This window comes from Streptomyces sp. NPDC037203, assembly GCF_055605065.1.
Genome location: NZ_JBVJUC010000003.1, coordinates 280,237 through 390,451, shown reverse-complemented (window position 1 = coordinate 390,451; position 110,215 = coordinate 280,237). Strand labels below are relative to the sequence as shown.

Here is a 110,215-nt window from a genome sequence, read left to right as displayed (position 1 = left end):
GGGTTGCTCCGCTGGGCCGGACGGCGCGGCCGACGCGCACACACCACCCCCGTTCGTACGTTGATCATATGATCACCAGATTCAGATATCGGGCGGTCGTCCCCGCCTGCTCCCTGTGTGTGGCGGGCCTGCTGGCGTTCACCCCGGCCCCGGCCGGCGCCGTACCGGCCGCCGCACGGCACCGGAGCGCCGCGCTGCCCCGCAGCGGCGAGCCCGCGCCGCCCGCGCCGCGCGCGGCCACCCCGGCCCCGGCCCTGCTCTACCGCTCGGGCGTCCAGGTACGCCCGCACCGGGGCGCCCCCGGTCTGCCGGACGTCTCCGCGCTGTCCTGGCTGGTCGCCGACGCGGGCAGCGGGCAGGTGCTCGCCGCGAGCGAGGCGCACCGCCCGCTGCCGCCCGCCAGCACCCTGAAGACCCTGTTCGCCCTCACCGTGCTGCCGAAACTGCCCGGCGGGATGCAGCACACCGTGCGCTACCAGGAGCTGGCCGACGTCGCCGAGGGCAGCAGCCTGGTCGGGGTCGAGGAGGGCCACAGCTACCGGGTGGCGGATCTGTGGCGGGGGGTCTTCCTCAGTTCCGGCAACGACGCGGTGCACGTGCTCGCCTCCCTGAACGGCGGCTGGGGGACCACCGCCAAGCGGATGCAGACCAACGCCCGCGCCCTGGGCGCCCTGGACACCCATGTGCTCTCCCCGGACGGCTACGACACCCCCGGCCAGGTGTCCTCCGCCTACGACCTCGCCGTCTTCGGCCGGGAGGGGCTGCGCAACCCGGACTTCGCCCGGTACTGCTCCACCGCCCGGGCCGAATTCCCCGGCGACGGGGCGCCGTACGCCATCGAGAACACCAACCGGCTGCTCACCGGCGCCGACGGCGTGGCCCCCTATCCGGGCCTGATCGGCGTCAAGAACGGCTACACCTCCAACGCGGGCAACACCCTGGTGGCCGCGGCCCGGCGGGGCGGGCGCACGCTGGAGGTGACCGTGATGAACCCGCAGACCGGTGACGGGTTCGAGGTGTACGAGGAGGCGCGCGCGCTGCTCGACTGGGGCTTCGCGGCGGCCGGTCAGGTGGATCCGGTGGGATCGCTGGACGCGCTGCGCCCCGGCCCCCGGCCGACCGCGTCGGCCGCGCCGGTGGCGGCGGCCACGTCCGGGGAACCGGACGACGACTGGTCGGGCACCGCCGTCGGGGCGGGACTCGCCGTGCTGGGCGCGGCCGCGCTGGCACTGGCACTGCGGGCACGGGGCAGGGCCAGGGCGGCGCGTGACTGACGGACCGGCGGGCCGGGCAGAGGCCCAGGGCGACCCACGCGCGGCCCGGCGCTTCCGCCGCGCCCGGACGCACCGGGTGGCCGGCGCCGGGAGCCCCCGCAGCGGGCGGCCGACACCGGCTCGGCGTATCGACGCCGGAGGTCCGCGGGACGACGAGGGTCCGACCGGCATGGGGCCGGGGCGCGGTGGGGCGGTGTCCGGCGGTGGGCGGGGCCGGTGCGCTCAGAAGACGGAAAGGCCGGTCAGGGTGGTGAAGCGGTCCAGGGCGGCCACGCCGGCCACGGAGTTGCCGCGTTCGTCCAGGCCGGGGCTCCACACGCACAGGGTGCAGCGGCCCGGTACGACGGCGATGATGCCGCCGCCCACACCGCTCTTGCCGGGCAGGCCGACCCGGTAGGCGAAGTCGCCCGCGGCGTCGTATGTGCCGCAGGTCAGCATCACCGCGTTGACCTGCTTGGCCTGGCTGCGGCTGAGCAGCCTGCTGCCGTCGGCGCGGATGCCGTGCCGGGCGAGGAAGCCGGTGGCGAGGGCGAGGTCGGCGCAGGAGGCGGCGATGGAGCACTGGCGGAAGTACTGGTCGAGCAGGACCGTGATCTCGTTGTCGATGTTGCCGTAGGACGCCATGAAGTGGGCGAGGGCGGCGTTGCGGTCGCCGTGCGCGGTCTCGGAGGCGGCGACCTCCTGGTCGAAGTCCAGCGCGGGGTTTCCGCTCTCGGCGCGCAGGAAGTCGAGCAGTTCCCCGGCCGCGTCCCCGGTGCGGGTCTGGAGGCGGTCGGTGACCACGAGGGCGCCCGCGTTGATGAACGGGTTGCGCGGGATGCCGTCCTCGTATTCCAGCTGGACCAGGGAGTTGAACGGGTTGCCGGAGGGCTCGCGCCCGACGTGCTCCCAGAGTTCGTCGCCCTCGCGGGCGAGGTCCAGGGCGAGCGTGAACACCTTGGTGATGGACTGCGCGGAGAACGGCTGCCGCCACTCCCCCACCCCGTACACCGTGCCGTCCAGCTCGGCGACGGCCATGCCGAAGGCGCGCGGGTCGCAGGCGGCGAGCGCCGGTATGTAGTCGGCGGCACGGCCGCGGCCCGGTGTGTGTTCCAGTTCCTCGGCTATGCGCTCCAGGACCGGCAGGAAGCTGGGGGTCGACGTCGTCGTCATGATCACCATTGTGCCTCCGTGCCGGTCCCGCGGCCCACTCGCCCCGGCCCCTGAATCGCTCGTCGGCGCAGGTCAGGCGGCCGGTGCCCCGCTGCCCGCGACGATCTCCGGGCGCAGCAGAGCGGCCAGCGTCCCGGCGGGCAGCAGGCCCTTCTCCAGGACCAGCTCGGCGACCCCGCGGCCGGTGGCGAGGGCCTCCTTGGCGATCTCGGTGGCGGCCGTGTAGCCGATGTGCGGGTTGAGCGCGGTGACCAGTCCGATGGAGTTCTCCACGCTCGCGCGCAGCCGCTCGGTGTTGGCGGTGATGCCGTCGACGCAGCGCTCGGCCAGCGTCAGGCAGGCCCGCTCCAGATGGGTGACGGACTCCGACAGGGAGTGCAGGATGATCGGCTCGAAGGCGTTGAGCTGGAGCTGTCCGGCCTCGGCGGCCATGGTGATGGCGACGTCGTTGCCGATCACCTCGAAGGCGACCTGGTTGACGACCTCGGGGATGACCGGGTTGACCTTGCCCGGCATGATCGACGAACCGGCCTGCACCGGCGGCAGGTTGATCTCGCCGAGTCCGGCGCGCGGCCCGGAGGACAGCAGCCGCAGGTCGTTGCAGCTCTTGGAGAGCTTGACCGCGATCCGCTTGAGCACCCCGGACATCTGCACGAAGGCCCCGCAGTCCTGGGTGGCCTCGACCAGGTTGGCGGCGGTGACCAGCGGCAGCCCGGTGATCGCGGACAGATGCCGGCGGGCGGCCTCGGCGTACCCGGACGGAGCATTGAGTCCGGTACCGATCGCCGTGGCGCCCAGGTTGATCTCATGGATCAGCTCGACGGCCTCGGCGAGACGGCTGCGGTCCTCCTCGATCATCACGGCGAACGCGGAGAACTCCTGGCCGAGCGTCATCGGCACCGCGTCCTGCAACTGGGTGCGGCCCATCTTGAGCACCTCGCGGAACTCGACGGACTTCGCCGCGAAGGAGTCCTGGAGCACCGCCATCGCCTTGAGCAGACCACGGACCGCGAAGACCGTCGCTATCTTGACGGCGGTCGGGTAGACGTCGTTGGTCGACTGACTCAGGTTGACGTCCTCGTTGGGGTGGACACAGGTGTACTCGCCCTTGGCACGGCCGAGCAGTTCCAGCGCCCGGTTGGCGACGACCTCGTTGGCGTTCATGTTGGTCGAGGTGCCGGCCCCGCCCTGGATGACGTCCACGACGAACTGCTCGTGCAGCCCGCCCCGCCGGATCTCCTGGCAGGCGGTGACGATCGCGCGGGCCTTCTCCGGTGCGAGCAGCCCGAGTTCCTCGTTGGCGAGCGCGGCGGCCTCCTTGACGGCGGCCAGGGCGTCGACCAGATGCGGGTACGCCGAGATCGGCATGCCGGTGATGGGGAAGTTCTCGGTCGCCCGCAGGGTGTGGATGCCCCAGTAGGCGTCGGCGGGCACGTCCCGATCGCCGAGGAGGTCGTGTTCGCGCCGGGTGGTGGTCATGAGGAGTGGCTCCGCTTTCTGGGCTTCGGGAGGGGAAACGTCGGCAGGGGGTGGACTCAGGCGGGATCGGACTCGTCCACCACGCGTACGGCCCCCACCGGGACGCCGCCGCCGAGCAGCGCCTGCCCCGCGAAGCCGGTCAGCAGCGCCGGGTCCACCCCGGCGCGCTCCAGGGCCCGCGCCGCGACCGGTATCCGCGCACGGTCCGCGCCGTCCGCTATCTTCACGGCCACCGCCCGCCCGTCGGGCAGCGCGGCGACCTGGACGCCCTCGAAGCCGTCCTTGGCGAGCAGCCCCGGCACGGCCCGCATCAGCGCGGCGACGTCGCGGCCCGCGCCGGACGCCATCTCGGCGTGGTCGCGCATCGCGTCGGCGACCTTCGCCTCCGCGGTGCCGGGCGCCGCCGAGGTGATCCGGGACAGGGCGCGGGCGAGCCCGTGCAGGGAGATGGCGAACAAGGGGGCGCCGCAGCCGTCCACACTGATGTGCGCGACCCGCTGCCCGGTGAGGTCCTCGACGGTCTCCCGGATCGCCTGCTGCAGGGGGTGGGCGGGGTCCAGGTAGTCGGGCAGGGACCAGCCGTTGAGCCGCGCGGTCCACAGCATCGCCGCGTGCTTGCCGGAGCAGTTCTGGGCGAGCCGGGAGGGCGTCCGGCCCTCGCGGATCCAGGTGTCGCGGACGGCGGGGGCGAAGGGCAGGTCGGGGACGTTGCGCAGGTCGTCCTCGGCGAGGCCGGCCCGCTCCAGGATGCGCCGGGTGCCGTCGAGGTGGCGCTCCTCGCCGGAGTGGCTCGCGGCGGCCAGCGACAGCAGTTCGCCGTCCAGCGGCAGCCCGGCCCGCACCATGGCGACGGCCTGGAGGGGTTTGACGGCCGAACGGGGGTAGAAGGCGGCCTCGATGTCGCCGAGCCGGAAGTCGACGGTGCCGTCGGCGCCGAGGACGACGACGGAGCCGTAGTGGATGCCCTCGACCACGCCGCCGCGGACGAGGTGGGCGACGGGGGCGTGGCCGGGTGCGCGCACGACGGGCGCGGCGGCGGGGAGGCTGAGGTCCATTTCTTCCTGCATCAAAGAGGTCGGGGCGGCCGGTCCGCGGGTCGCGCGGTGGCACGCCGGTCGGGGCGCGGGGTGTGCGGGTCGCACGGGTCGGGCGTGGGCGTCGTACGGACCGCGCCCGGTGCGGCGGCGGCGCAGGGGCACGGTGGTGCCTCCGGCGCCGGTGCCGCGCAGGCGGGGGTCCGGGAACGGGGTGAGCCGGGAGTCAGGGGTGGGCGGCGCTCACGCCTCGGGCGTGCCGCTCGCGGCCGGGTCCGGGTTTCTGGGGCGCACGATGTCGGTGAGGGTGCGTTCGACGCGGTCCAGGTGGTGGCTCATCGCCGCGAGGGCGTCCTGTTCGCAGCCGTCGGTGAGCGCCTCCACGATCGCGCGGTGCTCGCGGTTGGACTGCTCGCGCCGGCCGCCGAGTTCGTTGAGGAAGGCCGACTGGCGGGCCAGGGCGTCGCGGATCTCCTCGATGACCCGGCGGAAGACCGGGTTCTGGGCGGCCTCGGCCACGGTGAGGTGGAAAAGGGTGTCCATCGCGACCCAGGCGGTGGTGTCCGTCTCCCGCTCCATGCGGTCCAGCAGGTGGGCCAGCCGGTCCAGATGGTCGGGGGTGCGGCGCAGGGCCGCGTAGCCGGCGACCGGGATCTCGATGTGCCGGCGGACCTCCAGCAGGTCGCTGGCCGCGTAGTCGCCGAAGGTGGGGTCCTCCACGGCGTTGGCGACGACGAAGGTGCCCTTGCCGGTCCGGGAGACCGTGAGGCCCATCGCCTGGAGCGCGCGCAGCGCCTCGCGCAGCACGGGCCGGGAGACCTCCAGGGTGCGGCCCAGCTCGGCCTCGGAGGGCAGCTTGTCGCCGATGGCGTAGTCGCCGCGTTCGATGGCGCCGCGGAGGTGGCCGAGGACCGCTTCCATCGCGCTGACGCGCCGCGGACCCACGCCACCTGTCTGGCTGTCTGACAGGTTCACGGGGCGATCCTGCGCGCTGCCCGCCCGCTCTGTCAAGGCGGCCGGTCCGGACCCGAGGCTTCACGAACGCGCACGGGGTGCGGCGCCCGCGTTCGGGCCGCCGCACCCCGTGAGGTGCCGGGAGAGCACGGCTCAGGCGTTGAGCACACCGGTGCCGAGCAGGCCGAGCAGGCCGACGCCGATGATGATCCGGTAGATCACGAAGGCGTTGAAGGAGTGCTTGGCGACGAACTTCAGCAGCCAGGCGATCGAGGCGTAGGCCACGACGAAGGAGACGAGGGTGCCGACGGCCAGCGGGGCGGCGCCCACGCCCGCGCCGAGGGCGTCCTTCAGCTCGTAGATACCGGCGCCGGTGAGCGCGGGGATGCCCAGGAAGAAGGAGAGGCGGGTCGCGGCGACGCGGTCCAGGTCCAGGACGAGCGCGGTGGACATGGTGGCGCCGGAGCGGGAGAAGCCGGGGAAGAGGAGGGCGAGGATCTGCGAGCAGCCCACCCACATCGCGTCCTTGAAGGACGTGTCGTCCTCGCCGCGCTTGTGGCGGCCCATCTGGTCCGCGCACCACATCGCGCCGGAGCCGACGATCAGCGAACCGGCCACCACCCACAGCGAGGCCAGCGGCCCGTCGATCAGCGGCTTCGCGGCAAGGCCCACCAGGACGATCGGGATGGTCGCGGCGACGACCCACCAGGCGAACTTGTAGTCGTGGTGGTAGCGCTCCTCGCGGTTGACCAGACCGCGGAACCAGGCGGAAACGATCCGCTTGATGTCCTTGAAGAAGTACACGAGCACGGCGGCGATGGCGCCGACCTGGATGACGGCGGAGAATCCGACGACGGACTTGTCGTCGACGGGGATGTGCATGAGCCCCTCGGCGATCTTGAGGTGGCCGGTGGAGGACACGGGGAGGAACTCGGTCACCCCCTCGACGACTCCGAGGATGACGGCCTGACCGACAGAGATGGCGCTCATGGGATCCAGTTCTGAGGAGAGTAGGTCGACAGTGTTGTAGGCAGTACGTGCCGCGCCGGGCGCGAAGGCCGCGGCCGGGTCGGCCCGCCAGGCCGGCGATGACGCTCACCGAAGCGTAGAGGCCCGAGCCGGCCCCGGTCGGCCGCAGGGTCTCGCAGCAGGAATTCTCACAGCAGGCGGTGCGAGGACGTGGTCAGCGCCCCGCGCCGGCCGCGCCGGGCGGCCGGTTCACAACGGTTCCTCACCTTCCGGCGCGGGTGCGCGGCCGGCGTACCGTACGACCTCGCACTCGTCCAGCGTGACCAGTCCCCCGTGGACCAGTTCGGCAAGCTGGGGCAGGAAGGCCCGCACCCGCTCCTCGGTGTCCACGACGACCACCGCGACCGGCAGGTCCTCGGCGAGCGAGAGCAGCCGGGAGGTGTGGATGCGGGAGGAGGCGCCGAAGCCCTCGATGCCCCGGAAGACGCTGGCGCCCGCGAGCCCGGCGGCGTGGGCGCGGTGCACGATCTCGCTGTAGAGGGGCTTGTGGTGCCAGGTGTCGTCCTCGCCGACGCAGACGGTCAGCCGCAGCGCGCGACCGGTGAGCGCGGTCATGCCCGCTCCCTCCGGGTCAGCACCCGGCGGACGGTGGCCGAGGCGAGCCACACCGCGCCGAGGGCCGCGCAGGGCGTCGCCACCAGATAGACGAGGCCGACGCCGGGGCGGCCCGCCTCGACCAGCCTGCGGATGTCGACCGTGTAGGTGGAGAAAGTGGTGAAGCCGCCGAGGACGCCGGTGCCGAAGAAGGGGCGGACGAGGCGGTGGGCGGCCCACACCTCGGTGAGGAACACCATGAACACGCCCATCACGGCGCAGCCGATGAGGTTGGTGCAGAAGGTCGCCCAGGGGAAGCCGCCGGGCGGGGTGGGCCAGGCGAGGCTGAGCCCGTAGCGGGCGCAGGCGCCGAGGGCGCCGCCGGCGGCGACCACCGCGACGACGGGGCCCTGGGCTCGCCACCGCGGACGCCGGCGCGGTGAGATGCGGGCGCGGAGGGTGCCGGCTTCGGGGGTTGTCATGGTTCCTACGTCTCCTGCTCGGCCGTCCCCCGGTGGGTGATCACGGCCGGCACCAGACTACCGCCGGATCGGCGGCACCCCGCCCACGTTGCGGCCCGCGCGGGCGAACCGTTCACCCACTCTTCTTCTGCCGGACGACCGGGTGGACGCGGCCTCACCGGCTGTGCCGGGCCGGCGGATGCGCCGTCACGGAGGCGCCGCTCGGTGTGCGGGGCCGGGGGCGTCGAAGCGGTCAGGATCGGAGAAGCCGTGGCGGGGTCCCCCGGTCTAGCGTGGCTGCATCGACGGGGCCGGCCGGGCCGCCCCGAATCCATTGCCCTGTGAGGAGCGAGTTCCCATGACCACCGGTGTGCAGACCATCATCTACCCCGTCAAGGACGCGGAGCGGGCCAAGGCCCTGTTCGGCGCGCTGCTGGGCGTCGAGCCGTACGCCGACGAGCCGTACTACATCGGATTCAAGGCCGCCGGGCAGGACGTCGGCCTGGACCCGAACGGGCACGCGCAGGGCCTGACCGGGCCGGTGCCGTTCTGGCACGTCACCGATCTGCGGGAGCGCCTGGCGGCGCTGGTGGCGGCGGGCGCGGAGATCGTCCAGGACGTCCGGGACGTCGGCAACGGGCGGCTCGTGGCGAGCGTCAAGGACGCCGACGGCAACATGGTGGGCCTGCTCCAGGATCCCGCCACCGAACAGTAGTTGCACACTCAACGAGTGGCTGGAACGGTGCTACGGTGCCGGTATGGCAGTGAAAACGGCCGATGCCCGGCTCGAGGAACGCTGGCGGGACATCCTCGCTGTGCACGCGCGCACGATGTGCGAGATAGACCGTGCGCTGCACCCCTACGGGCTGGGCGCCAGCGACTTCGAGGTGCTGGACATCCTGTCCGCCGAGTCGCCCCGTGAGGGCGACCACTGCCGGGTGCAGAACCTGGTCGGGCGGGTGCATCTCAGCCAGAGCGCCCTGTCCCGGCTGATCGGCCGGCTGGAGAAGGACGGCCTGGTGGAGCGCTCGGTGTGCGCCGAGGACCGCCGCGGCGTCTGGGTCGCCCTCACCACCAGGGGCCGCGCCCTGCACACTCGGGTGCTGCCGGTGCAACGGGCCGTCCTGGAGCGGATGCTGCCCGAGGGGGGCCAGGACCGCTAGGACCTGTCTGACAAATGATCTTGGCTCGGTTCGCGGAGCCAGAGGATGAGTGCTGCGAGGTGAAGTCCGGCCCGGTAGCGGGCGGCGAGTTTGTCGAAGCGGGTCGCGATGGCGCGGAACTGCTTGAGCCGGTTGAAGCAGCGTTCGACGACGTTGCGGGCCTTGTAGAGCTCACGGTCGAAGGCCGGTGGCCTGCCGCCGGCCCGGCCGCGCCGCATCCGGTTGGCCTTCTGATCAGCCCTTTCCGGGATCACCGCCCGGATGCCCCGGTGCCGTAGCGTCTGGCGGATCGCCCGTGATGAATACGCCTTGTCGGCGATGACCGCATCGGGTCTGCGGCGCGGCCGCCCGACGCCCGTCCGGGGCACTCTAACCGCGTCCAAGACCGCGTCGAAGGCGGTGGAGTCGTTGACGTTGCCCGGCGTGAGGACGACGGCCAGGGGCAGGCCCCGGCCGTCACAGGCGAGGTGGACCTTGGTGGTCAGCCCGCCGCGGGACCGGCCGAGCGCCTGACCAGCCGCCGTGCGTTCCGGATCTTCCAGTTCGTCCCCCGTCGACGCCCCTTTTTGCGAGCGCCGGCGGCGTGCTGGTGGGCCCGGTTGATCGTGGAGTCGACCGAGACCGTCCATTCCACGGCCCCGACGGAGTCGTCGCGGACCTGAACCTCTTCGAGCAGGCGGGCCCAGGTCCCGTCCGTCTCCCAGCGGGCGAACCGCTCGTAGACCGTCTGCCACGGCCCGAAGCGCTCTGGCAGGTCACGCCACGGAGCACCCGTCCGCAACCGCCACAACACCCCATTGATCACCTGCCGGTGATCCCGCCACGGACGGCCTCGCCCGTCAACACCCGGCAACAGTGGCGCTATCCGCTCCCACGCCGCATCCGTCAGCTCACCACGACCCACCACAAGATCGATTATCAGACACGTCCTAGGGCCTTTCTTCCGGATCAGGTCGGCTCGGGTTGGCGGTGTCTTACGGCCGAGCCGAGCGGGGGCTGGTGCGTGCAGATGCAAGGCGGGCTCGCGGGCGCCGGCGCCGCGCCCTGATCCGGCCTGATCCGAACGGAAGTCGAAGTCCCTAGACGCCCGGCGGCGGGTCGTCCGGGCGCCGGTCCACCGGGCGGCGCGGCGGGACCGGGGTGGTCGGGAAGTCGCGGGGGCCGGTCCACAGGGCGGGTACGGCGTCGCAGCGGCGGCACAGTTCATAGGCGACGGCCTCGTAGTTGACCCGCCAGCCGCGGAAGTGCGGCCATGCCTCCTCGGGGGTGCGCTCGGCCCGGAAGCCGGTCGAGTCCAGCATCGCCACGGCCGCGTCGAACTCAGCGTAGGTGAGCCGGATGGGTGCGCTGGGCGAGGGGTCGTCCTCGAAGGGGGCGCGCACCGCGCGGGCGATGTCGCGCAGGGCGCTGAACCCGGCCCGCAGCACCAGGCGGGCCTCCGGCGGCGCGGTCTTCGGGTCCAGCGCGAGCTGGAGCGCCGCCGCGTCCATCACGGCGACCAGGCCCACCAGCCAGCTGCGGTACGGGCGCGGGGAGCGGAACGTCAGCAGCACCGGGTAGGTGGAGTGGCTCTCGCCCATGTCCGAGGCCAGCCGCTCCCAGGCCCGGTACAGCTCGGGCAGCGCGGTCTCGGTGTCGACCAGCCACTGCCGGGCCAGGATCTCCGGGCCCCAGGAAGGCTCGCCCGCCCGCGCCTGGAGGAGGGTGACCTCGACCTCCCGTCGGTTGTAGGCGGCGTACAGCGTGGGCAGGTAGGCGATCTGGAGCGCGATCAGGACCGGTCCGGTGGCCGCCGCGACGAAGTCGAGGACCGACAGCTTCCACCGGGCACCGCTGGCGAAGCCCAGCGTGAACAGGCTGGAGCCGGCCTCCCGGAACGCGGTGGTCCACGCCAGCGGGGACAGCGCGTACAGCAGCAGCCCGAAGCCGAACAGGGCGCCGACGAGCCAGCAGGCGAGCATGCCGATCAGCATGAGCGGGGCCAGCCAGGTCTGGGCGCGGTCGATGGCCTCGTAGTCACCACGGGGGGTGGTCAGCCGCAGCACTCTGCGCAGCAGCCACCACAGGCGGAAGACCAGCGCGGAGTAGAGGCCCCTCGGGACGACGAGGGTGCGCAGGATGCTGCTCAGCACGGCGAGGAGCAGCAGGGCGCCTGCCGTGCCGGCGATGTATTCCATGAGGGTATTTTGCCGCCCGCGGGAGGGTGGTGATCACTTTCGCGGTTCTCCGCGTCCCGCGGCCCTTCCACGGGCCCGCGCTCAGCGGGCCAGCAGCGTCCGCACTCCCTGGGACGTCAGCGTGAGCGCGTGCTCCGAGCTGCCGTCTATCGCCAGGGAGATCTCCTCGTCGGGCCACTGCGCGGCCAGCGCGCCCAGTGGGATGAGGCGGTAGCGGGAGACGAAGGGCAGCAGCTCGGCCATCTCGTTCTCCGTGGTGAAGACGGGGACGACGGGGTCTCCGTCGGGCTGTTCCAGGATGGGCAGGGCCACCGTCGTGGCGTCGGCGCCCTCGCCGTCGATCGCGTCGTCCGGCACGGGGACGAGCACGTCGCTGTGGGCCAGGGTGTCCAGGGCCCTCTGGTCCTCGGCGTTGGCGACCAGGGCGTCCAGCGCCTGCTGGGCCGGCGTCGGAAGGGCGTCGTGTGCGGGTGTCTCCATGGCAGATCCCCAGGTAGCGGTGGTGGTACGGGCCGTCCGGACGGACTGCCCGGACGGGCTCCCGCCTCGCGTACCCGGTGCGCGGCCGGGGCATGCGTGCGAACGGCAAGAGGACGGACCAGTGCCGGACGGGATACCGCTCAGGCCCTGAGGACCTCCTCGCCCGGCGCGGGGCTCGGGGCCAGGGCCTCCTGGGCGCGCACCCGGCGCCGGCCGAGGAGGAGGGTGCCGAGGAAGGACAGGGCGAGGGCGACCACCACGCCCAGGTTGGCGTACGCCCACGCGCCGGTACGGCCGCCGAGGCCGAGCGGCCCGAGGAGGTAGCCCTGCCAGCCCAGCCAGTGCGCGGCGGTGTTGGTGACCAGGCCCCAGCCGACGGCCGTGGCGGCGAGAGTGAGCAGCGGGGGCAGCAGCGGGACGTCGCCGTAGCGGCCGTGCGGGCGGAACAGGTCGCCGTCGTCGTAATCGCGGCGGCGCAGCGCGAGGTCGGCCAGCATGACACCGGACCAGGCGGCGACGGGCACGCCGAGCGTGGTGAGGAAGCCCATGAACTGGCCGAGGAAGCCGTCGGCGAAGAACACGATGTAGACCGACCCGGCGATCATCAGGCAGCCGTCCCAGAGCGCGGCCAGATAGCGGGGCACGCGCAGTCCGGCGGAGAGCAGGGCGAGGCCGGAGGAGTAGATGTCGAGGACGGCGCCGCCGACCAGGCTGAGCACGGCGACCACGGCGAACGGCACCAGGAACCAGGTGGGCAGGATCGTGGCGAGGGCGCCGATCGGGTCGTCGGCGATGGCCCGGCTCAGCTGCGGCGAGGACCCGGCCAGCAGCACGCCGAAGACCAGCAGCAGCACGGGGGCGAGCGAGCCGCCGAAGGTGGTCCAGCCGATCACGCCCCGGCTGGAGGAGCCGCGCGGCAGGTAGCGGGAGTAGTCGGCGGCGGCATTGATCCAGCCGAGCCCGAAGCCCGCCATCATGAACACCAGCGCGCCGATCATCTGCTGCGCGGATCCGCCCGGTACCGCCTTGACGGCGTCCCAGTCGACCTGGTGGGCGACGAGGCCGACGTAGACGATGGTCAGCACGCCGGTGATCACGGTGATGACGGTCTGGAGCCGCATGATCAGGTCGAAGCCGATGACACCGGCGACGACGGTCAGCGCGGCCACCACCATGAGGGCGACCACCTTGGTCTCGGTGCCGCCGCCCCAGCCGAGGCTGGTGAAGACGGTCGCGGTGGCCAGGGTGGCGAGCGAGATCAGCGCGGTCTCCCAGCCGACGGTGAGCATCCAGGAGACCACCGACGGCAGCCGGTTGCCGCGCACCCCGTAGGCGGCGCGGCTGAGCACCATGGTGGGCGCCGAGCCGCGCTTGCCGGCGACCGAGACGAAGCCGCACAGCAGGAACGAGACGACGATGCCGATGGTGCCCGCGACGAGCGCCTGCCAGAAGGAGATGCCGAAGCCGAACGCGAAGGCGCCGTAGCTGAGCCCGAGCACGGAGACGTTCGCCCCGAACCAGGGCCAGAACAGCATGCGCGGGGTACCCCTGCGGTCCGCGTCCCCGATCACGTCGAGCCCGTGCGTCTCCAACTGGATCGGACGGGCGGCGGCTCTGTGCTCGGTGATGCCGAGGGGGTCGTGCGGATGCGTCATCACGGCCTACCTGTCTGACGTGTCGAGATCACGCTAGGGCGGCGCCGCGGGGGCCGCAACGCAGGCGGCGGTCGGGGTCCTCGTCAGTCGCGGCCCTCCTCGGGGTTCTGCTCGGGGCTCTCCTCGGCGGGGCCCTCCGCCTGGGACGGGGTGGTGCGGACCGGCTGCACCGCTCCCACGTCCTCGGGCTCCCGTTCGCCCTCGGCCTGGGACGGGGTGGTGTATTCGCTCATCGGGGCCTCCCCCGGCATCCGTACGTCTGTGGGCACGCCCCCGAGTACCCGTAGGGGGTGGATGCCATGAGGGTGGGGCGGGTGAACCGTCCGGCGCGGCGCCCGGCCCCCGCGGGGCGGTGGGAGGGGTACGCCGGTGCCCCCCGGCGGCGTGGCGTGCGCGGGCCCGTGCCCTCCCCGGCGAGGATGGCGCTCGGCAGAAGCCGGCTCTCAGGCGGGTGGTGCGGGTATGACGGTGAACCGTGTCGGCCTGGTCGTGCACGGCGGGCGCGCCGAGGCGCAGGCGGCCGCGGGGGCGGTGCGCGACTGGTGCGCGGAGCACGCGGTGGTGTGCACCGACATCGACGTGTGGCAGGAGGGCGCCCGGCACAGCGCGCGGGCGGAAGTGGACGCGGCGGGCGACCCGGATCTGATCGTCACGCTCGGCGGGGACGGCACCTTTCTGCGCGGCGCCCGGCTCGCGGCGGAGAACGACGCCCTGGTGCTCGGTGTGGACCTCGGGCGGGTCGGCTTCCTGACCGAGGTGCCGGCCCCCGCGGTACGGGCGGCCCTGGACGCGGTGCGCGAGGAGCGGATCACCGTGGAGAGCCGGATGCTGCTCACCATGCGGGCGTCGTGCCGGCTGGAGATGCCCGCGCAGATGGAGGACCTGATGCGGTACGGCCGCGGGCCCATGCTGCCGCCGCCCCGCGTGCGGATGGACTGCGCGGCGGGCGGCGACTGGGGTGTCGCGCTGAACGTCACCGCGCTCAACGACGTCGTCCTGGAGAAGCTGTCGCGTGACCGGCAGGTGTCGGTCGCGGTGTATCTGGCGGGCCGGCTCCTCGCCTGCTACTCGGCGGACGCGCTGCTGGTCGCCACGCCCACCGGTTCCACGGCGTACAGCTTCGCCGCCGGCGGCCCGGTGGTCTCGCCGCGGGCGGAGGCGCTGGTCTTCACGCCGGTGGCCCCGCACATGGTGTTCAACCGCTCGGTCGTGGCCGCCCCGGACGAGCCCGTGGCGCTGCGGGTGCTGGAGCGCTCGGGCCAGGCAGCGGTGAGCATCGACGGACAGGTGCGCGGGGTGCTGAGCCCCGGCGACTGGATCGGCGTGTACGCGGCACCCCGCCGGCTGAAGGCGGTGCGGCTGGGTCCGACGGACTTCTACGGACGGCTGCGGGAGCGCATGAACCTCACCGACGCCCCGGCGGCGCTCGCCGACGGCCGGGCCACCCCGCTGTGGCCGGTGTCCTCGCCGCCCCCGGCCGACCTCGCCCACCTGGCCCTGCCGGGCGCGGCGGGCGATCCCCCTCCGGGAGGCGCGCCCCCGCCGGTGTGAACCCGGTCGCCGCGGTGGGCGGCGGTCAGTCGAACAGGCCCCGGTCGCCTTCCTTGCGCACCACGCACAGCGCCCAGATGGTGAACGCGGCGAGCGCGATCATCACGATCGACCAGACCGGGTAGTACGGCAGGGACAGGAAGTTGGCGATGATGATCAGCGCGGCGATGACCACACCGGCCACCCGCGCCCAGGTCGACACCTTCATCAGGCCCAGGCCGACGATGACGGCGACGGCGCCCAGGACCAGATGGACCCAGCCCCAGCCGGTGAGGCTGAACTGGAACACGTAGCTGCGGGTCGCGAGGAAGACGTCGTCACGGGCGATCCCCATGATGCCGCGGAAGATGTCCAGGACGCCGGTGAGCAGCAGCATCACCGCGGCGAACGCGGTCAGGCCGGTGGCCCACAGTTCCTTGGTGGTGGGCTCGCGTGTGGTGCCGGCTCCGGGTCCGGTGGGGCCGGTGTTGTGGTGTGCGTGGGGCGCGGTCATCGTGCCACCTCGTTTCTCTCCGGTGTGCGGTGGGTCAGTGCGGGGAGTGGGAGGAGACGGTTCCCGAACGGCCGGATCCGGTGGACTCCGGCCCCGTGCCTCCGGGGGTGCCCGCGGCTGCGGATGGTCCCGCGGCCGGTCCGTGGGCGGCGAACACCATGTCCTTCGCCTTGCGGAACTCGTCCTCGGTGATGTCCCCGCGGGCCTTCATCTCGGCGAGCCGGGCGAGTTCGTCGGCGCTGGAGCCGCCGCCCCGCGCGGTCTCGCGGACGTAGCTGTCGAACGCGCGCTGCTGGGCGCGGGCCTGTTCCACCTCGCGGCGGCCCATGCCCTTGCCGCGGGCGATCAGGTAGACGAAGACGCCGAGGAAGGGCAGGACGACGACGCACACCAGCCAGGCGGCCTTGGCCACCCCGCCGAGGGAGTCGTCGCGGAAGATGTCCATGACCACCCGGAACAGCAGCACGAACCACATGATCCACAGGAAGAACACCAGCATGGACCAGAAGACGCTCAGCGCCGGATAGTCGTACGCGAGGTAGGTCTGGACGCTCATGTCGCCGCCTCCGTTCCGGGTCCGCGCCCGGTAGTCGGTCGTCCACCGTCCTCAGGCTGCGCTCCGACGCGCGCGGGACGCCTCACCCGGCGCGGGTGAACGGCGGCCGTCGCCGGGGGCGGCCCCGCCGGGGTGTGCTCCGGTCCGGGAAACGGCCGCGGGGGCCGTGCGGACCCGGATCGCGGGAGGGAGGTCATGGCTCCTCCGTCCCGTGCCCGAGGCCGCTCCCGGCCGGCCGGCGGGGCCTGGTGCGGGGACCTCACCACGACAGCGTCGCCCCTGACGCCCCGTACGGGATCACCCCTGGCGGGTGATCCCGTACGGGGGCCGGGGCGCTGAGGTGGGTAGCGGGCACAGGCGGTCCGGCCTGTGGTGCAGCGGCGGGAGGCGGACACGATGACCGAGCGGGCGAGGCGCGCACCGGCGAAGGAAGCCCGGCACCCCCTGGGCAGCGGGTCGGACCGCCGGGCCGCGGCCGCGTCCTTCGCGCGGGCGGCGGTCATCCTGACCGGCCTGGTCCTCGCCTACTACCTGGTGCCGCTGGACACGCGCACCACCCTGGCGACGGCCCTTCTGCTGCTGTGCGGGCTGCTCGGGGTCGCGGTGGTCTTCGGCTGGGAGGCCTGGCACATCATGCACGCGCCGTATCCGCGGCTGAAGGCGGTTGAGGCACTGGTCGCCACGGTGGGCCTCTACCTGGTCGTCTTCGCCAGCGTCTACCACATCATCGAGCGCGACACCCCCGGCTCCTTCTCCGAACCACTGACCAGGACCGACGCCCTGTACTTCACGCTGACCACGTTCACCACCGTGGGGTTCGGCGACATCACGGCGCGTTCGGAGGCGGGCCGGGTGGCGGTGATGTGCCAGATGGTGGGCGGCCTGCTGCTGGTGGGCGTGGCCGTACGACTGCTCGCCGCGGCGGTGAACGCCGGGCTGAGCCGCAAGCAGCGCGAGCCCTGAGGGCCCGGCCCGGCAGGGCTCACTGCGGTGCCTGGCGCATCTCCAGCACGCGCAGGCCGAGGGACTGGCAGCGGGCCAGCAGTCCGTACAGGTGCGTCTCGTCCAGGACGCGGCCGAACAGGATGGTGTGGCCGGACACCACCACGTGGTCCAGCTCGGGGAACGCCTTGGCCAGCGTCTCCGTCAGCTCGCCGTCGACGCGAATCTCGTAGCGCATGAGCTGCCTTCCCCGCGTGCCGCGGACGGGCAGTACCCGGCCCTCTCCTGCGATCCTGCGCCCCGCTCCGGCAACCGGGCCTCACCCGTCGCAGGTGATGTGGGCCCGCTCGCGGCTGACGCGGGCGGTCACAGCAGGCCGAGTTCGCGGGCGCGGTGCACGGCGTCGTGGCGGCGGTTCACGCCCAGCTTGCGGTAGGCGCTCTTGAGGTGGGTCTTGACCGTGTTGACGGAGACGTAGAGGTCGGCGGCGATCTCCTCGGTGGACATCATCTCGGCGAGCCGGACCAGCACATCGTGTTCCCGGCCACTCAACTCCTCGATCACGGGCGGCGGTTCGGTCTCGGAGGTGGTGCCGTCCGGACCGGCTGCGCCGGGCAGCAGCCAGCCCTCGGCGAGCGGGCGCAGCGAGGGTGTGGCGAGCAGCGGCCGCAACCAGGGCCCCGCCTCCCTGAAGGGGCGCCGCAGCCGGTCCCGCCGGGCTTCGCGCAGCGCCTGCGCCACCAGTCGGAGCCGTGCCTCGCGGTCGCCCTCGGCACCGGCGAGCCGCGCCCTGACCAGGGCCGTCCGTACGGCGATCAGCGGGGCGGTGGCCTGCTGCGGGTGGATCCGGTCGAGCAGGGACCGGGCGTACGGGAGGCGGTCCGCGGCCAGTTCGGCCTGTGCCGCGCCCGCCAGGCACAGCGGGTCCTCGCCGGGCAGTTCCGCCAGCAGCTTGACGGCCAGCTCGGGGCGCCCGTCGGCGAGATGGGCACCGGCGGCCACCAGCGCCGCGTGGGCCTCGGCCCAGGGGGAGGGCTCCTCGGCGACGACGGCCCGGTCGGCCGCCTCCAGCGCGCCCTCGGTGTCGCCGCGGGCGAGCAGCAGACGCGCGGTGACCAGGGCGTGCAGCGACCGGGTCGCCGGGTCGCGCACCGGGTGGCGGGCGTCGGCCGGGTCGGGCGGCGGGGCGAGCAGCGCCTCGGCTCGGTCCAGTTCGTCGCGGTCGGTGGCGACGGCGGCCAGCACGAGGGTGGCCGGTCCGGCCCCGCAGGGTGCGCAGGGGTCCGCGGGATCGGCGGCGAGCGCGGCGAGGGCCTTGCGCTCGGCGCGGCCGGGGCGGCCGTCGAGGTGGTCGAGCAGGGCGAGGTGGGCGAGGCACTCCGCGCGGAGGCGGGCGGTCGCCGCGGCCGGCGCCGTGACCGCCGGTTCCTCCGCGGACGCCGGTGCCGCCTGGGTCGTAGGGCCGGGGTCGGCCACCGCGGTCAGGGCCGCCCGCGCCTGCGCGAACCGGCCGGCCCACAGGCGGGCGGCGCCGAGGTGGGCGCGCAGCAGGGCGGTCAGTTCGGGGTGCCGGTCCAGCAGCCGGCCGGGCACCTCCCGCCGCAGCTCCTCGGCGCGGCGGGCGGCTGCCTCGGCGCGCGAGGGGGAGCCGGCCAGCCGGGCGGCGAGGACGTCGAGGAGGGTGCAGCCGAGGCGGGCGGCGGCGAGCTGTTCCGGGGTGTCCGCCGCTCCTGGTGTGGTCTGGGCCCGGTCCAGCTCGCGCGCGGCCCGGCGCAGGTGCGGCAGGCCCCGGTCGAGGTCGCCGAGGGACAGCTCGCGGGCCGCGCGCACGAGGTCGGCGGCCGGGGTCCGCGGCTCGGGCCCCAGGGCGGAGAAGATCGCGGCCAGGGGGCCGGCGCGCGGGCCGCCGAGCAGTTCGCCGAGGGCGAGGTCGCCGACGAGGGCGCCGGCGGCGGCCGTCCAGTCGCCCGCGGCGGCGGCGTGCTCCAGGGTCTCGGCGAGCGGCCCGTGGCGGCGCAGCCAGCCCGCCGCCCGGCGGTGCAGCTCGGTCTCCAGGCCGGGGAGCCGGGCCCGCAGATGGGCGCGCAGGATCTCCCGGAACAGCGGATGGAGCCGGAACCAGGAGTGCCCGAGGTCCTCCACGAAGGCGTTCTCGCGGTGCAGCGCGGTGAGGATCAGTTCGGCGTCGGCGCGCCCGGTGAGCGCGTCGGCGAGGGCGGGGCAGAACCGGTCGAGGACGCTGATCCGCAGCAGCAGGTCCTGGGTCTCGGCGCGCTGCCGCTTGAGGACCTCGGCGATCAGGTAGTCCCCGATGGTGGTGCGGTCGGCCTCGAACTCCCTCAGGTACGACCTCGGGTCGCGCTCCCCCTGTGCGGCCAGCGCGCTGAGCCGCAGACCCGCCGCCCAGCCGCGGGTGCGGGCCAGCAGCGCGCCCACCTCGTCGGGCGGCAGCCGCAGGCCGTGCAGGGCCAGCAGGCCGGCGGCCTCCTCGGGGGTGAAGGCCAGTTCGTCGTTGCGGATCTCGGTGATCGCGCCGGCCGCCCGGTAGCGGTGCAGGGGCAGCAGCGGTTCGGTGCGGGTGACCAGGACCAGGCGGATACCGGTCTGCGCGTGCCGGAGCACGAACTCCAGCTGGTCGGCGATCTCCGGGTCGGTGACGCGGTCGTACTCGTCGATGACCGCGGTCACCGGTCGCGCGCGGGCGCCGAGTTCGGCGGCGAGCCGGGTGAGCAGCGCTTCGTCCACGCGGCCGGCCTCGGCGGGCAGGCCGACCTCGGCGGAGAGGCTCACCCCGGCCAGTCGCAGCGCCTGGAGGAGGTAGGCCCAGAAGGTGCCGGTGCCCTTGTCGGCCATCTGGGCGGTGAGCCAGGCGACGCGTGGTCCGCGGGTCGCGGCCCAGTCGGCGACCAGCAGCGTCTTGCCCGCTCCGGCGGCCCCGCCTACCACGGTCAGCGGGGTGCGCGGGGCCAGGTCCAGGTGTCCGAGCAGCCGGTCGCGGCGCAGATAGGTCACCGGGAGGGCGGGGATCGCGAACCTGGCCCGCAGGAACGGATCCCCGCAGGGATCGGCGGGCCCGTAAGGGTCCGCTCCGGTCTCGTCCGGCACGCCCATGGTGGTCACCACCATCGTCGTCGGGTCGCGGACAGCGTGCTCCGCTCCTCCCCCCAGGATCTCCCCTGGGGGACGACGCGCCACACGAGCGGGTGGTGCCCGGCGCGGGGCGGCTCAGTCGGTGGTGGACGCGGCCCGGCGCGGCAGCTTCCAGTTCGGCCGCGGGAAGTGGCAGGTGTAGCCGTCGGGGTAGCGCTCCAGGTAGTCCTGGTGCTCGGGCTCGGCCTCCCAGAAGTCGCCGACCGGCGCCAGCTCGGTGACCACCTTGCCAGGCCACAGTCCGCTGGCCTCGACGTCCCCGATGGTGTCGGCGGCGACGCGGTGCTGCTCCTCGCCGTCGTAGAAGATCGCGGAGCGGTAGCTGCGGCCGACGTCGTTGCCCTGGCGGTCGCGGGTGGTCGGGTCGTGGATCTGGAAGAAGAACTCCAGGATGTCGCGGTAGCTGGTCACCGCGGGGTCGTACAGGATCTCGATGGCCTCGGCGTGGTCGCCGTGGTCGCGGTAGGTGGCGTTCGGGGTGTCGCCGCCGCTGTAGCCGACGCGGGTGGAGACCACGCCGGGCTGCTTGCGGATCAGACCCTGCATGCCCCAGAAACAACCGCCCGCAAGTACGGCTCGCTCGGTTCCCGCTGTCATCGGTCGCTCCCTGGTTCGTCCGGCCCCGCACCCCTGTTGACGTGCCGGGGGCACGGTCATCCAGCGTAATACCGCCCGCGTGCGAACGGCGAAGGGCCACCGGCCTGGTCACGGGCGGTGCGGTCGCGGGCACGCGGGCAACGGCGGGTCGAGGCGGCGCGGTGTCCACCAGTCCGCGCCCAGGGGGCGTCGTGCGGGCCGGGTCACATCTTCGTGCCGAAGTCCTGGGTCCACCAGGGGCCGCCCGTGCCCTTGTGCACGCCGACGCCGATGTTCTTGAAGGCGCAGTTGAGGATGTTGGCCCGGTGGCCGGGACTGTTCATCCACGCGTCCATCACCGAGGCCGGGCTCTGCTGGCCCATGGCTATGTTCTCGCCGTAGGTGGACCACCGGTACCCCGCGGCGGTGATGCGCTGACCGGGGTCGGCGCCGTCCGGGTTGACGTGGTCGAAGAAGTGCCGCGCGGCCATGTCGTCGGAGTGCGCCTGCGCCGCCTGCTGGAGCTGCGGGTCCTCGGTCAGCGGGGAGCAACCGGCGGCTGCGCGCTCCTGGTTGACGAGCGCGACCACCTGGCTGACGGTGTCACCGGCCGGCGCCGGCGCGGTGGTGCGCACCGGGGCCGGCGGGGTGGACGGGCGGGGCGTCGGCGTACTCTTCCGCGTCGGACTCGGACTCGGACGCTTGGTCGCCTTCTTCTCCGGCTTCTTCGGCCGCGCGGACTTCGACGGGGACGGCGAGGGCGACGCCGGGGTGGGTACGGCGCTCGGCGCGGAGAGGTCGGCCACGGAGGCGTTCGTGTTCCGGTCGGCGGCCTGCTTGCCGGCGCCGGGCCCGGAGTCCATGCCGAAGTACCAGAGGCCGCCGCCCGCGACACAGGCCACGACGACGCCCCCGACGACCCGGCGCCGCATGCGCCGGCGCCGGCGGGACGCGCTGCGTGTGCCGTCGCGTCCGTCACCGCGCCCGCCCGAGCGACCCCGCGCGGCCCGTCGTCCGGTCCCGGAGCCTGTGAGGGAGCCCGAACCCGCACCGGGACCCGAGCCGCCGGGCCCGGCCGGGGCGTCGTACGGGGTCGCCGCCGCGACCGGTGCCATCCCGCCGGGGGCGCAGCGCAGCGCGGCGTACAGCGCGGGCGCCGCGGCGACCAGCGCGAGGCCGGCCAGCAGCCCCTCCGCGGGCATCAGCCCGCTCCACAGCCCGGAGCAGCGCGAACAGCCGCGGGCGTGCCGGGCGATGCGCTTGCGCCACAGCGCCGAGGGCTTGCCGTCCCAGGCGGCCAGCACGCCCCGCAGCTCCTCGCAGCGCGGCCGGGCGTCGAGCGCCCGTACCACCACCCGCGCCGCCTCCAGCTGGGCCTTCATCCGCTGCACCCGGACCGCGGTGTGCTCCGGCGTCAGCTCCAGGGCGGCGGCGACCTCGGCACGGGTCAGCTCGCCCGCGCACTCCAGCCACCACAGCGAGAGCAGCCCCCGGTCGTCGGGCTCCAGCCAGCGTGTGGCGTGCGCGGTCTCCTGGCGCTGGCCCGACAGTTGCAGCTGCACCACCGTCAGGTCCACGAAGTCGGCGCCGGGGTCGGCCAGATCGTATGCCTCCTCCACGGCGGCGGGCGCGGACTGCCGGTCCTGCCAGTGGTCGCGGACCTGGTTCATCGCGATCGCGACGAGCCAGGAGCGGAAGCGCTCGGGGGCGCGCAGCCCGCCGAGTCCGTCGAGGGCGCGCAGCATGGTCTCCTGCACCACGTCGTCGACGTCCACCGAGCCGTTCAGCGCCCGCCCCACGATGTTGTAGACCAGCGGAAGGTAGGCGCTGACCAGAGCGTCCTGGGCCGCCGCGTCGCCCTGGCGGGCCGCGATCACCAGAGCCGCCGTCTCCGCCGCGTCCGTGTGCCGTGTGCTCATCAGATGTTTCCCGTCCTCGACGCCGAACGATTGTTCCCGACGACTGGGAGACGGTTCGAGGCGGCTCGGATAACGGTTCTCCGGGGCCGATTTCCGGCCGCTTCCGGCGTCGGGTTTCCGGCGCGGGGGGCTCGGGCGTCCGGCGCCACGGTCCGCGGAGCCGGCGGCGCCGCGCGGGCCAACTCCGGCCGCCAGCCGCCCGGTTCACAGGATCGAAGTTGGTCTAGTCCTCTTGACGGGGTGCGTCGGCGGCGGTTTGGTATGTACCAACACCCCCGCCGTGCACGGCACCACCACCCCACCACCCCACGCCCTGAGGGCATCCCCGAGAGGGGCATACTGTCATGCACCTGGCAAGACTGGGCGGACTCGCCGCCTCCGCCTGCGCGTTCGCGCTCGCGGCCACCGGCGCGGCCGTCGCCGTCGCCCCCGCGAGCAGCGCGGCGGCGCACACCGCGGCGACGAGCGATGCCGCGGGAAGCAGTGTCTACTCCGTCGCGCCCTACGTCGACATGTCGAACGGCCAGGAGGGCCTGCTCGACACGGCGATCACCGGGCACCACCTAAAGGCCTACACCGCCGCCTTCGTCCTCGGCGAGGGCTGCAACCAGGTCTGGGGCGACACACTTCCCATCGGCAACGACTCCTACACCGACCCCGAGATCGCGAAGGCCAAGTCCGAGGGCGCCTCCGTGATCATCTCCTCGGGCGGCGCCAGCGGTCTGCCGCTCGCCTGGACCTGCACCACCCAGAGCAGCATCGACGCCGGGTACCAGGCCCTCATCGACGACTACGGCGTCACCCAGCTGGACTTCGACATCGAGGGCGCCGCCATCGCGGACACCGCCGCCGCGGCCCGCCAGATGCAGGCCATGAAGGACCTGAAGGCGGCCAACCCGAACCTCCGGTTCTCCGTCACCCTGCCGGTACTGACGAGCGGGCTGACCAATGACGGCGTCAACATCCTCAAGGCTGCCAAGAACGCGGGCGTGAAGATCGACGTGGTCAACATCATGACCATGGACTACTACGCCGGCACGGGCACCGAGATGGGCCAGGGCGCGATCGACGCCGCGAAGGCCACGCTGGCGCAGATGCAGTCCGTCGACTCCGGGTACGGCTACGCCGATCTCGGTATCACCCCGATGATCGGCAAGAACGACGACGGCTCCACGTTCACCCTGGCCGACGCCCAGACCGTCGAGAACTTCGCCGCGCAGAACGGTGTGGGGCGGCTCGCCTTCTGGTCCGTCAACCGGGACCAGCCGTGCAGCGGAAGCGCCAACTCCCTGCCCACGTGCAGCGAGATCGGCCAGAGCAGTCTGGCGTTCACGGACGCGTTCGTGCCGTACGAGGGCAGTTCGGGCGGTGGTGGCGGGGGCGGTGGTACGAGCAGCGACTTCTCGCTGTCCCTCTCCCCCGGTTCCGCCTCGGTCGCACAGGGCGGTTCCGCGACCGCGAGCGTCGCCACGGCCACCACCTCGGGCAGCGCCGAGTCCGTGGCCCTCAGTGCCTCCGGCGCGCCCTCCGGCGTCACCGTCTCCTTCAGCCCGGCCTCGGTGACCTCCGGCAGCGCCTCGACCCTGACGGCGGCGGTCGGCTCGTCCGTGGCCGCGGGCACCTACCCGATCACGGTCACCGGCACGGGCACCGGCGGCACCCACAGCGCGACCTACACGCTCACCGTCACGAGCAGCGGCGGCGGGGGCGGCGGGGGCTCGCTGACCAACGCCGGGTTCGAGACCGGTTCCCTCGGCCCCTGGACCTGCACCGGCGCCAGCACGCTGGTCTCCACCCCGGTGCACTCCGGCAGCCACGCCCTCCAGGTCACTCCCGACTCCGGCGGCACCGGCGAGTGCGACCAGACCGTGACCCTCTCCCCCAACCACAGCTACACGCTCACCGGCTGGGTCCAGGGCCCCTACGCCTACCTCGGCGTCAGCGGCGGCGCCACCGCCAGCACCTGGTCGAACAGTTCGAGCTGGAACCAGCTGAAGGTCGCCTTCACGACCGGCAGCAGCGGCACCGTGACCGTGTACGTCCACGGGTGGTACGGCCAGGGCAACGTGTACGCCGACGATCTCGCCCTCGGCTGATCGTCGCCCCGATCGCGCGCCCGGTGCCTGTCCGCAGGTGCCGGGCGCGCGATGATGGGTGAGCCTGGTGGGATGTCTGGTGTTCCCGCCGGCCGGATCCCGGCGCCGTACGCCGCCCCGGCGCGCCGGGCGCTCCAGGTGGCGCTGGTCGCCTCGGCCGGCTTCTACTTCTTCCGCTACGGCCTGGACCGCCCCGTCGCCGCCACCTACGCCCTGTTCGCCACGGTGGCGCTGGGCGGGCTGGCCAGGATTCCGGGCACCGGGCGGCAGCGCGCCGTGGTGGTGCTGCGGCTGATCCCGGTGGGCTGGCTGCTGGTCGCCGTCGGGACGTATCTGTCGGTGCGGACCTGGAGCGCCGTCGCCGGGATGCTGGTCGTCGGCTTCGCGCTGGCCTTCTCCGCCATCGGCGGACCGCGCCCGGCCGGCGCGGCGCCGGGTCTGCAACTCCTCTACATCCTTCCGTCGTTCCCGCCCTACGATCCCGGTCAGCTCGACGACCGGCTGCTCGGCACCACCACCGGCATGGCCCTGCTCGTCCTCGCCGAGGCCCTGATCTTCCCCGAGCCCGCCCCGCCGCCGTACCGGGAACGCGCCGCGCACGCCGCCGCCGTCGCGGCCCGCTGCGCCGCCCTGCTCGCCGCCCCGCCGTACACCCTCTCCCCGGACGACATCCGCGGCGCCCGCGGGGCCGGCCACCGGCTGCGCTCCCTGACCGTGCCCGAGGCGGACCGCCCGGCGGGTCCGGGCGTACGGGACCGGGCCCTGTCCCACACCGGTCTGGCGACCCGGACATTGCTCAGCAGGCTGCCCCGGCTGTCCGCCCTGTCCGGCCCGGCGGTCGTTCCGGACGGGGATGTCCGGACCCCGCCCGGCGATCCGCCCGACGCCACCGTGACCGCCGTACTCGACGCGGTCGCGCGGCTGGCCACCGCCGGTGCGGACTGCCTCCGCGACGGCTCCTCGCCGCTGGCCGCCTACCAGGAGCTGGCCGCGGTCCGCTCCGTCCTGTCCGCCCGGTCCGCGGTGCCCGCGGGGGAAGCCGGGACGCCGGCGCCGGACGTGCTGCGGCGGCACGCGGCCGTGCTGGAGGTCGCCGATGCCGCGCTGGCGATGGGGGCGGCAGCCGATCTGGCGGTGCACGGCCGGCGGGCCACGGTGATGGGGCCGCCGGAGCGCTTCTGGTACGCCACCGCCCGCGCCCCGCGGTTGTGGTGGCACCGGGTGTGCGGGCACGCCGGACGGCGCTCGGTGTTCTTCCAGAACGCCGTGCGCATCGCCCTGGCGCTGACGGCGGCGCGGCTCGTGGCGGGCGTGGACACACTGCCGCACGGCTTCTGGGCGACGCTGGCCACGCTGACCCTCACCCGCACCACCGTGGACGAGACCTGGAGCACCGTCCGCGCCGCGCTCGCCGGAACCCTGGCCGGCGCCCTGCTGTCCGGCGGGACGCTGGCCCTGGTCGGCCCGCACACGGTCGTCTACGCCGCCATCCTCCCGCTGTGGATGCTGTTCGCCTTCACGGTCGGGCCGGTCAAGGGGGTCGGCTGGGCGCAGGGCCTGTTCACGGTGCTCGTGGCCCTGGTCTTCGCCCAGCTCGCGCCGCCGACCTGGCGGCTGGCGGAGGTACGACTGCTCGATGTGCTGGTCGGCAGCGCGATCGGCGCGGTGTTCGGGCTGCTGGCCTGGCCCCGCGGCGCCCATGACGAACTGCGGCACGCGGGGGCGGAGCTGCTGCGCAGGGCGGCCGAGATCGTGGTGGCGACCAGTGCCTCGGTGGCCCTGGAGGGGCGGGCGGCCGTCCCGGCGGGGATGCCCGGACACCGTTCGCTCCAGCGGGCCGTGATCCTGGCGGAGTCGGCGTACGGGCAGTTCCAGAGCGAGGCGACGCCGTTCGGCGGCCGGGGGCGCGTGTCCGGTCCGCCCGCGGTGGACTGGCAGGCGGCGCTGATGGCCGCGCACCACACCCTGTGGGGCTCGGAGCGGCTGCTGGAACCGCCGCGCGCCGGTCTCGGCCCGGCCGCGGCCACGGTCAGCAGCCTCGGGGACCGGGTCGCCGGGCGCATGCTCCTGATCTCGGCGGCCCTGGATCCCGGCGGCGACACCCCGGCGGCCCCGGTGCCCCGCCTCGCGCGCTCCCTCGCGGGCGCCGACGCGGAGCCGCCGGGTGCGCCCCGGCTGTACTACGCCACCGTGTCCTGGCTGGACTCCCTCATGGCCGATCTGTCCAGGATCGCGCGCGGGGGCGGGGAAGCCGGGCCGGACGGGGACGAAAGCGGAGGCGGTGCGGGGGAACCCGCGGGCCCGGACCGTGAGCCGACCGATGATCCGGGCGTGCACCGGGGCGGTTCCCCGCACCGACCCGACTGACCCGTCCGGACAGCTGCGGATCAGCCGTCCATGGGGTAGGCGTGAGGTGAGGGCCGCCCCGGTCTCACCCGTGCGGGGCCGGCCCGGCGGGCCGGCGGAAGGAGCGAGTCGGATGTGCGGAGGGACGCGGCACCCGGACCCGGATCGGTCCGCGACGGCCCCGGCGGAGCCCCGCGCGGACAGCACCGCCGAACCCGAGAACGACCCCGCGTCCGAGCCGACCAGCCTGTTCGATCTCCTGGGCGTGGCCGCCGTGCTCCTGGAGGCCGACGGCCGGATCGACATGTGGAGTCCCCAGGCCGAGAAGCTGTTCGGCTACGACCGCGAGGAGGCCGTCGGGCAGTACGCGGCGCTCCTGCTGCTGCGCCCCGAGGACCGGGACGCGGCGATCCGGCTGTTCGCCGACGTGATGGAGACCGGCCAGGGCTGGGCGGGGGCGTTCCCGGTGCGCCGCAAGGACGGCAGCACGAAGATCGTCGAGTTCCGCAACATGCGGCTGACCGACCACCTCGGTGATCACTACGCGCTGGGGCTGGCCACCGACCGCTCCACCCTGCGCCAGGTGGAGCGCGGCACCGCCCTGTCCGCCCGGCTGGTCACCCAGGCCCCGATCGGGCTGTCCGTGCTCGACACCGAGCTGCGTTACGTGGCCGTCAACCCCGCCCTCGCGGCCATGCACGGCCTGCCCGCGGCCGACCACCTCGGCCGACGCTACGACGAGCTGTTCCCGGACACGGCGTTCCACGCGGTCGAGGCGTCCATGCGCCGGGTCCTGGAGACCGGCGTCCCGGTGGTGAACCAGCAGGTGGTGGGCCGTACCGCCGCCGATCCGGGCAACGACCACGCCTGGATGACCTCGCTGTACCGGCTGGAGGACCACCAGGGGCACACCCTGGGCCTCGCCACGGTGGCGGTGGAGGTGACCGACCGCCACCGCGCGGCCCAGGAGGCGGAGCGGGCCCAGCGGCGACTGCGGCTGATGGCCCGCGGCTCGGCCAGGATCGGCACCACCCTGGAGGTGGAGCGCACGGCGCGGGAGCTGGCCGACGTCCTGGTGCCCGACCTCGCCGACATGGCCACGGTGGACCTGCTGGACGGCATGCTGCGTAATGGCCGTACGGATCCGGGGGACGGCCCGCCGCTGTTCCGCGCACTGGCGGTGAAGACGGCCTACGCCACCGACGCGGCCGGGGCGCTGGTGCCGCCCGGCCGGCTCACCGTGTACCACGCCGGCCACCCGGCGGCGCAGAGTGTGCGCACCGGGAAGCCCGTGCTGATCAGCCATCTGGACAAGGGCGACGTGGGCCGGGTCGCCGCCGGGCCCGAGGCCGCCCGGCTGCTCGCCCGCGCCGGAGTGCACACCGACATGGCGGTCCCGCTGATCGCCCGCGGCCAGTGCATCGGCGTCATGGGCCTGGCCCGCGCCCGCAACCCCGCGCCGTTCGACGCCGACGACCTGGAACTGGCCTGCGAACTCGCCTCGCGCGCCGCGCTGAGCATCGACAACGCGGTCCTGCACCAGCACACCCGCAGCACCGCCGAGGCCCTTCAGCGCAGCCTGCTGCCCCGGCTCTCCCCTCACCATCCGGGGCTGGAGATCGCCGCGCGCTACCGGCCCGCGCAGGCGACCGGCGAGGTCGGCGGCGACTGGTACGACGTCATCCCGCTGGACGGCGACCGCACCGCCCTCGCAGTGGGCGACGTCATGGGCAGCGGGATCGCGGCGGCGGCCACCATGGGCCGGTTGCGCACCGCCACCTCCACGCTGGCCGATCTCGATCTCGGTCCGGCGCGGGTGCTCACCCATCTCGACCGGATCACCCTCGGCCTCGACCCCTACATCGCCACCTGCGTCTACGCCGTGCACGATCCGCGCCTCGGCCGCCTGGAGGCGGCCTCCGCCGGGCATCTGCCGCCGGTCCTGATCCCGTTCGACGGGCCTCCGCGCCTCCTCGACCTGCCGACCGGCACCCCACTGGGCGTCGGCGCGGTGTCCTTCGAGTCCAGCACGCTCGGGCTGCGCCCCGGTGACCAACTGGTCCTGTACACCGACGGCCTGGTGGAGACCCGCGACGACCCGATCGACGCCCGTCTGGCCGAACTGGTCCGGCTGCTCTCCGTGCCGTCCCCCTCCCCGGAGGACACCTGCGACCGGCTGCTGCGGGAACTGCGCCACCCGGCGGGCCACGACGACGTGGCCCTCCTCATCGCGCGGGTGCTGCCGCTGGGGCCCTAGGTGTATGGATCACGAGCGTGGTCGACACCTGCCGGGCCTGATCACCGTCCGTGCGCCGGCAGGTCCAGCACCTGCGGTCGTACGACCGCCCACGCGGCGGCGGGCAGATCGCCGAGGGCGGTCGCGCGCAGGGACCGGAGGGTCTCCTCGGGGTCGGCGCTGCGCACGGCGGTGCCGGCGAGCACCTCGTAGCCGTCCCGTACGGCGACCCGGATGCCATGCCCCGCGCTGTCGCGGGCGTACAGGGCGGAGGCCACCACGAGGGGTGGCGGGCCGCCCGCGTCGGCCGGGAGTTTGCGGTAGGCGCAGGCGAGCGGGGCGCGCCAGCGCAGGCTGAGCAACAGGGGCCGTTTGGCGACGACTTCGGCCAGGTCGGTCTCGCGGGGGCCGTCGGACTCCAGCACCGTGGCCCGTGCGTCGAGGACCAGCGCGGCCGGGAGGAGGCAGCGCAGTGTGCTGCCCACGAGGTTGCCGCCGACCGTCGCCGTGCGGCGCACCGCCCCGGTGCCGACCGTGGCCGCCGCGAGGCGCAGCACGTCCGGCACCCGGCCGTCGATCTGCCCGAGCAGCACGGCGGCGCCCAGCGTCTCGGGCCCGATGACATTGGCCTGCGGCAACCGCCTCAGCGACATGGCCAGTTCGGGGAACCCCTCACGCTGCCAGGTGGCCCACACCAGGGTCGCCCCGCCGACCGGGACGGCGCCCTCGGCCAGGCACGCCTGGGCTTCGGACACGGACGTGGGCAGCCGCAACAGCATGGTGACCGACCTGCCTTCCTCGGGGGACCGCAGTCTGCTCGCGTGCGCGGGGGCGCGTACAGGGCTCACGCGGGCACGGTCGTCAACTGACCTACAGGCAGGGGACGTTGTCCGGTTCGGGAGCGCCGATCCGATGGGCCGCAGTTCCGGTCCGTCGGCCTCAGTCGTGCGGCGTTCGACATCGCGCCGGGCGCCACGCTCGTGCTGTACACCGACGGGCTGATCGAGACACCGGGCAGCGACATCGAGGCGCGGGTCGGCGAACTCACCACCGAACTGCCCGCCGCCCCCTCCTCGGTCCCCGAGGGCCGGGCCTTCCTGCGCCGGACACAGGTCTCCGACAGCAGCAGGAGCGCGTCGTCGGCCGGTGCCGGGCACTCCCACGAGGCCTGTTCCTGGTCCGCACCCTCGCGGACGGCTGGGGGTACGGCCCACCGACGAGGGCAAGACGACCTGGTTCACGCTGAAGCTGTGAACGCCCGTCTTGCTCGTCACCGGGGCGCGTGCCGAACGGCAACCGGCGCCCACGACGAGCCGTTCGGCTTCGACCGCCAGATCCGCGTGGCCGACCCGTGGTCCCGACGAGGGCCGACCGGCCCTATCCCAGCCGGGCCCGCACGGGGACGATGGCCTGGTGCAACACAACGACGGCATTCTCGCGCTCGACCGGGAGGCCTGCCTGCGCCTGCTGGCAGGAGTGCCGGTCGGCCGGGTCGTGTACACCAGGCAGGCGCTCCCCGCGGTCCTCCCCGTCAACTTCTGCCTCGACGCGGACTCCTCCGTGCTGCTGCGCACCTCCGCCGGCTCGGACCTGGCACGCGCCGTCGACGGTGCCGTGGTCGCCTTCGAGGCGGACGAGTTCGACGCGGCGACCCGCTCCGGCTGGAGCGTGGTCGTCACCGGCCGCGCCGTGCTGCTGCCCGGCACCGAAGGCCGGGACCTCCCCGGCCGCCCGGACTCCTGGATGCCGGTCCGCGACGACATGCTCGTGCGGATCGCGTCCGAGGTCGTCACCGGGCGTGAGCTGACCGGTGCGTGAGCGCCCTCAGTGGGCCGTCCAGCCGCCGTCCAGGACCAGGGACGTACCGGTGACGAAGGACGCCTGGGGGCTGCACAGATAGGCCACGGCCTCGGCGACCTCCTCCGGTTCGATCAGCCGGCGCAACGCGCTGTCCTTCAGGAGCACTTCGGACAGCACCCGCTCCTCGGGGATGCCGTGGGCCTTCGCCTGGTCGGCGATCTGCTTCTCCACCAGGGGGGTGCGGACGTAGGCCGGGTTCACGCAGTTGGAGGTGACGCCGTGCGCGGCGCCCTCCAGCGCGGCCGTCTTGGACAGTCCCTCCAGCCCGTGCTTGGCGGCGACGTACGCGGACTTGAACGCCGAGGCGCGCAGCCCGTGCACCGAGGAGACGTTGACGATCCGGCCCCAGCCCCGCGCGTACATGTGCGGCAGCGCGCCGCGCACCAGGCGGAAGGGCGCCTCCAGCATCACGGTCAGCACCGTGTGGAAGACGTCCGGCGGGAACTCCTCGATGGGGCGCACCAGTTGCAGCCCCGCGTTGTTGACCAGCACATCGGTGCCGGCGGCCGCCGCCTCGGCCGCGTCCAGGTCGGTCAGGTCGAGCGGATGCGGGACGACGGTGCCCGCGAGGTCCGGGGACCGCCGCGCCTCCTCGGCGAGCGCGGCGAGCCCCGCCTCGTCGCGGTCGACGGCTCTGACCCGCGCCCCGGCGGCCGCGAGACGCAGGGCGCAGGCGCGGCCGATACCGCTCGCGGCACCGGTGACGAGGGCGGTGCGGCCGGCCAGATCGAGGGCGAGGGGCTGGATGGGGGAGGTCATGGGCCGACCCTAACGAAGGCGGCCGGCGTCGGGGAGGGGCCCCGGCCGAGTCCGGTCTCAGCCGAGCGTGGCCGGCTCGAACCAGGTGGGCTCCTCGGTCAGGGCCTGCTTGATCCGGGTGAGCGCGAACTCGTTCAGGTCGGGCAGCGCGTCCACGGCGAACCAGCCGACCTCCAGCGACTCGTCGTCGTTGACCCGCGCCTCGCCGCCCACCGCCCGGCAGCGGAAGGTGATGTCCATGTACTGGCACACGTCCCCGTTGCCGTACGTGACCGGCCGGAGCGCCTGGACCAGGACGATCCGCTCGGGTCGGCACCGTACCGCCGTCTCCTCGAAGACCTCCCGTACCGCGCAGTCCGCGGGCTGCTCTCCCGGCTCCGGGATGCCGCCGATCACCGACCATTTCCGGGTGTCGGTGCGGCGGCCGAGCAGCACCCTGTCCTCGTCGTCGAAGACGATGGCCGTCACTCCGGGCAGCCAGAGCAGCTGGTGGCCGGCCGAGGCACGCAGGGCGCGGATGAAGTCAGGTGTAGCCATGGGACCGACCCTAACCGGCCGCTCCCCCGCCCCGGCGCGGGTCCGGAGCGGCTTCGGCGGCCGGTCCGGTGGGTACGGCGACCGGGTACGTCGACCAGCTGGGTACGGCGCCTACGCCTCGGTGGTGCGCCGCGCCCGCAGTCCGGAGCCGACGGCCCACCCGATGCCGCCCGCGGCGACGAGCACGAGCGCCATCTCCGGCAGGATGCCCAGCTCGGTCGCGGGCGTGGTGGAGGTGCGCAGCGGCACCTTCTGCTCCAGGTAGGCGGGCACGAACATGCCGGTCTTCTGGGTGATCTTCCCGTCCGGCATGATGATCGCGCTGACGCCGCTGGTCACCGGGACGGTCACGGTGCGGCTGTGCTCGACGGCGCGGATCCGGGACATGGCGAGCTGCTGGTAGGTCATCTCGCTGCGGTCGAAGGTCGCGTTGTTGCTGGGCACGGAGATCATCTCGGCGCCGTGTGTGACGGTGTCCCGCACGTCCCAGTCGAAGGCGGCCTCATAGCAGGTGGCGAGCCCGACCTTGGCGCCGTCCATGTCGAACACGCCCGGCTTGGTGCCCCGGCTGAAGTCCTGGCGGAGCATGGTGGTCCAGTTCTTGTTGATGGCCCCCACGAGCCCGCGCAGCGGCATGTACTCGCCGAACGGCTGGATCTGCCGTTTGTCGTACGTCTGTGTCGGGCCCTTGGCCGGGTCCCACAGGACCTGCTCGTTGAGCTGCTTGCCGTCCCGGTCGACGACGGCGCCCACCGAGATGGGCACGCCGATCGCCTGCGAGGCCTCGTCGATGACGGCGGCGGCGTCAGGGTCGTTGAAGGGGTCCAGGTCGGAGGAGTTCTCCGGCCAGAGCACGAGGTCGGGTTTGGGGACCTTGCCCGCCTCGACGTCGGCGGCGAGCTTGAGGGTCTCCTTCACATGGCGGTCGAGCACGGCGCGGCGCTGGGCGCTGAACTCCAGGCCCTCGCGCGGCACATTGCCCTGGATCACGGCGACCGTCCTGGTGCCGTCCTCGGCCTTGTCGCTGACCAGGCCGCGCGCGGCGAGGGCGCCGGCCACCGGCACGGCCACGCTGAGCAGCGCGGCGGCGGCCGCGGCGCGGCGCACGGTGCGCGAGCGGCGCCGCTCGGCGATCAGCCGGGCCGCCTCGTACAGGCCGAAGCCGCACAGGACGACCGCGAAGCCCAGCACGGGGGTGCCGCCGACCGCGGCGAGCGGCAGGAAGACGCCGTCCGCCTGGCCGAACGCGATCTTCCCCCAGGGGAAGCCCCCGAAGGGCACGCGCGCCCGTACGGCCTCGCCGGTGATCCAGACCGCCGCGGCCCACACCGGCCAGCCGGGCAGCCGGGAGACCGCGGCGACGCCCACGCCGACCAGGGCGATGAAGACGGCCTCCACCGCGACCAGGGCGAGCCAGGGCAGGCGGCCGACCTCCACGCCGGTCCACACCAGCAGGGGCAGCAGGAAACCGAGCCCGAAGAGATAGCCGAGCCCGAGCGCCGCCTTCCAGCGGCGCCCCCGCAGCACCCACCCGAACCCGGCGAACGCGGGCAGCGCCAGCCACCACAGGGGCCGCGGCGGGAAGCTGACGTAGAGCAGCACTCCGCACAGGGCGGAGGCGACGGCCGGGACCAGGCGCGGCAGCCGGCGGCGCAGCGCACCGGGCGCGGGGGACGGCCGGAGCTGGTCCGGCTGGTCCACGGAAGTTGCGGTGACGGTCACGCGGGTGAGTGTACGGCCGCTGACCTCGGCATCGACAGCCGCGGTCAGCGGCCGCCCGCCGCCTCGCCGGGCCCCGCCGCGGAGACCTCGCTTGCACGCGCGGGCTCGCTGCCGGGGGCCGATCCGGAACCTCCAGGGCCCCACGTTCGGATCAGGCCGCCGTCCCCGGTGTGATCGACCGCAGCCGTGCCCTGATCACCCGGACCGCGGATTCCGCGTTGTCGACGGTGACGGTGAAGGTGTGTCCGTCCCAGAGGCTGAGCACGATGCCCTCGCCCCGTCGGACGACGACCGCGGTGCCCTTCTCCGGGCGCCAGCGGTAGCCCCAGCCGCCCCATTGCCGGGGGGTCACCAGGGCGGTGAAGTCGGCGCCCGCGACATGGGAGAGCGGGATGCGCCGGCGCGGCAGTCCCGCGTGGCCGCAGCGCACTTCGACGCACTCCCGGTCGAGCCTGAGGTCGACGTGGACGAAGGCGAGGGTGCCGAAGATGACCAGCAGTCCGGCCGCGATGCAGCCGACCACGGACATCGCCAGGGCGGTGATCCCGGACGTCCACGCGGAGTCCACGGCCAGCTTGATCCCCAGGGCCAGGCAGGCCGCCCCGGCCAGGGCCAGCAGCCACTGCACCCGGTTGGTGGCGCGTCCGGTCCAGACCTCGGGGGTGAAATCGTCCTCGGTACGGGGCTGGTCCCTCATGAGTACGAGGTTACTCAGGAATCCCCGTGCGAGTACCGCCTCTCGGGCCGCGTCCACCCCCCGCGCGGCCCTGGCCGGCGGAAAGGCGCGGGTCAGGTGCGGTCGGCGAAGGGTCCCACCGCGGGCAGCAGCCGCCCCTCGGCGTAGTGCAGCGCCGCCGCCGGCAGCTCGCCCTCCCGGCCGCTGAGCAGCACGGTGAGGGTGCCGTCCGCGGGCGCGTCGGAGGCGGGCGGCTCACCCAGGCGGCGCAGTGCCTGGGCGGCCACCGCGCCCGCGGAGCCGTGCAGGACCAGCGGGGCCGCGCCGGGGCGCTGCACGGCGGCGCGGATGCGCTCGGCGACCAGCTCGTAATGGGTGCAGCCCAGGACGACGGTCGTCACCTCGGCCGGCGTGAGCGCGGCCGCCGCGGTGACGGCCGCCTCGATCGCCGCCTCGTCCGCGTGTTCGATGGCCTCGGCGAGACCCCAGCACGGCACCTCGGTCACCGGCACGCCGTCCGCGAAGTCCGCGATGAGTCCGCGCTGGTAGGCGCTGCCGGTGGTGGCGGGGGTCGCCCAGATCGCGAAGGGCCCGCCGCCGGCCGCGGCCGGCTTGATCGCCGGGACGGTGCCGATCACCGGGACGCCGGGCTCCAGGCGGGCGCGCAGCGCGGGCAGGGCGTGCACACTGGCCGTGTTGCAGCCGACGATCAGCGCGTCGGGCCGGTGGGCCGCGGCGGCCTCGGCGACGTCGAGCGCGCGCCGGGTGAGGTCCTCGGGGGTGCGCGGCCCCCAGGGCATGCCGTCGGGGTCCAGGGAGAGGACGAGATCCGCGTCGGGCCGCAGGCGCCGTACCGCGGCGGTGGCCGCGAGCAAGCCGATTCCGGAGTCCATGAGCGCGATCTTCACCCGGCCACGATAGACGATCCGCTCATGTGAACGGCTCGGGTGGGGCAGACTGCGCCCGTGAGCGCCTTCCTGTGGATCACCGTCGTCTCGCTGGCCGCCTGGTGCTGGCTGCTGCTGTGCCAGGGCTTCTTCTGGCGCACCGACGTCCGGTTGCCGCGCCGCCGGGAACCGGAGGTGTGGCCGTCGGTCTGCGTGGTCGTACCGGCCCGCGACGAGGCCGCCGTGCTGCCCGCGAGCCTGCCGTCGCTGCTCGCGCAGGACTATCCGGGGCGGGCCGAGGTCTTCCTGGTGGACGACGGCAGCACGGACGGCACCGGGGAGCTGGCCCGCGCGCTGTCCGCGCGGCACGGCGGGCTGCCGCTCACGGTGGGTTCGCCGGGCGAGCCGCCCGCGGGCTGGACCGGCAAGCTGTGGGCGGTGCGGCACGGCATCTCGCTGGCCCGCGCGCGCGAGCCGGAGTACCTGCTGCTGACGGACGCGGACATCGCGCACGCCCCGGACAGCCTGCGGGAACTGGTCGCGGCGGCCGGGGGCGGCGGCTTCGACGTGGTCTCGCAGATGGCGCGGCTGCGGGTGGAGAGCCGCTGGGAGCGGCTGGTGGTCCCGGCGTTCGTGTACTTCTTCGCGCAGCTGTACCCCTTCCGCCGGATCGGCCGCGAGGGTTCGCGCACGGCGGCCGCGGCGGGCGGCTGCGTCCTGCTGCGCGCCGACATGGCCGGGAAGGCGCGGATCCCGGACGCCATCCGGCACGCGGTCATCGACGACGTCGCCCTCGCCCGCGCGGTCAAGGGCGCGGGCGGCCGGGTCTGGCTGGGCCTGGCCGACCGGGTGGACAGCGTCCGGCCGTACCCGCGGCTGCACGACCTGTGGCGGATGGTCTCGCGCAGCGCCTACGCCCAGCTGCGGCACAACCCGCTGGTGCTGCTCGGCACGGTGGCCGGGCTCGCGCTGGTGTATCTGGTGCCGCCGGTGGCCGTGGTCGCGGGCGCGGCGGCGGGCAGCGCGCCGGTGACCGCCGCCGGGGCGCTGGCGTGGGCGGTGATGGCGGGCACCTACCTGCCGATGCTGCGGTACTACCGGCAGCCGCCATGGCTGGCCCCCTTGCTGCCGTACACCGCGTTCCTCTACCTGCTGATGACCGTGGACTCGGCCGTGCAGCACTACCGGGGGCGCGGGGCCGCCTGGAAGGGCCGTACGTACGCCCGTCCCGGCGCGGTGCCCGACGAGGGCTGAGTCACTTGCGGCCCGGCGTCCAGTTCATGCCCCAGCCGTAGGCGCGGTCGATGGTCCGCTGCGGGCTCACCCCGCGCTCCGGCACGAGGTAGCGGGCCTCGCGCCGGACGACGAGATCGCCGCCCGTGTTGGTGAGCAGCGCGAGCGCGCACACGGTGGAGGGGACCGTGCACTCGTCCAGCGAGAAGTCGACGGGGGCGCCGTACTGCGGCTGGAGGGTGACGGTGGCGTGCAGTCCGGCGAAGGACGACGCGCCCTCGTAGACGGTCACGAAGACGAGGACGCGGCGCAGCTCCGCCAGGTGGTCCAGGTTGACGGTGAGGTTCTCGCCGCTCGCCACCGCGCCGGTGCGGTCGTCGCCGTCGAGCTGGATGTACGGCGGCCGGTGCAGCGAGCCGAAGGAGTTGCCGAGCGCCTGGACGACCCCTCTGCGGCCGTCCGCGAGTTCGTACAGGGCGCACAGGTCGAGGTCGAGGTTTCCGGGACCACCGCCGCCCCAGCGGGCGCCCCAACCCGAAAACTGTTCGCGCGTCCGCCAGTTGAGGTTCACCCGCATGACGCCCGAGGTGCCGCCCTGCTTCGCCAGCGAGACGGAGGGAGCGGTCCTGGTGAGGGTGATCTTGGCGAGGCGGACGGGCGGCGCGGCCGGTGCGGGGGGCGGTGGCGCGGCGGTCAGGCGGGGCCGGCCGGGGGCCGGAGCGTCCGCCGGAGGGGTCGGCGTGGAGTGCGGTACGTACGCCGGCGGCACCGGCGCGGGCGCGGGTGGCGGCTCCTCCACGGTGATGCCGAACTCCGCGGCGAGGCCCGCCAGTCCGCTGTCGTAGCCCTGGCCGACGGCGCGGAACTTCCAGCCGCCCTGACGGCGGTAGAACTCGCCGAGCAGGAAGGCGGTCTCGACACTCGCGCCGGGGCTGTCGAAGCGGGCGACGAGCCGCCCGGTCGCGGGGTCGGTCACCTCGATGTACAGGTCCGGGACCTGCCCGAACGTGCCGCCGTGCACCGAGGCGGCGAGGACGATCCGCTCGACCGCGCCCTCCACGCGCGCGAGATCGACGGACAGGGTGTCGACGACGAGCGCGCCCTCGGTCCGCTTGCCCTCGTGCCGCACGGCCCCCGAGGGGTGGGCGGGACGGTCGCAGAAGACGAAGTCCGCGTCAAAGCGGACCTTTCCGGCGGCGAGCAGCAGCGCGGAGGCGTCCGCGTCGGGCACTCCGGGCCCCTGGCGCCGGCCCAGTTCGACCCGCAGCGCGGTGGCCGGAACCGGTGTGTTCGATCCCTTCGGCATTGACATGTCGACCCCCTCGCCTTCCCGCCCGCGTGCCCGCGGCGTCCGGTTCATCCACGCATGCCCAATCTATGCCCGGCGCCGCCGGACTCCCATGGGCCGCGCACGCGAAGACCCGTGAAGATCGCTGGTCGACCGCCGGTAACCCCGCCCGGAAACCTGTTCCTTACATGATCTATACGTGAACCGCTGCCCTTTTTCGACAACTTCGCTCGTATTGAGGATCCCCGGTCACCACCGACACGGAAAACAACCCTCTTATCGGTCTCCCCAACCAGCACATCGTGGGCTTAACTTATGTGCCATGACCTCCCCCCGCTCCACCTATGGCGGCGGCTATTACTCCGCCTCCTTCCGGGACACTCCGATCTACGACTCCCTCGTGGCCGAGCGGGGAACCCCGCAGATCGCCCCGATCCGGGTCCCCGCCGCCTACGACATGGGCAGCAGCCTGCCCGCCCTGCCGTCGGCCCTCCCCGCACTCCCGGCCGCGCCCTCCGCGCAGCCCCCGGCCCCCGGCTACGGCTATCCCCAGCAGCAGCAGCCCGCCCCGTTCCAGCAGGCGCCCACGGCGTACATCCCGCAGCAGGCGAGCGCCCCGCGCGGCTATCCCGGCCCGCAGGCCCCGCAGCAGCAGCGCCCGATGGCGCCCGGCACCGGCTACGAGGCGATGCGGCCGGCCGCACCGCGCCCCGTGCAGGCGCCGTACCAGGACCCGTACAACCATCCCCAGCAGCGGGGATACTGATCGAAGCGCCCCCGCTGTCGGTGGCACCTGGCACGATGGCGGTATGGACATCGCCGAAGTGCAGTCGATCCACCTCTACCCGGTCAAGGCGTTCCAGGGCGTGGCGGCCGACGCGGCCGCGGTGGAGCCCTGGGGGCTGGCCGGAGACCGCCGCTGGGCGCTGATCGACGCCGGGGGGAAGGTCGTCACCCAGCGGGAGCAGCCGCGTCTCGCCCTCGCCGCCGCCGAGCCCCTGGCCGGCGGCGGTCTGCGTCTGTCGGCGGCCGGCCGGGCGGCGATCACCGTCGAGGTGCCGGAGCCCGAGGGCACCGTGCCGGTGAACATCTTCGGGCAGAAGGTGGAGGCGGTGCCGGCCACCGCCGCCGCGCACGCCTGGTGCAGCGCCTACCTCGACCAGGACGTGCGTCTGGTCCACCTGGACGACCCGGCCACCCGCCGCCCCGTCGACCCGGACTACGCGCTGCCGGGCGAGACGGTCAGCTTCGCCGACGGCTACCCCGTGCTCGTCACCGCGTCAGCCTCGCTCGACGCCCTCAACTCCCTGATAGCCAGGGGCCGTCACACCGAGGAGGGGCCGCTGCCCATGAACCGGTTCCGGCCCAGCGTCGTGGTGTCCGGGACCGAGGCATGGGCGGAGGACGCATGGGCCCGCGTCTCCATCGGCGAGGTCGTCTTCCGCGTGGCGCGCACCTGCGGGCGCTGCGTGGTGACCACCACGGACCAGGCAACCACCGCGCGCGGCCGGGAGCCGCTGTACACACTGGCCCGGCATCGCCGCTTCGGCGGCAGTCTCGTCTTCGGGCAGTACGTCGTGCCGCTCACCCGAGGCACCGTGCGGGTCGGCGACCCGGTGCGGGTGCTGGAGCGGAGCGTGAGCCGGTAGCCGGCAGCCGGTGGCTCCAGGGTCGGTGGTCCGGGGGTCGGCTTTCGCGATCGGGGAACCCTGGTGGCGTCGCCGGTCGTTGGGGTGACATGAGAAATGCGTGAGACGTCGCGGTCGCGACCGGCCGCGGGGGACGTGGGGGGTGGGGAGATGCGGGCAGTCACGGGTCTGTGGCGCTGGAGACGCAATCCGCTGTGCCGCGCGACCGATCTGGCCGAGGCGTGGGTGGCTCTGACGGCTCTGGTCCTGATCACCGTGGTGGCGCCCCTGACCGGCGCGCTGGTCGGCTTCGTCACCGGGGACTCGCTCCAGCGTGCCGCGCGGACGGAGCAGCACACCCACCACCTGGTCACCGCCACCGTGGTGCGACCGCTGGGCCGGGCACCCGAGAGCGACCCCGACAGCACCGGCGTGCACGAGACCCGCAGCCGTGTCGTCGCCGACTGGTCCGCGCCGGACGGCACCGCGCACCACGGCCCGGTCCTCGCCGATCTCAAGTCCCCGCACTCTGGCGACCACTTCGGGCTGTGGACGGATCCGCAGGGCCGAATAACGACCCGCCCGCTGGACACCGTCACGGCGACGGCCCACGCCGTCCTGGCCGGATTCGGCGCCGCCCTGCTGGCCGCCGCCCTGATCGAGGCCGCCCGGCGGCTCACCGTCTGGCGCATGGTCCGCCGCCGGTACGCCCGCTGGGACCAGGCATGGGACCGGGCCGGCCCGGACTGGGGCAAGGCGGGCACCGGCAGCTGACCGGGGGCGGCCTGTGGTCAACCCACCCCGGACGCACACGCTACGGTGGACCGGCCGAAGCGCTTTCGGCGACAACCCGCAGGCGGGCGCACATCGGGACTCGCGGGCAGGCGGGGACGCGAACGGGCAGGCCCGGCGGCCGGGCACGCTCACGGACCCGGCACCGGCAGCGCCGCCCGGACGGGGCGTCGGCCATCAGCGGCCATCAGTACGACGAGGTGGGGGCAGAGCAACGCCATGGCACAGGGCACGGTCCAGGTGACGCACACCGGCACCTCGCGGTGGCGGCGCCGCACGGGTGAGTACGCATCGCTCGCCGCCGCCCTGGAGGCCGCCGCCGACGGCGATGTCCTCACCGTCGCCCCCGGCACCTACCGGGAGAACCTCGTGATCCAGCGGGCGGTGACGCTGCGCGGACCGGACGGCTCCCCCGGCTCGGTGCGGATCGTGCCGGTGGACGGGGTGCCGCTGACCGTACGGGCCTCGGCCGTGGTGCAGGACCTGCATGTGGAGGGCCAGGACGCGGCGGCGCCCGCGCTGCTGGTCGAGGAGGGCACGCCCGAGCTGATGGACGTGCGGATCGTGACCCGCTCGGCCGTCGGCGTGGAGGTGCGCGGCGCGGCCCGGCCGACCGTGCGCCGGGTGACCGTGGACAACCCGGCCGGCATCGGCATCGCCGTACTCGACGGCGGCGGCGGGGTGTTCGAGGAGTGCGAGATCGTGGCGGCCGGACAGGCGGGCGTGGCGGTGCGCGGCGGCGGCCATCCGCGACTGGAGCGCTGCCGGGTGCACCACGCCTCGGGCACCGGGCTCACCGTGACCGGCGAGAACTCCTCGCTGGAGGCGGTCGGTTGCGAGATCTACGAGGTCCGCGGCTCCGGCGTCCAGGTCACCCAGCGGGCCACCGCGCAGCTGACCGACTGCGATGTGCATCGCACCACCGCCGACGGCGTCACCCTGGACACGGACGCGGTGCTCACGCTGGAGGACTGCCGGCTCCACGACATCCCGGAGAACGCGGTGGACCTGCGCTCGCGTTCGGTGCTCACGCTGACCCGGACCACCGTCCGGCAGTTCGGGCGCAACGGGCTGTCGGTGTGGGACCCCGGCACCCGCGTGGACGCCAACCAGTGCGAGATCTTCGACAGCACCGGTGACTATCCGGCGGTGTGGGTGAGCGACGGCGCCACCGCGGTGCTGGACTCCTGCCGGGTGCACGACGTGCCGGACGCGCTGTTCGTGCTGGACCGCGGTTCCCGCGCGGACGTGGTGGACAGCGACCTGTCCCAGGTGCGCAACACGGCCGTGTCGGTGAGCGACGGCGCGACCGCGCAGCTGGACGACTGCCGGATCAGGGACGCGGCGACCGGCGCCTGGTTCCGGGACCACGGCAGCGGCGGCACCCTGAACAACTGCACCGTGGACGGCACCCAGACCGGGGTGATCGTCACCAAGGGCGCCGATCCGACGATCGAGCGCTGCACCGTCGACTCCCCCGCCGAGGCCGGTTTCTACGTCTCCGCAGGCGGCCGGGGCAGCTTCCTGAACTGCCGGGTCAGCGGGAGCGGGGGGTACGGCTTCCATGTGATCGACGGCTGCCGCACCACGCTGCGCAAGTGCCGCACCGAGCGCTGTGCGCGCGGGGGTTACGAGTTCGCCGAGGGCGGCCCCGACGCCGGGTCCGGCTCGGGTCCGGTCGTGGAGGACTGCACCAGCGACGAGAGCGGCAGCCTGCGGCCCCCGGCGCCGCGGGAGACGGCCGTGCAGACGGTGTCGCACTCCACCGGGTTGCTCGGCTCGATCCCCGGCCAGCGCAGCACCGAGCCGGAGCCGCCGGCCACCGCGCCGCAGCCGGTGGAGCCGCCGCGTACGTCGAAGGACGTGCTCGGTGAACTCGACGCGCTGGTGGGCCTGGAGAGCGTCAAGCGCGAGGTGCGGGCGCTGACCGACATGATCGAGGTGGGCCGGCGGCGGCAGCGGGCGGGGCTCAAGGCGGCCTCCGTCAAGCGGCACCTGGTCTTCACCGGCTCCCCCGGCACCGGCAAGACGACGGTCGCCCGGCTGTACGGCGAGATCCTCGCCTCCCTCGGTGTGCTGGAGAAGGGTCATCTGGTCGAGGTGTCCCGCGTCGATCTGGTCGGCGAGCACATCGGCTCCACCGCGATCCGCACCCAGGAGGCGTTCCAGCGGGCGCACGGCGGGGTGCTGTTCATCGACGAGGCGTACGCACTGTCGCCGGAGGACGCCGGGCGTGACTTCGGCAAGGAGGCCATCGACACGCTGGTGAAGCTGATGGAGGACCAGCGGGACGCGGTGGTGGTGATCGTCGCCGGGTACACGGCGGAGATGGAGCGCTTCCTGTCCGTCAACCCCGGCGTGGCCTCCCGTTTCTCCCGCACCATCACGTTCGGCGACTACGGTCCGGAGGAGCTGCTGCGGATCGTGGAACAGCAGGCCGACGAGCACGAGTACCGTCTCGCGCCCGGCACCGCCGAGGCCCTGCTCGCCTACTTCACCACCCTCCCGAAGGGCCCCGCGTTCGGCAACGGCCGCACCGCCCGCCAGACCTTCGAGGCCATGGTCGAACGGCACGCGAGCCGCGTCGCCCAGCTCCCCGACCCGACCACCGACGACCTGACCCTCCTGTACCCGGAGGACCTTCCGGAACTGCCCTGAGCCCCGCGCTCGCGGCGCGGGCCTCAGGTCGCCGACTCTTCGCGCGGGGCGGGGAGTTGCGCGCGCAGTCGGGTCAGCAGCAGTGCCCTTACGCGGGCGAAGGCCGGGTCGTCCTGGTAGTCGGAGTGGCCGAGGATCGGGGCCGGGAGCGGGTGCTCGGGGGTGCGCCCGTAGGCGAGGGGGTCCCGCAGCGGCGGCTGGTCGACGGGAGGCCGGCCGTCGGCGGGCAGGCGGACCGGGCCGCCGATCGGGTCGGTGCGGCGGTAGAGGTTGTTCCAGCAGGCGATGTCGCGGTGCAGTCCGGCGAGCGCGGCGGGCCCGAAATGGGCCGGGAACCAGCGGCCGTACAGCCGCTCCAGCGGTGAGCCGTACGTCAGCAGCGCGACCCGCGACCGGGCGGCCGGGGGCAGCTGCCAGGCCGCCGCGGCGGCGAGCACGCTGCCCTGGGAGTGGCCGGAGAGCACCAGTCGGCCCCCGGTCGCCCCGGTCCAGGTCGCCATCCGCCAGGTCAGATCGGGCACCGCGCGCTCGGCGTAGCACGGGGGCGCGAAGGGGTGTGCGGCGCGCGGCCAGAATGTGCCGATGTCCCACAGGATGCCGACGGTGCGCCGGGCGCCGCGGTCCTTGTAGGCGCGCCGCCCCCAGGTGACGAACAGCAGGAAACCGAGCCCGACCAGCCAGGAGCCGAGACCCTGCGAGACCCCGGCGGCGATCCGTACGGCGGCGACCGCGCCACGCGCCGCGTTGTCCGGCGTCCTTCCGCTGGCCAGGGCTCCGGCCAGCGCCCCGCAGCCCAGCACCAGGGTGGCGGCACAGAGCACGGTGAGGACGAGCGGGGCGTGGTCGGTGAGCGCGGCCATGGCACGGGCGTGGGCGATGGCGCGGGTACGGGCCGGATCCTCGGGCTCCCCCGGATGCTCTTGGCGTACGCGGGCGCGTTCGGCACGGGCGAGCCGGGCGGTGCCCGCGGCGAGCCGGAGCGCCGGCACCAGCAGCACCGCGAGCAGCGGCGGGATCATGGACGCCTGCCAGGTCAGCGACACCGGCGGCCCGGCGATGACGCCCCCGCCCAGCCAATCGGCCATTCGCTGAGCCACCCCGCCGGACATCACCCCGCCCAGCGCACAGGCGAGCAACACGGTGGCCGGCCCACCGAGACCATGGGTACCGAGGCGGGGGGCGGGCGGTCGAGGTGGGTCGGGAGACCGCTGAGAGTCGGGACGCCGGTGGGGATCGGGACGCCGGTGGGGATCGGCGAGGCCGCAGCCGTCACGGTGCTCCTCGGACGCCCCGCGCCCCGCACTCCCCCGGCATTCGTCCGCCCCCTGGTGCTCCTCCCTCCCCCGGCTCCTCTGTGCCCCGCGGCGCTCCCCCGCTCCCCTGTGCTCCATCCCCCACGCCACCACCCCGAGCACCACCACCAGCGCCCCCTGGGCCAGCATCAACCCGCCGAAGGCGGGGTCGCCCGGCAGGCGGCCGGTCGAGTGCCAGGTGGGGCGGGACCAGCCGGTGTAGAGGGCGGCGAGGAGGAGCAGGGCGAGCGCGGCCAGCGGGAGGAGTCGTACCAGGTGCCGGTCGAGTTCCTGGTCGACGCGGTGTTCCTCGCGGCCTCTGCGGCACACCACGGCCACCACCGTGCCTGCCCCGGCCGGCAGCAGGACGGTGAGCAGCCAGCCGAAGGCGTCCAGCGCTCCGGACCCGCCGGGCCGGTGGTCGAAGCGGACCGCCGGGGTGGCGAGGGCGGCGGCGATGGTCAGCAACCCGGCCGCCGTGTGGGCGGCACGCAGCCGGGCCACCAGCCGGCGCCCGTACCAGAAGCCCGGCCGCGCCAACGCGCTGCCGTCGGCGTCCGCAGGGTCCGGGCCCCGGAGCAGTGGGCGGTGGGACTCGTACGCGCCCCATGTACGGTGCGAGAGGTACCAGAGCAGCAGCACCAGTCCGCCCGGCACCAGCGCCGCGAGCGCGAGCCGCCGGCCCGGCTGGGACCACCAGCCGCCGGACGTGCCGAGCAGCGCCGCCCAGCGCCGTACGCCGGGACCCCCAGTCGTGTCCGGGGTGAGGAAGGCCAGCCAGAAGTGCCGCCCGGCGCAGGCTCGGGCGCCGGCGCACTGCCAGGCCACCAGGTCCAGGGCCACCTCGCAGGCGGCCGCCACCAGCAGCACCGTGAGGGTGAGGGCGGCCAGCCGCACCAGCACGCCGTAGAGCCGGACGGCGGGCGGACGGGCGGCGGGGCGCATCCAGTGGGCGAGATTGACCACCATGAACGGCAGCAGCAACAGCCACAGGGCGCGGCCCGCGTCCCCGGAGGTGAGGTTGCACCAGACGTACGCCTCCCGCACCGGTTCGCCCCGGTGCTCCGGCCCGCCCCGCGAGACGTCCTCGGCACGCCGGAAGAGGGCCGCCGTGCCGTCCCCGGCGACCCGCACGGTGCGCGCGTCGCCGAGCATCTCCTGCGGGGTCGTGCCGCCGACCCCGTGCACCAGCAGCTCCAGGTCGGCCGGCTCGGGTGCACGTCCCCCGGCCCGCTGTTCCTGTCCTGCGGGGTGTCCCTGAGCGCGTTCCACACTTCCCCCGCGACGTCGTGCGGCCTGTGTCCGTGTGCGCTTGATGTCCGGTTCCGGCAGGGTGCACACCGCCCGTCACGGAATCTCCCCGATCGAGGGGGCGGCGGCCGCGTCACCGGGCGGGCCGGCTGCGTGGACCGGGCGGTGGCGCACCCCGCACCGTCCCGTGAAAAGATGGGACGCCCGCGCACCCACGGGACGGACGGACGCGCTGCTCGCGGCGGGTGCGCCGGGTGTGCGGAACGGCTGGCGGCGAAAGGACCGGAGCGTACGTGAGCGAGAATCAGCACCTCCTCGCGGAGCAGCGCCGCGCCCTGATCCTGGACGAGGTCCGGCGCCGCGGCGGCGCGCGGGTCAACGAACTGACCCGCCGGCTCGGGGTGTCGGACATGACCGTGCGCCGCGACCTGGACGCGCTGGCCCGGCAGGGTGTGCTGGAGAAGGTGCACGGCGGCGCGGTCCCGGTGGTCGAGGCGAGCACCCATGAGCCGGGGTTCGAGGCCAAGTCGGGCCTGGAGCTGTCGGCCAAGGAGGACATCGCGCGGGCCGCCGCCGCCCTGGTCGCCCCCGGCACCGCGATCGCCCTGTCCGGCGGTACGACGACCTACGCGCTCGCCCAGCACCTGCTGGAGGTGCCGGACCTGACCGTGGTGACGAACTCGGTGCGGGTCGCGGACGTGTTCCACGCGGCACAGCGCACCTCGGGGCAGCGGCAGGGCGCGGCCACGGTGGTGCTGACCGGCGGGGTGCGCACGCCGTCCGACTCGCTGGTGGGTCCCGTGGCGGACCAGGCGATCGCCGCGCTCCACTTCGATCTGCTCTTTCTCGGCGTGCACGGCATATCGGTGGAGGCGGGTCTGTCCACGCCGAACCTGGCGGAGGCCGAGACCAACCGCCGTCTGGTGCACTCGGCGCGCCGCGTGGTCGTGGTCGCCGACCACACCAAGTGGGGCACCGTCGGCCTGAGTTCGTTCGCCACGCTGGACCAGGTGGACACCGTGGTGACGGACGCGGGGCTGCCGCACAAGACGCGCGCCGAGGCGTCCGAGCATCTGCGGCGGCTGATCGTGGCCGGGGAACCGGACCCCGAGGACACGGCCGGTGACGACGAGGAACCGGACGGCGACACCGCGGAACCCGGCGCCGCAGACGAAGACGACTGACACCGCGACACCCCGCGGTGCTTCTCGGCCGTCGCCTCAGGGGGACGGTCCCGGTCGCCAGGAAGCCCGAGTCGTACACGTACCGCGTGGATGTGACCGGCACTCCGGGCGCCCGGCCGGGCGTGGGCCGCGCCTTCCCGCAGGCGGCCGGCGCGCCGGAGCGGCAGCCGGCCCGGTCCACCGCGGCCCGGCTCGACACGACCCGCTCGCCCTGCCCAGTCCTTCGGTTGTTCGCATGGTGCGCTACCCCCGTGGCCGGGGCGAGCCGCGGTCCGCGAGGACACGGGCGACCGCCGCTTCCGCCGGCCGCCGCCGGCGCCGGTCAGGACTGCGGCCACATCCCCGTGGCCAGCAGCGTCTCGATCGCCGCCGTGTACGGCGCGATGTCCAGGCCCTGTTCCGCGAGCCACGCGTCCGAGTAGTACTTGTCGAGGTACCGGTCGCCCGGATCGCACAGCAGGGTGACGACGCTGCCGGTACGGCCCTCGGCCACCATCTCGGAGACGATCTTCAGCGCGCTCCACAGCCCGGTCCCGGTGGAGCCGCCCGCCTTGCGGCCGATCACCCCTTCCAGGGCCCGTACGGCGGCGACGCTGGCCGCGTCCGGGACCTTCATCATCCGGTCGATCGCGCCGGGCACGAAGCTCGGCTCCATGCGCGGCCGGCCGATGCCCTCGATCCGGGAGCCGCAGTCGCAGGTGACGTCCGGGTCGCCGGAGGTCCAGCCCTGGAAGAAACAGGAGTTGTCCGGGTCGGCGACGCAGATGCGGGTGTCGTACTGCATGTAGTGCACATAGCGGGCGAGCGTCGCCGAGGTGCCGCCGGTGCCCGCCGTGGCGACGATCCACGCCGGCTCCGGGAACCGCTCCAACTCCAGCTGGCGGAAGATCGATTCGGCGATGTTGTTGTTGCCGCGCCAGTCGGTGGCCCGCTCGGCGTAGGTGAACTGGTCCATGTAGTGGCCGCCGGTCTCCACCGCGAGGCGGGCGGACTCCTCGTACATCTTGCGTGAGTCGTCCACGAAGTGGCAGCGACCGCCGTGGAACTCGATGAGGCGGCACTTCTCGGCGCTGGTCGTGCGCGGCATGACCGCGATGAAGGGCACCCCGATCAGCTTGGCGAAGTACGCCTCGGAGACGGCGGTGGAACCGCTGGACGCCTCGATCACCGGGCGGCCGGGCCGGATCCAGCCGTTGCAGAGGCCGTACAGGAACAGCGAGCGGGCGAGGCGGTGCTTGAGGCTGCCGGTGGGGTGCGTCGACTCGTCCTTCAGATAGAGGTCGATGCCCCAGCGCTCGGGCAGCGGGAAGCGCAGCAGGTGGGTGTCGGCCGACCGGTTGGCATCGGCCTGCACCTTGCGCACGGCCTCTTTCAGCCAGTCGCGGTAGGCGGGGTCGGTACGGTCGACATCGAGGGTGGCGCCGGTCCTGGCCTGGTGGGTGATGCTCACGTCGGTGCTCCTTAGGCTGTGCGCCGACGGCGCCTGGGGCGGGCCGGCACTTTCGAGCATAAGCACCTTTCACACTGCTTCCCACCTGCATAAACGCATCTTTGGGCGGCCCAAAGACACCCTGGGGCACGGGCGTACGAGAGGACCCGGTGCGCCGCCGTGTGTGCTCCGGGCCGCTGTCGTGCGCGCCCCCGCGCGCACTGGTGCTCCGTGCCGTGGCGCGGCAGACTGCACGCGTCGGGACGATGGTCCCGCACGCGAACGGGGGCGCACACCGGAACACGGGAACACGCGCGCAAGGGGGCGGAGAGGGATGGCGGAGCCGGAGTTCACGGCCAAGGGCGTGCGGATCGGGAAACGCATGCGCTCGCTCACACGGGCCGGGCAGGTCCGGATCAACGACGGCAGGGTGGAGTTGCTCAACAGCCACGGCAGTGAGATCGACAGCGCACCGGTGCAGGCGGTGCGCGCCTCCAAACCGTGGTTCGCACCGGACGACAAGGCCCTGGCCGACATCAACGGCCAGCGGTACCTGCTGACGCTGGCCGAACAGGACCCCCCTCCGGGCGAACCGGGCACCCCCGCGGCCCGCCGCTTCATCGAGGCGGTCCGCCGGGCGGCGGGACGCGGCGACTGAAGGGGCGCGGCGGTCTCGCGGTGCCGGGGTGGCACCTGGTGCCCGATCGACATGTCGTGTCCAGTGGTGCCGACTTCCCGAGCGACACGCGGATGCGGGTGCGGGCCGGCACGAACCGCCCACGCGGCACGTCGTGTACGGGCGGCACGGGGTGCCCGCACACCGCCTCGCGTCCGGCCGGCACCGACGCCCCCACCCGCCGTACCTCCACCCGCACCTCACTCCAGGTCTCCCACTCCGGGTCCGGTTTCCATCCGGACGCGGCGAGTTGCAACACTCCGCCCCCTGCGCCACGCTGGTCTCACGTCACTCTGGGTTTACCGGCGATAACGCTGCGAACCAGCCCGCCGGCCACGACAGCAGGCGGCCGCATTTCCGGGGGGCCTGCTGGATCCGTTGTTCTCCGTGTTTTTCCGGTTCCTTCCGGACCTCACATCGGGGAGTCGCAGCCGTGATCAGTCACCCAAGCAGGCACTGCACGGTGGAGCTCCAAGCCCTGCCGTCGCGGATCGGCCAGGTCCGCAGAATCGTCTCTGCGCAACTGCGCTACTGGCATCTGGACCCCTTGATAGACCGGGCCGCGCTCGGCGTGACGGAGCTGCTCAGCAACGTCCACCGGCATGCCAGGCCCGACAAGTCGTGCACCGTGGAGCTGGAACTCCAGCCGGACCGGCTCACGGTCTCCGTACACGATCACGATCCGCGCCTGCCGGTGCCGTCCGACGACGCGGACACGGACGCAGAGGAGACGACACCGCTCGCCACCTGCGGCCGGGGCCTCGCCATGGTCGCCGCCGTCAGCGAGAGCTGGGGCGCGCGGCCGAACGGCGACAACGGCAAGGTGGTCTGGTTCACCCTGCCCGCGACGCCCGGCCACCCGGCCCGCACGCCGTGCCCCGCCCCGGAACACCAGCCCACCCCCACCCCGGTCGCGGCGGGAGTCATCGGTACGGCGGTCCCCGCGAGCCCCGCACGGACACCCGTCCCGGCAGCGGTCAGGCCCGCCCCCGGCGGGCAGGAACTGGCCGCCAATCACCCGGTCGCGGCGGGCTGACCGGCAGCGGCGGGCAGGCGTACGGCGAGTGGGGTACGGCGAGCAGCGGCGAACCGTCCGCCGTACTCCCGCCGCCCCGCAGAATGAGCACTCCTGTATCTACCAGTATGTACACTGCCTCCATGAGCACCTCCGAACGACTCATCGAGTCGACGCGCGACCTGCTCTGGGAGCGCGGATACGTGGGCACCAGCCCCAAGGCGATCCTGGAGCGCGCGGGCGCGGGCCAGGGCAGCATGTACCACCACTTCAAGGGCAAGCCGGACCTCGCCCTGGCGGCGATCCGCCGGACCGCCGAGCAGCTACGGGCGGCGGCCGAGCGCTCGTTGGACGGCCCCGGCACGCCGTACGAGCGCGTCGAGGCGTATCTGCGCCGCGAGCGCGAGGTGCTGCGCGGTTGCCCGGTCGGCCGGTTGACGATGGACCCGGACGTGATCGCCAATGACGAGCTGCGCGCCCCGGTGGACGAGACCCTCGCCTGGATCCGGGAGCGACTCGCCGGGGTCGTCGAAGAGGGCAGGCGGCAGGGGCAGTTCGCGCCCGAGCTGGACGCCGGACGGATCGCCGCGACGATCCTCGCGACCGTGCAGGGCGGCTATGTGCTGGCCCGTGCCGCCGGCTCCCCCGCCGCCTTCGATGCGGCCGTCGACGGGCTGCTGGCCCTCCTCGCGCCCCGCACCGCCTGAGGGAAAGAGCCATTCGATGCATGCCATGCAGTACGAGGTGACGCTGCATCTGCCGCGAGAACGCGGCGTCCACGGCTCGCCGGTGAACCAGTGGGGCGGCCTCCTCCGGGTGCCGCGTCTGTCCGCCCCCGGCCGCGACCGGCTGTTGCGCGGGCGGCACCGGTGATCCGTACCGTCCTCGGCGACATCCGCCCGCAGGAGCTGGGAGTGTGCGACGCGCACGACCATCTCTTCCTGCGCAGCAGGCAGTTGCCGGGCAGGGAACTGGACGACGTGGCCGCCGCACGGGCCGAGCTGGAGGCGTTCCGGGCGGCGGGCGGGGCCGCCGTCGTGCAGTGGACGCCGCACGGCATGGGCCGCCGCGCGGCCGACCTCGCGGCCCTGTCCCGCGCCACCGGAGTGCACCTGGTCTGCGCGACGGGCCTGCACCAAGCCCCGCATGTGGCACCGGAGTTGCTGACGGGTCTGCGCGGCCGGCTGGCCGAGGTCTTCGTCACCGAGCTGACCGAGGGCATCGGCACGACCGGGGTGCGGGCCGGGCTGATCAAGGTGGCGGGCGGTTTCCACACGCTCGACGCGCACGCCCGCTGGACCATGGCGGCGGCGGCCGAGGCGCACCACGCGACCGATGCGCCCATCGCCGTGCACCTGGAGCTGGGCACCGGCGCCCTGGACGTACTCGACCTGCTCTGCGGCGAGTTGGGGGTGCCCGGTGACCGGGTGATCCTCGGCCATCTGAACCGCTTCCCCGATCCGGTGACGCAGCGGCAGGCCGCCACCGCCGGCTGCTGGCTCGCCTTCGACGGCCCCTCCCGCGCCCATCACGCGACCGACTGGCAGATGCCGGCCGGCGCCCGCGCCCTCGCGGAGGCCGGCTTCGGCGACCGGTTGCTGCTCGGCGGCGACACGGTGACCGCCGGTGCGCGCTCGGTCGACGGCGGGCCCGGAATGCCGTACCTGCTGCGCCGCCTGCGCCCGCGCCTGGCGGCGGAGCTGGGCCCGGAACTGGTCGACCGGATCCTCACCGAACATCCCCGGCAGGCGTTCTCCGTCGCCTGGGCGTGACCGCGGGGCGCCGCGCCGGCCTGCGCCCCGACCGGTCGGCGGCCGTCGACCGTCGACAAGCCGCATGGGCACGATCGTCGGCGTGCGGCCGGGCGTGGCCTCGCCAAGGGGCTCAGCGCAGTGCGGCCAGCGGGTCGTCCAGGACCGGCTGCCAGGCCAGTTCGGCGGCGCCGACCAGGCTGTTGTGGTCGAGGGTGCACGGCAGGATGGGGACACCGCCGCTCTGCCCCCACAGGCTGCGGTCGGCGACGACCGCGCGCAGCCTGCTCGGATCGGCGTCCAGAAGGCTGCGGTGCAGACCGCCGAGGATGATCCGGTCGGGGTTGAGGATGTTGACGAGCCCGGCGAGTCCGAGGCCGAGCCGGTCGATCAGGGCCTCGGCGGCCCGGCGTACCGCGGGATCCTCGTACTGGGTGCGCAGCAGGTCGTCGGCCTGCTTCAGGAGCGAGACCTCGGGACCCGGCTCGCGGCCGGCCTCCACGAGCAGCGCCAGCGGGTCGGCCTCGACGTCCAGACAGCCCCGGCCGCCGCAGTGGCAGGGGCGCCCCTCGGGGTTGACGGTGAGGTGGCCGACTTCCAGGGCGAGCCCCGAACTGCCGGTGTGCAGACGGCCGTCGAGGACGAGGGCGCCGCCGACGCCCCGGTGCCCGGTGGCCACGCACAGCAGATCACGGGCGCCCCGGCCCGCGCCGTGCCGGTGTTCGGCGAGCGCCGCGAGGTTGACGTCGTTCCCGGTGAACGCGGGCCCGTCGATGCCCGCGGCGCGCACGCACTCCTCGAACAGCCGGCGGACCGGCGCACCGACCGGCCAGGCGAGGTGCAGCGGGTTGAGGGCGAGGCCCTCGGGCTGGGCGACGGCGGAAGGCACGGCGAGTCCGGCGCCGACGCAGCGGCGGCCGGTGGTGCGCAGCAGTTCCGCGCCCGCCTCGACCACCGAGCCGAGCACCTTCGCCGGATCGGCGGCCACGGTCTCGCAGCCGGGCGCGGTGGCCACGATGCGGCCGCCGAGGCCGACCAGCGCGGCCCGGAAGCCGTCGGCGTGCACCTGTGCGGCGAGCGCCACCGGTCCCTCCTCGGCGACGTCGAGCCGGTGCGAGGGGCGGCCCTGGGAGCCGGCCGCCGCGGCGGGGCGGGCGTCCACCCGGATCAGGCCGAGCGCCTCCAGTTCGGCGGCGACCGCGCCGGCCGTCGCGCGGGTGACGCCGAGTTCGGCGGTGAGCACGGCTCGGGTCGGCGCCCGTCCGGTGTGCACCAGTTCCAGTGCGGGCCCGAGCGCGCCCCGCCCCCGGTCCAGCCGCGCCCTCGTGGGGGTCCTCTCCCCCGCCGTCCGGGGTTCCGCCTTGCCGCTCATGAGGGCGAGTCTCCCATGATCCGCATCGCCGGTGGCCCGTGCCGCCGTCACAGCCCGCTCACCCGCAGCGTGATGTTGAGCCGTCCGGCCAGCCCCAGCCAGGGCGGTGCCGTGCCGGGGTGGACGCGGGGCACGCCGTGGTAGGCGGCGCGGGCGGGGCCGCCGAAGACGAACAGGTCGCCGCTGCGCAGTTCGACATCGGTGTACGGCCGGGTCCGCGTCCGCGCGTTGCCGAACCGGAAGACGCAGGTGTCGCCGAGGCTCAGCGAGACCACCGGGGCGTCGGCCCGCTCCTCGCTGTCGCGGTGCATGCCCATGCGGGCGGCGCCGTCGTAGAAGTTGATCAGCGCGACGTCGTACGACGGGCCGGGTACGGCCTCCGGTCCGAGTGCGTCGGCCACGGCACGCCGGGCCACCCCGTCCAGCCACTCGGGGAAGGGTTTGACCGGGGCGCCGTCGCCGTCGGCGGCCGTGGGGGTGTACGCGTAGGGGTACTGATGCGGGCCGGGGCAGTCGGGGTTGTCCCGTACGGGCCGTCCGCAGGCGGGGCAGGCGCGTACGACGCCCCAGTGCAGGCCGAGGCAGACCTGGCGCGCGGTCATGGTGCCGCCGCCCGGTGTGCGCACGGTACGCAGCCCGGCCGGGGGCCGCGCCCAGTCACGGCAGGCGGCGAGGAGTTCGCGCTGCCGCCCGGCCGGCAGCCAGTCCGGGACGTGCGCGGCACCGGGCGCGATCCGCGCGCGCTCACGGGGGAACAGTTCCGCGTCCACGTCCTCCATCCTGCCGCACGGCTCCCGCAGCCGGCCGGGGATCCGGTCCGGTCAGGGCCGGACCCTTGCGGGTCCTGGGCCCGGCCCCCTGCGGGTCCGCGGTCGTACGGGCCCTGATCTGCGGTTCCGCTAGCCTGGAGCGCGATGAGCGACCGTATGACGACACCGTGGGGCGAGGTCGAGCTGGCCCGCTTCCCCGAGGATCCCCGCGACCGGCTGCGTGCCTGGGACGCCTCCGACGCGTATCTCCTGGACCATCTGGCGGCCGAGAACGTGCCGCTGACCGGGCAGGTCGTGGTGCTCGGGGACCGCTGGGGAGCGCTGGTGACGGCGCTGGCGGAACACCAGCCGACGCAGATCACCGACTCGTTCCTGGGTCAGGAGGCGAGCCGTGCCAACCTGGCGCGGGCCGGTGCCGAACCGGGCGCGGTACCGCTGCTGACCACGCGGGACGAGCCGCCCGAGCGGGTGGACGTGCTGCTGGTACGGGTGCCGAAAAGCCTGGCGCTGCTGGAGGACCAGTTGCTGCGGCTCGCGCCCGCCGTGCACCCGGAGACGGTGGTGATCGGCACCGGCATGGTGAAGGAGATCCACACCTCCACGCTCCGGACCTTCGAGCGGATCCTCGGCCCGACCCGGACCTCCCTGGCCCGGCAGAAGGCCCGGCTGATCTTCTGCACCCCGGACCCGGCGATGGAGCGGCCCGCGAACCCGTGGCCGTACCGCTACGACCTCCCGGCCGGCGTCGGCGCGATCTCCGGCCACCCGGTCGTCAACCACGCGGGCGTCTTCTGCGCCGACCGGCTCGACATCGGCACCCGCTTCCTCCTCCAGCACCTTCCCGGACCGGGACCGGCCCGTGTGGTGGACCTCGGCTGCGGCAACGGTGTGGTCGGTACGGCGGTGGCGCTGGCCGACCCGGCGGCCGAAGTGCTGTTCGTGGACGAGTCGTTCCAGGCGGTGGCCTCCGCCGAGGCCACCTTCAAGGCCAACGGGGTACCGGGGCATGCCGAGTTCCGGGTCGGCGACGGGCTCGCCGGGGTGGCACCGGAGAGCGTGGACCTCGTCCTGAACAACCCGCCGTTCCACTCCCACCAGGCGACCACGGACGCGACCGCGCGGCGGATGTTCACCGGCGCGCGGCGCGCCCTGCGGCCGGGCGGCGAGCTGTGGGTGATCGGCAACCGGCACCTGGGCTATCACGTCGCCCTGAAGCGGGTGTTCGGCAACTGCGAACTCGTCGCCAGCGAACCGAAGTTCGTGCTGCTGAAGGCGGTCAGGACGGCGTAGCGGGCCCGGCGGCGCCGGTGACGATCGAGATCAGGTGCCGCACCTCCCGCGCCATCGCCTCCCTGCCGATGGTGAGGTACGTGCGGGAGTCGACGGCCTCCGGGTGGGTGGCGAGGAACTTCCGGATCGCACCGGTCATGGCGATGTTGAGCGCGGTGCCGACGTTGACCTTGGCGATACCGCCCGCGACCGCCTCGGCCAGCCCGTCGTCCGGTACGCCGGAGGAGCCGTGCAGCACCAGCGGGACGGACAGCGCGGCGGAGAGCCGTTTGAGCAGGGCGTGGTCGAGGGCGGCGGTGCGCGTGGTCATGGCGTGCACACTGCCGACGGCGACGGCCAGGGCGTCGACCCCGGTACCGCCGACGAAGTCCCGCGCCTGCGCGGGGTCGGTACGGGCGCCGGGCGCGTGCGCGTCCAGCGGGGGCCGCCCGTCCTTGCCGCCGATCTGCCCCAACTCGGCTTCGATGTACAGCCCTTGGGAGTGCGCCCAGTCGGCGGCCGCCCGCGTGGCGGCGAGGTTCTCGGTGTACGGCAGTCGGGCCGCGTCGTACATCACCGAGCTGAACCCGGCGCCGGGCGCCTGGCGCAGCAGGTCGTCGCTCTGCACATGGTCCAGGTGCAACGCGACGGGTACGGCGGCCCGTTCGGCGGTGACACGGGCCGCGCGGGCGAGCGGCAGCAGCCGTCCGTAGCGGAACTTGACCGCGTTCTCGCTGACTTGGAGGATGACGGGCGCGTCGGCCGCCTCGGCGCCGGCGATGACGGCCTCGATGTGTTCCAGTGTGATGACGTTGAACGCGGCGACGGCCGAGCGGGCTTCGACGGCACGGGCGACCAGCTCGCCGGTGGGCGCGAGAGGCACTTCGGGTGTCCTTCCGGGGCGCGGTACGGCGGGAAGTGTCAGACGGAGTCGGCGGAACCGGTGCTCTCCGAGGCATCGCGGGGCGCCCAGGGGTCACGGGGGCCGGGAATCCCGGCCCCGGCCTCGTCGGGGGCCTCGTGGTCGGGGGCGTCCGCTTCCGCCGCGAGGATCACCGAGCGGGTGAGGTGGCGCGGCCGGTCCGGGTCGAGGCCGCGCGCGGCGGCGACGGCGACCGCGAGCCGCTGGGCGCGGACGAGTTCGGCGAGCGGGTCGAGGCCGCCCGCGATCCACTGCCCGCCGGTGCTCCGCACCTGTTCGGCGAGCCCCTCGGGCGCCTCGCCGAACATCCAGGTGGCGGTGCCCTTCGTGGTGATGCTGATCGGGCCGTGCCGGTACTCCATCGCCGGGTACGCCTCGGTCCAGGACAGGGATGCCTCGCGCATCTTCAGCCCCGCCTCGTTCGCGAGCCCGACCGTCCAGCCGCGCCCCAGGAAGGTGAACTGGGTGCACTCGACAAGGCTTTGGGGCAGAGGGGTGGTGAGCGCGGCGTGGCCGTCGGCGACGACGGAGTCCGTGTGCAGGCCGAGGTGGGCGCGCAGGAGGGTGAGGGCGGTGGTGGCGAACCGGGTCTGGACGACGGAGCGTTCGTCGGCGAAGTCCAGCACCACGGCATCGTCGGCGGCGCCCATCACGGGCGTCGCCGGGTCGGCGGTGACGGCCGTGGTGCGGGTCGCCGTACCGCGCAACCGGCCCAGCAGTTCCAGTACTTCGGTGGTGGTGCCGGAGCGGGTGAGGGCGACCACCCGGTCGTACGCGCGTCCGTACGGGAACTCCGAAGCGGCGAAGGCGTCGGTCTCGCCCTGCCCGGCGCCTTCGCGCAGCGCGGCCACCGCCTGCGCCATGAAGTACGAGGTCCCGCAGCCCACCACGGCGACCCGCTCGCCCGCCGCCGGCAGCGCCTCCTGGTGCCGCCCCGCCTCCTCGGCTGCCCGCGTCCAGCACGCCGGCTGGCTGTTCAGCTCGTCCTCGACATGGGTCATGCCCACACCCTCCCCTGACCTTGCTGATTGTTCCTGCAAGATATAGCGAGCTTTCGAGCACAATCAAGCATTCTTGGCGGACGAGGGGCGCACTCCGGGGGTGCGCTAGGGTCACCGATCTGAGAACGACCGAGGATCGGAGGCGGCGGATGTCGCGGGACGCCCGCTGGAAGGCGCTGCTGGAACTGCTCGTGGAGCGGGGCCGGCTGGACGTCGAGGAGGCGGCGGCCGAGCTGGCGGTGTCGGCGGCGACGATCCGCCGGGACTTCGACCGGCTCGCCGAGCAGCAGATGCTGGTCCGCACCCGTGGCGGCGCGGTGGTGCACGGGGTGTCGTACGAACTCCCCCTGCGCTACAAGACGGCTCGCCGCGCCTCCGAGAAGCAGCGGATCGCCACCGCGGTGGCCGATCTCGTCGCGCCGGGCGAGGCGGTGGGGCTGACCGGGGGCACGACGACCACGGAGGTGGCCCGCGCCCTCGCCGTCCGCGCCGACCTGGCCACCGGCTCCCCGGCGCTGACCGTGGTCACCAACGCGCTCAACATCGCCAACGAGCTGGCGGTGCGGCCCCAGTTCAAGATCGTGGTCACCGGTGGGGTGGCCCGCCCGCAGTCGTACGAGTTGGTCGGGCCGCTCGCGGACGGGGTGCTCGGGCAGATCAGGCTGGACGTGGCGGTGCTCGGGGTGGTCGCCTTCGACGTGGTGCACGGCGCGGCGGCGCACGACGAGGCCGAGGCGGCGATCAACCGGCTGCTGTGCGAGCGCGCCGAACGGGTCGTGGTCGCCGCGGACTCCAGCAAACTGGGCCAGCGGGCGTTCGCCCGGATCTGCCCGGCGCACCTGGTGGACACCCTGGTGACGGACACGGCGGTGGACCCGGAGACGGTCCAGCGCTTCGAGGAGGCCGGGATCCGCGTCATCGCCGTATGACGGGGAAGCCGCCCGCCTACCAGAAGGCGCCGAGATCCGCCTTCACGAATCCCGCGCCGCGCTGGTCGTTGCAGCTCATCAGGGGGCGGTCGACCGGACCGGGCGGGAACTGCTGCGCCTGGAGCGCCACGCTCACCAGGGTCAGCAGCAGATCGACGTCGCTCGCGGCGTCGAGGCGCAGGGTCACCCATGGCGAGCCCGGCACGATCCTGATCGCGCCGGAGCGTTTGAGATCCCTGGCGAACCGCTGGATGGCCCGGTCGGTCAGCCGCAGATCGACATCGCGGCCGGAGTGGAAATGGACGATCTCACCCTTGGCGGAAACCACCGCCTGTCCCTGACCGCAGCTCGGCACGGCCTGTCTCAGGTCCGGCCAGGTCGCCAATTGCGCGAACGCGCGCGAGGCCAACGTCATGGGCCCATCATGACGCGCTCACCCCGTTGCAACCAGCGCGTGAGCAAGCATTAACCGACCTGTGTCCGGAGGGGGTTGCCGCCCTCGGACACGGTGATCCGGGTGACCCGGCCGCGGTCGGTGCCGACGTGGCGGACGTCGAGCGGGTGACCACCGGGAGCACCGCCACGGCGAGCCGCTGCGCCGCGACGGGTGCCGGGGAGCGCAGCGCCGCCGGGCACCGCCACACGACGATCGGGCCGGCGGGTTCCGTCATACCGCGGGTTCCGTCATGGCGAACCGGCACAGCAGGACGCGATCGCCCTCGTCCGGGGCGACCGCGCGGACCGCGTCGTAAACCAGTGGTCGATCGCAGCGACCGGAGGGAAGCTGTGCCCCATGACGACAACGTTAGTCACCGGGGCCAACAAGGGCCTCGGCCATGAGACCGCCCGCCGCCTGATCGCCGCGGGCCACACCGTCTACCTGGGAGCGCGCGACCCCGAGCGGGGCGCGGCGGCCGCGGCCGAGCTCGGCGCCCGCTTCGTGCGACTCGACGTCACCGACGACGCGTCGGTCACCGCCGCGGCGGCCACCATCGAGGCCGACGGCGGCCTGGACGTCCTGGTCAACAACGCCGGGATCGAGGTGCGGTCACCCGGCGGCGACATCATCGGCGCGGCGGAGCTGACCGCCGATGTGATGCGGGAGGTGTTCGAGACCAACGTCTTCGGCCTGGTCCGGGTGACCCACGCCTTCCTGCCGCTGCTGGAACGCTCCGAGGCGCCGGTGGTGGTCAATGTCAGCAGCGGTGTGGCCTCACTGGCCCTGGCCGGCAAGGGCTATCCGGGGGCCGCCTACCCGGCCTCCAAGACCACGGTCAACATGCTCACCGTGCAGTACGCCAAGGCGTTCCCGCGGCTGCGGATCAACGCCGTGGAGCCCGGCTACACCGCGACCGACCTGAACCGGCACGAGGGCACGCAGACCGTCGAGGAGGGCGCCGACATCATCGTCCGGATGGCCCAACTGGGCCCGGACGGCCCAACCGGCGGCTACTTCGGCGCGACGGGCCCGATGCCCTGGTAGACGACGGGGGAGCAACGGGCAGAACGCCGAGAGCGGCGCCGCCCGGCGCGCGGGGAGCGGCGGGCCACCCCGCTCGGCGACCGGTCAGACCAAGGGACGCATGTAGGCCCGGACACGCCGCGCGTCATCCAGGAGTGGGACGGATGTCAGTGGACACCCACCGGTGTCGCCGAGGGCCAGGACGCCGCGGCTGCTGAGGCCGGGAAGGAAGCGAACGCCCGCGCCGAGCGCGTTCCGCTGCCGGAATTCGACAAGCTGCCACCCACGCCCGCGCCCTGGCGTCCTACACAGCGCTTCTACCGCCCTGGCACATCAGAACGGTAGATCCCCAAGCCGGCCCCGCTCGCCTGTCACCCCGAGACGAACGGGCGGGGCCTTCCGTGTTGTTCACTGAGCCTTCGCCAACCTGAAGTTGATGGTCATATAGCTGGCGTGCCGGTCAGTCCAGGTACTCGTGCTGGTGGCCGGCGGCAGTCTGTGCAGTAGATCGTTCGGCAAGGTGACTGGACGCTAATTACCTCGAATGGGCTGTTTCGGGGCGCAACAGTCGGTACGTCACTTCTTTCGCGGCAGAGTGGTGTCGGGCTTGCGGGTTGGATCGCCGCCTCGGCTGTCCCGTTGGCGGGGACCACCTGGCCCAACCCTGCACCGAAAGGATCCCGTATGCGTACTGCCCGTCGAGGCCGCATCGCCGCAGTGGGTTTCGCGCTGGCTTCTATCGCCTGTCTGGCTACGCTGACCTCCGGTAGCGCGGACGCCCAGCCCGCACTCGGCACCCGTATGGCTCCCGCGACGGTGAGCACCCGCACGGCCGCACCGGACCTGCCCGTCGAAACCCGCATTCACCTGGTGGAAACGCGCATCAACCGCGGCCCCTCGCCTGAGGTGTACGCCAACTGGGACTACCTGCGCTTCGCGAGCCAGGAGGGCAACCCGGGCTACGCGGTGATCCTCCACCGCTCCGGCGACGGCTACACCGTCCAGAGCACCTTCTCCCACTGGGGTGGCTACACCTACTGGCAGGCCGTCAGCGACGGCATCCGGCTCAACACCCGCAACGAAGCCACGGTCTACACTCCCGTCGCCACCAATGACGGCTTCCTGCTGCGCGACCCCGGTGGCAACTACATCACCTACGGAGTCGACAGCAGTCGCTGGCTGCATGACTACGCCTCGGTACTTCCCAATATCCACGAATTCGCATACTTCCGAGTCAAGAGCTGAGTGTCGTAGGGCCGTCCACGACCCGCCGCCCCAAGAGCCGGTCACACCCTGGACGCCTTCACCGGTCAGCCCTTCCGCGAGTCGGTGACAGTGACCGTCGGCCTGGAAGTAGTCCCTGTTGTTGTGCCCAGGGGGGCGCGGCCACCAGGATCGCGTCCGCGTCACGGATCCGCCGACTCGCCATACTCGGCACTCACGCCCAGCACCACCGCCGCACACCTGCCCCCCGAGGGCAAGGACCTCATCACCCCCGGCGCCCGGGCCCCCCTCCGCAACCCCCTTGCTCCCTCCCTCCGCCGCCCCCTACGCTGAATTTGTGCCGCTAATAAACAAAACCCGAACGCACACCGTCGTGCCGGGCCGGGACCTCGTGGGGCTGCGGGTCGCGATCACCGCGTTCTTCGCGCTGGACGGGTTCATCTTCTCGGGATGGGTCGTGCGCATCCCGGACATCAAGCACCAGACCCACGCCTCCGCCGGAGCCCTCGGGCTCGCGTTGCTCGGCGTGTCCGCCGGGGCCGTGCTGACCATGATGCTCACCGGACGCCTGTGCCGCCGCTACGGCAGCCACCCGGTGACCGTGGTCTGGATGGTCGTCCTCGCCCTCAGCGTCACCCTGCCCGCGCTCACCCATTCCGCACCCGCGCTCGGCACCGTCCTGCTGATCTTCGGCGCGGCGTACGGAGGCGTGAATGTCGCCTTCAACGCTGCCGCCGTCGACCTCGTCGCCGCCGTACGGCGGCCGATCATGCCCAGTTTCCATGCCGCGTTCAGCCTCGGCGGGATGGTCGGCGCGGGCGTCGGCGGGCTGGTCGCCGGTTTCCTCTCGCCCACCCGTCATCTGCTCGGGATCACCGTGATCGGGCTGCTCGTGACCGCCGTCGCCGGGCGGAGCCTGCTGCGGCACGAGCCCCCTCTGCCGCCCCCGGACGACCGGGGGCCCGCGGCGACGAGGGAAGGCCGGGCGCCCCGCGTCGCCGGGCGCTGGCTCGTCGTGGGCTTCGGACTGGTCGCGCTGTGCGACGCGTACGGCGAGGGCGCCATGGCCGACTGGGGTGCGCTGCACCTCAAGCAGGACCTCACGGCGTCCGCGGGCACGGCGGCCACCGGCTATGCCTGCTTCGCGCTCGCCATGACCGCGGGACGGCTCTCCGGTACGGCCCTGCTGGGCCGCCTCGGCCGGGCCCGCACAGTGATCGCCGGCGGCTCGGTCGCGGCGGCGGGCATGCTGCTCGGCTCGCTCGCGCCGTCGCTCTGGGCGGCGCTGGCCGGTTTCGCGATCACCGGACTCGGGCTCGCCAACATCTTCCCGGTCGCCATCGAGCGGGCGGGCGCACTGGCCGGGGCGTCCGGCGTCGCGATCGCCTCCACCCTCGGGTACGGCGGCATGCTCCTCGGCCCGCCCATGATCGGGTTCATGACCGACTGGTTCTCCCTGCCCACCGCGCTCACCAGCGTGGCCGCGCTGGCCGCCGTGGCCGCCCTGATCGGGGTGGCCACGCGCCGGGCCCTCAACGGCTGACGGCTTCCGGCACCGCCGCGAGGCCGGCGGGCGCGGGGCCGACCCTGACCGCTGGCCGCTCACCGCCCCGCCCCGCTATCATTGCCGTATGCATCTTTCGTCGTGTCCGTGCTGGTGGCGCTCCTCGTAGGAGCGGCCGCCGCGCAGGCATGAACCGGGCCGTTCGGATGGACGGCCCTTTTTCTGTGTCCCTGGTACGAGGGGCGCGGGGCGTCCCGACGGCCCGCCCGACCCACCACCAGGAGACCGAGATGAACCCCACCCCGCAGCCCGCGCCGTCCGTGGCCCCGTCCGCCGCCGACGCTTCCGACGCGCTCGGCACCTCCGCCGCGCGGGCCCGCAGCGCGGAGCTGGAGAAGCTGATCGCCGGGGATCCGGGGAAGTTCCGCGTCCTCACCGGCGACCGGCCCACCGGAAGACTGCACCTCGGCCACTACTTCGGCACCCTCCACAACCGCGTCCGGCTCCAGAACCTCGGCGTGGAACTGTTCGTGGTCATCGCGGACTACCAGGTCCTGACCGACCGCGACGTCGCGGACGACCTCCAGTCCTACGTCGACGAGCTGGTCCTCGACTACCTCGCCATCGGCGTGGACCCCGCGCGCAGCACGATCTTCACGCACAGCGCCGTCCCCGCCCTCAACCAGCTGATGCTGCCCTTCCTCAGCCTGGTCTCCGTCGCCGAGCTGAACCGCAACCCCACGGTCAAGGACGAGATCGCGCACTCCCGCCAGTCCGCCGTCAGCGGGCTGATGTTCACCTACCCCGTGCACCAGGCCGCCGACATCCTCTTCTGCAAGGCCAACCTGGTCCCCGTCGGCCAGGACCAGCTGCCCCACCTGGAGATCACCCGGACCATCGCCCGCCGCTTCAACGACCGCTACGGAAACGGCAGTTCGGTCTTCCCCCGGCCCGAGGCACTGCTGTCCGAGGTGCCGCTGCTGCTGGGCACCGACGGCAGCAAGATGAGCAAGAGCCGGGGCAACTCCATCGTCCTGGCCGCCACCGCCGACGAGACGGCGCGGCTCCTCAAGGGCGCGAAGACCGACTCCGAGCGCCACATCACCTACGACCCGGCCACCCGCCCCGAGGTCTCCTCGCTGCTCCTGCTGGCCGCGCTGTGCCAGGGCCGGACCCCCGAGGAGGTGGCCGACGGCATCGGCTCCGCGGGCGCGGCGGCGCTGAAGAAGACCGTGACGGAGGCGGTCAACGAATACCTGGCCCCGGTCCGGGCCCGCCGCGCCGAGTACGCGCGGGACCGCGGCGAACTGCGGCGCATCCTGCGCGCGGGCAACGAGCGGGCCAACGCCGTGGCCGACGCCACCCTCGCCGAGGTGCGGGCCGCGATGAACAGCGACTACTGAATCTCCGGTGCGGCGCGCGGGCGGGTCCGGCAGGATCGCCCCATGCAGACCGCCGAATTCCTCCATGCCCTCCACCGCGAGGGCCAGTCGCTGGCCGCGGCCGCCGAGCGGGCCGGCACCGGCGCCGAGGTGCCGACCTGCCCCGAGTGGCGGGTGCGGGACCTGCTGCGGCACACCGGCGCGGTCCACCGGTGGGCCGCGGGCTTCGTCGCCGGGAGACACACCGGGCCCCGGCCGATCGGCGAGGCGCCGGACCTCTCCGGCGCCGAGCTGGTGGCCTGGTACCGGGACAGCCACCGCCTGCTGGTCGAGGTCCTGTCCGCCGCCCCCGCCGACCTGGAGTGCTGGACCTTCCTCCCGCTGTCCGAACTCTCGCCGCTGGCGTTCTGGACACGGCGGCAGGCCCACGAGACGACCGTGCACCGGTACGACGCCGAGGCCGCCCGCGGCGGATCACCCGCCCCGATCGCCGCCGGCCTCGCGGTGGACGGCATCGACGAGTTGCTGCGCGGCTTCCACGCGCGGTCCAGGAGCCGGGTGCGGACGGCGGAGCCGAGGACGCTGCGGGTACGGGCGACGGACGCGGGCGAGGACGCGGTGTGGACCGTACAACTCGATGCGGACCGGCCCCCGGTGACGTCACGTCAGGCGGACGGCGAGGCCGATGCCGAACTCTCCGGCCCGGCGGACCAGTTGTACCTGGCCCTGTGGAACCGCACGCCCGTCCCGCGGGTTTCCGGCGACCGGTCGCTCGCCGCCTTGTGGCAGCGGACTTCGGCCGTCTGACGCCCAGTCGAGCGTCTCCGGCCCCTCACTCCCCTTCTTCGCCGCGCAGCATCCTGGCCAGCACCGCGCGCTGCACCGGCCGCACCTCGGTGTGCAGCGCCCGGCCCTTCGGGGTGAGGGCGACCCGGACGCCCCCGGCGGTCCTCCGCGCAGGCGCCCCGCTCGACCAGGCCCTCCCTCTCCAGGCGGCCGATGAGCCGGGAAAGCGCGCTCTGGGTGAGATGGACGCGCTCGGAGATCTCCTGGACGCGGTAGGCGCAGCCGTGCGGCCCCCGCCGCTCGGCCAGCAGATCCAGGACCTCGAAGTCGCTGGCGCACAGGCCGTGGGCGCCCAGGGTCCGGTCCAGTTCGCACTGGGTACGGGCATGCAGGGCCAGGATGCCCCGCCACTGCGCCACGAGCGCCCGCTCGTCCGTCGTCGACGTCATCGACGCACCGTAGCAGTCCCATGGGCGGGTAAAGAAAGCCGGAGTCGGGCGCTCCGGCTTGTCAGCGCAGTCCGGCCCCGTGCGCGAGTCGCGTCACCGCGTGCCGGAAAAACCGCTCCCGGTCCTCGATCACGTTGTTGAACTGACCGAACAGCTCGAAGCTCACCAGCCCGAACAGCTGGGCCCAGGCGGCGACCATGGCGGCGGTCACCTCGGGGGGCAGGTCGGGAGCGATCTCCGCGGTCAACCGCTCCAGCTCCGGGCGCAGTTCGCTGGGCAGCGGGGGTTCGGCCGGCGCCAGGCCGGGACCCCGCGCGGCGTCGCGGAAGATGCCGACGAGGACCATGGCGGCGCGGGCGGCGGCCGGGATGGTGGTCTCGGGGGCGGCGTAGCCGGGCACGGGCGAGCCGTAGATCAGCGCGTACTCGTGCGGATGGGCGAGCGCCCAGGCCCGTACCGCCTCGCACACCGCGGTGAAGCGGGCCACGGGCGCGGCGGCGCCGACGGCGTCCCGCGCCTTCTCCGCGGCCGCGCCCACGGCGTCGTACGCGTCGATGATCAGGGCCGTCAGCAGGTCGTCGCGGCTGGGGAAGTAGCGGTAGAGGGCGGAGGAGACCATGCCCAGTTCGCGGGCGACGGCCCGCAGGGAGAGCTTGGCCGCGCCCTCGGCCGCCAGCTGTCTGCGGGCCTCTTCCTTGATGGCCGCGGTTACCTCGCCCCTGGCCCGTGCGCGTGCGCCCTGTGCGGTGGTCATGCCCGTCATTCTGTCACACGCGAGAGCAGTGCACACAAAAAAGAGCGCTGCTCTTGCATGGGAGCACCGATCTCCCCCATGCTGATGTCAACCGAGAGCACTGCTCTCCCGAACCATGGGGGTCCACCATGTCGTCGTCCGCGCCGTACTACCTCAAGGGCAGCCCGCTGAACGTGCGTCTGAACGGCGTGATCGGCTGGCTCGCCCGGCACGGGCTCAGCCTCGCGGGCACCGCCGAGCTGTCCGTGAAGGGCCGCAAGAGCGGCGCGATGCAGCGCATCCCGGTCAACCCGCACACCTACGAGGGCGCGCAGTACCTGGTCTCGGCGCGCGGCCACTCGCAGTGGGTGCGCAACATGCGTGCCGCGAACGGCGGTGAGCTGCGCGTTGGGCGCACGGTGCGCGCCTTCACCGCGGTGGAGCTTCCCGACGCCGAGAAGCTCCCCGTCCTGCGGACCTACCTGGAGAAGTGGGGCTGGGAGGTGAACCAGTACTTCGCCGGGGTGACCGCCGCCTCCTCGGACGAGGAGATCATCGCGTGCGCCGCCGACCACCCCGTCTTCCGGATCACCGTCACGAAGTGACGGGCTCCTCCTGCGCCGTGGCGGGCTCCGCGGGGTCGGCGGCCCTCGCCGGAGCCGGGTCCAGCAGGGTCAGGGCGCGCTGGGCCAGCGGGTGGGAGCGGACCAGTTCGCCGAGGGTGGTGGCACCCCGAGTGATGTTGCGGAACGCGTTCCAGGCGGGACGGAAGCCGGTGAGGGCGGCGTGGAAGAGGCCGGGGCGGCGCTCGAACGCCGCGAGCAGGCGCCTGCCGACGCCCATCTCGACGCCGAGCCCCGCCTTGACCGCGAAAGCGTAGTTCAGGGCCTGACGGCGGGTGTCGACGGCGTCGTGCGCCTCCGCTATGCGCACCGCCCACTCGCCGGCCAGCCGGCCCGAGCGCAGCGCGAAGGAGATGCCCTCGCGGGTCCAGGGCTCCAGAAGCCCTGCGGCGTCGCCGCAGACCAGGACCCGGCCGCGGGAGAGCGGCGAGTCGTCGGCCCGGCAGCGGGTCAAGTGCCCGGAGGACACGGCCGGTTCGAAACCGGCGAGACCGAGGCGGGCGATGAAGTCCTCCAGGTAGCGCTTGGTCGCCGCGCCCTCGCCGCGGGCGGAGATCACCCCGACCGTCAGCGTGTCGCCCTTGGGGAACACCCAGCCGTAACTGCCCGGAAGCGGGCCCCAGTCGATGAGCACCCGGCCCTTCCAGTCCTCGGCGACCGGCTCCGGGACCGGGATCTCCGCCTCCAGGCCGAGGTCCACCTGGGCCATCTTCACACCCACGTGGGCGCCTATCCGGCTGGCGCTGCCGTCGGCGCCGACGACCGCGCGGGCCAGCACCGTCTCGCCACCCTGGAGGACGACGGCGACCGTGCGCCGGTCGGGGACCGCCGAGCCGTGCTGCTCGACACGCTGCACGGTCACACCCGTACGCAGTTCGGCGCCCGCCTTCTGGGCGTGCTCGACCAGCTGCTGGTCGAACTCGGGCCGGTTGATCAGCCCGAACAGCATCTGCCGGGAACGGCGGGTGCGGGCGAAGCGCCCGTTGTGGGAGAAGGTGACCGCGTGCACCCGGTCCCGCAGGGGCAGTTCGAAGCCCGGCGGCAGACAGTCGCGCGAGGGCCCGATGATGCCGCCGCCGCAGGTTTTGTACCGGGGCAACTCGGCCTTCTCCAGCAAAAGGACGCGGCGCCCCGCGACCGCCGCCGCGTAGGCCGCCGAGGCCCCCGCCGGTCCCGCGCCCACCACGACGACGTCCCACACTCGCTGCACGTCGTCGTCCGCCGAAGAGTTCTCGCCGCTCACGATGGTCTACTGCTCCGATCAAGCCGCTGCCGCTCCCGCACCCGCGACTTCCCGCGAGCAGGGGGTAACCGATGTATCACGCATCCTACGGCCGCGAGCCGTGTGCGCCGCTGTGGGAGGATCGACCCACCCAGCAGGAGAACGTCGCACCTACGAGGAGCGTGCCCATGTCGTCGAATCCGGTCGCCGAGACCGTCGCCTCTCTGATGCCGAGGGCCAAGGCGGAGCTCGCCGAGCTCGTCGCCTTCCGGTCCGTGGCGGACTTCGCGCAGTTCCCGAAGAGTGAGAGCGAGGCCGCCGCGAACTGGATCGCCGACGCACTGCGCGCCGAGGGATTCACCGACGTCGCCCTGCTCGACACCCCCGACGGCACCCAGTCGGTGTACGGCTTCCTGCCGGGCCCGCAGGGCGCCAAAACGGTTCTGCTCTACGCCCACTACGACGTGCAGCCGCCGCTGGACGAGGCCGGCTGGACCACCCCGCCGTTCGAGCTGACCGAGCGTGACGGCCGCTGGTACGGCCGCGGCAGCGCGGACTGCAAGGGCGGTGTGATCATGCACCTGCTCGCGCTGCGCGCGCTGAAGGCGAACGGCGGCGTCCCGGTCAACGTCAAGATCATCGTGGAGGGCTCCGAGGAGCAGGGCACGGGCGGCCTGGAGCGGTACGCCGAGCAGCACCCGGAGCTGCTGACCGCGGACACCATCGTCATCGGCGACGCGGGCAACTTCCGGGTGGGCCTGCCGACGGTGACCACGATCCTGCGCGGCATGACGCTGGTCCGGGTGGGTGTCGAGACCCTCGCGGGCAATCTGCACTCGGGCCAGTTCGGCGGCGCGGCGCCGGACGCGCTGGCCGCGCTGATCCGGGTGCTGGACTCGCTGCGCGCGCAGGACGGCTCCACGACGGTGGACGGTCTGGACGCGTCGGCCGGGTGGGACGGCCTGGAGTACACCGAGGAGCAGTTCCGCTCGGACGCCAAGGTGCTGGACGGCGTGGAGCTGACCGGCTCCGGCTCGGTCGCCGACCGCCTGTGGGCGCGTCCCGCGGTCACCGTGCTCGGCATCGACTGCCCGCCGGTCGTCGGCGCCACCCCCTCGGTGCACGCCAGTGCGCGCGCGCTGGTCAGCCTGCGGGTGCCGCCGGGCGTGGACGCCACGGAGGCGGGCAAGCTGCTCCAGACCCACATCGAGACGCACACCCCGTGGGGCGCACGGGTCACCGTGGAGCAGGTCGGCCAGGGCCAGCCGTTCCGCGCGGACGTCTCCAGTCCGGCCTACCAGGCGATGGCCGACGCGATGGCGATCGCCTATCCGGGCGAGACCATGCAGTACGCCGGCCAGGGCGGCTCCATCCCGCTGTGCAACACCCTCGCCGGCCTCTACCCGGACGCGGAGATCCTGCTGATCGGCCTCAGCGAGCCGGAGGCCCAGATCCACGCGCTGAACGAGAGCGTGTCACCGGAAGAACTGGAGCGCCTGTCGGTGGCGGAGGCGCTGTTCCTGCGGAATTACGCGGGCTAGCCAGGGCGTCCCCGCTCGCCTCCGCCCTGTCCAACCTGCCGCGTACAGGCGAGCGGTACCGGGCCGGTTCCGCTCTGGGCGGAGGGGTTCCGCCGTGGGCGGAGCACGCTCGCGCCACGTCCGTGCTCCGGCCTACGGTCGGGGCATGGACGTCATCGAGCTTCTTCCCCGGCTGCACCTGCTGCGCTTCCCGGTCGGTCAGGCGTATCTCTGGCGGGACGACGAGGAGTTGACGCTGATCGACGCCGGGACGATCGGATCGGGAGCGGTGATCGCCGAGGCGATCAGGGCGCTGGGGCGCGCGCCCGAGGATGTGCGGCGCGTCGTACTGACCCACTTCCACGAGGACCACGCGGGCGGGGCCGGCGAGTTCGCCGCGCTGAGCGGGGCGGAGGTACTCGCCCATCGGCTCGACGCGCCGTTCGTACGGGGCGAGGCTCCCGGTCCGGCGCCGCGGCTCGCCGAATGGGAGCTGCCGATCCAGGCGGCCGTCGCCCGGCTGCCCGAGGGCACCCCGCTGCCGCCGCCGTCCGTCACCGACGTGACCGGCGGCCAGGTGCTCGGCTTCGGCGGCGGCGCGCACGTGGTGCACGTGCCCGGTCACACGGACGGCAGCATCGCGGTCTTCCTGCCCGCCGAAGGCGTGCTGTTCACCGGGGACACCGTGGCGTCGCTGCCCGTCGAGGGCGTGCTGTCCCCCGGCGACCCGGTGCCGGCGGCCCCCGCCGAACACACGCTGGTGCCGGGCGTGTTCAACCTCGACAGGGTCCGGCTCCTCGAATCCGTACGGCGACTGGCGGACCTCGGCGCCGAGGTGGCGTGCTTCGGCCATGGCGACCCGGTGCTGCACGGCGCCGCCGCCGAACTGCGCCGGGCTGCCGCGGGGTGACGTCAGCCGAGCGGCACGCCGGCCTCCAGATACAGCGCGGTGCCGCGCTCGCGGGCACGCAGGGCCCAGCGCAGGCGCTCGTAGCGGACCGGGGGCAGCATTCCGGCGGCCTCCTGCTCGGTGGCGAACCGCCAGCCGCGCAACTCCGGCCCCGGAAGCACCACTTTGGCGGCCTCGTCGGAGGGGAGCCGGCCGCCGTCGAAGAGGAGCCGGAGCCCGCCGTAGCCGGGCGGCACGGGCCGCTCCCAGTCCACCACCAGCAACCGGGGCACCTCCCGCAGCCGTATCCCGGTCTCCTCGGCGACCTCCCGCATCCCCGCGCGGGCCGGTGCCTCGCCCCGTTCCACCACACCGCCGGGGAACTCCCAGCCGGGCTTGTAGGTGGGGTCCACGAGCAGCACGCGGTCCTGCTCGTCGAAGAGGAGCACCCCGGCGGCGAGGGTCTCGGCGGTGGGCTCGGGGGTCTGCACGATGTCGCAGGGGGCGAAGTCGCCGCTGCCGACCGACTCCGCGATCCGCACGGCGGTCTCGTACGGGGTCAGCCCGCTGGTGTCGATCAGGTGGGCGTCGGCGGTGAGCCAGGACGCGAGGGCGGCGTGGTACGGCTCGATATGGTCGTACGACCACTGCCGCACCCGCAACTCCCCGTCGGGCAGGTCGGGCGGCACCTCACGCCCGGCTATTCGGGCACGCAGGATCGTTTCGGCCGGAGCGAGGACGACATGCCGTACGGGAATCCGGCGGGCGGCGAGGCCGCCGAAGATCTCGTCGCGGTACTCCTGGCGCAGCAGGGTCATCGGCACGACGAGGGTGCCGCCCAGCTCGGCGAGCATGGCGGCGGCGGTGTCGACCACGAGCCGGCGCCAGATCGGCAGATCCTGGAAGTCGCCGGCCTCGGCGAGGTGCTTGGGCGGCAGCAGGTGCGTGAGCGACCCGCCGATGATCTCGGGGTCGAAGATCGTGCTGTGCGGGATCAGTTCGATCAGTTCCCGTGCGGTCGTGGTCTTTCCCGCACCGAACGCGCCGTTGATCCAGACGACGGTCACGGACTTCCCCCTCTTCTGTTGGCCCCCTGAGGCTTGCCCGCTCCACCCTGCCACGGAAACCCCGCCGCGGTGAGGGTGCGGTAAAGCACGGTGCCGGTGCCCCTCGTCGCGGGGCACCGGCACGCAGGTGGTCTGACGAGAAGCCCTAGTCCTGGCCGTCGGCCGGGGCGTCGGCGGGGGCCAGGCTGTCGTGGCTGACCAGGTCGCCGGCCGAGTGCAGGGTGCCGGAGACGTTGAGGCCGTCCAGGGGCCCCTTGTCCGCGGCGTGGGACGGGGTGACGGCGGCCACGACGAAACCGGTGGCCAGGGAGGCGAGGGCGAGAATGCTGCGCTTCTTCATGCGCGGATCAACTCCGCGAGAGGCTCCGGGGTCACGCGGGTACCGCCGGAACAGCGAAATTCCGTGGCCGGGGCGGCACCCGGAGGACCGACGTCACGGCGCCGGTTTCGTGACCCGCTTCGAGGTCGGCACCGACTTCGTCCGCCGCTACCCGGTCCGGCGGGCGGGCGGGCGGCGAAACGATCCTGGAACTGTGGGCGCACACCGAGGAGTTGGCCAACCTGGACAGCACCCCTAGAGCCGCACCAGCCCCGGCCCCCTGATCAGCGCCGCCGCCGCGGCCCCCACCAGCCCCGCGTCCGTGCCCATCTGCGCGGGCACCACCGTCAGCCGCCGTACGAAGGACAGCGTGGCGTAGTCCGCGAGCGCCTCGCGCAGGGGTGTGAAGAGGACGTCCCCCGCCTTGCCGACGCCGCCCCCGATCACCGCGATGTCGATCTCGACCAGGGTCGCGGTGGCCGCGATCCCCGCGGCGAGCGCCCGTGCGGCCCGTCGGAAGGAGGCCGCGGCGACCGGGTCGCCCGCCCGTGCCGCCTCGGCCACCGCCGCGGCCGAGGCGTCGCCGTCCGGGCCCGGCCGCCACCCCTGTTCCAGGGCGCGGCGGGCAAGGTTCGGGCCGCTGGCGATCCGCTCCACGCAGCCGCGCGCGCCGCACGGGCAGGGGTCGCCGTCGAGGTCGACGCTGATGTGCCCGATGTGCCCGGCGTTGCCGGTCGGGCCGGGGTGCAGCCGGCCGTTCAGGACCAGGCCGCCGCCGACGCCCGTGGAGACCACCATGCACAGCGCGTTGTCGTGGCCTCGGGCGGCGCCCATCCAGTGCTCGGCCGCGGTGATCGCCACGCCGTCGCCGATCAGCTCGACGGGCAGTCCCCCGGTCGCCGCCCGTACCCGCTCGACCAGCGGGAAGTCCCGCCAGCCGGGCACGTTCACCGGGCTGACGGTGCCCGCGGACGCGTCGACCGGGCCCGCGCTGCCGATGCCGACCGAGCGGACATGTCCCCACCGGGACGAGGCGGCGAGTTCGCCGAGCACCTCCTCGACGGCGCGCATGACCGTCTCGCCGTCCTGCCGGGCGGGCGTGGCGCGCTGGGCCCGCTCCAGGATCAGTCCGCAGCCGTCCACCAGACCGCCGGCGATCTTGGTGCCGCCGATGTCCAGGGCTGCCACGAGGTCGGTGCGCATCAGAGTCTGATCTCCCCGTCGAACGATCGAAATCCATGGGCCGGGGCGAGCCGGCCGGGTGCTGGAGGCGCGGTCCCGCGCGGAGCGGTCGTCAGTCTCTCGCGCACCTGACAACGTTGTCCAGGCTCTATGCTCGACGCCACATCCTCATACAAGCCCATGGGCCGCCCGCAGCACACCCCGTGGGGCCACGGACGACAGGACAGGACAGCGCATCGTGCCCGAAACCACCCGCCGCGCGGAACGCCATTCCGCAAACCGGTACGGCAACCGGCCGACGATGAAGGACGTGGCGGCGCGGGCCGGGGTCGGGCTGAAGACGGTCTCCCGCGTGGTCAACGGCGAGCCGGGAGTCACCCCGGACACCGAGCGCCGGGTGCGGGAGGCGATCGACGCGCTGGGCTTCCGCCGCAACGACAGTGCGCGGGTGCTGCGCAAGGGCCGCACGGCGAGCATCGGCCTCGTCCTGGAGGACCTCGCCGACCCCTTCTACGGCCCGCTGAGCCGCGCGGTGGAGGAGGTCGCCCGCGCGCACGGCGCCCTGCTGATCAACGGCTCCAGCGCCGAGGACCCGGAGCGGGAGCGGGAGTTGGCGCTGGCGCTGTGCGCGCGCCGGGTGGACGGCCTGGTGGTGATCCCGGCCGGGGACGACCACCGCTATCTGGAACCGGAGATCCGGGCCGGCGTGGCGACCGTGTTCGTGGACCGTCCGGCCGGGCGGATCGACGCCGACGTGGTGCTGTCCGACAACTTCGGCGGGGCCCGCGACGGCGTGGCCCATCTGATCGCGCACGGCCACCGCAGGATCGGTTTCATCGGGGACATGCCCCGCATCCACACCGCGGCGGAGCGGCTGCGCGGCTACCGGGCGGCGATGGAGGACGCGGGGATACCGGTCGAGGACCGCTGGATGGCCCTCGGGGTGACGACCCCGGAACGGGTGCGCCGGGCGGCGCAGGAGATGCTGTACGGGCCCGACCCGGTCACGGCGGTCTTCGCGGGCAACAACCGGGTGACGGTCACCGTGGTCCGGGTCCTCGCCGAGCAGACGCGGCAGGTCGCCCTCGCCGGGTTCGACGATTTCGAGCTGGCCGATCTGCTGCGGCCGGGCGTCACGGTGGTCGCCCAGGACGCGGCGGCCCTCGGCCGTACGGCGGCGGAGCGGCTGTTCCGGCAGCTGGACGGCGGCCTGGTCGCACCGGAGCGGATCGAGCTGCCCACCCGCCTGATTGCCCGCGGCTCGGGCGAACTGCCGCCGGCCGGCTGAGACGCCCGCCCGTGGCCGGGCGTCCGCCGCGCACCAAACTCCTCGCCCACCGCCGTCGCGGGAGCCTTCGGGGCCGCTTCGCAGGAATGCGGTGAACGGGTGCGCGGCGCACGGGTGTTGCGGGGCGGGGGCCCCGCTGCGGCGACAGGGCGGCCTCGACACCGCAGGCCGCCCCGGAACCCCGGACGCGCGGGCTACTTACTGCGCGGACGCGGTGAGATCGCCGCGCCGGGGGCCCGCGTATCCCTCCAGCTCCGTGCGGCCGAGCCCCGTGCGCTCGGTCACCTCGGCGGGGTCGAGGGCGCCGCAGTCCAGGCCGCGCAGCAGATAGCCGCCGAGGGCCTTGGCGGTGGCGGGTTCGTCCATGACGTCGCCGCCGGCGCGGTTGGCGTAGCGGGCGAGGCGGGCGGCGGCCTGCTCGAAGCCCTCGCGGTAGAAGGCGAAGACGGCCGCGTAGCGGGTCGGGATGTGCGCCGGGTGCATGTCCCAGCCCTGGTAGTAGGCGCGGGCGAGGGCGCGCCGGGTGAGGCCGTAGTGCAGCCGCCAGGCGGCGTGGACCTGCTCGGCGGGGCCGACCGGGAGCACGTTGGTGGAGCCGTCCGAGACGCGGACACCGGTGCCCGCGGCGGCGACCTGCATGACCGCCTTGGCGTGGTCGGCGGCCGGGTGGTCGCTTGCCTGGTGGGCGGCGGAGACGCCGAGGCAGGCGCTGTAGTCGAAGGTGCCGTAGTGCAGCCCGGTGGCGCGGCCCTCGGCGGCCTGGATCATCCGGGCGACGGTCGCGGTGCCGTCGGTCGCCAGGATGGCCTGGCTGGTCTCGATCTGTATCTCGAAGCCGAGCCGTCCCGCGTCCAGGCCGTGCGCCTTCTCGAAGGCCTCCAGGAGCCGTACGAAGGCGGTGACCTGCTCGGGGTAGGTGACCTTCGGCAGGGTCAGCACCAGCCCCTCGGGCAGCCCGCCCGCCGCCATCAGGCCGGTGAGGAAGACGTCGAGGGTGCGGATGCCCCGCGCGCGCACCGGAGCCTCCATGCACTTCATGCGGATGCCCATGTACGGCGCCGCGGTGCCCTTCTCGTACGCCTCGGCGATCAGCCGGGCCGCGCGAGCCGCGGTGGCGTCCTCCTCGGCGTCGGGGCGGGGGCCGTAGCCGTCCTCGAAGTCCACCCGCAGGTCTTCGATGGGCTCGCGCTCCAGCTTGGCGCGGACGCGGGAGTACACCGGTTCGGCCAGCTCGTCGGCGAGACCGAGGACGGCGGCGAAGGAGGCGGCGTCGGGGGCGTGTTCGTCCAGCGCGGCCAGGGCCTGGTCGCCCCAGGAGCGGACGGTGCCGGCGGTGAAGGCGTCACCAGGGACGTAGACGGTGTGGACGGGCTGCCGGGTGCCGGGGTCTCCGGGGTAGCGGCGGGCCAGTTCCGCGTCGACCGGTGCGAGCGAGGCGCTGATCTCCTCGCCGACGGCGCCCGCGAGGCTGGTCGCCACCTTCTCCTGCTGACCCATCCCACACCCTCCAAGGTTCCCTTGAAATTCCGCTGTACGGAATCAACAATCCGTAGAATGAAGTTATCCGGCGCCCTTCCGGCTGGTCAACACCCCCGCACCGCCTTCAGGATGCACCGAGGCCCCCGTGACCGCGCGGGTCACGGGGGCCTCGGACAGCTTCCCGGCGATCAGCCCTTGCGGGCCTTGACCTCCTCGGTGAGCTGGGGCACCACGTCGAACAGGTCGCCGACGACGCCGTAGTCGACCAGCTCGAAGATCGGGGCCTCGGCGTCCTTGTTGACGGCCACGATGGTCTTCGAGGTCTGCATGCCGGCGCGGTGCTGGATCGCGCCGGAGATGCCGTTGGCGATGTACAGCTGGGGCGAGACCGACTTGCCGGTCTGGCCGACCTGGTTGGTGTGCGGGTACCAGCCGGCGTCCACGGCGGCACGCGAGGCGCCGACGGCCGCGCCGAGCTGGTCGGCGAGGGCCTCGATGATCGCGAAGTTCTCGGCGCCGTTGACACCGCGGCCACCGGAGACCACGATCGCGGCCTCGGTCAGCTCCGGGCGGCCCGTGGACTCGCGCGGGGTGCGCGCGGTGACCTTGGTGCCGGTGGCCTTGTCGGAGAAGGTCACGGCGAGGGCCTCGACCGCGCCCGCGGCCGGGGCGGCCTCCACGGCGGCCGAGTTCGGCTTGACCGTGATGACCGGGGTGCCCTTGACGACACGGGACTTGGTGGTGAAGGACGCGGCGAACACCGACTGGGTGGCCACCGGCCCCTCGTCGCCGGACTCCAGGTCGACGGCGTCGGTGATGATGCCGGAACCGATGCGCAGCGCCAGGCGGGCGGCGATCTCCTTGCCCTCGGCGGAGGACGGGACCAGCACGGCGGCCGGGGAGACGGCCTCGTAGGCGGCCTGGAGGGCGTCCACCTTCGGCACGACCAGGTAGTCGGCGTACTCGGACGCGTCGTGGGTGAGGACCTTCACCGCGCCGTGCTCGGCGAGGGTGGCGGCGGTGTCGGCGGCGCCGTTGCCCAGTGCGACGGCGACGGGCTCGCCGAGGCGGCGGGCCAGGGTCAGCAGCTCGAGGGTCGGCTTGCGGACGGCACCGTCCACGTGGTCGACGTAGACGAGGACTTCAGCCATGGGATTGCTCTCCTGCGTAACGAAGTTGAGGGGCGGTCGGCGGGCGCGAACCCTTAGATGAACTTCTGGCCCGCGAGGAACTCAGCGAGCTGCTTGCCGCCCTCGCCCTCGTCCTTGACGATGGTGCCGGCCGTGCGGGCCGGACGCGCGGCCGCGGTCTCGACCTTGGTGAACGCGCCCTCCAGGCCGACCTCTTCCGCCTCGATGTCGAGGTCCGACAGGTCCCAGGACTCCACCGGCTTCTTCTTGGCCGCCATGATGCCCTTGAAGGACGGGTAGCGGGCCTCGCCGGACTGGTCGGTCACGGAGACCAGGGCCGGAAGCTGCGCCTCCAGCTGCTCGGAGGCGGCGTCGCCGTCGCGGCGTCCCTTGACGGTGCCGTCCTCGACCGAGACCTCGGACAGCAGGGTGACCTGCGGGACACCGAGGCGCTCGGCGACCAGCGCCGGGACGACGCCCATGGTGCCGTCGGTGGAGGCCATGCCGGAGACGACCAGGTCGAAGCCGGCCTTCTCGATGGCCTTGGCCAGCACCAGGGAGGTGCCGATGGCGTCCGTGCCGTGCAGATCGTCGTCCTCGACGTGGATGGCCTTGTCGGCACCCATCGACAGGGCCTTGCGGAGCGCGTCCTTGGCGTCCTCGGGGCCGACCGTCAGCACGGTGACCTCGGCGTCGTCCGCGTCCTCGGCGATCTGGAGCGCCTGCTCGACCGCGTACTCGTCCAGCTCGGAGAGCAGACCGTCCACGTCGTCGCGGTCGACGGTCAGGTCATCGGCGAAGTGCCGGTCGCCAGTGGCGTCGGGCACGTACTTCACAGTGACAACGATCCTCAAGCTCACGCCGGCTCTCCTACTGCATCGTGATTTCCTGGCTGCCTCTTGCAGGCAGCATAGGCGCCTGAAGCGGCCGATCCCGGTCGGGGCGTCAGCGCGCTCCGACCGGAATATTACTCGTCAGTACACTCAGTTCATCCCCGCTAAGCAAGCGCTTTGAACTGTGACCTTCGCAACGCAGCGTAATCGGAACTCGACGGCCGTGCGGAGGAACGGGACGTGATCCGCGCCGCACTCAGTCGCGCAGCGCGGTGAAGCGGCCCTGGTGGTAGAGGAGGGGGCGGCCACCGCCGCTGGGGTCGCCGAGGACGACCTCGGCGAGCACGATCCGGTGGTCGCCCGCGGGAACGCGGGCGACGATCCGGCAGACCAGCCAGGCGAGCACGTCGTCGAGCACGGGCACCCCCTCGGGGCCGTCGTGCCAGACGGTGGGCGCGCCGAACCGGTCGGCGCCGCTGCGCGCGAAGGTGGCGGCCAGTTCGCCCTGGTGCTCGCCGAGTATGTGGACGCCGATGTGGTCGGCCTCGGCTATCGCGGGCCAGCTGGAGGCGCCGGTGCCGATGCCGAAGGAGATCATCGGGGGCTCGGCGGAGACCGAGGTGAGGGAGGTGGCGGTGAAGCCGACCGGTCCGGCGGCACCGCGCGCGGTGATCACCGCGACACCGGCGGCGTGCCGGCGGAAGGTGGAGCGCAGCAGATCGGGAGAGGCGAGCCGGGGGGTGCCGAGTTGGGGCAGGGCCGTCATGGAGTTGTCCTTCTGTTCGGGAGGGCGAGCGGGACCGTGGCTGCTCAGCGGCCCGGACAGCGGGCGCTCGCGGTGCGCGCGAGGTCGACGTGGGCCCGCCCGTGGAGAAGGAGTTCGGTCGGCATACGGTCAGGCTGACGATAGGTGGCGCGCACAGTCAAGTGCGGTCCGGGAACTGGGATGTCTCTCACCCGGTGCTGAGTACCCCTCACACCGCCTCCCCCAGCGCCGCGATGACATCGGCCTTGCGGGGCTGCCCGGCGGCGCGGCGGACTTCCCTGCCGTGCGCGTCCAGCACCAGGACGGTGGGGGTCTTCAGGACCCCGAGGGCGCGTACGAGGTCGAGGCGGGCCTCGGCGTCGATCTCGACGTGGGTGACGCCGGGCACCATCGCGGCCACCTCGCCCAGGACGCGCCGGGTGGCGCGGCAGGGCGCGCAGAAGGCGCTGGAGAACTGGACGAGGGTGGCCCGTTCGCCGAGCGGGCCACCGAGCCGGGACTCGTCCAGCCCGGCCGCGCCCCGTCCGGCTTCGCGTCCGCCTGCTTCGGCGTCGTCGCGCCCGTTCACCGTGCCCTCCGCTCCGCCGCGGGTGCGGCACTTCAGGGGCGCCCGCTTCTGCGGGCGTGCGGATTCAAACAACCGGCGCGCCGTCAGGATTCCCGGCGTCCGGGTGAATCCGGGCGGACGTGACGAGGATCTCGCCGCGGCCGGGCACCAGAACTGGCCACCCGTACGTTCTTGGGGCACGATCTGCGAGACGCCGTAAACCTACGGCCGCGTAACTTGTCCGCCGGGAGCCCCTTTCCCGAGCAGAGCAGAAAGGGTTCACCCCACTCATGGCAGAGCTGGTCTACCGTCCCGTCATCGGATTCGCCAAGACGCTGTTCAAAGCCTGGGACCTGAAGATCGACTGCCAGGGGTCCGCGAACATCCCGCGCTCCGGCGGCGCCGTGCTGGTGAGCAATCACATCAGCTACCTGGACTTCATCTTCAACGGTCTGGCCGCCCTGCCGCAGAAGCGCCTGGTGCGGTTCATGGCGAAGGAGTCCGTCTTCCGCCACCGGATCTCGGGTCCGCTGATGCGCGGCATGAAGCACATCCCGGTGGACCGCGGGCAGGGCGAGGCCGCCTACGCGCACGCGCTGGACTCGCTGCGTTCCGGTGAGGTCATCGGCGTCTTCCCCGAGGCCACCATCTCGCAGTCGTTCACCCTCAAGAGCTTCAAGTCGGGTGCGGCCAGGCTCGCCCAGGAAGCCGGAGTGCCGCTGGTCCCGATGGCGGTGTGGGGCACGCAGCGGCTGTGGACCAAGGGGCATCCGCGCGACTTCAAGCGCAGCCACCTGCCCGTCACCATCCGCGTGGGCGAGGCCATGGAGGCGGCGCGCGACCAGTACGCCGGGGTGATCACCCGCCGGCTGCGCGAGCGTGTGCAGGAGCTGCTGGACGCGGCGCAGCGCGCCTATCCGGGCCGCCCGAAGGGCCCCGAGGACTCCTGGTGGCTTCCGGCCCACCTGGGGGGTACGGCACCGACGGCGGACGCGCTGCGGATGGCCGACGCGCACTGAGGCGCGCGCCGGTGCCGCCGATGTGCGGCGGCCCGCCGTAGGGCAACTCGGCGCGGAGGTTCGCCACTTCACCAGGGCGTCACGGGGCGCTCGGCAGTGCCCGGCTCAGGGCCGCGCGGTCGGGGGCGGTGCGCAAGGCGGCGAGGACGGCCGGGTGCGCGGCTGCGTACAGCAGCGGATGGTCCAGTTCGCCCGCGGCGGGGTCGGGGGTCCACACGAGCCGTTCGCCGGTCAGCGAGAACCGCGCGCCGGCGCCGGGTCTGCCGCCACGCGGGTCCTGGCGGTGCCAGGCACCGTGGAAGCGGACGGCGACCAGACCGTGCAGCACGTGGCCGTCGCCGTCGCGCAGGCGCTGGTAGCACAGGGCCGTCGGGATGTCCTCGGCGCGCAGCAAGGCCGTCAGCGCGTGTGCCTTGGCGTGGCAGATGCCGGTGCGTCGCGTGAGCACGTCGGAGGCGCGCCAGGTGACACGGGGGTCGCCGGTGTCCGCGGAGTGCGGGACGGTGTCGCGCACGAACTCGTAAGCGAGGCGCGCATAGGCATACGAGTCGGTCGCGTCGGTCGCTAGCCGGGCGGCCGTCTCCCTGACCACCGGATGGTGATGGTCGACGACCTCGTCGGCGGCCAAGTAGGCGGAGAGGTCCGCGGTTTCCTGGATCGGCTGCATGACCGCAGAGCATAGGAATGCGGCCGCCTGAGCGTCAATGACTTTTCAGGTGACCGCATACCTATGCATTTCTTCGGGCGCCTGGTTCAGCGCGCCATCTCCTCCTTGACCGCCGCAACGAAGGCGTCGACGTCCTCCTCCGTGGTGTCGAAGGAGCACATCCAGCGCACCGTGCCCGCGGCCTCGTCCCAGAAGTAGAAGCGGAAGCGCTTCTGGAGCCGCTCGCTCACGTCGTGCGGAAGCCGGGCGAAGACGCCGTTGGCCTGCACCGGGTAGAGGATCTCCACGCCGTGCACCGCGCGCACGCCCTCGGCGAGCCGCTGGGCCATCTCGTTGGCGTGCCGGGCGTTGCGCAGCCACAGGTCCTTGGCCAGCAGGGCCTCCAACTGCACCGAGACGAAGCGCATCTTGGAGGCGAGCTGCATGGACAGCTTGCGCAGGTGCTTCATCTTCCGCACCGCGTCCTGGTTGAGGACCACGACCGCCTCGCCGAAGACGGCGCCGTTCTTCGTCCCGCCGAGCGAGAGGATGTCGACGCCGGCCGCGCTGGTGAACGTGCGCATCGGCACGTCCAGGGAGGCGGCCGCGTTGGCTATCCGGGAGCCGTCCAGATGCACCGTCATGCCGTGCGCGTGGGCGTGCTCGCAGATCGCGCGGATCTCGTCGGGCGTGTAGAGCGTGCCCAGCTCGGTGGACTGGGTGATCGAGACGACCTGGGGCATCGCCCGGTGCTCGTCCTCGAAGCCCCAGGCCTGCCGGTCGATCAGCTCGGGGGTGAGCTTGCCGTCCGGCGTGGGCACGGTGAGCAGCTTGAGCCCGCCCATCCGCTCGGGCGCCCCGCCCTCGTCCACGTTGATGTGCGCGCTCTCGGCGCAGATCACCGCGCCCCAGCGGTCGGTGACCGCCTGGAGCGCGACCACGTTCGCGCCGGTGCCGTTGAAGACCGGGAAGGCCTCCGCGGTGGCGCCGAAGTGGCTGCGGATGATCCGCTGGAGGTTCTCGGTGTACTGGTCCTCGCCGTAGGCCACCTGGTGGCCGCCGTTGGCCAGGGCCAGGGCGGCCAGCACCTCCGGGTGCGCCCCGGCGTAGTTGTCACTGGCGAAACCGCGGACCTCCGGGTCGTGATGGCGACGCGCGTCGGTCTTGGGAGGGTTCACGGCTTCTCGGTCAGCCACAGACGGTTTCCGTTCAACTCGGCGGCGGACTTGCTCCAGACGCCCTCGATGGCCTCGGCCAGGTCCTTGACGTCCGTGAAGCCCGCGAACTTCGCGTTGGGGCGTTCGGCGCGCATCGCGTCGTGCACCAGCGCCTTGACCACCAAAATCGTAGCCGCCGACGTCGGGCCCTCGGCGCCCTCCGCCTTGCCCGCCTTGCGGAAGTAGTCGGCCATGGCCAGCGTCCATGCCTCGGCCGCGGCCTTGGCCGCGGAGTAGGCGGCGTTGCCCGCGGTGGGCTTGGACGCGCCGGACGCGCTGATCAGCACGTAGCGGCCGCGGTCGCTGCGCTGGAGGGCCTCGTGGAAGGCGAGCGAGGTGTGCTGCACGGTGCGCACCAGCAGCATTTCCAGGAAGTCCCAGTCGTCGAGACTGGTCTTGGTGAAGGTCTCGCTGCCGCGCCAGCCGCCGACCAGGTGCACCAGGCCGTCGACGCGCCCGAAGTCCTTCTCGACGTGCTCGGCCCACTCACGGGTGGACTGGAGGTCGAGCAGGTCCACGGTGTCGCCCGTGACCGTGGCCCCGCCGGAGGCGTAGCGGGCCGCGTCCACGGCCTCCGACAGCCGCTGCGGGTCGTTGTCCGCTCCGACGACGGTCGCCCCGGCCTCGGCCAGGCGCAGCAGCGTCGCCCGGCCGGCGGGTCCGCCCGCGCCGGCCACCGCGATCACCGCACCGCTGAGCGCCCCGTTCGACCCGTTCCCCATGTTCTTCCCCTCTTCGGCAGTGGCAGTGATGTGTGTGGTCGCCGCGTCGTCCGTCACGCGGCGAGCCGCTCGGTGCTGTCCGCCGTGATGCCCTTGGTGGAGGCGATCACGTTCTTCAGCTTCTTGGACAGGGCCTCGAAGAACATGCTCAGCGGAAACTCGTCCGGAAGCACGTCGTCGACCAGCTTGCGCGGCGGCAGGGTCAGGTCCAGGGCGTCGGGACCCTTGGCCCACTTGGAGCCGGGGTGCGGGGCGAGGTACTCGGACACCAGCTGGTAGCCCGCGAACCAGTGCACGAGCTTGGGGCGGTCGATGCCGTCCCGGTACAGCTTCTCTATGTCGGCGCACAGCTGGTTGGTGACCTGCGGGGCGCGCTCCCAGTCGATGGAGAGCTTGTTGTCGGTCCAGCGCACGACGTCGTGCTTGTGCAGGTAGGCAAAGAGCAGCTGGCCGCCGAGACCGTCGTAGTTGCGCACCCGGTCACCGGTGACGGGGAAGCGGAACATGCGGTCGAACAGCACCGCGTACTGCACGTCACGGGCCTGCGGAACACCGTCGGCCGCCAGTTTCACGGCCTCCTTGAAGGCGGTGAGGTCGCAGCGCAGCTCCTCCAGGCCGTACATCCAGAACGGCTGGCGCTGCTTGATCATGAACGGGTCGAACGGCAGGTCGCCGTGGCTGTGGGTGCGGTCGTGGATCATGTCCCAGAGCACGAACGCCTCTTCGCAGCGCTTCTGGTCGTGGACCATCGCGGCGATGTCCTCGGGCAGCTCCAGCCCCAGGATGCCGACGGCGGCGTCGGTGACGCGGCGGAAGCGCGCGGCCTCGCGGTCGCAGAAGATGCCACCCCAGGAGAAACGTTCCGGCGCCTCACGGACGGCGATGGTCTCCGGGAAGAGGACGGCCGAGTTGGTGTCGTAGCCCGAGGTGAAGTCCTCGAAGGTGATGCCGCAGAACAGCGGGTTGTCGTACCGGGTGCGCTCCAGCTCGGCCAGCCACTCGGGCCAGACCATGCGCAGCACGACCGCCTCCAGGTTGCGGTCCAGGTTGCCGTTCTGCGTGTACATCGGGAAGACGACCAGGTGCTGGAGGCCGTCCACGCGCCGCGCCGCGGGGTGGAAGGCCAGCAGGGAGTCCAGGAAGTCCGGCACCCCGAAGCCGCCCTCGGCCCAGCGGCGGAGGTCCTCGACCACGGCCTCGTGGTAGGCGGCGTCGTGCGGCAGGAGCGGCGAGAGCTGCTCGACGGCCTCGGCGACACGGCGCACGGCGGCCTCCGCGTCGCCCCTGGCGGGCGCGCCCTCGGCGTCGAAGTCGATCGAACCGTCCGCCGACTGCCATGGCCGGATCTGCTCCACGGCATCCTTGAGCATGGGCCAGGCGGGGTGCTCAACCACCCTGGCCTGCGAAGAAACATGCCCCTCCGCACCCGGCTGCACAAGAATTTCCGTCATTTCCCATCCTCCACGGCAGAACCTCGCGTATGGACACCGTATGCATACCCTGATTCCCCCATCAAGAGGCGACGCAGGAGATTTTGCTGTCCAGAGACATGGTCACCGACATTTTTCCTGCCGTAAACCGTGACAGCGCTCACTTTCGACCGTCGGGCCGGGGACTCGGGAGGGGTGATATCCGGCCTGTCAAGCGCGCGGGGACTCGCCCACGCGTGGGTGAAGCCGCGCGGGGGTAGCAGCCAGTCACCGTCCGGGGCGCGCCCAGTTCGTCCGCGCGCATGCGGGTTCATCACGGGTCGGGGCCGTTAGGCTGCCACCTGCCCGCACGGACGACGGCGTCCGCCCGTCGCCGCGCGTGCCGAGCCGCCGTCGACGGAAGCGAGTCGAACCTTGAACTTCCTTACCATCGGTCACCGCGGGGTCATGGGCGTGGAGCCCGAGAACACCCTTCGCTCCTTCGTCGCCGCGCAGCGGGCCGGCCTCGACCTGATCGAACTGGATCTGCACCTCAGCAAGGACGGCGCCCTGGTCGTCATGCACGACGCCGAGGTGGACCGCACGACCGACGGCTCCGGGCCGATCGCCGAGAAGACCCTCTCCGAGCTGCGCGCGCTGGACGCGGGGCGCGGGGAGCGGGTGCCGGTGTTCGAGGAGGTGCTGGACGCGGTGGACACTCCGCTCCAGGCCGAGATCAAGGACGCGGCGGCGGCGCGGGAGCTGGCGCGGGTGATGCTGGAGCGCGACCTGGTGGGGCGGGTGGAGGTGTCCTCGTTCCACGACGAGGCGGTCGCCGAGATCGCCCGGCTGGTCCCCGGAGTGCGCACCGCGCTGATCGCCGGGCGCTACGGCCCCGAGGTGGTCGAGCGCGCGGTCGCCGTGGGCGCGCCGACCCTGTGTCTGGACATCCGCCGGCTCACCCTGGAGACGGTCGAGCACGCGCGGGCGGCGGGGCTGCGGATCATCGGCTGGACGGTCAACACGCAGGACCATCTGCGGCTGGTCCGCGCGCTCGGGCTCGACGGGGCGACCACGGACTTCCCGGAGATCAAGCGCACCGGCCGGTTCACGGCGTAGGCGGTGCGCTCCCCGGCCGCGCTCAGCCGAGCTTCTTGACCAGCAGCTCGAACTCCAGGTCGGCGCGCTGCGGGATGCCGAAGCGCTCGTCGCCGTACGGGAACGGGGACATCTTTCCCGTACGGCGGTAGCCGCGGCGCTCGTACCAGGCGATGAGGTCCTCCCGCACGGAGATCACGGTCATGTGCATCTCGGTGACGCCCCAGGCCGCACGGGCCTGGCGCTCGGCCTCCGCGATGACGGTCTTGCCGAGACCCGCCCCCTGGAGCGTGGGGCTGACCGCGAACATGCCGAAGTAGGCGTGCTCACCGCGGTGTTCGAGCTGGCAGCAGGCGACGATACGGCCGTCGCGCTCGACGGTGAGCAGCCGGCTGTCCGGCGACTTGATCACTTCGAGGACGCCCTCGGGGTCGGTGCGCTGCCCCTCCAGGATGTCCGCCTCCGTGGTCCACCCGGCCCGGCTGGCGTCACCGCGGTACGCCGACTCGATCAGCACGACCAGCGCGTCGACGTCGGCGTCGGTGGCGTCTCGGAAGGTGAGGCCGGGGGCGGCGGCGCTGTGCATGGGGGCGGTTCTCCGATCTCGGGTGTGGCCGGGGCTGGGTCGAGGGTATCTGTGCCACTAGGCTGCGCGGGCATGGTGCATGTGCTGAGCAGCCGGACACTTCTGCGACCCACCGACCCCGAGCGCAGCCGCGACTTCTACGGCGAGCGGCTGGGCCTGCCCGTCTACCGCGAGTTCGGCACGGGGCCGGAGCGGGGGACGGTGTACTTCCTCGGCGGTGGCTTCCTGGAGCTCTCGGGCCGGGGTACGGCTCCCCCGTCGCCGTCCGTCGTGCTGTGGATGCAGGTCGAGGACGTGACGGCGGCGCACGAGGAACTCCGTGCGAAGGGCGTCGAGATCACCCGGCCGCCGGTGAAGGAGCCGTGGGGCCTGATCGAGATGTGGCTCGCGGATCCGGACGGCACACGCATCGTCCTGGTGGAGGTCCCGGCGGACCATCCCCTGCGGCACCGGGCCGGGATCTAGGGTCTCTCGTCCGGATCATGCCGGACGCGGGGCGGGGCCACGAAGGCGGACCTCCCAGCCCCTGGGGCAACCGCGGTTCCCCAGGGGCACGGGGAACCGCGCGACCGGCCACGGCGCGCCCGCACCCGGCCTACGACGTGCGGCGCCCTACCCCGCGCCCCCGGCCCGCAGCGCCCCCATGCGGCCCTCCAGCCGGCCCAGCAGCTCCGCCAGCAGACCGGCCAGGTCCCCGCGGCCGGCCGGGTCCAGCACCGACAGGACCGCGGTCTCGTAGGCGAGCTGGTCGGGCAGCACTCCGTCCACCAGGTCCCGGCCCGCGTCGGTGAGGCGGACGTGGGCCACCCGCCGGTCACGGGTGTCGCCGCGCCGTTCCACGAGCCCCCGCTCGGTCAGCTGCTTGATCCGCTTCGTGACCGCGGCCCCGGAGGAGAACGTCTCCCGCGCCAGCTCCCCCGGTGTCAGCTCGTGCCCGGTGCGCCGCAGCGCGCCGAGCAGGTCGAACTCGGCGCGGTTGAGCCCCGCCCGGCGCAGCGGCGCGTCCTCGGCCTGCTGGAGCAGCGCCGCGCACCTGTTGATCCGCCCGATGACCTCCATCGGCCCGGTGTCCAGCTCGGGATGGACGGCCCGCCACTGCCGTACGACCGCGGCGACCGTGTCGGCCGCGGACGCCTCGCGCCGCGCCGCCGTGCCGCTCGCGTCCCCGGCTGCCGGTGTGCCGTTCCTCGCCGTCATGGCCGTATGTCCTCCGTCGTCGTACCCGCGTCACGCCGGCGCGGGGCGAGCCCCTGGCGCCGTACTGTCGCCGCGAGCGTACGGTGTCCGGACTGTTCGGCGAGCACCACCCGGTCCTCGGGCAGGGCACGCTGCCACCACTCGCCGGCCGCCGCGTCGGCGGTGGCGCGCAGCTCCACCAGGGCGGCGGCGAGCCCGCGGCGGGCGCCGTCCAGGGCGCGCGGCTGAGGGTGCGCCTCGGCGAGCAGCCGGGCGGCGTGCTCGCGGGCGCGTTCCGCCTCGGTCAGCGCGTGTTCCAGGCGGTCGCCCGCGCGCCGGTTGGTGACGGCGACGGCCGCGACGATACCGACGAGGGCACCGATGAGGGTGTCCACGACCCGGTCGGTCATCAGCTCAGTGGCGTTCTGGCCGCGCGCGAACTCGGTGACGAGCAGCGCCATCGGAGTGACGCAGATGCTGCCGAGCCAGTAGTTGCGGGCCATCAGCGCCTCCGCGCCGAAGTTCAGGGCGGCGCAGCACAGCACCAGGGCCACCCCGTTGAGGTGGGCGAGCGGGGCGAGGACGGCGAAGACGAGGACGCCGAGGACGTTGCCGACGACGCGCTGCACGCCCCGGCGCCAGGTCAGGGTGACGTTGGCCTGGTAGAGCGAGGCCGCGGTGACCAGCGCCCAGTAGGGGCGGCCGACGCCGAGGGCGAGGGAGGCGTACCCGGCGAGGGCGCAGCCGATGGCGGTGCGGGTGGCGAGCGGGGCGAGCGGCGCGAGGCGGTGCCGCAGCGAGGGGCGCGGCAGGGCCAGCTCGGTGTCCAGGCCGAGGAGTTCGCCGGCGTGGTCGCCGGGGATGTCGAGGCTCAGGGTGCGGCGCGGACCGCGCAGCTGCCGGGCCCAGGCGCGCAGCCGTGCCGGGTCGGTGTCGGCGGGGGCGGCGAGGGCGACCTCGGCACGGACGAGGAGCCGTTCCAGGGCGCGCCGCGTGGAGTCGGTGCGGTCGCCGACGGCGAGCAGCGACTGCCAGGCTGCGTGGATGGCGGCGGCGCTCGCGGCGCGGGCGGCGGCGTGCCCCGCGCCGGTGCCGCGGGTGTCGGCGTAGGCGGCGGTGGCGCTCAGGGCCCCCGCGGTGGCCCGGCGCTCGGGGCCGTGCGGTCGGACCAGGCCGGGCGCCATGCCGACCAGCCAGGACCAGGCGCCGGCCGCGAACACGAGTCCGAGGTGGCCCGGCACCTGGCCGAGGGTCTGCGGGGCGAACAGGGAGGCCGAGCTGATGAAGGCGAAGACCACGTTGGCCGGCGGGCCGATCCGGGTGGCGTCGCACACGGCCTTCTGGATCGCCGCGAGCACGGCGCCGACGGTCACGAGAAGGACGGCGTCGGAGGTGAGCGAGGCCGTGACCAGGGCGACGGCGACGCCGGCGGCCATGCCGAGCACCACCCACACCAGGAGCCGGGCCCGCGCGGCGTAGGGCCGGTTGTGGCCGTAGAGGGCGCACAGCGAACCGGCCATCGTGTACATGGCGAGGTCGAGGCGGCCGAGCGCCAGCAGGATCAGGTTGGGCGGGGCGACCGCGACGACCACGCTCAGGGCGGGCTTGAACCAGATGTCCGAGGGGCGGCCGAGGCGGAGGAGCCCGGAGAGGGGGAGACGGGGACGGGGCGCGCTGCTCATCCTTCAAATTTAGCATGTGTTTTACCCGTGAAAGATTTACGGTCGTGCTCCCACCCGCGCTCCCGTGCTCCCCCGTGTGTCCGCATGCGCCCCGTCCCGGCTGGGCATCGCATCCCTCGACCGACCGTCGAGCGGGGGAGGTACCCGTGCACGGACCCGTGTCGGCCGCCTGGTTGCTGGTCGCGCTCTGCGCGGCGACCGGGGCCTACTGCCTGCTGCGGATGCGCAGCGCCGTCGAGGAGCAGCGCCGGTCGGCCGGCGGAGAGGCGCTGATGGGCTTCGGCATGGCCGCGATGGCCGTACCGGCGGCGGCCTTCTCCCCGCCGGGGTGGGCCTGGCCGGTGTACGCGGCCGTCTTCGGCCTGGCCGCCCTGCGCGCCCTGTGGGCCGCGCGCCGCGACCGGCATCATCTGCACCACCTGGTGGGCACCGCGGCGATGGTCTACATGGCGGCCGCGATGGCCCTGGCCCCGCCCGCCGCCCACTCCATGGAGGGCATGTCCATGGAGGGCATGCACGGCGGCACCGGGGTCCCCGCGGTGACCGGCGCGCTGCTCCTGTACTTCACGGGGTACGCCCTGCTGTCCGGTGCCCGCCTGATCCCGGCCACCGCCTCCCCCGGCGGCCCCCCGCCGCCCGCCCACTGGGGCGACCGCCCGGAACTGGCCCGCGCGTGCCGGCTGTCGATGGCGATCGGGATGGTGGCGATGCTCCTGGCGATGTGACGCCGGGAAGGTCCACCGCGACGGGGAGTCGCCCGCAAGGGCGTCCGCGGGTCGGGCCCGGCGCGTTGCCTGCGTCACTTCGGCGTGAACGACCGTACCGCCGGGCGGCCCGGCGCTCATAAGGTGCTGCCCATGATGGTCCCGGTGGCCCTGTTGGTGCTCGGCGTCCTCACCGCCGTCCTCGGCCCGCGACTGCTCGCGCGCGCCGACTGGCCGGACCGCGAACCGGTCGTCGCCCTGTGGGCGTGGCAGTGCGTCGTGGCGGCCGTGCTGCTGTGCTGCGCGCTGTCCATGACGCTGAGCGCCGCCGCGGCCTGGGCGCCGGTGCGCGGGCAGATGTTCGCGCGGGCACCGCGCGCGGTCGTGGACGCGTACGCCCTCGGCTCCGCCAGCCCGTGGGCGGCCGCCACCGCCGTGCTGCTGGCCTGCGCGGGGCTGTGGAGCGCGGCCATGCTGGTGCGGGAGGTCGTGCGGTCCCGCGCGCGGCGGCGGGCGCAGCGGGCCGAACTCCTCGTGCGCGCACCGCTGTTGCCGGGCGAGGAGTCAGGAGGGGGCCGGCTCGTGGTGCTGGAGGACCTGCGCCCCGACGCCTGGTGGCTGGCCGGTACGACGCCCCGGCTGGTGGTCACCACGGCCGCGCTGCGGCGCCTGAAGGGGCATCAGCTGGACGCGCTGCTGGCCCACGAGAGGGGGCACGCGCAGGCGCGGCACGACTGGCTGCTGCACTGCTCGGCCGCGCTCGCGGGCGGGTTTCCCCAGGTGCCGGTGTTCGCCGCGTTCCGGGACGAGATGCACCGGCTGGTGGAGCTGGCCGCCGACGACACGGCCTCACGGCGCTTCGGCCGGCTGACGACCGCGCTCGCGCTGGTCGGACTCAACGAGGAGCGGGGCGTGTTCGGCCCCGGCCCGACCCCCGAGGCACATGTGCCGCAGCGGGTCGACCGGTTGCTCACCCCGCCCGACCGGCTCCCCGCCTTGCACCGGCTGCGCCTGACGGCGACCGCCGCGCTGGTGCCGGCGCTCCCGGTGCTGCTGGCCCTGGTGCCGGGGCTGCGGGCGCTGGGCTGACAGCGGCGCGGCTCGCCCCCCGCCGCCCTCGGCTCGCCCCCGGCCGCTCCTCGACCCGCCATCCGACCGTCCTCGGCCGCCGGAGTCCGAACTGCAAGGAACTGCAAGGAGCGGTAAGGGAGTTGCGGGAGAACGGCACCGTCTGCCGAGGTGATCCCCCGCGTCACCCCGGCAGACGGCAGCCCGGAACGCGAACCATGGGTTCCGGACGCGTTGAGTATAGTTGGCTGGCAGCCAGTCAATGCAGGAGTCCAGCATGTCCCCGCGAAGCGCCTCGGTCAATGAAGAGTTGCGAAGGCGTTCCCGCGAGCGGCTGCTCCAGGCCGCCGTGGAACTGGTGGCGGAGCGGGGCTTCGAGGCCACGACGCTCGGCGACATCGCGGACCGCGCCGGCTCCGCCCGCGGCCTGGTGTCGTACTACTTCCCCGGCAAGCGCCAGCTCGTGCAGTCCGCCGTGCACCGGCTGATGCACCGCACGCTGGAGGAGGCGCTGGAGCGGGAGCCGCGCAGCGAGGACGGCCGGGAGCGGCTGGCCCGCGCCGTCGACGCGATCCTCGGGCTGACCCGCGACCATCCCGTGCTGATGCGCCAGCACATGGCGGGGCTGCTCCAGGCCGAGGGCTTCGTGGAGTGCCCGGAGCAGCGGCGGCTGTCCGAACTGCTCGGCGACACCGTGGCCCGGTACGGCTCCGCGGACGTGCGGGCCGACTATCCGATGCTGCGGGCCCTGCTGATGGGCGCGGTGTACGCGGCCCTGGTTCCGGGGGTGCCCATGCCGGTCCCGGCCCTGCGCGCCGAACTGTTCCGGCGCTACGGGCTCGACTGGGAGCTGGGGGTGCCACCGGAGCAGGACACTGGGCACGGGGCCGCGGGGCGCGATCTGTCGCGGTTCTTCGCGACCGGGGAGCGCGCGGAGGAGTCGTAGCGGGCTCGGGGCGCGGGCTGGGCGGCGTTCCCGGCGCCTCTCGTTTGGATCACGCCGGGCTCGCGGGCTCTGGCACCGCGCCAGGCTCCGCCCAGATCCGGCCTGGTCCGGCTTGATCCGCCCTGATCCGGCCTGATCCAGGCTGGTCCGAACGAAGGACGCTAGCGGCGGACGTGCCGCGGAGTCAGCAGGCCCGCGTCGCGGGCGCGGGCGATCAGGCCGAGGGCACGGCGGCGGCCGTGGCCGGTGGCCCGCATCACGGCGAGCACCGGGTCGGCGCCCGCCTCCTGCGCGGCGCGGTACTCACGGGCGAGCAGCAGCCGGCCCTCGGCACCGCGCGGCCAGACGGGGCGGGCCCGCCGCCGGAGCGCGAGCGCGGGGCCGGGGGCGAGGGCGTCGTGGTCGGCCGCCGGTGCCCCCGCCCGGCCCGCGGCCCGCTCCCCCGCCCAGAACGCCTCCAGCAGCGGCTCCTCCAGCCAGTCCGCGAGCACGGTCAGGTCGTCCAGGGAGAGCGCGGGGCGGGCCCGGACCTCCTCGACGCAGACGCTGCCCCCGTCGCGCACGACGGCCAGGGCGTCCACCACGGCGCCGTCGGGGAACTCCAGCCGGGCGTACAGCCAGGACAGGGTGCCGCCGTGCTCGCGCACCTCCCACGCGGGCCACACCGACAGCGCGCCGTCCTCCGCGTTCCGCTCGGAAAGATCAAGAAAGGATGCTTCGAGCACCTGCGCAACGTATCGGCGCGCCCGCCCGCCATCCGGTGGGACACGCGCCCGCGTCACCCGGCGGGCCCTGCCTTCGTGAGCCCGCCGGTGGGATCCTGGAGGCGTCCGCGCACTCTCCTCTCGCCGTCAGGAGTACACCGTGCTGCGAGTCGCCGTCGTCGGATCCGGACCGAGCGGGTGCTATACCGCCCAGCACCTCGTGCAGCAGGACCCCGAGGTGCGCGTGGACGTGCTGGACCGGCTGCCGTGTCCGTACGGACTGGTCCGGTACGGCGTCGCCCCGGACCACGAGAAGATCAAGTCGCTTCAGTCCAGCCTGCGTACGGTGCTGGAGCACGAGCGGGTGCGGTTCCTCGGCGGGGTGCGGGTGGGCGGGCCCGGCGGGGTGCCGGTGAAGGTGCTCCGCGGGCTGTACCACGCGGTGGTGTACTGCGTGGGCGCCGCCACCGACCGCCACCTCGGCATTCCCGGCGAGGAGCTGCCGGGCAGCTGGTCGGCGACCGAGTTCGTGGCCTGGTACAGCGCGCACCCGGACGCGGCCGACGCGGGCTTTCTGCGGGGCGTGCGCTCGGCGGTGGTGATCGGCGCGGGCAATGTGGCGGTGGACGTCACCCGGATGCTGATGCGCGGCGCGGCCGAGCTGCGGCCGACGGACATGCCGCAGGGAGCGCTGGAGGCGCTGGAGGCGAGCGGGGTCGGCGAGGTGCGGATGGTGGCGCGGCGCGGCCCCGCGCAGGCCCGCTTCACCACCAAGGAGCTGCGGGAGCTGGGTACCCTGCCCGGCACCCGAGTCGTCGTGGAACCGGGCGATTTGGCGCTCGATCCGGCCGATCCCGAGACGCTGCCCGCGGTGCAGCGGCGCAATCTCGATGTGCTGCGCGGCTGGGCGGAGCAGCCCTTTTCGAGAGCCGGCCGGCACATCCGGCTGCGGTTCTTCCTGCGGCCCGTGGAGCTGCTGGCGGACGGCGGCCGGGTGGGCGCGGTCCGCTTCGAGCGCACGGCGCCGGACGGGCGGGGCGGGGTGACGGGGACGGGGCGGTACGAGGAGATGCCCGCGCAGCTGGTGCTGCGCTCGGTGGGCTATCGCGGGGTGCCGCTGGAGGGGCTGCCGTTCGACGAGGCGAGCGGCACCGTCCCGCACGCGGCGGGGCGGGTGGTGCGCGGCGGCGCGGCCTCGTCCGGTGAGTACGTCGCCGGGTGGATCAAGCGGGGTCCTTCGGGGGTGATCGGCACCAACCGGCCCTGCGCCAAGGAGACGGTGGCCTCCCTGCTCGCGGACGCCCCCGAGCTGGCGCGCGCCGAGGTGCCGCGGGACGCGGTCCCGGCGCTGCTGGCGGCCGGGACGGAGCCTGTGGTCTGGGACGGCTGGCGCGCGATCGAGCGGGCGGAGGCCGAGCTGGGCGCGCGGCTCGGCCGGGGCGTGGTCAAGCTGGCCGACTGGGACACCCTGCTGGCGGTGGCCGGGTCCTCGTAGCCCCCGGAGCGCGCGCTCAGGCGTCGTCGCCGCGGCGGGCGTGCTGGCGGCGCGCGGCGGCGAGGAGGGCGTCGAGCAGGCCCGGAAAGAGGTCGTCGAGGTCGTCCCGGCGCAGGCCGCTCACCTTGGCCGTGCCCCGGTAGCACTGGCGGATGACGCCGCTCTCGCGCAGCACCCGGAAGTGGTGCGTGGTGGTGGACTTGGTCACCGGCAGGTCGAAGCGGGAGCAGGCCAACGCGTCGTCGGCCGTGGACAGTTCGCGCACGATGCGCAGCCGCACCGGGTCGGACAGCGCGTGCAGCACGCCCTCCAGTCGGATCTCCGCCCGGTCGGGGTGCGGCAGCACCCGGCCGGGAGCAGCGGTCTCGGTCACGGCGGCCCACCTCGTCACGGGAGTCACGGAACGTTCACGTCACCACATTGTACGAGAGGCATCGTAGTTTGACATCTCTCGTACTACGAGGTCTATCGTACGAGTAGTCCTGCGGTCCGTGACGAATGGAGTCCCCGTGAGTGTGCTGTTCGAGCCCGTCACCCTGCGCGAAGTGACCATCCCCAACCGGGTGTGGATGCCCCCGATGTGCCAGTACTCCGCCGAGCCGGAGGGACCGCTCGCCGGCGCCCCGAACGACTGGCATGTCGCGCACTACGGGGCGCGGGCGACCGGCGGCACCGGTCTGATCGTGGTCGAGGCCACCGCGGTCTCCCCGGAGGGCCGGATCTCCCCCTTTGACCTCGGCCTGTGGAACGACGCGCAGGTGGAGGCCTTCCGCCGGATCACGCGCCTCCTCGCCGCCCAGGGCACGGTCCCGGCCGTCCAGCTCGCGCACAGTGGCCGCAAGGCATCCACCGAGCGCCCCTGGAAGGGCGGCGAGCCGATCGGCCCGGAGCGGCACGGCTGGCAGCCGCTCGCCCCGAGCCCGCTGCCCTTCGCCGAGGGCCACCCGGTCCCCACCGAATTGACGGTCGGTCAGATCCAGGAAATCGTCGGCCAGTTCGCACAGGCCGCGCGCCGGGCGCTGGCGGCGGGCTTCGAGATCGTGGAGCTCCACGGCGCCCACGGCTACCTGATCCACGAGTTCCTCTCCCCGCACTCCAACCACCGCACCGACGCCTATGGCGGTTCGTACGAGAACCGGGCCCGGTTCGCTCTCGAAGTCGTGGACGCCGTACGGGAGGTGTGGCCCGAGGACAAGCCGCTGTTCTTCCGCGTCTCGGCCACCGACTGGCTGGAGGAGGGCGGCTGGAGCGCGGACGACACGGTCCGTCTCGCCCGCGATCTGCGCGCCCACGGCGTCGACCTCCTCGACGTCTCCACCGGTGGCAACGCCTCCGGTGTGCGCATCCCGGTCGGGCCCGGCTACCAGGTCCCGTTCGCCGCTCGGGTGAAGGCCGAGACCGGCCTCCCGGTCGCGGCGGTCGGGCTGATCACCGAGGCCGAGCAGGCCCAGAAGATCGTGGCGAACGGCGAGGCCGACGCCGTCCTGCTCGGCCGCGAACTGCTGCGCAACCCCTCCTGGGCCCGGCACACCGCACGGGAGCTGGGCGGCGACGTGCGGGTGCCGGATCAGTACCTGCGCTCGGTGTGAGCCTCAGTCCGGCAGGAGTCGTACGACCGTCTCCTCCAGGCGGGGCAGCGCGCGCTGTCCCGCCAGGGCGAGGGCGATGGCGGCGGCCACACCGGCCCAGGCGAACGGGCCGAGCGGGGTGCAGCCGAAGGCGCGGCTGAGCACCGGGGTCTGCACCACGGCGACGAGCACCGCGGCCGAACCCAGCGAGGTGACCTGCACCAGCCGGCTGTCACGCCGGTCGAGGAGGGTCTGCACCAGCTGGGTGCCGACCACCCCGCACAGCGCCATGGTGCTGGAGCGGCGGGCGGTGCCCGGCGTGAAGCGGCCGATCAGCCAGGCGGTGAGCGCGCCCAGGCAGGTGGTCAGCGCCCGGTGCCTGATCTGCCGCAGCAGCGGATCGCCCAGCACCCCGGCGGCCTCCTCCACATGGGCGAGATCCGCCTCGCCCTCCTTCTCCGTGACGGCGACGGCCATCGACGGGAACAGGTCGGTGAACAGGTTCACCATGAGCATCTGCCGGGTGGACAGCGGCGCCCGCCCGGACACCAGGGTGCCGATCAGGCCGAAGCCGACCTCGCCCGCGTTGCCGCCGATGAGGATGGCGATGGCGTCGGCGACGCTGTGCCACAGGGCGCGGCCCTCGCCGACCGCGTCGATCAGCACCGTGAGGTCGTCGGCGGTGAGCACGATGTCGGCGGCGTTGCGCGCGGCGGCCGAGCCGCGGGCGCTGATGCCGACCCCGATGTCGGCGGCGCGGATGGCCGCGGCGTCGTTGGCGCCGTCGCCGACCATGCCGACCACCCGGCCCGCGTCCCGCAGCGCCTCCACCACCTGGAGCTTCTGCTCGGGCGCGACGCGGGCCACCACGCCGGCGTCGCGCAGCATCCGGGCCCGCGCCGACCGGTCCGCGGCGGCCAGGTCGTCACCGGTGACCACCACGGTGTCCTCCGGCCAGCCCAGTTCGGCGGCGATGGCGCGCGCGGTCTGCGGATGGTCGCCGGTGAGCACGACGGGCCGTACGCCCGCCTCCAGCAGCCCCTTCACCAGCGCCGTGGAGGTGTCGCGCGGTACGTCGGACAGTGCCAGCACTCCGGTGAACTCCAGCCCCTGCAGGGGCTGTTCGAGTACGGCGGACTCGTCCTCCCCGTCGGCGAGGCGCCGTTCGGCCACCGCCAGGACGCGCAACCCCGAACCGGCCAGCTCCTGAGCGGTGTTGGCCGCCCTCTCGGGCAGCCTGGCACAGGCGGGCAGGACGGTCTCGGGGGCGCCCTTGACCACGAGGACGCGGGAGCCGTCCCCGGCCCGTCCGACGGCGGCCGCGTAACCACGCCCGGCTTCGAAGGGCAGCCCGGCGAGCTGCGTCCACTCGGGATCGGGGCGGGCCGCGTCCAGGACGGCCTCGTCGGTGGCGTGCACCGGGCGCTCGGAGCCGCCGTTGGAGCGGGGGCAGGCGCGTGCGGCGACCCGCACGGTGTCCGCGGACCGGGGGTCGGCCACGGCGCGTACAACGCCCTGGGCATCGGAGACCCGCACCAGGCGCAGCCGGTTCTCGGTGAGGGTGCCGGTCTTGTCGAAGCAGATGGTGTCCATCCGGCCGAGCGCCTCCAGGGTGCGCGGGGTGCGCACCAGGACGCCGCCGCGGCTGAGCCGGCGGGCCGCGGCGAGCTGGGCGACGGTGGCCACCAGCGGCAGCCCCTCCGGCACCGCGGCCACCGCGACCGCCACGCCACCGCTGACCGCCTCCCGGATCGGGGTGCCGCGCAGCAGCGCGAGGCCGGTCACCGCGGCGCCGCCCGCCAGGGTCAACGGCAGTGCCTTGCGGGTGAGTTCCTGGAGGCGGGCCTGGACACCGGCCGCCGGCGGCGTGCGCGCGGCCAGGTGCACGGCGCGGGCGGCCTCGGTGTGCTCCCCGGTGTCGACCACGACGGCGCGGGCCTCGCCCGCCACCACGGTCGTCCCCTCGAAGACCATGCAGCTGCGGTCGGCGACCGGGGCGTGCGGGGTGGGATCGGTGTCCTTCTCCACCGGCAGGGACTCGCCGGTCAGCGCGGACTCGTCCACCTCCAGGCCCTCCTGCCACAGCAGCCGCGCGTCGGCGGGCACCACGTCGTCGCCCTTGAGCTGGATCACGTCGCCGGGCGCGAGCTTGCCGGCCTCCACGGTGCGGGTGCCGCCGGCCGGTGCCTCCTCGTCCTCCGGCACCAGGCGCGCCTTGCGCTTCTGGTCCGCGACCAGACCGGACAACGCCCGTTCGGCACGCAGCCGTTGGATCCCACCGACGAGCGCGTTCAGGTCGAGGGCGCCGACGACGAGCAGGGCGTCCACCGCCGAGCCGAGGATCGCGGACGCGGCCGAGCCGACCGCGAGGACCGGGGTGAGCGGATCGTGGAGTTCGCCGCGGACGGCCTGGCCGAGCTGGTAGGACCAGCGCACGGGGGCGACGAGCGGATGCCGGTAGACCCCGTCGGCGGCCTTGCGCAGCCCGTCGGCCAGCGCGCCCAACGGGGTTTCCGCGTCGCCGGGTCGGTGTTCCAGCCGGTCCCTGGTCTGGTCCGGGTCCAGCTCGTGCCAGTGCACCCGCGGCCGGGGGTGCGGGGCGCGGGCCGCCGCCACGCCGAGCGCGGCGCGCATCCCGGACAGCAGGGCCATGGCGGCGCCCGCGTCGACGGGCGCGTGCCGCAGCCCCGGCAGCATCGCGAGCCGCCCCCGGCCGCCCTTGGCCTCGCCGACGGCCACCATCAGCCCGGACAGCGCCGCGCCGGAGCGGGCGAGGGTCTGGGACCGCCCGCCGACCGCGCGGGCGGCCGGGATCGCGATCAGCACCCGCCACACGTCGGGCAGCCCGTTCAGGGCCAGCAGGTCCGCGCTCCACATCACGGCGCCGTCCCGGTCGGTGAGGGCGACGGCGACATCGCTGGCGCGCAGCGCGGCCAGGACGTCGCTCTCCTCGGCCGAGCGGACGCGGGCGACGGTGAGCACGGTCTCCGTCTCGCCGCGCGCCTCGTAGACGACGTCGTCCAGCGGCCGGCGGGCGTCCACGACCTGGTCGGCGAGGCCGGTGAAGTCCTCCAGGGCCGGATCGTCCACCAGCACCACCCGCAGCCCGGCCCGGCGGGCGGCGTCCAGCACGGGCTCGGCCCACGGGTCCGCCTCGCCGTCCGCGCCGCGCAGCGCTCCGGCGTGCAGGACGACGGTCCCGGCCATGTCCAGCCGGCGCAGCCGCTCCGGGTCGCGCACCAGGACTCCGGTGCGGGACAGGGCGGCGCCGAGGACGGCGTGGAAGGCGGCGGGGCCGTAGCGGGCCGCCTTGGGCGAACCGGCGAGCACCGCCTCGGCCGCCTCGGTGCCGTCGTGCTTGACCAGCAGGGTGGCCGCGGCGCCCAGCAGGCTGCCCGCGGAGGCGTGGGCGGCGTATTCCTGGGCGGGCGACTCGCGCAGCGGAGGCCGCGGCTCGGTGCCGGGGGCGAGGCTGACGCGGCCGGGGGCGCACAGGTCGTCGTGCACCGTGTCGAAGGCGACCGCGCGGGCCACCGTCTCGGCGACCTGGCAGGCGCGCAGGGTGCCGTCGAGCAGCAGGGAGGAGGGGGTCTGCCCGGCCCCGTGCGCGGCGGCGTTGGCGCAGGCCAGCACCAGGTCCATCCGGTCGGGGCCGAGGCGGGCGCGCAGCCAGCCGCGGAACCTCGGGTTCTCCCGCAGCAGCGTCACCACGGCGGTCACCAGCCGGGGCGAGGGCGGCAGCCGCAGCGCGTACCCGGTGACCGCGACGGCGGTGCCCAGCACATCGGCCCCGAGCGTGGCCACGGCGGTGCGCACCCCGGCGGGGTCGGCCGGGTGGGTGGTCTCCTCCACGTCGCCGACGGCCAGTTCGAACCCGTGCCGCGCGGCGAGTCGCGCGGCGTGCTCGACCACCTCGTCGGTGACCGCGTCCTCGGTCGCGCTCACGACCAGCCGGGCGAGGCCCTCGTCCCAGTAGGCGAAGAGGACGTCGGGCCGGTCGGCGAGTATCTGGGCGATGCGGCGGGCGATGGGGGCGATGCGCTCGGGGTGGCCGGGGGGCTTGGCGGATTCCGCGCGGGGTGCGGGCTGGGGGCCGGCCGGCGGTTCGGTCGCGGCTGCCGGCGGCTCAGGGGGCGCGCCCTGTGTGCCGGTCGCGTCGCTCGCGGGCGGGGCGGGGCGCAGGGCGAGGTGGGCGCGGCTGCCCGCGCGCCAGTGATCGCCGGAGCCGGGGAGGGCGTTGCGGGCGACGCGGGCGACCCGTAGGGCGGCGTCCGCGCCGCGCACGCCGGCGCGCGCCGTCCCCGCGGCCGCGCCGGCGGCCATCCCTACCGCAGGCGCGGTGGCGCGGGCGAGCAGCCGTGGTGCCGCGGGCAGCAGCCGGAGGGTGGCCCGCGGCACGGTGAGCAGACCTGGCAAGGGGCCCTCCTCAGCGGGTGGTGCGGTCCGGGCGGGCGGTGGGCCCGAGGGGGCCGGTCGCCGTCTTCGGGGTGGGGTCCCCGGCCTCGTCGGCGGGGACGGGTCCGGGCCCGTGCTTATGACCGTGCTTGTGTCCGTGTCCGCGTTCGCCGTGGTGCCGGTGGGGTTCCTCCTGCGGTCCGTGGGAGTGCGGGTCCGCGCCGGACCGGAGGGCGGCGGTGCCCAGATCGTGCGGAGTCGCCGGGTCCTTCGCCGTCCCGTCGCCCTGGTGGCCGGGGCGTGGCTGGGTGAGCCAGGCCACCGCCGCGCCGGTCAGGGCCACGGGCCACTCCACGACGCCCGCCGCGCCGAGCACGCCCGCTCCGGCGTACACCGCGATGCGCCGCCCGCGCGGGGAGACGGCGCCCACCTTGTCCAGGGTTTCCTCAGCGACGCGGCCCATCGCCGTGGCACCCGGCACCTTGCGCAGTACCGAGGCGGCACCGCGCAGGGGTGCCGTGAGGGCCGACGACGCATTCTGCTCAGCCATGACTCTCCTCGGGTGAGATCGTCCTCCACTGCCCGCCGAGTGCCCGCGACCGTGCGGGTCACCCTCCTGTCTCCCAGGGAACGCCCGGTACGTCGCGGGCGCCACCCGCTCAGGGGCCCGGCCCGCCCCGGCGCACCACTGCGGACGCACTCGGGCCGCGGCCGGCGCGGGCGTCACCCGTCGCAGGGGTGTCCTCCGTACGGCCGTCCCGGCGGCGGCACGGCGGGCCTGCCCCGTCAGCGGCCGCTCAGCCCTCCCGCCATCCCGCGGACGCCGCCACCTCCCGCTGGTACCCGGCGTACACCGTGCGCAGTTCGGGGCCCGGCCACGCCGGGGGGAGGAGGGCCGGCGGGAGGACGGGGTCGCCGAGGAGGTGGCGGACGATGGCGGCGAAGGCGGTGAGGCGGTCGGCGGGGCCGGGCGCGGCCGAGGCGTGGGCGAGCAGGGCGCGGGCGGTGGCCGCCCAGGTGTCCAGGGGCCACAGGCGGGCGACGAGGTCGTGCGCGGGTTCGTCCGGGTGCGCGGTGTACGTCGCCGCCACCTGGCGGAGTCCGTCCGGCAGGGGCCGGTCGAGGTTGGCGGGGCGCAGCCATACGCCCTCGCGCAGTTCGGCCAGGCGCAGGGCGGTCAGCCGGGCGCGCAGCGCGGCGCGTTCGGCGGCGCCGCGCCCCGTCGCCGTGACCACCACCATCTCCCAGTCGCCGGCCCACGCGCGGGTGCGGGGGTGGACCGCGTCGTCCTGACGGCGCTGCCGCGCCAGCAGCCGGTCGCTGAGCCCGTAGACCGCGTCGGTGCGCCACAGGTCGCCCGCGGCCACCATCCGGCTCAGCGCGGCCCGCAGGGTGGAGCCGCCGACACCGAAGGGTTCGACCAGCCGTATGAGGTCCTTCACCGGCAGCTCGGGCGGGTGCACGGCCAGGAGCATGCTCAGGACGACCGACCGGGCGGACAGGGGCCGCAGGCCGGCCTCCGGCCCGGCCGACACGTTCACGCGCATGGGCACGTACTCTACGCACGCCACCATGTTGCACTATTGCTACAACCGCAGGGAAAGCGCAACATGACGAGTATGACCCCCACGCGGACAGAGACGCAGACGCCGGTCGCGACCCACGACGTCACCAACCAGCCCCCACCCCTCGCCCCCTACGACTCCTCCCACGACACCGCCCTCCTGGAGGGCCTGCGGCGCGAGGGCGCCGGCTGGGCCGAGGAGGAGATCCGGCGGCTCGGCGTCCGCGCGGGCAGCGCGCAGGCACAGGAGTGGGCCGAGCAGGCGAACGCGCACGAGCCGGTGCTGCACACCCACGACCGCTACGGCAACCGCGTCGACGAGGTGGAGTTCCACCCCGGCTGGCACCATCTGATGCGGGCCGCGGTCGAGGCGGGCCTCGCCGGTTCGGCCTGGGCGGACGAGCGGCCCGGCGCCCATGTGGCCCGCACCGCGGGCGGGTTGGTGTGGGGGCACACCGAGGCGGGGCACGGCTGTCCGACGTCGATGACGTACGCCGCCGTACCCGCCCTGCGCGCGGAGCCCGAACTGGCCAAGGTCTACGAGCCGTTGCTCACCAGCCGGGAGTACGAGCCCGGACTGCGGGTGCCGACCGGGAAGCCCGGACTGATCGCCGGTATGGGCATGACCGAGAAGCAGGGCGGCTCGGACGTGCGGACGAACACCACGGCGGCCACGCCCACCGGCGAGCCGGGTGTCTACACCCTGCGCGGGCACAAGTGGTTCACGTCGGCGCCCATGTCCGACCTCTTCCTCGTCCTGGCCCAGGCCCCCGGCGGGCTGTCCTGCTTCCTGGTGCCGCGGGTGCTGCCGGACGGCGCTCGCAACACCTTCCTCATCCAGCGTCTGAAGAACAAGCTGGGCAACCGTTCCAACGCCTCCTGCGAGCCGGAGTTCGACCGGACCGTCGCCTGGCTGGTGGGGCCCGAGGGGCGGGGCGTGAAGACCATCATCGAGATGGTCAACTGCACGCGGCTGGACTGCGTGATGGCCACCGCGACGCTGATGCGCAAGACGCTGGTCGAGGCCGGCCATCACGCCCGCCACCGCAGCGCGTTCGGCGCCCGGCTGCTCGAACAGCCGCTGATGCGCAATGTGCTGGCGGATCTCGCGCTGGAGTCGGAGGCGGCGACCGCCCTGACGCTGCGGCTGGCCGGGGCCGCGGACCGCGCGGTGCGCGGGGACGCCGGGGAGCACGCCTTCCGGCGGATCGCCACGGCCGTCGGCAAGTACTGGGTCACCAAGCGGGGGCCCGCGTTCACCGCCGAGGCCCTGGAGTGCCTGGGCGGCAACGGGTACGTGGAGGACTCCGGCATGCCCCGGCACTACCGGGAGGCCCCGCTGCTGTCGATCTGGGAGGGCTCGGGCAACGTCAACGCGCTGGACGTGCTGCGCGCCCTCGGCCGTGAACCGGGCGCCGCCGACGCCCTGTTCGGCGAACTCGCCCTCGCACGGGGCGCGGACTCCCGCCTGGACGCCACCGTGGCCGCCCTCAAGGCCGAGCTGCCGGGCGCCGATCAGTTCGGCGCCCGCCGCCTGGTCGAGCGCATGGCCCTCGCCCTCCAGGCGTCTCTCCTGGTCCGCCACGCCCCGCACCCGGTCGCGGACGCCTTCTGCGCCACCCGCCTGGCCGGCGACTGGGGCCACTCCTTCGGGACCCTCCCCTCCGGCACGGACCTGACCGCCATCCTGGACCGGGCCCTGCCCGACCGCGGCTGAGCCGGGCGGACCCGCTCGCTCCCGGACACCTCCACGTGCTCCGGCGTCATTCGCCCTCGCCGGTCACCCTGCCCGAGTCGTTCCCGCCGGGACCGGTCCAGGGTGTCGAACTGCTCCCCGTCGACACCCGGTTGGTCCCCACGTTGCGCAACCCTGCGTCGAACAAGGGCCGTTCATACTGCGCTTCCCCACTGCGGCCCAAGCCGGGCCCATTCCGTGTCCCAGGCTGCCATCCGGCGACGCTCCAGCCGGACGCGCAGCAGGGAGCCGCCGGTGAAGGGGACGAGCGCGGCGCCGAGCCCCGCCAGGGCTCCGATGAGGTCGGCCCGGAAGGCGGCCTGGCCGGGCGTGACGGGACTGCCGACGAGATGGCCCCGCGAATCGGTCCACACGGTGACCCTGGTGCCGGGCCCGCCGCCGGGCACCGCCCGCACCCGGCCGGTGTGCACGGAACCGTCTGCCACCCTCCAGCGCACCTCGGCCCAGCCCCGGTCGCCGCCGCGTATGTGCCGGTGCCCGGCGGACGCCTCCGGGACCCCGGCGACGATCCGGGCGACGGCCGGACGCCAGTCGGCACGCTCGCGGGCCAGCCCCTGCGCCACCGACCGGGCGGTCACGAGCCCGGCGAGCACCCCGGCCAGCAACGTCAGCAGCCAGACGCCGAGCACCACCCAGCCCTCCACCACGTCCGCCCGCCGCCTGAGCGGATTGCGCCGCCAGCGCCACAGCCACACCTTCGGACCCCGGAACGCCATCAAGGGCATCCTCCTCGCGACCGCAAAGACCGGCCGGACCGCCCTCCCCGCGGGGAGGGATCGTTCCGTTGCTCATGACAAGCCGTCCCCCGACGTTCGCACGAGAGGGCCGCCTCGCGCAGGCGCATCGGGGAACGCGCCCCTCCGATCCCCGCCGAAGGTCGACGACACCCGCGCTGAGCTGGGGCGGTGGCCGCTCCAGGGGAGACTGTCAGTGGTGGGGTGCACACTGGCCGATATCTGACGGCGACCCTGGGCGATGGCGCCCCGGAGGTGATCGGCATGACCGAGGTACTGCTGGCGGTGGGCACCCGCAAGGGCCTGTTCATCGGGCGGCGGCGGGGGCAGGGCCCGTGGGAGTTCGACGAGAATCCGTACTTCAACGCGCAGGCGGTGTACTCGGTCGCGATCGACGTCCGCGGCCCCCGGCCGCGGCTGCTCGCGGGCGGCGACAGCGCGCACTGGGGGCCCTCGGTGTTCCACTCCGACGACCTGGGCCGCACCTGGACAGAGCCGCCCCGGCCGGCCGTCAGATTCCCCAAGGACACCGGGGCTTCCCTGGAGCGCGTCTGGCAACTGCACCCGGCCGCCGCCGAGCCCGACGTGGTGTACGCGGGCACGGAACCGGCCGCGCTGTACCGCTCGGTGGACCGCGGCGAGAGTTTCGAGCTGGTGCGGCCGCTGTGGGAGCACCCCACCCGCTCCCGCTGGGTGCCGGGCGGCGGCGGTGAGGGGCTGCACACGGTGCTCACGGACGCGCGCGACAAGGCGGCGCTGACGGTGGCCGTCTCCACCGCCGGGGTGTTCCGCACCACCGACGGCGGGGCGAGCTGGGCGCCGTCCAACTCCGGGGTGGCCGCGGTGTTCCTGCCGGACCCGAACCCGGAGTTCGGCCAGTGCGTGCACAAGGTCGCCCGTGACGCGGCCGTGCCGGACCGGCTGTACCTCCAGAACCACTGGGGGGTGTACCGCAGCGACGACGCGGGCGCGCACTGGAGCGACATCGGCGCGGACCTGCCGTCCACCTTCGGCTTCGCGGTCGCCGCCCACCCGCACCGCGGCGACACGGCGTACGTCTTCCCGATCACCGCGGACATCGACCGGGTCCCCGCCGACCGCCGCTGCCGCGTCTTCCGTACCGCCGACGCGGGCAAGTCCTGGGAGCCCCTGTCCCGCGGCCTGCCGGCCGGGGACCACTACGGCACGGTGCTGCGGGACGCCCTGTGCACCGACGACGCCGACCCGGCGGGCGTGTACTTCGGCAATCGCAACGGAGAGGTGTTCGCCTCGGCGGACGACGGCGACAGCTGGCGGCAGGTGGCCGCGCATCTGCCGGACGTGCTGTGCGTGCGCGCCGCGGTCGTGAGCTGAGAGACGGAACGGAAAGAGGGGGGCACGAGTGTCGGGGGAACAGCATTCCTGGGGGCCGGGGGCGCGGGGCGTCCGGCCGGGTCCGGGCCGCCGGTTGATCACCGGTGGCCGTACGGCAGTAGGGTGACGCCCGTGGCACCACGACCCTTGCATGAAATCGTCGAAGCGGGCTGGGCGAAGGCCCTGGAACCCGTCGCCGGACGGATCGCCGGGATGGGAGACTTCCTGCGCGCGGAGATCGCCGCGGGACGCACGTACCTCCCGGCCGGAAGCAACGTCCTGCGGGCCTTCCAGCAACCCTTCGACGAGGTGCGGGTCCTGATCGTCGGTCAGGACCCCTATCCGACTCCGGGGCACGCGGTGGGCCTGTCGTTCTCGGTGGCCCCCGAGGTACGGCCGCTGCCGCCGAGCCTGATCAACATCTACCGCGAGCTGAACAGCGACCTGGGGCTGCCCCAGCCGTCCAGCGGCGACCTCACCCCCTGGACCCAGCAGGGCGTGCTGCTGCTCAACAGGGCGCTGACCACCGCGCCGCGCAGTCCGGGCGCCCATCGCGGCAAGGGCTGGGAAGAGGTCACCGAGCAGGCGATCCGGGCGCTCGCGGCGCGCGGCAAGCCCCTGGTGTCCATCCTGTGGGGCCGTGACGCGCGCAATCTGCGCCCGCTGCTGGGGAGCCTGCCGGCCGTGGAGTCCGCGCATCCCTCGCCGATGTCGGCCGACCGCGGGTTCTTCGGCTCGCGCCCCTTCAGCCGGGCCAACGACCTGCTGATCCAGCAGGGCGGACAGCCCGTGGACTGGCGCCTGCCATGACCGCCGCCGGGTATCTCGCCGTGGACTCGGGCGGTTCCGGCCTCCGGGTCGCCGTCGGCGTGCCGGGGCGGGCGCCCTCGGCACAGCGGGAGACCCGGAAGCCGGTCCGCACCGGCCCGCGGGGCATCGACCCGGCCCATCTGATGTCCCAACTGACTCCGCTGGTCGGAGAATTGACGGCAGAGACGGGGGTGGGCGAGCTGGGTACGGCCGTCGTCGGCGCCGCCGGTCTCGCCACCCTGGGCGACGCCCTGCGCGCCGAACTGCCGGAGGCCCTCGCCCGCGAACTGGGCGTACGACGGGTCGCGCTCGCCGCCGACGCCGTCACCGGGTACGCCGGGGCCCTCGGCTCCCGGCCGGGCACGGTGCTCGCGGCGGGCACCGGGCTGATCGCGATCGGCACCGACCTCACCGCCTGGCGGCGAGCCGACGGTTGGGGTCATCTGCTGGGCGACTGCGGCGGTGGCGCGTGGATCGGCCGGGCCGGCCTGGAGGCGGCGCTGCGGGCCCACGACGGCCGCGAGGGCGGTTCGGGCGCGCTGCTGAGGTGCGCGCAGGAGCAGTTCGGGCCGGTACGCCAACTGCCGGGCAGGCTCTATCCGCGGACCGACCGGGCCGCCGTACTCGCCTCGTTCGCGCCCCGCGTCGCCGATTGCGCCGCGGACGACCCCGTCGCGGCGGACATCCTGCGGGCGGCGGCACGGCACATGGCCGACTCCGCTGCGGCCGTGTGCCCGGCGGACGGGTCGCCCGAAGTGGCGCTCACCGGTGGCCTGTCCAGGATGGGCGATCCGCTGCTCGTGCCGCTGCGCGAGGAGTTGGCGCGCAGGCTGCCGCACGCCCGCCAGGTGCCGCCCGAGGGCGACCCGTTGCACGGCGCGGTGCGGATCGCGGCCGACCTCGCGGCCGGACGGCTCACGCTGCCGGGTGATCCGACGATGCTGCACGTCACAGCCGCCACCCGTAAGCGAGCAGACAAAACCGGACGGATACCGCTCACCTGCCCCCTCCCCGAACAGGACCATCCGGGAAACCAGTAACATGCGGCGCCATGAGCTCCTCCACTGGACCCGAGTCCGGCCTCCCAGTACGAATGCCGCGACCCCGCCAGCCCGGACGGCACCGCCGGCCCGAACCGCTGGTGGCTCCCGAGGGCGCGCCCGCGCTCGTCCTCGCGGTGCCCGGTGTGCCCAGCGCTGCCACGCGTGGCCTCGCCGAGGAGGTCGTGAGCATCGCCCGTTCCGAGCTGCCCGGCCTGGACGCCCGGATCGGCTACCTGGACGGTGACGACACCGAGTTCCCCTCGCTGCGCGGGGTGCTGGCGCACGCCGCCGAGGAGCGCACGGCCCGTTACGAGCAGGCTCTCGCCGCCGGTGTCGAGGGCCTGCGGGAGCCCGACGGCCCGGCCGCCGTGGTCGTACCGCTGCTGGCCGGTCCGGACAGCGCGCTGCTGCGGCAGATCCGCCAGTCGGTGAACGACAGCCGGGTCGCGGCCGAGCTGACGGATGTCCTCGGCCCGCACCCGCTGCTCGCCGAGGCGCTGCACGTACGGCTGTCCGAGGCGGGCCTGGCCCGCGCCGACCGCGCCAGGCTGTTCACCGTGGCCACGGCCGCCGACGGCATCGTCCTGGCCTCCGTGGGCGGCGAGGAGGCCGTGCAGGCGGCCGGGATCACCGGCATGCTGCTCGCCGCGCGCCTGGCCGTGCCGGTGATGGCGGCGGCCCTGGACCAGGAGGGTTCCATCTCCTCGATCGCCGAGCAGCTGCGTTCCTCCGGCTCGCAGCAGCTGGCGCTCGCGCCGTACCTGGTCGGCCCGGAGATCGACGCGACGCTGCTGGCCGCCGCGGCCGAGGAGGCGGGCTGCTCGATGGCCGAGCCGCTGGGCGCCTACCCGGCGATCGGCAAGCTGGCCCTCGCCAAGTACACGACGGCCCTGGGGATCGCGCCGCAGCAGGCGCAGGGTGCCCCGGTCCGCTGATCGCACCCGCATCGAACGTGCAGGGCTCGCTCCCCTCGGGGGGCGGGCCCTGTGCCGCGCCGGATCAGGTGTCGGGCGCCGGCTACCCGAAGACGACGCAGGAGGCCGCGGCGACCTGCACCGAGCCGTCGTAGCGCGGCATGCCCGTGGTCTCGTCCACGGCGAACCAGCTGACGTCGCCGGAGCGCTCGTTGGCCACGTACAGAAAGCCGTCGCGCTCGGCCAGGGCGCGGGGCCAGTGGCCGCCGCAGGGCACGGTGCCGAGCGGCCTGAGGCCGTCGCCCTCGACGGCGAGCACCGACAGGACGTCCTCGCCGCGGGTCGCGGCCCACACGAAGCGGCCGTCGGGGGCGACCACGATCCCCGAGGGGTAGGCGTCACCGGCCGGGGCGCCCGGCAGCAGGGGCACTTCGGTGAGCGGTTTCAGGGAGCCGGCCGAGGCGTCCCAGCGGCACACGGTCACCGTCGGGGTGAGTTCGTTGACGACGTAGGCGCGTTCGCCGTCGGGGTGGAAGGCCAGATGGCGGGGCCCGGAGCCGGGGCGCAGGGCGCACTCGCGGTGCAGGGTCGGGGCGCCGGCCTCCAGGGTGCAGACCCGCACCGAGTCGGTGCCGAGGTCGACGCTCACCGCCCAGCGACCGCTCGGGTCCGGCTGCACCTGGTGGGCGTGCGGGCCGCGCTGCCGGCGGTCGTGGGGCCCGGAGCCGGTGTGCTGGAGCCGGCCGGAGGGTTTCGCGGCGAGGGTGCCGTCCGGGCGCAGCGGTACGGCCGTGACGCTGCCGCAGCCGTAGTTGGCGGTGAGCACGTGCCCGGCGTACAGGCTCAGATGGGTGGGGCCGCTGCCGTCCACGGACACGGGCGGCCCCGCGAGCTCCGGACGGGCGCCGTCGACCCGGTAGGCGGCGACGACGCCCTCGGCGGTCTCGCCGACCGCGTAGAGGGTGCCGCCGTCCGGGGAGAGGGCCAGGTAGGAGGGATCCGGTACGTCGCTGACGGCGGCGACGAGGGTCAGGGCGCCGCCCTCCGCCTCGACGCGCGCGGTCACCAGACCCGGTCCGCCCGCCGCCGTGAACGAGCCGATGAACGCCCGCCGTCCGCCCGACCTGCCATCGCCCTGCGCCACCGCTGTCCCCTCTCGGTCGAGCCCGTCACGCGCCGACGGTAGCAGCCGACCCACTTCGGTCTAGACCAAGGAGACGGCGTGGGGCCGGAGTTCTTCACTCCGGTGCGGCATCCTCCGGCGGCGCCCCGCTGAGGCACATCGGCTTCCCGACCGGCGGGACGGCGGTTCCGTGCGGCGCGAGGACGAGCCGCATCCGCCTCTCGGCCGAGGGGACGGCAGCTCCCTGCGGGCGCGACCAGCCCCAGCGAACCGGCATCCGCATGCCTCCCCGCGGCCATCCCCTCTCACCGGCCGCCCCGCACCCTCGCCGCCGAGGACGTCACGCCCCGGCCAGCCTCGCCCCCGCCGCCCCCCGCAGCGGCTCCGCGAGCGCGGCCAGCGCATGCTCAAGGCCGTGCAGATGGGCCAGCGCGGGCGACACCGGGGCCTCGGCCGCGGCGGCCGCCGGTTCCGCGGAGCCCCCTGTGAGCGCCTCGACCGCCTTCTCCACCCGACCGCACGCCGCCGCGAGACGCGCGTCGTGCGACGCCTCCGGATCCGCCGCGACAGCGACGAGGCCACGGATCTCGCGCGCGCAGTCGTCGAGCAGCGCCAGCACCCTGCGGGCCCGCAGCTTGCGGGCGGCCGAGGGGTTCAGCGGGTGCACCAGCGGCGCCACGGACAGCCGTACCCGGCCGAGCAGCAGCTCCAGCTCGGCCACGCGCGGCGCGGGATCGGCCGTCGGCGAGCCCCCGAGCCGCGCCGCCGCCTCCGCCGTGCAGGCGTGCACGCACCGCAGGGCCCGCTGGATCCACGCGTCCGTCGTGGCGTGCGTGGTCACCGGCAGCAGCACCAGCACCGCGAGCACCGCCCCGAGCGCCCCCACCGCCGTCTCCCCGAGCCGCAGCGCCAGCAGTCCGGGGGTGAGGACACCGAGCAGGCCGTACAGGAGTTCGGCGAGGACCGTCACCCAGAGCATCATCCAGGTGTAGGAGACGGCGGCCGAGTAGAAGATCCCGAAGACGGCGACCGCGAGCAGGACGGCCGTCGGCACCGGCGCGCCGTGCAGCGGGACGGCGACGAGGAAGCCCAGGCCGCCGCCGATCAGCGTGCCGAGGACCCGGCGGAAGCCCCGTACCAGGGTCTCGCCGCGCGAGGTGGTGTTGACGAAGACCCACCAGGTGGCACCGACCGCCCAGTACCACCGCTGGCCGGACACCAGTTCGCCCACGACCAGCGCGAAGCCCGCGCCCACCAGCGCCTGGACCGCCTGGCGCGTGGTCACGCGGGCCAGCCCCGCGGCCGCGGACAGGGCGGCGGGAGCGGAGGCCGGGGGCAGCCGGCGCTCGTAGCACCACAGCCCGAAGCGGACCGCGGCCGCGCTGAGCACCGACAGCAGCACGGCGGCGGACAGTTCGGGCAGCCCGTCGGGGGTGGTGTGCAGGAACTGGGCGGCGAAGAACATCATGAAGGCGAACACGCCGAGGCTGTGCCCGCGCGGCCCCCAGCGGCGGGCGTACACCCCGGCGCCGACGACGGCGAGGAAGGCGAGGTCCCGTGCCACCGGGTACGGGTGCAGTGCCGCCGCGGCGCCGAGCACCGGCAGGCCCACGGCCGGCAGCAGCGCGGTGGTGACCGCCTGCCCGCGCACGGTGGGGTCGGCGACGGTGAACAGCGCGAGCAGCGCGGCGAGACCGCCGGCCACCGCGCCGGCGACGGACTGCCCGACGAGCAGGCAGACCACCACGGCGAGCCCGATGCCGAGGACGGCCCGAGACGCCCAGCGCAGTCGCGCCCGACCCGGATCCGGAGCCACGAACATCTTCTTCAGCACTGCTGTCCTCCCCAGGGACACCTTGGAAGACCAAGGAAGACCGGAAAACAAAAGGCGCCGCGGGGATCCGCAGCGCCATCGACATG

Annotated in this window: 100 protein-coding genes and 3 pseudogenes; 45 read left to right on the top strand and 58 right to left on the bottom strand. The window is 73.9% G+C overall.

The window, feature by feature from the left end:
• The first annotated feature begins 68 nt into the window (after positions 1–68).
• Positions 69–1,274: a D-alanyl-D-alanine carboxypeptidase family protein gene (locus ACZ7EC_RS11010; RefSeq protein ID WP_471060764.1), complete on the top strand. Its 1,206-nt coding sequence runs from the start codon at positions 69–71 to the stop codon at positions 1,272–1,274.
• A gap of 222 nt (positions 1,275–1,496) precedes the next feature.
• Here the strand turns inward: ACZ7EC_RS11010 and ACZ7EC_RS11005 are convergent, their stop codons facing one another.
• From ACZ7EC_RS11005 to crcB, 7 genes are all read right to left on the bottom strand, one after another.
• Positions 1,497–2,435, bottom strand: coding sequence for a glutaminase (locus ACZ7EC_RS11005; protein ID WP_397987654.1), 939 nt, complete (start codon positions 2,433–2,435; stop codon positions 1,497–1,499).
• A gap of 63 nt (positions 2,436–2,498) precedes the next feature.
• A complete protein-coding gene (gene aspA / locus ACZ7EC_RS11000; protein ID WP_471060760.1) occupies positions 2,499–3,905 on the bottom strand; it encodes an aspartate ammonia-lyase in 1,407 nt (468 codons plus the stop codon).
• Positions 3,906–3,961: 56 nt separating this feature from the next.
• Positions 3,962–4,960 (bottom strand): asparaginase, encoded by a 999-nt coding sequence (locus ACZ7EC_RS10995; RefSeq protein ID WP_471060757.1) that lies wholly within the window; start codon positions 4,958–4,960, stop codon positions 3,962–3,964.
• A gap of 222 nt (positions 4,961–5,182) precedes the next feature.
• The gene (locus tag ACZ7EC_RS10990; protein ID WP_471062020.1) at positions 5,183–5,860 is read right to left on the bottom strand and encodes a FadR/GntR family transcriptional regulator; all 678 of its coding nucleotides are present in this window, start codon (positions 5,858–5,860) and stop codon (positions 5,183–5,185) included.
• Positions 5,861–6,046: 186 nt separating this feature from the next.
• Positions 6,047–6,883: an undecaprenyl-diphosphate phosphatase gene (locus ACZ7EC_RS10985; protein ID WP_471060754.1), complete on the bottom strand. Its 837-nt coding sequence runs from the start codon at positions 6,881–6,883 to the stop codon at positions 6,047–6,049.
• Between the two features lie 228 nt (positions 6,884–7,111).
• Positions 7,112–7,477 carry a DUF190 domain-containing protein gene (locus tag ACZ7EC_RS10980; protein WP_471060751.1) on the bottom strand — a complete coding sequence of 122 codons (366 nt, stop codon included), beginning with the start codon at positions 7,475–7,477 and terminating at the stop codon, positions 7,112–7,114.
• Entirely contained in the window at positions 7,474–7,938 is a 465-nt protein-coding gene (gene crcB / locus ACZ7EC_RS10975; protein ID WP_471060749.1) for a fluoride efflux transporter CrcB, read from the bottom strand. The genes ACZ7EC_RS10980 and crcB overlap by 4 nt, the downstream gene beginning before the upstream one ends.
• A gap of 337 nt (positions 7,939–8,275) precedes the next feature.
• On the opposite strand from crcB, the gene ACZ7EC_RS10970 reads away from it, so the two are divergent.
• The gene (locus tag ACZ7EC_RS10970) at positions 8,276–8,632 is read left to right on the top strand and encodes a VOC family protein (RefSeq protein ID WP_471060746.1); all 357 of its coding nucleotides are present in this window, start codon (positions 8,276–8,278) and stop codon (positions 8,630–8,632) included.
• Between the two features lie 43 nt (positions 8,633–8,675).
• A complete protein-coding gene (locus tag ACZ7EC_RS10965; RefSeq protein ID WP_471060743.1) occupies positions 8,676–9,080 on the top strand; it encodes a MarR family winged helix-turn-helix transcriptional regulator in 405 nt (134 codons plus the stop codon).
• Here ACZ7EC_RS10965 and ACZ7EC_RS10960 read toward each other — a convergent pair.
• The 5 genes from ACZ7EC_RS10960 to ACZ7EC_RS10940 all read right to left on the bottom strand — a co-directional run bounded on the left by ACZ7EC_RS10960 (position 9,077) and on the right by ACZ7EC_RS10940 (position 13,625).
• A protein-coding gene (locus ACZ7EC_RS10960; RefSeq protein ID WP_471060416.1) for an IS5 family transposase occupies positions 9,077–9,984 on the bottom strand; the annotation gives its coding sequence in 2 pieces (ribosomal slippage) (positions 9,077–9,639 and positions 9,639–9,984; 909 coding nt in all). The two genes, ACZ7EC_RS10965 and ACZ7EC_RS10960, sit on opposite strands and share 4 nt — an antisense overlap.
• Positions 9,985–10,159: 175 nt before the next feature.
• Entirely contained in the window at positions 10,160–11,257 is a 1,098-nt protein-coding gene (locus tag ACZ7EC_RS10955) for a hypothetical protein (protein WP_471060740.1), read from the bottom strand.
• An 81-nt stretch (positions 11,258–11,338) separates the two neighbouring features.
• The gene (locus tag ACZ7EC_RS10950) at positions 11,339–11,737 is read right to left on the bottom strand and encodes an SseB family protein (RefSeq protein ID WP_471060738.1); all 399 of its coding nucleotides are present in this window, start codon (positions 11,735–11,737) and stop codon (positions 11,339–11,341) included.
• A 140-nt stretch (positions 11,738–11,877) separates the two neighbouring features.
• Positions 11,878–13,392, bottom strand: coding sequence for a purine-cytosine permease family protein (locus ACZ7EC_RS10945; protein ID WP_471060735.1), 1,515 nt, complete (start codon positions 13,390–13,392; stop codon positions 11,878–11,880).
• 83 nt (positions 13,393–13,475) lie between these two features.
• Entirely contained in the window at positions 13,476–13,625 is a 150-nt protein-coding gene (locus ACZ7EC_RS10940; protein ID WP_471060733.1) for a hypothetical protein, read from the bottom strand.
• A gap of 229 nt (positions 13,626–13,854) precedes the next feature.
• On the opposite strand from ACZ7EC_RS10940, the gene ACZ7EC_RS10935 reads away from it, so the two are divergent.
• Entirely contained in the window at positions 13,855–14,943 is a 1,089-nt protein-coding gene (locus tag ACZ7EC_RS10935; protein WP_471060730.1) for an NAD(+)/NADH kinase, read from the top strand.
• A gap of 25 nt (positions 14,944–14,968) precedes the next feature.
• On the opposite strand, the gene ACZ7EC_RS10930 is transcribed toward ACZ7EC_RS10935, so the two are convergent.
• Both ACZ7EC_RS10930 and ACZ7EC_RS10925 read right to left on the bottom strand, forming a co-directional pair.
• The gene (locus tag ACZ7EC_RS10930; RefSeq protein ID WP_471060727.1) at positions 14,969–15,436 is read right to left on the bottom strand and encodes a DUF7144 family membrane protein; all 468 of its coding nucleotides are present in this window, start codon (positions 15,434–15,436) and stop codon (positions 14,969–14,971) included.
• Positions 15,437–15,470: 34 nt separating this feature from the next.
• On the bottom strand, positions 15,471–15,992 hold the full coding sequence (locus ACZ7EC_RS10925; RefSeq protein WP_471060724.1) for an SHOCT domain-containing protein: 522 nt from the start codon (positions 15,990–15,992) through the stop codon (positions 15,471–15,473).
• 396 nt (positions 15,993–16,388) lie between these two features.
• On the opposite strand from ACZ7EC_RS10925, the gene ACZ7EC_RS10920 reads away from it, so the two are divergent.
• Positions 16,389–16,955 (top strand): ion channel, encoded by a 567-nt coding sequence (locus ACZ7EC_RS10920; RefSeq protein WP_471060721.1) that lies wholly within the window; start codon positions 16,389–16,391, stop codon positions 16,953–16,955.
• Positions 16,956–16,974: 19 nt separating this feature from the next.
• Here the strand turns inward: ACZ7EC_RS10920 and ACZ7EC_RS10915 are convergent, their stop codons facing one another.
• The 4 genes from ACZ7EC_RS10915 to ACZ7EC_RS10900 form a co-directional block, all read right to left on the bottom strand.
• On the bottom strand, positions 16,975–17,172 hold the full coding sequence (locus tag ACZ7EC_RS10915; RefSeq protein ID WP_085563090.1) for a hypothetical protein: 198 nt from the start codon (positions 17,170–17,172) through the stop codon (positions 16,975–16,977).
• A gap of 128 nt (positions 17,173–17,300) precedes the next feature.
• Entirely contained in the window at positions 17,301–20,060 is a 2,760-nt protein-coding gene (locus ACZ7EC_RS10910) for a winged helix-turn-helix domain-containing protein (protein WP_471060718.1), read from the bottom strand.
• 99 nt (positions 20,061–20,159) lie between these two features.
• Positions 20,160–20,681, bottom strand: a complete 522-nt coding sequence (gene msrA / locus ACZ7EC_RS10905; protein WP_471060715.1) for a peptide-methionine (S)-S-oxide reductase MsrA — start codon at positions 20,679–20,681, stop codon at positions 20,160–20,162.
• Between the two features lie 203 nt (positions 20,682–20,884).
• Positions 20,885–22,579 (bottom strand): sigma-70 family RNA polymerase sigma factor, encoded by a 1,695-nt coding sequence (locus ACZ7EC_RS10900; RefSeq protein ID WP_471060712.1) that lies wholly within the window; start codon positions 22,577–22,579, stop codon positions 20,885–20,887.
• 344 nt (positions 22,580–22,923) lie between these two features.
• On the opposite strand from ACZ7EC_RS10900, the gene ACZ7EC_RS10895 reads away from it, so the two are divergent.
• From ACZ7EC_RS10895 to ACZ7EC_RS10885, 3 genes are all read left to right on the top strand, one after another.
• A complete protein-coding gene (locus tag ACZ7EC_RS10895) occupies positions 22,924–24,675 on the top strand; it encodes a carbohydrate binding domain-containing protein (RefSeq protein WP_471060709.1) in 1,752 nt (583 codons plus the stop codon).
• Positions 24,676–24,747: 72 nt separating this feature from the next.
• The gene (locus ACZ7EC_RS10890; protein WP_471060707.1) at positions 24,748–27,042 is read left to right on the top strand and encodes an FUSC family protein; all 2,295 of its coding nucleotides are present in this window, start codon (positions 24,748–24,750) and stop codon (positions 27,040–27,042) included.
• Between the two features lie 112 nt (positions 27,043–27,154).
• On the top strand, positions 27,155–29,278 hold the full coding sequence (locus ACZ7EC_RS10885; protein WP_471060704.1) for a SpoIIE family protein phosphatase: 2,124 nt from the start codon (positions 27,155–27,157) through the stop codon (positions 29,276–29,278).
• Between the two features lie 41 nt (positions 29,279–29,319).
• On the opposite strand, the gene ACZ7EC_RS10880 is transcribed toward ACZ7EC_RS10885, so the two are convergent.
• Entirely contained in the window at positions 29,320–30,036 is a 717-nt protein-coding gene (locus ACZ7EC_RS10880; RefSeq protein ID WP_471062017.1) for an FAD binding domain-containing protein, read from the bottom strand.
• Between the two features lie 634 nt (positions 30,037–30,670).
• On the opposite strand from ACZ7EC_RS10880, the gene ACZ7EC_RS10875 reads away from it, so the two are divergent.
• Positions 30,671–31,075, top strand: a complete 405-nt coding sequence (locus ACZ7EC_RS10875; RefSeq protein WP_471060701.1) for a pyridoxamine 5'-phosphate oxidase family protein — start codon at positions 30,671–30,673, stop codon at positions 31,073–31,075.
• Between the two features lie 6 nt (positions 31,076–31,081).
• On the opposite strand, the gene ACZ7EC_RS10870 is transcribed toward ACZ7EC_RS10875, so the two are convergent.
• The 5 genes from ACZ7EC_RS10870 to ACZ7EC_RS10850 all read right to left on the bottom strand — a co-directional run bounded on the left by ACZ7EC_RS10870 (position 31,082) and on the right by ACZ7EC_RS10850 (position 35,719).
• Positions 31,082–31,876, bottom strand: a complete 795-nt coding sequence (locus ACZ7EC_RS10870) for a 3-hydroxybutyrate dehydrogenase (protein WP_471060698.1) — start codon at positions 31,874–31,876, stop codon at positions 31,082–31,084.
• Positions 31,877–31,933: 57 nt separating this feature from the next.
• Complete coding sequence (locus ACZ7EC_RS10865; RefSeq protein WP_471060696.1) at positions 31,934–32,413, bottom strand: NUDIX hydrolase; 480 nt, start codon at positions 32,411–32,413, stop codon at positions 31,934–31,936.
• Between the two features lie 111 nt (positions 32,414–32,524).
• Positions 32,525–34,135: an apolipoprotein N-acyltransferase gene (gene lnt, locus ACZ7EC_RS10860; protein ID WP_471060693.1), complete on the bottom strand. Its 1,611-nt coding sequence runs from the start codon at positions 34,133–34,135 to the stop codon at positions 32,525–32,527.
• Between the two features lie 151 nt (positions 34,136–34,286).
• A complete protein-coding gene (locus ACZ7EC_RS10855) occupies positions 34,287–34,832 on the bottom strand; it encodes a hypothetical protein (RefSeq protein ID WP_471060690.1) in 546 nt (181 codons plus the stop codon).
• 92 nt (positions 34,833–34,924) lie between these two features.
• The gene (locus tag ACZ7EC_RS10850; RefSeq protein WP_471060687.1) at positions 34,925–35,719 is read right to left on the bottom strand and encodes a glutamate racemase; all 795 of its coding nucleotides are present in this window, start codon (positions 35,717–35,719) and stop codon (positions 34,925–34,927) included.
• Between the two features lie 39 nt (positions 35,720–35,758).
• Here ACZ7EC_RS10850 and ACZ7EC_RS10845 point away from each other — a divergent pair, with 39 nt between their 5' ends.
• Positions 35,759–36,952: a glycosyltransferase gene (locus ACZ7EC_RS10845; RefSeq protein ID WP_471060684.1), complete on the top strand. Its 1,194-nt coding sequence runs from the start codon at positions 35,759–35,761 to the stop codon at positions 36,950–36,952.
• Between the two features lies 1 nt (position 36,953).
• On the opposite strand, the gene ACZ7EC_RS10840 is transcribed toward ACZ7EC_RS10845, so the two are convergent.
• Positions 36,954–38,237, bottom strand: a complete 1,284-nt coding sequence (locus tag ACZ7EC_RS10840; protein WP_471062015.1) for a TerD family protein — start codon at positions 38,235–38,237, stop codon at positions 36,954–36,956.
• A 304-nt stretch (positions 38,238–38,541) separates the two neighbouring features.
• Between ACZ7EC_RS10840 and ACZ7EC_RS10835 the strand changes: the two genes are divergently transcribed.
• The 4 genes from ACZ7EC_RS10835 (at position 38,542) to ACZ7EC_RS10820 (ending at position 43,297) form a co-directional block, all read left to right on the top strand.
• The gene (locus ACZ7EC_RS10835; RefSeq protein WP_471060682.1) at positions 38,542–38,985 is read left to right on the top strand and encodes a DUF6643 family protein; all 444 of its coding nucleotides are present in this window, start codon (positions 38,542–38,544) and stop codon (positions 38,983–38,985) included.
• 43 nt (positions 38,986–39,028) lie between these two features.
• A complete protein-coding gene (locus ACZ7EC_RS10830) occupies positions 39,029–39,868 on the top strand; it encodes an MOSC domain-containing protein (protein ID WP_471060679.1) in 840 nt (279 codons plus the stop codon).
• 150 nt (positions 39,869–40,018) lie between these two features.
• Entirely contained in the window at positions 40,019–40,621 is a 603-nt protein-coding gene (locus ACZ7EC_RS10825; protein ID WP_471060676.1) for an Rv1733c family protein, read from the top strand.
• A 237-nt stretch (positions 40,622–40,858) separates the two neighbouring features.
• A complete protein-coding gene (locus ACZ7EC_RS10820) occupies positions 40,859–43,297 on the top strand; it encodes a right-handed parallel beta-helix repeat-containing protein (protein ID WP_471060673.1) in 2,439 nt (812 codons plus the stop codon).
• Between the two features lie 23 nt (positions 43,298–43,320).
• Here ACZ7EC_RS10820 and ACZ7EC_RS10815 read toward each other — a convergent pair whose 3' ends face one another.
• Positions 43,321–45,861 carry a hypothetical protein gene (locus tag ACZ7EC_RS10815; protein WP_471060670.1) on the bottom strand — a complete coding sequence of 847 codons (2,541 nt, stop codon included), beginning with the start codon at positions 45,859–45,861 and terminating at the stop codon, positions 43,321–43,323.
• A gap of 272 nt (positions 45,862–46,133) precedes the next feature.
• Here ACZ7EC_RS10815 and ACZ7EC_RS10810 point away from each other — a divergent pair, with 272 nt between their 5' ends.
• A complete protein-coding gene (locus ACZ7EC_RS10810) occupies positions 46,134–47,024 on the top strand; it encodes a DeoR/GlpR family DNA-binding transcription regulator (protein WP_471060667.1) in 891 nt (296 codons plus the stop codon).
• Between the two features lie 322 nt (positions 47,025–47,346).
• Here the strand turns inward: ACZ7EC_RS10810 and cds1 are convergent, their stop codons facing one another.
• Complete coding sequence (gene cds1 / locus ACZ7EC_RS10805; RefSeq protein WP_471060664.1) at positions 47,347–48,474, bottom strand: L-cysteine desulfhydrase Cds1; 1,128 nt, start codon at positions 48,472–48,474, stop codon at positions 47,347–47,349.
• Positions 48,475–48,787: 313 nt separating this feature from the next.
• Here cds1 and ACZ7EC_RS10800 point away from each other — a divergent pair, with 313 nt between their 5' ends.
• From ACZ7EC_RS10800 to ACZ7EC_RS10780, 5 genes are all read left to right on the top strand, one after another.
• A complete protein-coding gene (locus ACZ7EC_RS10800) occupies positions 48,788–49,111 on the top strand; it encodes a hypothetical protein (RefSeq protein ID WP_471060661.1) in 324 nt (107 codons plus the stop codon).
• Between the two features lie 451 nt (positions 49,112–49,562).
• A complete protein-coding gene (locus ACZ7EC_RS10795; protein WP_471060658.1) occupies positions 49,563–50,165 on the top strand; it encodes an ATP-binding protein in 603 nt (200 codons plus the stop codon).
• Positions 50,166–50,272: 107 nt separating this feature from the next.
• Positions 50,273–50,851 (top strand): TetR/AcrR family transcriptional regulator, encoded by a 579-nt coding sequence (locus ACZ7EC_RS10790; protein ID WP_471060655.1) that lies wholly within the window; start codon positions 50,273–50,275, stop codon positions 50,849–50,851.
• 16 nt (positions 50,852–50,867) lie between these two features.
• On the top strand, positions 50,868–51,017 hold the full coding sequence (locus ACZ7EC_RS10785) for a hypothetical protein (RefSeq protein WP_471060652.1): 150 nt from the start codon (positions 50,868–50,870) through the stop codon (positions 51,015–51,017).
• Entirely contained in the window at positions 51,014–51,916 is a 903-nt protein-coding gene (locus ACZ7EC_RS10780; RefSeq protein ID WP_471060649.1) for a phosphotriesterase family protein, read from the top strand. The genes ACZ7EC_RS10785 and ACZ7EC_RS10780 overlap by 4 nt, the downstream gene beginning before the upstream one ends.
• Before the next feature lie 112 nt (positions 51,917–52,028).
• On the opposite strand, the gene ACZ7EC_RS10775 is transcribed toward ACZ7EC_RS10780, so the two are convergent.
• Positions 52,029–53,267, bottom strand: coding sequence for an ROK family protein (locus tag ACZ7EC_RS10775; RefSeq protein WP_471060645.1), 1,239 nt, complete (start codon positions 53,265–53,267; stop codon positions 52,029–52,031).
• A 47-nt stretch (positions 53,268–53,314) separates the two neighbouring features.
• Entirely contained in the window at positions 53,315–54,037 is a 723-nt protein-coding gene (locus ACZ7EC_RS10770) for an alpha-ketoglutarate-dependent dioxygenase AlkB family protein (RefSeq protein ID WP_471060642.1), read from the bottom strand.
• 156 nt (positions 54,038–54,193) lie between these two features.
• On the opposite strand from ACZ7EC_RS10770, the gene ACZ7EC_RS10765 reads away from it, so the two are divergent.
• Positions 54,194–55,327 carry a methyltransferase gene (locus ACZ7EC_RS10765; protein ID WP_471062013.1) on the top strand — a complete coding sequence of 378 codons (1,134 nt, stop codon included), beginning with the start codon at positions 54,194–54,196 and terminating at the stop codon, positions 55,325–55,327.
• On the opposite strand, the gene ACZ7EC_RS10760 is transcribed toward ACZ7EC_RS10765, so the two are convergent.
• Positions 55,314–56,189: a class II fructose-bisphosphate aldolase gene (locus ACZ7EC_RS10760; protein WP_471060639.1), complete on the bottom strand. Its 876-nt coding sequence runs from the start codon at positions 56,187–56,189 to the stop codon at positions 55,314–55,316. The two genes, ACZ7EC_RS10765 and ACZ7EC_RS10760, sit on opposite strands and share 14 nt — an antisense overlap.
• A 161-nt stretch (positions 56,190–56,350) precedes the next feature.
• Positions 56,351–57,229: pseudogene (locus tag ACZ7EC_RS10755) on the bottom strand (SIS domain-containing protein); the annotation flags it as partial.
• Between the two features lie 149 nt (positions 57,230–57,378).
• Here ACZ7EC_RS10755 and ACZ7EC_RS10750 point away from each other — a divergent pair.
• Entirely contained in the window at positions 57,379–58,158 is a 780-nt protein-coding gene (locus ACZ7EC_RS10750; protein ID WP_471060636.1) for a DeoR/GlpR family DNA-binding transcription regulator, read from the top strand.
• Positions 58,159–58,174: 16 nt separating this feature from the next.
• Here ACZ7EC_RS10750 and ACZ7EC_RS10745 read toward each other — a convergent pair whose 3' ends face one another.
• Positions 58,175–58,573: a luciferase domain-containing protein gene (locus ACZ7EC_RS10745; RefSeq protein ID WP_471060633.1), complete on the bottom strand. Its 399-nt coding sequence runs from the start codon at positions 58,571–58,573 to the stop codon at positions 58,175–58,177.
• A gap of 378 nt (positions 58,574–58,951) precedes the next feature.
• Here ACZ7EC_RS10745 and ACZ7EC_RS10740 point away from each other — a divergent pair, with 378 nt between their 5' ends.
• From ACZ7EC_RS10740 to ACZ7EC_RS10715, 6 genes and pseudogenes are all read left to right on the top strand, one after another.
• The gene (locus tag ACZ7EC_RS10740; protein ID WP_471060629.1) at positions 58,952–59,641 is read left to right on the top strand and encodes an SDR family NAD(P)-dependent oxidoreductase; all 690 of its coding nucleotides are present in this window, start codon (positions 58,952–58,954) and stop codon (positions 59,639–59,641) included.
• 24 nt (positions 59,642–59,665) lie between these two features.
• Positions 59,666–59,965: pseudogene (locus ACZ7EC_RS10735) on the top strand (DUF6087 family protein); the annotation flags it as partial.
• Between the two features lie 339 nt (positions 59,966–60,304).
• Entirely contained in the window at positions 60,305–60,865 is a 561-nt protein-coding gene (locus tag ACZ7EC_RS10730) for a hypothetical protein (RefSeq protein ID WP_471060626.1), read from the top strand.
• A gap of 352 nt (positions 60,866–61,217) precedes the next feature.
• On the top strand, positions 61,218–62,387 hold the full coding sequence (locus ACZ7EC_RS10725; RefSeq protein ID WP_471060623.1) for an MFS transporter: 1,170 nt from the start codon (positions 61,218–61,220) through the stop codon (positions 62,385–62,387).
• 251 nt (positions 62,388–62,638) lie between these two features.
• The gene (trpS, locus tag ACZ7EC_RS10720; protein WP_471060621.1) at positions 62,639–63,751 is read left to right on the top strand and encodes a tryptophan--tRNA ligase; all 1,113 of its coding nucleotides are present in this window, start codon (positions 62,639–62,641) and stop codon (positions 63,749–63,751) included.
• 42 nt (positions 63,752–63,793) lie between these two features.
• On the top strand, positions 63,794–64,537 hold the full coding sequence (locus ACZ7EC_RS10715) for a maleylpyruvate isomerase family mycothiol-dependent enzyme (RefSeq protein ID WP_471060618.1): 744 nt from the start codon (positions 63,794–63,796) through the stop codon (positions 64,535–64,537).
• A 25-nt stretch (positions 64,538–64,562) separates the two neighbouring features.
• Here the strand turns inward: ACZ7EC_RS10715 and ACZ7EC_RS10710 are convergent.
• Positions 64,563–64,965: pseudogene (locus tag ACZ7EC_RS10710) on the bottom strand (MarR family winged helix-turn-helix transcriptional regulator).
• Between the two features lie 61 nt (positions 64,966–65,026).
• Positions 65,027–65,719: a TetR/AcrR family transcriptional regulator gene (locus ACZ7EC_RS10705; RefSeq protein ID WP_471060615.1), complete on the bottom strand. Its 693-nt coding sequence runs from the start codon at positions 65,717–65,719 to the stop codon at positions 65,027–65,029.
• Positions 65,720–65,847: 128 nt separating this feature from the next.
• On the opposite strand from ACZ7EC_RS10705, the gene ACZ7EC_RS10700 reads away from it, so the two are divergent.
• Positions 65,848–66,303: a nitroreductase/quinone reductase family protein gene (locus ACZ7EC_RS10700; RefSeq protein WP_471060612.1), complete on the top strand. Its 456-nt coding sequence runs from the start codon at positions 65,848–65,850 to the stop codon at positions 66,301–66,303.
• On the opposite strand, the gene ACZ7EC_RS10695 is transcribed toward ACZ7EC_RS10700, so the two are convergent.
• Positions 66,293–67,564 carry a geranylgeranyl reductase family protein gene (locus ACZ7EC_RS10695; RefSeq protein ID WP_471060609.1) on the bottom strand — a complete coding sequence of 424 codons (1,272 nt, stop codon included), beginning with the start codon at positions 67,562–67,564 and terminating at the stop codon, positions 66,293–66,295. The two genes, ACZ7EC_RS10700 and ACZ7EC_RS10695, sit on opposite strands and share 11 nt — an antisense overlap.
• Before the next feature lie 167 nt (positions 67,565–67,731).
• Here ACZ7EC_RS10695 and ACZ7EC_RS10690 point away from each other — a divergent pair, with 167 nt between their 5' ends.
• Both ACZ7EC_RS10690 and ACZ7EC_RS10685 read left to right on the top strand, forming a co-directional pair.
• Positions 67,732–69,084, top strand: coding sequence for a M20/M25/M40 family metallo-hydrolase (locus tag ACZ7EC_RS10690; protein WP_471060606.1), 1,353 nt, complete (start codon positions 67,732–67,734; stop codon positions 69,082–69,084).
• Positions 69,085–69,229: 145 nt separating this feature from the next.
• On the top strand, positions 69,230–69,973 hold the full coding sequence (locus tag ACZ7EC_RS10685) for an MBL fold metallo-hydrolase (protein WP_471060603.1): 744 nt from the start codon (positions 69,230–69,232) through the stop codon (positions 69,971–69,973).
• Positions 69,974–69,975: 2 nt separating this feature from the next.
• Here ACZ7EC_RS10685 and ACZ7EC_RS10680 read toward each other — a convergent pair whose 3' ends face one another.
• From ACZ7EC_RS10680 to ACZ7EC_RS10670, 3 genes are all read right to left on the bottom strand, one after another.
• The gene (locus ACZ7EC_RS10680) at positions 69,976–71,019 is read right to left on the bottom strand and encodes an NUDIX hydrolase (protein ID WP_471060600.1); all 1,044 of its coding nucleotides are present in this window, start codon (positions 71,017–71,019) and stop codon (positions 69,976–69,978) included.
• A gap of 145 nt (positions 71,020–71,164) precedes the next feature.
• Complete coding sequence (locus ACZ7EC_RS10675) at positions 71,165–71,359, bottom strand: hypothetical protein (RefSeq protein ID WP_471060596.1); 195 nt, start codon at positions 71,357–71,359, stop codon at positions 71,165–71,167.
• A 234-nt stretch (positions 71,360–71,593) separates the two neighbouring features.
• Positions 71,594–72,541 carry an ROK family protein gene (locus tag ACZ7EC_RS10670; protein WP_471060593.1) on the bottom strand — a complete coding sequence of 316 codons (948 nt, stop codon included), beginning with the start codon at positions 72,539–72,541 and terminating at the stop codon, positions 71,594–71,596.
• A 217-nt stretch (positions 72,542–72,758) separates the two neighbouring features.
• On the opposite strand from ACZ7EC_RS10670, the gene ACZ7EC_RS10665 reads away from it, so the two are divergent.
• The gene (locus ACZ7EC_RS10665; protein ID WP_471060590.1) at positions 72,759–73,808 is read left to right on the top strand and encodes a LacI family DNA-binding transcriptional regulator; all 1,050 of its coding nucleotides are present in this window, start codon (positions 72,759–72,761) and stop codon (positions 73,806–73,808) included.
• Positions 73,809–74,006: 198 nt separating this feature from the next.
• On the opposite strand, the gene ACZ7EC_RS10660 is transcribed toward ACZ7EC_RS10665, so the two are convergent.
• The 5 genes from ACZ7EC_RS10660 to ACZ7EC_RS10640 all read right to left on the bottom strand — a co-directional run bounded on the left by ACZ7EC_RS10660 (position 74,007) and on the right by ACZ7EC_RS10640 (position 78,524).
• Positions 74,007–75,305, bottom strand: a complete 1,299-nt coding sequence (locus ACZ7EC_RS10660) for a DUF6986 family protein (RefSeq protein ID WP_471060587.1) — start codon at positions 75,303–75,305, stop codon at positions 74,007–74,009.
• A gap of 170 nt (positions 75,306–75,475) precedes the next feature.
• Positions 75,476–76,438: an electron transfer flavoprotein subunit alpha/FixB family protein gene (locus ACZ7EC_RS10655; protein WP_471060584.1), complete on the bottom strand. Its 963-nt coding sequence runs from the start codon at positions 76,436–76,438 to the stop codon at positions 75,476–75,478.
• A 53-nt stretch (positions 76,439–76,491) separates the two neighbouring features.
• Positions 76,492–77,277, bottom strand: coding sequence for an electron transfer flavoprotein subunit beta/FixA family protein (locus ACZ7EC_RS10650; protein WP_471060581.1), 786 nt, complete (start codon positions 77,275–77,277; stop codon positions 76,492–76,494).
• A 229-nt stretch (positions 77,278–77,506) separates the two neighbouring features.
• Complete coding sequence (locus ACZ7EC_RS10645) at positions 77,507–78,016, bottom strand: flavin reductase family protein (RefSeq protein ID WP_471060578.1); 510 nt, start codon at positions 78,014–78,016, stop codon at positions 77,507–77,509.
• Between the two features lie 208 nt (positions 78,017–78,224).
• Positions 78,225–78,524, bottom strand: a complete 300-nt coding sequence (locus ACZ7EC_RS10640; RefSeq protein ID WP_471062011.1) for a TlpA family protein disulfide reductase — start codon at positions 78,522–78,524, stop codon at positions 78,225–78,227.
• A 329-nt stretch (positions 78,525–78,853) separates the two neighbouring features.
• Here ACZ7EC_RS10640 and ACZ7EC_RS10635 point away from each other — a divergent pair, with 329 nt between their 5' ends.
• Positions 78,854–79,582 carry a lysophospholipid acyltransferase family protein gene (locus tag ACZ7EC_RS10635; protein ID WP_471060575.1) on the top strand — a complete coding sequence of 243 codons (729 nt, stop codon included), beginning with the start codon at positions 78,854–78,856 and terminating at the stop codon, positions 79,580–79,582.
• Positions 79,583–79,661: 79 nt separating this feature from the next.
• Here ACZ7EC_RS10635 and ACZ7EC_RS10630 read toward each other — a convergent pair whose 3' ends face one another.
• The 4 genes from ACZ7EC_RS10630 to ACZ7EC_RS10615 form a co-directional block, all read right to left on the bottom strand.
• Entirely contained in the window at positions 79,662–80,249 is a 588-nt protein-coding gene (locus tag ACZ7EC_RS10630; protein WP_471060573.1) for a transglutaminase-like domain-containing protein, read from the bottom strand.
• An 86-nt stretch (positions 80,250–80,335) separates the two neighbouring features.
• Positions 80,336–81,406: a threonine aldolase family protein gene (locus ACZ7EC_RS10625; protein ID WP_471060570.1), complete on the bottom strand. Its 1,071-nt coding sequence runs from the start codon at positions 81,404–81,406 to the stop codon at positions 80,336–80,338.
• Positions 81,403–82,167: an SDR family NAD(P)-dependent oxidoreductase gene (locus ACZ7EC_RS10620; RefSeq protein ID WP_471060568.1), complete on the bottom strand. Its 765-nt coding sequence runs from the start codon at positions 82,165–82,167 to the stop codon at positions 81,403–81,405. The genes ACZ7EC_RS10625 and ACZ7EC_RS10620 overlap by 4 nt, the downstream gene beginning before the upstream one ends.
• A gap of 53 nt (positions 82,168–82,220) precedes the next feature.
• Positions 82,221–83,618: a DUF6421 family protein gene (locus tag ACZ7EC_RS10615; protein WP_471060565.1), complete on the bottom strand. Its 1,398-nt coding sequence runs from the start codon at positions 83,616–83,618 to the stop codon at positions 82,221–82,223.
• 393 nt (positions 83,619–84,011) lie between these two features.
• On the opposite strand from ACZ7EC_RS10615, the gene ACZ7EC_RS10610 reads away from it, so the two are divergent.
• On the top strand, positions 84,012–84,695 hold the full coding sequence (locus ACZ7EC_RS10610; RefSeq protein WP_471060561.1) for a glycerophosphodiester phosphodiesterase: 684 nt from the start codon (positions 84,012–84,014) through the stop codon (positions 84,693–84,695).
• A gap of 22 nt (positions 84,696–84,717) precedes the next feature.
• On the opposite strand, the gene ACZ7EC_RS10605 is transcribed toward ACZ7EC_RS10610, so the two are convergent.
• Positions 84,718–85,260 carry a GNAT family N-acetyltransferase gene (locus tag ACZ7EC_RS10605; RefSeq protein ID WP_471060558.1) on the bottom strand — a complete coding sequence of 181 codons (543 nt, stop codon included), beginning with the start codon at positions 85,258–85,260 and terminating at the stop codon, positions 84,718–84,720.
• Positions 85,261–85,332: 72 nt separating this feature from the next.
• Here ACZ7EC_RS10605 and ACZ7EC_RS10600 point away from each other — a divergent pair, with 72 nt between their 5' ends.
• Complete coding sequence (locus ACZ7EC_RS10600; RefSeq protein WP_471060555.1) at positions 85,333–85,725, top strand: VOC family protein; 393 nt, start codon at positions 85,333–85,335, stop codon at positions 85,723–85,725.
• A 147-nt stretch (positions 85,726–85,872) separates the two neighbouring features.
• Here ACZ7EC_RS10600 and ACZ7EC_RS10595 read toward each other — a convergent pair whose 3' ends face one another.
• Both ACZ7EC_RS10595 and ACZ7EC_RS10590 read right to left on the bottom strand, forming a co-directional pair.
• Complete coding sequence (locus ACZ7EC_RS10595; RefSeq protein WP_471060552.1) at positions 85,873–86,457, bottom strand: MarR family winged helix-turn-helix transcriptional regulator; 585 nt, start codon at positions 86,455–86,457, stop codon at positions 85,873–85,875.
• Positions 86,454–88,118, bottom strand: a complete 1,665-nt coding sequence (locus tag ACZ7EC_RS10590) for an FUSC family protein (protein ID WP_471060550.1) — start codon at positions 88,116–88,118, stop codon at positions 86,454–86,456. The genes ACZ7EC_RS10595 and ACZ7EC_RS10590 overlap by 4 nt, the downstream gene beginning before the upstream one ends.
• 146 nt (positions 88,119–88,264) lie before the next feature.
• Between ACZ7EC_RS10590 and ACZ7EC_RS10585 the strand changes: the two genes are divergently transcribed.
• The 3 genes from ACZ7EC_RS10585 (at position 88,265) to ACZ7EC_RS10575 (ending at position 90,836) form a co-directional block, all read left to right on the top strand.
• The gene (locus ACZ7EC_RS10585) at positions 88,265–88,843 is read left to right on the top strand and encodes a DUF5134 domain-containing protein (RefSeq protein WP_471060547.1); all 579 of its coding nucleotides are present in this window, start codon (positions 88,265–88,267) and stop codon (positions 88,841–88,843) included.
• Between the two features lie 132 nt (positions 88,844–88,975).
• Positions 88,976–89,911 (top strand): M56 family metallopeptidase, encoded by a 936-nt coding sequence (locus ACZ7EC_RS10580; RefSeq protein ID WP_471060546.1) that lies wholly within the window; start codon positions 88,976–88,978, stop codon positions 89,909–89,911.
• A gap of 256 nt (positions 89,912–90,167) precedes the next feature.
• Entirely contained in the window at positions 90,168–90,836 is a 669-nt protein-coding gene (locus ACZ7EC_RS10575; RefSeq protein WP_471060543.1) for a TetR/AcrR family transcriptional regulator, read from the top strand.
• Positions 90,837–90,997: 161 nt separating this feature from the next.
• On the opposite strand, the gene ACZ7EC_RS10570 is transcribed toward ACZ7EC_RS10575, so the two are convergent.
• Positions 90,998–91,507, bottom strand: a complete 510-nt coding sequence (locus tag ACZ7EC_RS10570) for a DUF6214 family protein (protein WP_471062009.1) — start codon at positions 91,505–91,507, stop codon at positions 90,998–91,000.
• Between the two features lie 193 nt (positions 91,508–91,700).
• On the opposite strand from ACZ7EC_RS10570, the gene ACZ7EC_RS10565 reads away from it, so the two are divergent.
• Positions 91,701–93,035: an FAD-dependent oxidoreductase gene (locus ACZ7EC_RS10565; protein WP_471060540.1), complete on the top strand. Its 1,335-nt coding sequence runs from the start codon at positions 91,701–91,703 to the stop codon at positions 93,033–93,035.
• Between the two features lie 16 nt (positions 93,036–93,051).
• Here the strand turns inward: ACZ7EC_RS10565 and ACZ7EC_RS10560 are convergent, their stop codons facing one another.
• The gene (locus ACZ7EC_RS10560; protein ID WP_471060537.1) at positions 93,052–93,408 is read right to left on the bottom strand and encodes an ArsR/SmtB family transcription factor; all 357 of its coding nucleotides are present in this window, start codon (positions 93,406–93,408) and stop codon (positions 93,052–93,054) included.
• Positions 93,409–93,544: 136 nt separating this feature from the next.
• Here ACZ7EC_RS10560 and ACZ7EC_RS10555 point away from each other — a divergent pair, with 136 nt between their 5' ends.
• Positions 93,545–94,624 (top strand): NADH:flavin oxidoreductase/NADH oxidase, encoded by a 1,080-nt coding sequence (locus ACZ7EC_RS10555; protein WP_471060533.1) that lies wholly within the window; start codon positions 93,545–93,547, stop codon positions 94,622–94,624.
• 3 nt (positions 94,625–94,627) lie between these two features.
• Here the strand turns inward: ACZ7EC_RS10555 and ACZ7EC_RS10550 are convergent, their stop codons facing one another.
• The 3 genes from ACZ7EC_RS10550 to ACZ7EC_RS10540 all read right to left on the bottom strand — a co-directional run bounded on the left by ACZ7EC_RS10550 (position 94,628) and on the right by ACZ7EC_RS10540 (position 100,545).
• Entirely contained in the window at positions 94,628–98,926 is a 4,299-nt protein-coding gene (locus ACZ7EC_RS10550; RefSeq protein ID WP_471062006.1) for an HAD-IC family P-type ATPase, read from the bottom strand.
• A 103-nt stretch (positions 98,927–99,029) separates the two neighbouring features.
• Positions 99,030–99,548, bottom strand: coding sequence for a hypothetical protein (locus tag ACZ7EC_RS10545; RefSeq protein WP_471060530.1), 519 nt, complete (start codon positions 99,546–99,548; stop codon positions 99,030–99,032).
• A 247-nt stretch (positions 99,549–99,795) separates the two neighbouring features.
• Positions 99,796–100,545: a PaaX family transcriptional regulator C-terminal domain-containing protein gene (locus ACZ7EC_RS10540; RefSeq protein WP_471060527.1), complete on the bottom strand. Its 750-nt coding sequence runs from the start codon at positions 100,543–100,545 to the stop codon at positions 99,796–99,798.
• A gap of 63 nt (positions 100,546–100,608) precedes the next feature.
• Between ACZ7EC_RS10540 and ACZ7EC_RS10535 the strand changes: the two genes are divergently transcribed.
• Complete coding sequence (locus ACZ7EC_RS10535; protein WP_471060524.1) at positions 100,609–102,279, top strand: acyl-CoA dehydrogenase family protein; 1,671 nt, start codon at positions 100,609–100,611, stop codon at positions 102,277–102,279.
• A gap of 173 nt (positions 102,280–102,452) precedes the next feature.
• Here the strand turns inward: ACZ7EC_RS10535 and ACZ7EC_RS10530 are convergent, their stop codons facing one another.
• Positions 102,453–103,034: an Rv1733c family protein gene (locus tag ACZ7EC_RS10530; RefSeq protein ID WP_471060521.1), complete on the bottom strand. Its 582-nt coding sequence runs from the start codon at positions 103,032–103,034 to the stop codon at positions 102,453–102,455.
• Between the two features lie 282 nt (positions 103,035–103,316).
• Here ACZ7EC_RS10530 and ACZ7EC_RS10525 point away from each other — a divergent pair, with 282 nt between their 5' ends.
• The 4 genes from ACZ7EC_RS10525 to ACZ7EC_RS10510 all read left to right on the top strand — a co-directional run bounded on the left by ACZ7EC_RS10525 (position 103,317) and on the right by ACZ7EC_RS10510 (position 107,193).
• Positions 103,317–104,405 (top strand): WD40/YVTN/BNR-like repeat-containing protein, encoded by a 1,089-nt coding sequence (locus ACZ7EC_RS10525; RefSeq protein ID WP_471060518.1) that lies wholly within the window; start codon positions 103,317–103,319, stop codon positions 104,403–104,405.
• Between the two features lie 132 nt (positions 104,406–104,537).
• The gene (locus ACZ7EC_RS10520) at positions 104,538–105,215 is read left to right on the top strand and encodes a uracil-DNA glycosylase (protein ID WP_471060515.1); all 678 of its coding nucleotides are present in this window, start codon (positions 104,538–104,540) and stop codon (positions 105,213–105,215) included.
• Positions 105,212–106,255, top strand: a complete 1,044-nt coding sequence (locus tag ACZ7EC_RS10515) for an N-acetylglucosamine kinase (protein WP_471060512.1) — start codon at positions 105,212–105,214, stop codon at positions 106,253–106,255. Before ACZ7EC_RS10520 ends, ACZ7EC_RS10515 begins: the two co-directional genes overlap by 4 nt.
• An 11-nt stretch (positions 106,256–106,266) precedes the next feature.
• Positions 106,267–107,193, top strand: a complete 927-nt coding sequence (locus ACZ7EC_RS10510) for a sirohydrochlorin chelatase (RefSeq protein ID WP_471060509.1) — start codon at positions 106,267–106,269, stop codon at positions 107,191–107,193.
• 82 nt (positions 107,194–107,275) lie between these two features.
• Here ACZ7EC_RS10510 and ACZ7EC_RS10505 read toward each other — a convergent pair whose 3' ends face one another.
• On the bottom strand, positions 107,276–108,316 hold the full coding sequence (locus ACZ7EC_RS10505) for a lactonase family protein (RefSeq protein WP_471060507.1): 1,041 nt from the start codon (positions 108,314–108,316) through the stop codon (positions 107,276–107,278).
• A gap of 319 nt (positions 108,317–108,635) precedes the next feature.
• Positions 108,636–110,129 carry an FUSC family protein gene (locus tag ACZ7EC_RS10500; protein WP_471060504.1) on the bottom strand — a complete coding sequence of 498 codons (1,494 nt, stop codon included), beginning with the start codon at positions 110,127–110,129 and terminating at the stop codon, positions 108,636–108,638.
• Positions 110,130–110,215 lie beyond the last annotated feature (86 nt).

Coding starts and splice junctions, on each gene's coding strand:
- ACZ7EC_RS10595 (WP_471060552.1), bottom strand. CDS start 86,457: ATGACGGCGAGGAACGGCACACCGGCAGCCGGGGACGCGAGCGGCACG.
- ACZ7EC_RS10855 (WP_471060690.1), bottom strand. CDS start 34,832: ATGAGGGACCAGCCCCGTACCGAGGACGATTTCACCCCCGAGGTCTGG.
- ACZ7EC_RS10590 (WP_471060550.1), bottom strand. CDS start 88,118: ATGAGCAGCGCGCCCCGTCCCCGTCTCCCCCTCTCCGGGCTCCTCCGC.
- ACZ7EC_RS10740 (WP_471060629.1), top strand. CDS start 58,952: ATGACGACAACGTTAGTCACCGGGGCCAACAAGGGCCTCGGCCATGAG.
- ACZ7EC_RS10955 (WP_471060740.1), bottom strand. CDS start 11,257: ATGGAATACATCGCCGGCACGGCAGGCGCCCTGCTGCTCCTCGCCGTG.
- trpS (WP_471060621.1), top strand. CDS start 62,639: ATGAACCCCACCCCGCAGCCCGCGCCGTCCGTGGCCCCGTCCGCCGCC.
- ACZ7EC_RS10950 (WP_471060738.1), bottom strand. CDS start 11,737: ATGGAGACACCCGCACACGACGCCCTTCCGACGCCGGCCCAGCAGGCG.
- ACZ7EC_RS10670 (WP_471060593.1), bottom strand. CDS start 72,541: ATGCGCACCGACCTCGTGGCAGCCCTGGACATCGGCGGCACCAAGATC.
- ACZ7EC_RS10600 (WP_471060555.1), top strand. CDS start 85,333: ATGGTGCATGTGCTGAGCAGCCGGACACTTCTGCGACCCACCGACCCC.
- ACZ7EC_RS10765 (WP_471062013.1), top strand. CDS start 54,194: ATGACGACACCGTGGGGCGAGGTCGAGCTGGCCCGCTTCCCCGAGGAT.
- ACZ7EC_RS10800 (WP_471060661.1), top strand. CDS start 48,788: ATGGCGGAGCCGGAGTTCACGGCCAAGGGCGTGCGGATCGGGAAACGC.
- ACZ7EC_RS10660 (WP_471060587.1), bottom strand. CDS start 75,305: ATGGGTCAGCAGGAGAAGGTGGCGACCAGCCTCGCGGGCGCCGTCGGC.
- ACZ7EC_RS10550 (WP_471062006.1), bottom strand. CDS start 98,926: ATGGCCGCCGGCGCGGCCGCGGGGACGGCGCGCGCCGGCGTGCGCGGC.
- ACZ7EC_RS10730 (WP_471060626.1), top strand. CDS start 60,305: ATGCGTACTGCCCGTCGAGGCCGCATCGCCGCAGTGGGTTTCGCGCTG.
- ACZ7EC_RS10745 (WP_471060633.1), bottom strand. CDS start 58,573: ATGACGTTGGCCTCGCGCGCGTTCGCGCAATTGGCGACCTGGCCGGAC.
- ACZ7EC_RS10620 (WP_471060568.1), bottom strand. CDS start 82,167: ATGGGGAACGGGTCGAACGGGGCGCTCAGCGGTGCGGTGATCGCGGTG.
- ACZ7EC_RS10995 (WP_471060757.1), bottom strand. CDS start 4,960: ATGGACCTCAGCCTCCCCGCCGCCGCGCCCGTCGTGCGCGCACCCGGC.
- ACZ7EC_RS10715 (WP_471060618.1), top strand. CDS start 63,794: ATGCAGACCGCCGAATTCCTCCATGCCCTCCACCGCGAGGGCCAGTCG.
- ACZ7EC_RS10925 (WP_471060724.1), bottom strand. CDS start 15,992: ATGAGCGTCCAGACCTACCTCGCGTACGACTATCCGGCGCTGAGCGTC.
- ACZ7EC_RS11010 (WP_471060764.1), top strand. CDS start 69: ATGATCACCAGATTCAGATATCGGGCGGTCGTCCCCGCCTGCTCCCTG.
- ACZ7EC_RS10835 (WP_471060682.1), top strand. CDS start 38,542: ATGACCTCCCCCCGCTCCACCTATGGCGGCGGCTATTACTCCGCCTCC.
- ACZ7EC_RS10790 (WP_471060655.1), top strand. CDS start 50,273: ATGTACACTGCCTCCATGAGCACCTCCGAACGACTCATCGAGTCGACG.
- msrA (WP_471060715.1), bottom strand. CDS start 20,681: ATGACAGCGGGAACCGAGCGAGCCGTACTTGCGGGCGGTTGTTTCTGG.
- ACZ7EC_RS10985 (WP_471060754.1), bottom strand. CDS start 6,883: ATGAGCGCCATCTCTGTCGGTCAGGCCGTCATCCTCGGAGTCGTCGAG.
- ACZ7EC_RS10840 (WP_471062015.1), bottom strand. CDS start 38,237: ATGCCGAAGGGATCGAACACACCGGTTCCGGCCACCGCGCTGCGGGTC.
- ACZ7EC_RS10510 (WP_471060509.1), top strand. CDS start 106,267: ATGAGCTCCTCCACTGGACCCGAGTCCGGCCTCCCAGTACGAATGCCG.
- aspA (WP_471060760.1), bottom strand. CDS start 3,905: ATGACCACCACCCGGCGCGAACACGACCTCCTCGGCGATCGGGACGTG.
- ACZ7EC_RS11005 (WP_397987654.1), bottom strand. CDS start 2,435: ATGGTGATCATGACGACGACGTCGACCCCCAGCTTCCTGCCGGTCCTG.
- ACZ7EC_RS10515 (WP_471060512.1), top strand. CDS start 105,212: ATGACCGCCGCCGGGTATCTCGCCGTGGACTCGGGCGGTTCCGGCCTC.
- ACZ7EC_RS10910 (WP_471060718.1), bottom strand. CDS start 20,060: ATGGTGGTGACCACCATGGGCGTGCCGGACGAGACCGGAGCGGACCCT.
- ACZ7EC_RS10825 (WP_471060676.1), top strand. CDS start 40,019: ATGCGGGCAGTCACGGGTCTGTGGCGCTGGAGACGCAATCCGCTGTGC.
- ACZ7EC_RS10965 (WP_471060743.1), top strand. CDS start 8,676: ATGGCAGTGAAAACGGCCGATGCCCGGCTCGAGGAACGCTGGCGGGAC.
- ACZ7EC_RS10895 (WP_471060709.1), top strand. CDS start 22,924: ATGCACCTGGCAAGACTGGGCGGACTCGCCGCCTCCGCCTGCGCGTTC.
- ACZ7EC_RS10530 (WP_471060521.1), bottom strand. CDS start 103,034: ATGGCGTTCCGGGGTCCGAAGGTGTGGCTGTGGCGCTGGCGGCGCAAT.
- ACZ7EC_RS10935 (WP_471060730.1), top strand. CDS start 13,855: ATGACGGTGAACCGTGTCGGCCTGGTCGTGCACGGCGGGCGCGCCGAG.
- ACZ7EC_RS10675 (WP_471060596.1), bottom strand. CDS start 71,359: ATGAAGAAGCGCAGCATTCTCGCCCTCGCCTCCCTGGCCACCGGTTTC.
- ACZ7EC_RS10865 (WP_471060696.1), bottom strand. CDS start 32,413: ATGGCTACACCTGACTTCATCCGCGCCCTGCGTGCCTCGGCCGGCCAC.
- ACZ7EC_RS10890 (WP_471060707.1), top strand. CDS start 24,748: ATGTCTGGTGTTCCCGCCGGCCGGATCCCGGCGCCGTACGCCGCCCCG.
- ACZ7EC_RS10930 (WP_471060727.1), bottom strand. CDS start 15,436: ATGACCGCGCCCCACGCACACCACAACACCGGCCCCACCGGACCCGGA.
- ACZ7EC_RS10685 (WP_471060603.1), top strand. CDS start 69,230: ATGGACGTCATCGAGCTTCTTCCCCGGCTGCACCTGCTGCGCTTCCCG.
- ACZ7EC_RS10545 (WP_471060530.1), bottom strand. CDS start 99,548: ATGGCTGAGCAGAATGCGTCGTCGGCCCTCACGGCACCCCTGCGCGGT.
- crcB (WP_471060749.1), bottom strand. CDS start 7,938: ATGACAACCCCCGAAGCCGGCACCCTCCGCGCCCGCATCTCACCGCGC.
- ACZ7EC_RS10750 (WP_471060636.1), top strand. CDS start 57,379: ATGTCGCGGGACGCCCGCTGGAAGGCGCTGCTGGAACTGCTCGTGGAG.
- ACZ7EC_RS10945 (WP_471060735.1), bottom strand. CDS start 13,392: ATGACGCATCCGCACGACCCCCTCGGCATCACCGAGCACAGAGCCGCC.
- ACZ7EC_RS10940 (WP_471060733.1), bottom strand. CDS start 13,625: ATGAGCGAATACACCACCCCGTCCCAGGCCGAGGGCGAACGGGAGCCC.
- ACZ7EC_RS10990 (WP_471062020.1), bottom strand. CDS start 5,860: ATGGAAGCGGTCCTCGGCCACCTCCGCGGCGCCATCGAACGCGGCGAC.
- ACZ7EC_RS10920 (WP_471060721.1), top strand. CDS start 16,389: ATGACCGAGCGGGCGAGGCGCGCACCGGCGAAGGAAGCCCGGCACCCC.
- ACZ7EC_RS10970 (WP_471060746.1), top strand. CDS start 8,276: ATGACCACCGGTGTGCAGACCATCATCTACCCCGTCAAGGACGCGGAG.
- ACZ7EC_RS10630 (WP_471060573.1), bottom strand. CDS start 80,249: ATGCAGCCGATCCAGGAAACCGCGGACCTCTCCGCCTACTTGGCCGCC.
- ACZ7EC_RS10635 (WP_471060575.1), top strand. CDS start 78,854: ATGGCAGAGCTGGTCTACCGTCCCGTCATCGGATTCGCCAAGACGCTG.
- ACZ7EC_RS10915 (WP_085563090.1), bottom strand. CDS start 17,172: ATGCGCTACGAGATTCGCGTCGACGGCGAGCTGACGGAGACGCTGGCC.
- ACZ7EC_RS10885 (WP_471060704.1), top strand. CDS start 27,155: ATGTGCGGAGGGACGCGGCACCCGGACCCGGATCGGTCCGCGACGGCC.
- ACZ7EC_RS10900 (WP_471060712.1), bottom strand. CDS start 22,579: ATGAGCACACGGCACACGGACGCGGCGGAGACGGCGGCTCTGGTGATC.
- ACZ7EC_RS10705 (WP_471060615.1), bottom strand. CDS start 65,719: ATGACCACCGCACAGGGCGCACGCGCACGGGCCAGGGGCGAGGTAACC.
- ACZ7EC_RS10655 (WP_471060584.1), bottom strand. CDS start 76,438: ATGGCTGAAGTCCTCGTCTACGTCGACCACGTGGACGGTGCCGTCCGC.
- ACZ7EC_RS10870 (WP_471060698.1), bottom strand. CDS start 31,876: ATGACCTCCCCCATCCAGCCCCTCGCCCTCGATCTGGCCGGCCGCACC.
- ACZ7EC_RS10880 (WP_471062017.1), bottom strand. CDS start 30,036: ATGCTGTTGCGGCTGCCCACGTCCGTGTCCGAAGCCCAGGCGTGCCTG.
- ACZ7EC_RS10820 (WP_471060673.1), top strand. CDS start 40,859: ATGGCACAGGGCACGGTCCAGGTGACGCACACCGGCACCTCGCGGTGG.
- ACZ7EC_RS10830 (WP_471060679.1), top strand. CDS start 39,029: ATGGACATCGCCGAAGTGCAGTCGATCCACCTCTACCCGGTCAAGGCG.
- ACZ7EC_RS10700 (WP_471060612.1), top strand. CDS start 65,848: ATGTCGTCGTCCGCGCCGTACTACCTCAAGGGCAGCCCGCTGAACGTG.
- ACZ7EC_RS10785 (WP_471060652.1), top strand. CDS start 50,868: ATGCATGCCATGCAGTACGAGGTGACGCTGCATCTGCCGCGAGAACGC.
- ACZ7EC_RS10645 (WP_471060578.1), bottom strand. CDS start 78,016: ATGACGGCCCTGCCCCAACTCGGCACCCCCCGGCTCGCCTCTCCCGAT.
- ACZ7EC_RS10575 (WP_471060543.1), top strand. CDS start 90,168: ATGTCCCCGCGAAGCGCCTCGGTCAATGAAGAGTTGCGAAGGCGTTCC.
- ACZ7EC_RS10525 (WP_471060518.1), top strand. CDS start 103,317: ATGACCGAGGTACTGCTGGCGGTGGGCACCCGCAAGGGCCTGTTCATC.
- ACZ7EC_RS10690 (WP_471060606.1), top strand. CDS start 67,732: ATGTCGTCGAATCCGGTCGCCGAGACCGTCGCCTCTCTGATGCCGAGG.
- ACZ7EC_RS10775 (WP_471060645.1), bottom strand. CDS start 53,267: ATGAGCGGCAAGGCGGAACCCCGGACGGCGGGGGAGAGGACCCCCACG.
- ACZ7EC_RS10580 (WP_471060546.1), top strand. CDS start 88,976: ATGATGGTCCCGGTGGCCCTGTTGGTGCTCGGCGTCCTCACCGCCGTC.
- ACZ7EC_RS10535 (WP_471060524.1), top strand. CDS start 100,609: ATGACGAGTATGACCCCCACGCGGACAGAGACGCAGACGCCGGTCGCG.
- ACZ7EC_RS10540 (WP_471060527.1), bottom strand. CDS start 100,545: ATGCGCGTGAACGTGTCGGCCGGGCCGGAGGCCGGCCTGCGGCCCCTG.
- ACZ7EC_RS10980 (WP_471060751.1), bottom strand. CDS start 7,477: ATGACCGCGCTCACCGGTCGCGCGCTGCGGCTGACCGTCTGCGTCGGC.
- ACZ7EC_RS10615 (WP_471060565.1), bottom strand. CDS start 83,618: ATGACGGAAATTCTTGTGCAGCCGGGTGCGGAGGGGCATGTTTCTTCG.
- ACZ7EC_RS10605 (WP_471060558.1), bottom strand. CDS start 85,260: ATGCACAGCGCCGCCGCCCCCGGCCTCACCTTCCGAGACGCCACCGAC.